Raw genomic sequence first — 115343 nt, forward strand, 5'->3', positions numbered from 1 at the left:
GCCGCCTCGCGCGCCGTCGTCTGGAGGCCCCGGACGATTTTCGCCACGTCCGCGCTGGCCGCCGCCGCGCGGTCCGCCAGGGCGCGAATCTCCTCCGCCACCACCGCGAAGCCGCGCCCGTGCTCGCCCGCGCGCGCCGCCTCGATGCTGGCGTTGAGGGACAGGAGGTTGGTGCGGTCCGCGATGAGGTTGATGGTCTGGACGATGTCGCCAATCTCCTCGGCGCGCTTGCCCATCTCCTTCATGACGCCCGACGACTCGACGATGGACTGGCGGATGCGGCCGAAGCCGGCGATGGAGCGCGTCACCGTGGCGCCGCCCTCGCGCGCGGTGGTGCCCACGCGCTCGGCGGTGGCGCGCGCCTCCTCCGTCATCTGGGCCACGCGCCGCGTGGACGTCTCCAGTTGCGCGGAGGCGGAGGCGCTGCTGGCCGCCAGGGTGTTGATCTGCTCGGCGGCGCGGGCCACGTTCTGCGCGGAGCGGGCCAGCTGCTCAATCGTCGCGGCGTTGGCGTCCACCACGGCGGCGTTCTTCTCCGCGGTGGAGGCGACCTCCTCCACGCTGGCGGCCACCTCCTCCACGGTGGAGGCGGTGGAGGCGGCGTGCGCCTCCAGCGTGCGGGCGTTCTCCGCCACGCCGCGCACGCTGCGCGCCAGCTCCTCGGTGGTGGAGGCCGTGTCCTCCACGCTGGAGGCCATGGCGGTGGCGTCGCGGGCCACGTCGGCCAGCACCCGGCCGATGCCCCCCACCGCGTTCATCACCTGCGCCACGCGCTCGCCCACCGCCTGCGAGTCCGCGGACAGGCGGGTGATGCCCTTGGCCATCTCCTCGGCGGTGGCGGCCACCTCTTCGGTGGCGGCGGCGCTGGACTGGTTGCGGGCGACGAGGTCCGCCACGGTGGCGTTCATCTCCGTCATGGAGGCCAGCAGCTCCTCGCTGGAGGCGGCCAGGTCCTCCGCGTTGGCGCTCACGCCCTTCACCGAGCGCGTCACCTCCTCCACGGTGGCGGCGGTGGCGTCCGCGGACGCGGCCAGGTGCGCGGCGTCCTTGCGCACGCCGGCCACGGAGGCGCTCACCTCCTGGAGCGAGCCCGCGGTGGCCTCCACCTCCTGCTGCACCGCGCGCGCGGAGTCGCTCGTGGTGCGCTGGCCACGCACGAGCTGCTGCACCGCCGCGCTCGTCTGCTCCACCTGCGCGGCCACCGACTCGATGGCGACGCGCACCTGCTCGGAGGCGGCGGCCTGCTCGTTGCCGCTGGCGGCCAGCCGCGACGCCAGCCCCTCCACCGCCTGCACCAGGCCGGCGCTCTCGTTCACGCTGCGCGCCGCGCCCTCGGCCAGGCTGCGCGCGTCCTCCAGCGCCACGACTCCGTTACCGCTTTCCGTCGCCATCCGGCGTCTCCTCCCCGATGACTCGAGGGAAATCGATGAGCATCACCAGCCGCGGCCCCACCTGGGCCACGGCCTTCACGAACCCGCGCGCTCCCTCCACGACCAGGGGAGGGGGTGGCCTCACCTGGGCCGGGTCCAGCTTGAGGACCTCGCGCGCGCTGTCCACCAGGAGCCCCACCGTCCTGTCGCCGAGCTGTCCCACCACCACGCGGGAGTCCAGCGTGTGCTGCCCGGGCGACAGCCCGAAGCGCGTGCGTGCATCCACCACGGGGATGACGCGGCCCCGCACCTGCACCAGCCCGGCGACGTGCGCTGGGGCCCCTGGCACCGGGGTGGCGCCCGTGAAGCTCTCCATCTGCAGCACGTCCGCCGCGGGCAGTGCGTACTCGGCCCCGTCTACCTTGAACACCACGTGCAGCACGCTCATGTCGCGCGCTCCCTTCCCGAGCCGGGCGCCAGGCTGCTTGCGGCGCCGTTGCGCGCCGCCCCCAGCGTCGCCAGGTCCAGCACCAGCGTGGGCCGGCCATCCCCCAGGTCGGTGGCACCCGCCACCCCGGGCACGCGCACCAGCGGGTCCTCCAGCGGGCGCAGGACGATTTCCTGCTGGCCGAGCAGCCGGTCCACCGCGAAGGCCACCGGCTCACCGCGCTGGCGGACGACCAGGGCCTTGGCGCCCGGCCCGCCGCGGCCATCCGGGCGCTGGCGGCCCAGCAGCGTCTCCAGGGCCAGCACCGGCACCGCGCTGCCCCGCCGCTCCACCAGGGTCACGGCGCCGCCGCTGCCGCCGCCCGGAGAGCGCACCAGTCGCGCCGGGTCCACCTCGATGAGCTCCTCCACCGAGCCCACCGCCACCGCGTAGCGCAGGCCGGCGCACTCGAAGACGAGCGCGTCCAGCAGGGTAATCGTCAGCGGCACGCGCAGGCGGAAGGCGGTGCCGGCGCCCGGGCGCGTCTCCATGCGCAGCTCCCCGCCGAGCTGGTCCACGATGATGCGCCGGACGATGTCCATGCCCATGCCGCGGCCGCTGGTGGCGGTGGCGGCGTCGCGGGTGGAGAAGCCGGGGCGACACAGCACCTCCAGCAGCGCGTCCATCGTCTGGGGCACCGGCATGCCGGCGCGCGCGGCCACCGCCCGGGCGTCCACGCCGCGCCCGTCGTCCTCAATCAGGATGTCGAGCAGCCCGCTGGAGCGCGCGTCGCACGCCAGGCGCACCAGCCCCTCCTCGGGCTTGCCCGCGGCGCGGCGCTCCTCCGGGGACTCCAGCGCATGGTCCACCGCGTTGCGCACCAGGTGCACCAGCGCGGGCAGCAGCCGGTCCGCCACGGCCTTGTCCAGCTCCGCGTCGCCCACGGCCAGCTCCAGCCGCACCGCCTTGCCCGTGCTGCGGCGCAGGCCGCGCACCAGCAGGGGCAGCCGCTCCAGCACGTCCCCCACCCGCACCATGCGCAGGCGGATGATGGCGGCGCGCATGTCGCGCAGCTGGCGCCCGTTCTCCTGGAGGATGGCCACCAGCTCGCGCGTGGGCGCCCCGGCGGCCGTCAGGTCCGCCACCGCGCGGGTGAGCCGCGAGCGGTTGACGACGAGCGCCGCCAGCCGCTCCAGCGCCTCGTCCAGGCGGGACACCTCCACCCGCAGCGTGCCGCCGCCCCGGCGCTGCTCCTCGGGCTCCTCCTCCACCAGCGAGGGCGGCAGCTCGGGCTCCGGCGCCGGCACGGGGCCGGGCGCGGTGGCGGTGAGCGCGTGCACCGTGGCGGGCTCCCCCCCGGCCGCCTCCACCAGCGCGGCGTCGGGGGCGTCGGTGAGCAGCAGCAGCGCGAAGGTGAGCGAGCCGCCGCCCGCGGCTGGGCCGGACAGGGGCAGCACCTTGACGGTCTCCCCCAGCTTCGCCACGCGCTCGCGCACGCTGTTGATGGTGATGCCCCGGGCGGCGCGCTCGGCGTTGGGGACGAAGTCCAGCCGCACCGCGCGGCGGCCGGGGCCGGCGCCCGTGGTGAGCTGCTCGCGCTCGGCGGCGGACAGGCGCGCGGCGAGCGTGGCCTCCAGCTCCAGCGGGACGGGCGCGGGCTTCGCGGGGGCGGTGCCCAGGGCCACGGCCTCCAGCGCCTCCAGGCGCTCCAGCAGCCCCGGGGGCACGGGCGAGGCCTGCTTGCCCGCGGCGAGCTGCCGCACCCGCTGCTCGATTTCGCGCAGCCCCTCCATCAGGGGCTCCACGCTGGACTCGGGCAGCCGGCCCCCGGCGCGGTCCGCGTGGCGCAGCGACGTCTCCATCCAGTGGGCGATGGAGACGATGGGCTCCACGTCCACCATGGCGGACAGGCCCTTGATGGTGTGCAGCGCCCGGAACAGCTCGCGCACGGCGCGCGGGAGCGGGATGCCCCGGCGCACGCTGGCCTCCACGGCGAGCAGGTGGCGGTTGGCCGCGCCGAGCAGCTCCTCCGCCTCCGCCAGGTACGCCGGCAGGAAGTCCGCGAGGTCGACCGAGGCGGTCACCCGCGCTTCTCCTCCAGCAGCCCTCGCGCCTCGGAGAGGATGGCGTCTGGCGTGAAGGGCTTCGTCATGAAGCGGCTGGCGCCCGCCTCCAGCGCGCGGGTGCGCGACGTCTCGTCCCCGCGCGTGGTGACGATGATGATGGGCAGGTGGCGCAGCCGGTCCTGGCTGCGCACGAACTCCACCACCTCGATGCCGCCGATGTCCGGCATGTTGAGGTCCAGCACGAGCAAATCGTAGGGCTGCAGCGACAGCCGCTCGATGGCCTCCAGCCCGCTGGACGCGTGCGTGAAGGTGAGGCCCGGATAGGGCCGCAGGCAGGCGACGACCATGTCGCGCATCACCTTGCTGTCATCGACGACGAGCACCTCTGGCATGGCTTCCCCTGGAAACGGGCACCGACCCTAAAGCGATTCCGTGAAGTTCAAAGCAATGGCCGTACATAGGCCCATCCCAGCGCCCAGTGGCGGACAATCGTACGAAGGGATGACGCCCGGTCCGGACGGAGCGTCACGCGACGGCCGCTCTCCAGGTGAGGGGACACCGTGCGCCCGGTCGTCCCGTCGGGGGGCCGTGCCCCCACGAGGCGCCCTCGCCAGGGCCTTCCACGGCCCCGGCTTGCACCCGTCCGCGGCTGCTTTACGGTCGATTCAGGGCGGCGCGGCAACAGGGAGACCGCCACCGCCCGGTGAACCCGCAGATATCAAGAGGAGGGACCTTCCATGGCTGACATCATTCGTCGAGAGAGCACCGTTCCCCGTCGCGGGCGGGACCCGTTCTCCCAGATGCAGGAGCTGCTCAACTGGGACCCGTTCGAGGTCATGACCCAGCTGATGGGAAATGCGCGGGAGGCGGCGCCCACGTTCATCCCCGCGTTTGAAGTGAAGGAGTCGGGTGACGCCTTCATCTTCAAGGCGGACCTGCCCGGCGTGCAGGAGAAGGACCTGGAAATCGCGCTGACGGGCGACCGGCTGGTCGTCAGCGGCAAGCGCGAGTCCGAGAAGCGCGAGGAGAACGAGCGCTACTTCGCGTACGAGCGCAGCTTCGGCTCGTTCAGCCGCGCCTTCACCCTGCCAGAGGGCGTGGACGCGGACCATGTCTCCGCGGAGCTGAAGGACGGCGTGCTCCACCTGACGCTGCCCAAGCGGCCGGAGGTGCAGCCCCGGCGCATCAAGGTCGGCGGCGGCACCACGTCCGCCGACAAGCCGAAGGCGTAGGCCCCCGCGACAGGGCCAGCCAGGGGAGCGCTGCCGCACGGGGCGCTCCCCTTCGTCTGCCGGACTTCACGCCCGCGCGGCCACCGGGCCCGAGCGGGGCAGGCGGATGCGGAAGGTGGCGCCCTCGCCGGGCGTGCTGTCGACGGAGACGTCACCGCCGTGCGCCTCGACGATGCGGCGCAGCCGGTACAGCCCCAGCCCCAGCCCGCCGTAGTGGCGCACCGGCACCGCGCGCTCGAAGCGGCGGAAGAGGCCGTCCACGCGCCCGGGGGCGATGCCGATGCCGTGGTCCTTCACCACCAGCGTCGCCATGTCCCGCTCGGACTCCAGCGCCACCTCCACCGGCTTGCCGGGCCCGAACTTCATCGCGTTGGACAATAGGTGTGTCACCACCTGGGACAGCCGCGCCACGTCCCACCGTCCCGGCGTGGGCACCAGCGGACTGACCACCAGCTGGCAGCCCACGCGCGCGGCCGCATCCTCGGAGCGCGCCACCACCTCGCGCACCACCGTGGCCAGGTCCACGTCCTCCAGGTGCAGCCGGGGCGCGCTGCCCTGCAGCTGGGACACGTCCAGCAGCGACTCCACCAGGTCCGCCAGCCGCTGCACCTGCCGGTCCGCCGCGTCCAGCGCCCGCTCCAGCCGCTCGGGGGCCGAGCTCACGTTGGACTTCAGCACGCCCTGGGCGCCCTGCACGCGCAGCCGCAGCGCGGCCAGCGGGGTGCGCAGCTCGTGCGCCGCGACGCTGAGGAACTCGTCGCGCGCGCGGACGGCTTCCTGCGTCTCGCGGTACATGCGCAGCTGCTCCGTCACGTCGCCGATGATGCCCGCCATCCGCACCGGCCGGCCCTGCCCGTCGCGCAGCGCCCGGCCCCGGCTCACGCACGAGCGGTAGCCGCCCGTCACGTGCCGCAGCCGGAAGGACACGTCGTAGGGCGCGCCCCGCTCCAGGTGGGCGGACAGGGACGCCATCACCTCCGGCCGGTCCTCTGGGTGGATGAGCTCCATGAAGGCGTCGTACGTGGCCGCGAAGCCCTCCGCGGGCAGCCCCAGCATCTCCAGCAGGCGCGGGCTCCAGTAGAGCGCCTGCCGGCGCAGGTCCCAGTCCCAGATGCCGTCATAGGAGCCGTTCACCACCAGCCGGAAGCGCGCCTCGCTCTCCCGCGCGGTGCGCTCCGCCTGCTCCAGCAGCCCCACCCGCCGCTCCAGCTGCCGCACCATCCGGTACAGGTGCTCCTCGGTGGCCAGCTCCAGCGGCGGCGGCGCGTGGGCCGCCCCGCCCATGTGCAGCTCGCGCAGCACCGCGCCCACCAGCTCGTCCCCCTCCTGCGTCCGCCGGACGAAGCCGTTGGCCCCCAGGTTGTGGGCCATGCGCAGGTCCAGCTCGTCGGGCGCCACGGTGTGCGTGAGGATGACGGGCACCCGCGCCAGCCGAGGGTCCTGCCGCAGCGCCAGGCACAGCTTGAAGCCGTCCATGCCCGGCATCAGCGCGTCCGCCAGCACCAGGTCCGGAGACCACCGCCGCGCCAGCTCCAGCGCCGCCAGGCCGTCGCTCGCCGTGAGCACCTCGAAGCGGAAGGGCATCAGCTGCAGCTGCAACAGCTTGCGCGACACCGGGTCGTCGTCCGCCAGCAGCACCCTCGCCCGTTGACTACTGGACGCCTCCAGCGCCGCCGGTGACAGCGCCTGCCGCGTCCCCTCCACCAGGCCGCCCAGGGAGAGCGGCCGTTCCAGGAAGCCCATGAATCCCTCGAAGTCCCTGACGGGGGGCCCGAGTCGGCGCAGCCCCTCCTGCTCGGCGGGGAAGGCCATGACGCACAGGCCCGTGCCCGTCGTGGCCAGTGCCTTCGTCAGGGCGGCCAGCTCCACCACCCCGGCCGTCAGCAGGCTCGCGGCCACCACCAGCAGCTGGGCCGGCTCGGCGTTCAGCAGGGTGACGGCGGCATGGATGTCCGCCAGGGCCGTCACCTGCCACCCCTGACTCTCCAGCGCCAGTACCTGGAGTTCTCGCAGGGGGCTGGGGTCTTCGACGAGCAGGACGGTGGGCTTCATCACGGCGGGTTCGACGGGAAGGGCGGGCGGACGGGCGCGGTGTGCGCCCTGGATGAGGGAAAAGTCGCAGTCTCTGCACCCGGACTTCCGAGTCAAGCAGTCCGGTGGGAAGTGTTCGCCGGTGCAAACCACCCCCTGGCTGGCCCCAAGGCCCCCAAGACGGGCCCCTGGGCTTCCGGAGGCCGGCGCCCCTGCGCCTCGGGGCAACGCATCCACGTGACGGATGCATCCAGGGAGGCAGCAGTATCCGGATTCTCACGCGCAGCATGGATTCCCACCCTCCATGCGTCCGTGCGCACGAAGCCTCGTGGCCGCCATGGGACCCGCGGGGTCAATCCCCCAGACAGGCCGCGTGGCTCGTTGCTGCCGTCCGCCACGCGGTCCTCCTCCGGGGGGGCAGCCCTGAACCGGGATTGGGGGGGTGACCTGGGTTTCTGGCGACTCAGGTCTAACTGGACTACCAGGGCAACTGAAGTTCTTCTGTACAACAGTTACACCAGACTCACGGACGCCACTCTGCTAACAACACCTCCAGGGAGTCGAGACTGACCCGCAGGGGTGTCTCAACTGAAGCGTCTGAACACGACGTTCCAGGTCAGGACCGGGGTGAAAGTGTTTGGCGGATCGGTTATTCGAAAGGACATCATGGGAGCGAAAAGAATCGCCGTGCAGCCGAAGCTGACCGAGTTCCAGGATCGCATCCGCTCCGCGGGGCTGCGGAGCACCGCGCCCCGGGTCGCCGTGCTCAGGGAGCTGGAGTCCGCCTCCTCGCCGATGAGCCACGCCGACCTGGTGGATGCGCTGGGGGACGAGGGCTATGACCGGGTGACCATCTACCGCAACCTCACGGACCTCACCGAGGCCGGGCTGGTGGTGCGGGCGGACCTGGGGGACCACGTGTGGCGCTTCGAGCTGAAGCGCGCGGGGGAGGAGCACGGGAGCAGCCACCCGCACTTCACCTGCACGGACTGCGGCACGGTGGCCTGCCTGCCGGAGGAGTCGGTGCGCATCGCCTCCTCGAAGGGCGTGCCGCGCACCGTGTCCCAGCGCGCCGTGGAAGTGCAGCTGCGCGGCCTCTGCGACCGCTGCGTCTAGTGGCGAGGCCCGCCCTGCCCCCTCGCGGGGTGGCGGGCCCGCCCCTGCCCCGAGCCCCGCGTGCGACGCGCCGGCCCCTCGTCTGGAGCCGCCGCCGCACGCCGGCCGGGAACGCGGGCGGCCGCTTCACCGCCCGCGCGAGCCCTTGCCGTTACTGGATGGTGTACGCCACCGTGCCGCTGCAGGTGTTGCTCGAGTAGCAGCCGGCGCGAATCTGGTACGTCCCGGCCACCGTCGCCTTGAAGCTGGCGTAGGACAGCACGCCGCAGGCGTCGTCGTTGGAGGCCTGCTGGACGCCCGCGCTGTTGTACAGGCGCAGCCAGGTATCACCGGTGCCGGTGGCGCCGGGCACCGTGCAGGTGCCGAAGTTGAGCGTCTGTCCGGCGGCCAGCGTGACGTTGTGGTTGGTGGTGTTCTGCTGCGCGCTGTTGGTGTTGGTGGCCGAGTAGGTGAACTTCACCGACGTCGGCGGCGGCGGATAGCCCGCGCACAGCCGCGTGCTGGTGGCCACCGCGCAGTACGCGTCGACGGCGGGCCGCACGTAGGTGATGTCCTCGCCGCGGCAGCCCGTCTCCGTGCAGGTGTTGACGATGCTGCAGCTGCCGCTGGAGACGTAGTCCGTCTCGCCGCGCACCAGGATGCCGGCCACCGTGTAGCCGCCGTTCTCGTACACGCCCGAGCCCGAGTTGCCGCCGAAGGTGTCCATGTTGGAGACGAAGTAGTCCAGCGTGGCGGCGCGCGCGTCGCGCACCGAGCCGCCGTCGTCAATCTTGAAGGGGATGCCGCTGCCCGAGCCAATCACCGTCACGCTGGTGCCCACCGGCAGGGCGGCGTTGCCCGCGCGGATGGGGGCCGGGGTGAAGCGCGGGGTGGCCGCGCGGTCCAGCTTGACGATGGCGTAGTCCAGGTTGCGCCCGCCCACCGTGGCCTGCTGGCGCACGACGATGGACTGGCAGGAGAAGATGTCCTGCGACGTCACCGGCTGCATGCTGCCGGCGCCGTTGCGGTAGAAGTTGAAGACGAAGCGCGTGCCGGTGCAGGCCGACGCGCTGGTGATGCAGTGGCCCGCGGTGAGCACCAGGTCATCGTCGATGAGCGTGCCCGAGCAGAAGGCCGGCGTCAGGTCCGACAGGAAGCGCTGGCTGGAGCAGAGGTTGTAGGCGCTCTGCAGCGTGTCCGCGTTGAAGGTGACGGCGCCGCTGGAGGGGTTCACCGTGAAGTCCGACGGGTTCATCAGCGCCACGGTGGACTGCTGGGCGCGGGCGCGCAGGGTGGCGTTCGCGTGCGCGTACACGTCCGTGCGGTTGTCCGTCCCGTACACCACCGGCTGCTCCTGGGTGCCCGTCGCGGGAGCCGCCGTGTCGCTGCCCTTGGACTCGGGCTCGGGAGCCGGACCACAGGCCGCGACGGTGAGGGAACAGAGCATCGCGCCGAGCAGCTTGCGGCGGGCGGGGGGGAGGACGACCTGCATGGGGGACCACTCCTGGTGAGGGTGATGGCCGCCCGCCCGGAGGACAGGCGGCCACCGGCATGCTCCCGCTCCAAGGAATTATCCGCAACTCAATGATTCATGGTGCTTTGAGGATTCCACCCTTCGCGTTCATATTTGCAATCATGTTGCAAATACGGCCCCGCGTGCAGGATGATCCATCCGGCTACAGGCTCGTCCCACGGGGCCGCTTGCCGTGCCAGCGACACGTGACGGGGATTCCCGAGGGAGTTGGCACCCTTCAGACGTCCTGTATCGCGCACTTCGTGCCCGGGAACGCTCGCCCCCCGCTTCCGCCCGCGCCACTTCGGACACATCTAGTGCCGGGTATGGAGCGGGTCCTTTCAGTCCCCCGGTCCACTGGAGGACCTGGTGCAACCGCTTCAGACACTGCTGGTCGTAGACGACGACCTGGACATCCGTGATGCGCTCCAGGACGTCTTCGAGCTGGAGGGCTACGCCGTCCTCCTCGCCGCGGATGGGCTGGAAGCGCTGGCCCAGCTGCGCCAGGTCGAGTCTCCGCCGCACCTCATCCTGCTGGACCTGATGATGCCGAGGATGGACGGCTTCGCCTTCCGCGAGGCGCTGCGCCACGACTCCAACCTGTCGGACATCCCGGTGCTGGTGGCCAGCGCGGACCTGGACGTGAAGGGCGCCGCGGAGGAGCTGGAGGTCGCCGGCTGGCTGCGCAAGCCGCTGGACCTGTCGGAGCTGCTGTCCACGGTGAAGCGCCTGAGCCAGGCCGCCTGAGCGCCGTCCGCCGTGCCTGCCTGCCCTCCAGTCGGGGAGGGCGGAGGCCAGGGCGGGCGGGTTGGCGTGGGATGAGAGCCTCCCCACCCTTGCTCCCAGAAGTCAGTCATCAGACCTGACCTGAGGGAGAGGGAACCATGAAGAAGCTCATCGCCACGCTGGCCCTTTGCATGGGCACCGCCGCCTTCGCGCAGACCGCTTCTCCGGAAGCGCCGCCGTCGCAGAAGCAGGTGCCGGGCCCCAAGACGGAGAAGAAGCTCGACACCGGCATCGACGCCACCGAGGTGGGCCCCGGCATCGGCAAGGCCGCCAAGGACGTGACGGGCGTGCAGACCGAGGAGGAGGGCACCTTCAAGATGGAGCACGCCATGAACCTGCGGGGCACCATGAAGGATGCCACCGCGGACGGCGTGAGCATCGCCCGCCCGGGCCTGCCCGACGCGGACCTGGACGTGCGTGACAAGACGGTGCTCATGCTGGACGGCAAGAAGGTGGAGAAGACCGACCAGATTCCCGAGGGCGCCCAGGTGCGCGCCAAGTTCCAGCTCGAGGGCCAGGAGATTGTCGCCCTGGAGCTGCGCGCCACCAGCCCCAAGGGCGTGAAGAAGGACGTGAAGAAGCAGCCCGGCACCGGTGGCTCCGGCACCGAGGAGCTGAAGAAGGACGCCGACAAGGCCGAGGACAAGGCCGAGCAGAAGGGCAAGGAAGTGAAGGAGGACGTGAACGAGGAGCTGAAGTAACCGTTACACGCGCTTCCTGAAGGCCCGCGGGCCCGCCTCCCTCCGGGGAGGTGGGCCCGTCGTCTTTTCCGCCCATGACGCGCACGGGCTCCACGGTGGGAAGAACTCTTCCCTCCAGGGCCCGCGTCCGGGGGCAGGCGGGCGCTGCGGGCCCGGTACGCGGATTGCTTTGCGCCGGGGCAGGGAGGATTCGGTGATTCGACGACTGCTGGGCGCGTGTATCGGGGTGGTGGTGGTGACGGCGTGGGCGTGCGGTGGCTCGGAGGAACCTGTTCCCCCACCCAATCCGGGAGAGAACATCAACCCTCCTCCGGAGCAGCGCCCGGAGGAGACTGACGCGGGCACGCCTCCGCAGACGGATGCCGGCACGGACGCGGGCACCGACGCCGGGACGGACGCCGGGACGGACGCCGGCACCGACGCCGGGACGGATGCGGGCACCGACGCCGGCACCGGCACGGATGCGGGCACGGACGCGGGCACCGACGGTGGCACCACGGAGCCGGAGCTCACCCCGGGCCCGTGGCCCATCGACACGGTGGTGGACCTCACGGCCAGGTACGGGGCCTCGGGGTTCAGGCAGTTCGGCGTGGATGCCGCGCACAACGTGTGGCTGCTGAACGGCGACCGCATCGGCGTGCTGCGCGCGGACACCAAGCAGCTCATCTGGACGAGCTCGCCCATCGGCCAGGCCGCGGGGGGCTTCGGGCGGGACAACAAGGCCACCGCGTCCACCGTCATCTGCGGCGGCAGCGGCGGCCGCGCGTACGTGGGCTACCAGTCGTATGACCTGGGGGCGGACGACGAGTTCCCCGGCCTCCACACCAACTACATCGTCAGCCCCGGCGAGTGCTACAAGCCCTACCCGTCCTCGCCCACGTGCTACGTGTACAGCCCTCGCCGGCTCCAGTACTACACGCAGGGCGACGTGGACGTGGTGAAGCTGGACACCAACGGGAGCATCGTCCTCGAGGAGCACCTGCACCAGTCCGTGCGCAACACGAAGGACGAGCAGGGCAACCCGCGCGTCCAGACGGGTCCCCGCAAGCTGGCGGACCTGGACAACCTCGGCATCCGCAACAGCAACGACCACCACTACGACGAGGACCGCAGCATCTACAGCTGCATCCGCGTCATGCGCGGCCGTGACGCGGGCGACGTGTACGTGGGCTCCAACCACGGCGTCACCCGCATCCGCGGGCTCGAGTACAACAGCCACCGCCACGCGGTGTGGCTGCGGGACGGCAGCCAGATGGCGGGCTACAACTACGGGCTCGGCATCGCCCAGGACGGGGACGTCCTCATCGCCAACGACTGGATGTTCGGCATCGTCACGCCCACGCCCCAGCTGGGCGACTGGGACAACATGAACAAGTCCGTCAACGTGATGAAGGTCGAGTCCTCGTACCTGCCCGAGCTCAACAGCATGGAGGAGTTCGACTACTGGCGCGCCGCCGCGCAGACGAAGGACGGCACGTACTACCTGGGCAGCAAGGACTACGGCCTGTGGAAGGTGACCCTCACCCGTCCCGCCAACCAGGCCCAGCAGGGCACGAAGGTCTCCGAGGACGCGGGGCTCCAGCGCATCAACGCGCTGGCCGCCACGGATGACGGCTCGCTCTTCATCGGCGCCGACTCCGGCCTGTGGCGCATGACGCCGCAGAAGACGCTGGAGCGGGTGTCCGGGATGCCGGGCGGTGGCGTGTCGCAGCTCATCTATGACCCGACGGTGGCCCCGTCGGCCCTCTTCGTGAGCATCAATGGCAAGCTGCTGATGCTCCGCGGCCACTGAGCGGCCTCCACGGTGGCTCCACCGCCGTGACGCGCCCCGGGGTGCCGCTGGCACCTCGGGGCTTCGCGTTTTTCAGCGCGCCTCGGGCTGGCGCGGCGGCTGGGGCCAGGTGGGCAGGCGCAGGATGAAGGTGGAGCCCTGCCCCTGCGCCGAGCGCACGGTGATGCTGCCGCCCATGGCCTCGACGATTTGCCGGGTGATGTAGAGCCCCAGGCCCAGCCCGCCGTAGTGCCGCTCCGACACGGCGCGCTCGAACTTGCCGAACAGGCGGGCCATGCCGTCCTCGGAGATGCCGATGCCGTGGTCCTTCACGGCCAGCACGGCCGTGTGGCCCTCGCCCGCCAGGGACACCTCCACCGGCCGGCCCGCGCCGTACTTGACCGCGTTGGACAATAGATTGACCAGCACCTGCTCCACGCGCAGCGGGTCCCACGAGCCCATCAGCGGCCCGTCCAGGTGGACCGACAGCGCGCTGCCCGCGCGGCTGAACTCCTCGGCGAACGCGTCCACCATCTGCCGCACCATCTGGGCCAGGTCCAGCTCGCGAGGCTCCAGGCTCAGCTTGCCCGCGGCCAGCCGGGACACGTCCAGCAGCGTGTTCACCAGGCTGCCCAGCCGGGACAGCTGCCGCTCCAGCACCTGCGCCCGGGGCGCCAGCTCCGCCGACAGCGCCGGCTGCGCGACGCCCACCTGGCGCTGGAGCAGCTGGAGGTGGAGCCGCAGGCTGGTGAGCGGCGTGCGCAGCTCGTGCGCCGCGACGCTGAGGAACTCGTCCCGCGCGCGCACGGCCTCCTGCGTCTCCCGCAGGGCCTGCTCGCGCACCGCGCGCTCGCGCGCCGCGCCCGCGTCCCGCTGCGCCTCCACCCGGCGGCGCTCCGTCATGTCCTCCACGTAGATGGACGCGGCGACGACCTCGCCCTCACGGCGCAGCGGGTGGTAGCTCGCCCGGTAGACACGCGTGCCCTCCACCCCTCCCCCGGGCTCCCGGTGGACGATTTCCACGCCGACCAGCGGCTCGCCCGTCTCCAGCACGCGGCGCACGCGGCGCAGCACGTCGCGCGCGGAGGGCTCGTTGCCCAGCACCTCCGCCATGAGGCGGCCGAGGTGGGCCTCGCGTGGCAGGCCGTTCATGGCGGCCATGGCCTCGCTGACCTCCACGTAGCGCAGGTCCAGGCCGATGATGGCCATGCCCAGGGGCACGGAGGCCATCAGCTCGGACAGCGCCACGGGCCGCGAGTCATCGCGAGGACGCTGCCGTCCGCTTCCTCCTCCTACTAGTGGCGTTGTCACGTCCGGTCCCACGTCCTGGGCCGACCCGAGCCGCGGGGTCATCGTCCCAGCGTGTGTAGCAACCCCGCCCGATGCCGTCACCGCGCCACCCCCGGTCGTGTGTCCAGTGGTGGAAGGATGCCCGGGTCCGGCAAGGAATCTTCCTGAAATCGCGGGCGTTTCTCCGTCGCCCCGAGCGCCGGCTGCATGCAGGGCTGGCGTGCGTGGCGCACCTGCTTCATCCCACCCCCACCGGCTCCCCTAGAATCGAGCCGCTCGACTCAGCAGCCCCCTGGCACGGAGGAATCGCCCCGAATGCGCCTGAGACGCCTCGCCCGCCGCACCGCTCCCTACGCCCCCCAGGCCGCTTCTCCCCACCTGGAGGTCATCGAGGGAGGCCGGAACGAGCTGGTGGCCCGAAGTGGCGCGGACCCCTTCCGCACGGAGCGGCGGCTGCGCTGGAGGGACCACTTCTCCCTGTCGGAGAACGTCTTCTTCCTGAGGCACATGCACGCCGAGCACGACGGCCTGCGCGTGGCGCAGCTGTCGGACGTCCACGTGGGGCAGGCGACGTCCGCCATCCGCATCCGCCGCGCGGTGGAGGCCGTCAACGCGGAGGCGCCGGACATGGTGTTCCTCACGGGCGACTACGTGACGCACAGCCCGAAGCCGCTGCCGCGCGTGCGCGAGCTGCTGGCGGGCCTGAAGGGCCCCGTCTTCGTGGTGCTGGGCAACCATGACCACTGGGTGGACGGCCCCTACATCCGCGAGGGCTTCGAGCGGCTGGGCTACACGGTGCTGCAGAACGAGCACCGGGTGGTGCACGTGAAGGGCGCGCCGGTGACGGTGCTGGGCATCGACGACGGGCGCACGGGCCGCGACGACGTGGAGGCGACGTTCCGCGGCGCGCCGGAGTCCGGCACGCGGCTGGTGCTGACGCATGCGCCGCCCACGGTGGACAAGCTCCCCGCGCACGCGGGCCTGGTGCAGTTCTCCGGGCACACGCACGGCGGCCAGTTCGTGGTGCGCGGCCTCACCGAGGCCATCTTCCGCCGCGCCGGCCAGCCGTACATCAGCGGCCACTACCACGTGAATGGCAACCAGCTGTACGTGAACCGCGGGCTGGGCTTCGGCTTCGGCGGGCCGTACCTGCGCCGGGGCAGCGAGCCCGAGGTGGCCTTCTTCACGCTGCGCAAGGACACGGCGGCCACCGCGAGCTGACGGTTCAGGGCTCGTGCCTGGGAGCACGGCCTGTCGCCACGGATGCGCCGAGCAGGTTCTACTGGCTTTGCCCCCTTGCCATCCGGGGGCACTTCCAGGAGGCGCGCACGATGGGGACTCGCCGTTGGGCAGTACCGTGGCTCTGGCTCGTGTTGCTGATGACGGGCTGCGCGTCGGTGACTCCATCGTCCGGTCCGAGGGTTCTCCGGAGCGACCTCCGGCAGGGTGCCGCTGCGTACGCTTCGAGAGAAGGACGGGGTGAGGAAGCCGTTGGAGACGGGCGGCAGGGCGTCATGCCCACGCGTCGAGCGGTCCTCGAGGCCGTTGACGGCGTGCGCGGCTCCACTGGCGATGTCGCCAGCGCGCTCTCCAGGCTTGCGGCGCTTCCTCCGGGCCTGGGCAACCGGGGCCTCAGTGGCGTCAATGGCGCCTTCACCCGCTACCTCGACCATGGCTCGAACCAGCTGCCATGGATTCAGGGGACGCTCGGTGGCGTCACCGCGCTGACGACCGCGGCCTTGGAAGTCGATGATGCCGACATGGAGCTGGGCCTGCTCCGGATGACGGGCCCTCGGCTCCAGGCGGCCATGTCCGGCTCCATGCTGGTGGCCGCGTGGCTCGACTTCCTCCACCTCGCCGACGCCGTGCTCCGTCAGTGCCCGGCCTACAGCGCCGAGACGCTGTTCATGGACCTCCACCGCGTGCAGCGGCTGATGGACCCCACCCTGGCCGCGCTCGCGTCGCGCGACCTGGAGCGGGTCGAGGCCGCGGCCATCGCGATGCCCGCGTTGATGGGGCAACTCACCCGCGAGTTCGGCTCCATCCGCGACGGCGCACGAATGGCGATGGAGCGCGCCGACCGCGCTATCGCGGCGGCGCAGTTCGTGGAGATGCTCACCCTGGTCTCGACGCTGAAGCTGTCGCTGCCGCGGCTACCACCTGCGAAGCCCGCGACGCTGGGCGTGGGACTGGTGATGGGGTCGGGGGGAGTGATGATGGGCTCGCGGCTGGTCGTCTCCGCCGAGTGGGTGGAGATGATGCGCCAGCTCGTGAAGGCGGGCGTCATCTCCATGCCTGCCGTCAGCGCCGCTGTCCGCATCCATGGCGGCCAGGTGCTGATGGCGCAGGCGAACCAGGACCTGCCGAAGGGCGTGCGCGACGCACTGGGTGACGGGCCCGAGGTCCGTGCCATGCGACAGACCGGACGCGCGGGGGCTGGCATGGCAGAAGCGCCGAAGCATCATGTCCTTCCACAAGAGCACCGTGAGTGGTTCGCGAAGCGCGGCTTCAGGGGAGACATGGACATCGACCAGTTCTGCGTCAGGATGGAGCGGGCGCACCACGAGGCGATTCATGGTGGTGGCAACTGGCGCCTGGGGCGAACCTGGCCGGACGAATGGAATCAGCGAATCATGAAGGCGCTGCGCGAGGCCGAGACTGAGGCGAGCAAGATGTTGACTCGGAACGCGATCCTCAGAATCGTCGCGCAGAACATGAAACGCTACGACATCCCGATGACATTCACTCGTGCGAGCAAGCGATGACCGATGGGCGTTCCTGGCAGGGAAACTGGAAGGCGCGCTTGTATGAGCGGGTCCGTGAGCGGGGTTACGACTCGCTCACCGCCTTCGCCGAGGCGCGCCCTGCCGTGCCGCTGATTGCCCTGGCAGAGGAACTCGGCAAGGACGACGTCGCCGGGGTGCAGGTGTTCAATGAACTGCTTGAAGAAGCGCAGCAGCGCAGGAAGGTCACTCGCTTCGTGCGGGATTGTTTCGTGCGCGAGCTGTCAGAAGTTCTTCCTGATGGTTGGCCGACCGTAATGGACGACGAAGCCCGCCTGAATGTCGCGATCGTGATCGGCCAATGGTCCGCGTACACCCCATACACCCACGAGAAACGCGTCGAGCAAGCCAGGAAAGCGCTCCGTGACACACCGCCCCCACCCGGCTGGCGCCCGCTCGGTCCCGACGACGAGCTGCTCCGCACGCTCCTCCCCGACGAGGAAGCCTGAGCAGCAAGGACTTGTCCGCCATCAACGGGTAGCATGCGCGCTCATGCGCTCACTGCTCATCCCCGCCGCCGTGCTGGCCCTCTCGGGCTGTCTTCCCCATGCCCAGGTCGCCCAGGCCCAGCTCTCGGGCCAGGAGAAGTTCACCGTCATCGAGGTCGACAGGCTCTACAGCTACGTCATCGACCCGCGCACGGAGAGCTGCTTCCTCCACCAGAACGCCAAGGACCTGAAGAACTTCGCCATGGTGCAGGTCCCCTGCGACAAGCTGAAGCAGAACGTGCCCGAGGCCGCCCAGGCCATCCACTGGATTCCCGGCGGGAAGCCCGCCGCGGGCGCCGCTGTGTCCGCGCCCACGCCGTAGCCTCCCGCTACCGCCGCGCCAGCGCTCCACCCCAGCGCCGCAGCGCACTGGTGATTTCCTCCGCCTCCATCACCCCGTACCCGAACGACAGCGCCGGCTGCTCGGGTGGGGTGAGCGAGTATTCGGTGATGGATTGCACGCCCGGAGCGTAGTGGCGGGCGGTGGCGAAGAGCGTCGCGGCGTGCTCGGGCTGAAGGACGCGCGCGGCGAGGTGCAGCCCGGCCTCGGAGGGAATCGGCTCCAGCCAGTCGGCGAGGTGGCGGCGCAGGCCGGCGAGCAGCGCGGTGCGGCGTTCGGCGTAGATGGGGCGCATGCGGCGGACGTGACGCGCGAGGTGGCCGTCCCGGATGAAGGCGGCGAGCGTGGCTTGCGCGACGGCGTCACAGTGGGCGTCGCTGCACTGCTTGATGGCGAGCAGCGCGTCGCGCGCCCAGCGCGGAGCGATGACGAAGCCGATGCGCACGCCGGGGAACAGGCTCTTGGAGAACGTGCCGACGTAGAAGACCCGCGCGTCGCGATCCAACGTCTGGAGCGCATCCAGGGGGCGCGCGGCGAAGCGGAACTCGCCGTCGTAGTCGTCCTCGATGACCACCGCGTCCCGGGCGCGGGCGAAGTCGAGCAGCGCACGCCGGCGCGACAATGACAGCGCGACGCCGGTCGGCGACTGGTGTGAGGGCGTGACGCTGACGACGCGCACGTCTCCGGGCAGGCGGTCGACGCGGAGCCCTTCGTCGTCCACCGGCACCGGCACCTGCCGCGCTCCAGCGGCGGCAAACGCGGCGCGCAGCCGCGGATAGCCCGGCTCCTCGACGGCCACGCGCGTCTCGCCCGGTGTCACCAGCAGCCGCGCCAGCAGGTCGAAGGCCTGCTGCGCCCCGGACGTCACGATGACGTCATCGCGCGTGCACACCACCGCGCGGGAGAAGGCGACGTGCTGGGCGATGGCCTCGCGCAGCTCGGGCAGGCCCTCGGTGGGCGGATAGGTGAAGGGCGCCTTCGCCCACGCGCGCAGCGAGCGCGCCGACAGTCGCCGCCAGGTGTCGTGCGGGAAGTGCCGGTGCTCCGGCACCCCGACGCGGAAGCTGCGCGGCGGCAGGTCCGCGGGGGCGCTGGGGCCCAGGAACGGCGCGGTGCGCCAGCTGGGGCTGATGCGCGTGGCATCACGTCCCGGTGCGCGGGGCGTGCCCCGGGCCGGACGGCGCGCGGCGAGGTCGGCCACCACCGCCGTCGCGCCCCGGCGCGGGAGCACATAGCCCTCGGCCATCAGCAAGTCGTAGGCGGTGACCACGGTGTTGCGGGCCACGCCGAGCGCGGCGGCCACCTGGCGCGTGGCCGGCAGCGGCGCGCCCGCGGGGTAGCGGCCGTCGAGAATCGCCTCGCGCAGCTGGCGGTGCAGCGCCTGCGTGCGCCGGCCCTGGCCCCGCGTCGGAAGCTCCAGGGCGAAGGGGAAGACTGGCTCCATGGGTTTCACCGAATCTGGCCCATTCATGGGTCCAGTCCAAGCCTAGCGTGGTGCCATCAAGACGTCCCGAGGAGCCCCCATGCCCTGCTACATCTGCGAGACCTGCGGTACCCAGTACGCCGACACCGCCGCGCCGCCCGCGCGCTGCGCCATCTGCGAGGACGAGCGCCAGTACGTCGGCTGGAACGGCCAGCGCTGGAAGACGCACGCGGCGCTCGCCGAGACCTTCGAGTCACGGCTCGAGGACGACGCCGGCCTGCTGGGCATCGGCCTGGCGCCGGACTTCGCCATCAACCAGCGCGCGCTGCACGTGCCGGCAAGCGGCTGCAAGCTGCTGTGGGAGTGCGTCAGCCTGGTGACGGACGCAGCGGTGGACGCGCTCCGGGCTCGCGGAGGCGTCGAGGCCATTGCCATCTCCCATCCGCACTTCTACTCGTCGATGGTGGAGTGGAGCGAGGCCCTGGGCGACGTCACCATCTTCGTGCACGAGGCGGACCGCGAGTGGGTGCAGCGGCCGTCGCGGCGCATCGAGTTCTGGCGCGGCGACACGTGCCGGCTGTCCGGCGACGTCACCCTGCTGCGCTGCGGCGGGCACTTTCCCGGCAGCACCGCGCTGCACTGGACGCAGGGCCCTCGCGGCGGCGGCGCGCTGTTCCCCGGCGACGCACTGCAGGTCGTGTCCGACCGGCGCCATGTCAGCTTCATGTACAGCTACCCCAACTACCTCCCGATGCGGGCCGCCGACGTGCGGCACATGCGCGCGCTGCTGGACAGCTACGCGTTCGAGGACGTGTACGGCTACACCTGGGGCCGCAACATCCTGGGCGGCGGCCGCGCGGCGGTGGAGGCGTCGTTCGACCGGTTCCTGGAGCGCGTCGAGCGGGTGGCGTGAGGCCTGGAGTATCGTGAGTGCCCTCTCGTGAGGGGACACGCGTGAACATCGGGCGCAAGTTGTGGGTCTACTGGCGGAAGAGGCCCTACGGCAGGAAGCTCGCCAGCCAGGTCGCGGACGCGCTGGGCCAGCTCCATTACGACCACGTCGACTATTGCGGAACAGGGTTCTTCCACCGGGCGCGCGGGTACATCTACGACCACGTGTACGACGGCTACCCCGTGTTCGAGACGCCTGGCGGCTCAAAGGAGGCCATCGCCGTGTTCCCGGACCGCGCCTCCTTCGTCGACTGGCTCTCCGAGCAGAGCGACTGGTCCCTCAGTGGAAGGGACCAGGACAACCCCTGGTACTTCGACAACCAGCGCATCACCCGCGCGCGGCTGAAGGGCCTGCTGGCCGGCCAGAATCCCCGCGTCTGACGGCTCAGTGCCGCAAGGGCACCCCGAGCCGCCCGCCGCCGAGCCCCTCCTCTCGCTTGCGGCCCCGCAGGCTGAAGGGGCCAGAGCCGAAATAGACGATGAGCAGCGCGCCTCCCGCCATGGAGAGGTTCTTCATGAAGTGGATGAGCTGCTCCTGCGCCGCCACCGCATCCGGAATGAGCCAGAACCGGTGGACCATGAAGGCCGCGGCCAGCAGGAAGACGGCGATGGCCGCCGCGCCCAGGCGGGCAAACACGCCCAGCAGCACACACAGGCCACCTCCCACCAGCGCCACTCCGGACAGCAGCACCGCCAGCCGGGGCTCGGGCACGCCGGACGCCTGGGCATAGGCCGTCAGCGCCTGGAGCTGGAAGAAGTGGTTGAGACCACTGGTGATGAAGATGGCCGAGAAGAGCAGCCGGCCAAGCGGGGCGAGCACGCCCATGACATCCTCCCTGTATCCCTCCTCCCACCCCCACAACCCTGGCGGACGGGAGTCATTCATAAGGTGGGCATTGATTCCTCCTGGACAGCGGGCGCTCGCCTCCCCGTCTGCCCTCCGACGGAAGTACAGGGTCCCCGTCCGCTCCCGGCCGCTGCGACAACTCGCCGCACGCCCGGCCGGACCTCCCAACGTATCTTCCCGCCGCTCGTGAAACCTACCTTCGCCGCCATCCTCCTTGTCGCCAGCGCGCTGGTGCTGGCCCCTGGCCCGCGTGCCTGGGCCTGCGCCACCTGCGCCTGCGGGGACCCCACGCTCACCTCCATGGGTACCGAGCAGCCGTTCTCCGGGCGCCTGCGGCTGTCCTCCACGGTGCGCGGCTGGGGCCACACGGTGGGACGCGACGGCGAGGACGCGCTGCGGCTGCGCGAGGCGCGCATGGACGTGGCCGCCGCGTACGCGCCACTGCCCTGGCTGTTCCTCTCGGCCACCCTGCCCCTCCAGGCCCGCGAGGTGCGCGACGTGAGCCTCGCGCGCGAGCGCAGCTGGGGGGTGGGAGACCTGGAGCTGAGCGCGAAGGTGTTCCTCTTCCAGGACAAGGCCTTCTCCGCGGACCACCTCTTCAGCGTGCTCGTCGGCGTGAAGCTGCCCACCGCGCCCGAGCTGCGCGCGGAGGATGGGACGCTCCTGGATTTGGACACGCAGCTCGGCAGCGGCTCGGTGGATCCGCTGGGAGGCGTGGCGTACCAGCACTTCCGGGGCGACTGGTCCTTCCTCGCCAGCGCCACGGGCTTCCTGCCCACGCGAGGCATCCAGGGCTTCCGCGCCGGCGCGTCCGTGCGCACCACGCTGGCCGCGCAGTACCAGCCCGCGCCGAGGTGGGCGGTGCGGCTGGGGCTCGACGGCCGCATCGAGGCGGCGGCGGATATCGACGGAGAGAAGGAGCGGGATGGCGGTGGCGTCATCGGCTACGCGTCGCCCGACGTCCTCTTCAGCCCGGCCACGGACGTCGTCCTCGCGGCGGGCGTGCGGGTGCCCTTCTTCAACCAGCTCCGGGGCCGGGTGGCCCCCACTCCCATCGCGATGCTGTCCGTCGCGTACGACCTCTGAGACCATGCGCTCCGTCGTGACTGCCTCCGCCGTCCTCCTGTCCCTCACCGCCTGCGGTGGCGGCGAGCGCGTGGAGGGCCTGCGGCTCACCCTCGGGCTCACCACCACCCGCGCCCGCTCCGCCGTGGAAGCACAGGGCGTGCGCACCCTGCTCACCGACGAGGGCGCCCGCGCGTCGCTGTCCGGCGCGCTCGTCACGCTGGGCAGCGTGGAGCTGTTTCCCTGCGAGGCGACGGGGTGGCGGCGCCTGCTGCGCGAGCTGTCGCCTGTGGGCACCGCGTGGGCGCACTCGGCGTCCAGCCCCCGGAGGCTGGGCACGCCGCACGTGCTGGGACTGGGGCGCGCGGACGGCGAGGTGCGCGAGCTGGGCGTACTGCGCCCGCCGCCGGGGCGCTACTGCCGTGCGCGGCTCACCTTCGAGCCGGCCGACGCGGATGCCCAGGGACTGGACTCCGCGGCAGCGGGCGCCGAGCCCGTGGACATGGTGGGCCGCAGCCTGCACCTGCGAGGCACGCTGGCCGCGGAGGATGGCAGCGACGCGCGGCCCTTCGAGGTGGAGTCGAGCGGCCGCGCCTCGGTGGACGTGGTGATGGACGGGCTGACGCTGTCGGAGGAGACGCCCGAGGCGACGCTGGTCTTCTCGCTCGCCTGGGACACGTGGTTGGACGGGGTGAGCCCCCAGGAGGCGCCCACGCGGGTGGACCTGCTGGGGAACGTGGCGCGCTCGGCCTCGCTCCGGCCCGCCGCTGCGCCATGATGGCGGTGCCATGACGCCCGCCGTCCCCCTGTCCTCCGAGTCCGAGCCCGTTTCGCGGACGCGCATCAACCTGGAGTGGCTGCTGCGCCTGCGCTGGGGCCTGCTGCTGGGACAGGCGGTGGTCATCGCCGTGGCGGCGTACGGGCTGGAGCTGGCGTTGCCGGTGCCGGTGCTGTCGGCGCTGCTGGGGCTGGAGGCGCTCACCAACCTGTCGGTACGGGCGTGGCTGACGCGGGCGCGGCGGGTGACGGAGGGCACCATCGGCAAGCTGATGCTGTGGGACACGCTGGTGCTCACGGGGCTGCTGGCGCTCAGTGGTGGCACGCACAACCCCTTCACCACGCTGTACCTGGTGAACGTGGCGCTGGGCACGGTGCTGCTGCCGGCGCGGTGGACGTGGGGGTTGCTGGCCTTCACGCTGGCGGCGTTCGGCTCGCTGTTCGTGTCGCAGGACCTGGACCTGCCGGCGGGGCTGTCTCGGCCGGACCATGCGGAGCTGATGCGGCTGCACCTGAACGGCATGTGGGTGGCGTTCGCGGTGGCGGCGGGCTTCATCGTCTACTTCGTCCAGCGCGTCACGCGGGCGCTGGGGGCGCGGGAGCAGGAGCTGGCGCAGGCGCGGGCGCTGCATGCGCGGCGGGAGAAGGTGGCCTCGCTGGCGACGCTGGCGGCGGGCGCGGCGCACGAGCTGTCCACGCCGCTGTCGACGATTGCCGTGGTGGCGAAGGAGGTGGAGCGCGCGCTGGCGGCCTCGGGGACGCCCGAGGCGGTGCGGGAGGACCTGCGGCTCATCCGCCAGCAGGTGGACCGCTGCCGCGACGTGCTGGTGCAGATGTCCGCGGATGCGGGGCAGACGACGGGAGAGCCCTTCCACGCGGTGGCGCTGGGCAGGCTGGTGGAGGACTCGCTGGCGGAGCTGCCGGGCGTGGAGCGGGTGCGGGTGGAGGTGCCGGCAGAGCTGAGCGGGTGGCGGGTGCATGGGCCGCCGCGCGCGCTGGCGCGGGTGCTGCGCGGGCTGGTGAAGAACGCGCTGCAGGCGTCGCCAGCGTCGAAGTCGGTGGAGCTGCGGGTGCGGGCGGAGACGGCGGGCGCGAGGCTGGAGGTGCGCGACGGCGGGGCGGGCATGCCGGCGGAGGTGCTGGCACGCGCGGGAGAGCCTTTCTTCACGACAAAGGCGCCGGGTGAGGGCATGGGGCTGGGACTGTTCCTGGCGCGCACGCTGGCGGAGCAGCTGGGTGGCTCGCTGGAGCTGCGCTCGTCGCCGGGCCAGGGCACCACCGCGAGCCTGGCGCTCCCGGTGGGCGAGCCCCGGGCGGAGGTGGCGTCATGAGCACGGTGGGCCGGTGTGAAGCGGGCCACGCCGCGATGCTGGCGCGCTGGGGCGGCGCGCGCCATCGCGCGGGAGTGGCGTCATGAGCTCGCCAGGCGCCAGCGGCGCGCACCATCCCAGCCTGCTGATGGTGGATGACGACGCCACGCTGCGCGAGCGGCTGGCGCGTGCCTTCCGGGAGCGGGGATGGGACGTCACCACGGCGGGGGACTACGACGAGGCGCTCGCCGCCGCGCGCCGCGAGTCACCGGAGTACGCGGTGGTGGACCTGCGGATGCCGGGCCGCAGCGGCCTCGAGCTGGTGAGGGACCTGCTGGCGGTGGATGCCTCCACGCGCGTGGTGGTGCTCACCGGCTACGGCAGCATCGCGACCACGGTGGACGCCATCCGGCTGGGGGCGGTGAACTACCTGCCGAAGCCGGCGGACGCGGATGACATCCTCGCCGCCTTCGCACGGGCGTCGGGAGAGCCGGCGCTCGCGGCACCGGAGACGTTCGAGGCACCGTCACTGGCGCGCGCGGAGTGGGAGCACATCAACCGAGTCCTGGCCGACTGTGCGGGCAACATCTCCGAGGCAGCGCGCAAGCTCGGCATCCACCGGCGGTCGCTGCAGCGCAAGCTTCAGAAGTACCCTCCGTCCCGGTGACGGGCGGAGCCAGAGTCTTCACTGGCCCCGCTCGGGACTTCACGTTAGGGGGAACCCATGTCGACAGGACTCCAGCAACGCCCTCGCAGTGACCTGGCTCCCGGCCGCTTCGGCCAGAGCCGGTACATGGTTCGCCGCAAGTTCTTCAAGATTTTCGGCGGTGCCTTCCACATCTACGACGAGGCGGGCAACGTCGCCTTCTATTCGAAGATGAAGGCCTTCAAGCTGAAGGAGGACCTGCGCATCTACAGCGGCGAGGACATGCAGCAGGAGCTGCTGACCATCAAGGCGCGCAGCATCCTGGACTTCGGCGCCACGTACGACGTCACGGACCCGGCCACGGGCAAGCGGCTGGGCGCGCTGCGCCGCAAGGCGTTCCGCTCCCTCCTGAGGGACCAGTGGCTGGTGCTGGACGTGAACGACCAGGAGGTGGGGAAGATTGAAGAGGACAGCATGGTGATGGCGCTGGTGCGGCGCCTGCTCACCAACCTGATTCCGCAGACCTTCACGGGCACCATCGGAGATGCGCCGGTGCTCACGTTCACCCAGCGCTTCAACCCGTTCATCCAGAAGATCGACCTGGACTTCTCCATGGACAGGGACGGACGGCTGGACCGGCGCCTGGGCATCGCCGCCGCCGTGCTGCTGTGCGCGATTGAGGGCCGCCAGGCCGGCGGCTGAGTCACTGCCACGGATTGGAGAAGCGCGGGTCCTGGATGAACGCCGTGTCCGTAAGACTCTCCAGGAAGGCAATCAGGTCCGCGCGCTCCGCGGCGGTCAGCTCGAACGGGCGCACCAGCGGGTCCTTGTTGGGATTCGTCCTGCCATCCCCGATGAACGGCCCCTCCGTCACGTTGCGCCCGCCCGACGTGTAGTGGTCGATGACCGCTTCCAGCGTGGCGATGCTGCCGTCGTGCATGTACGGCGCCGTCAGCGCCACGTTGCGCAGCGGCGGCACCCTGAAGCGCCCCTGGTCGGAGGCCTTGCCCGAGAACTCGAACAGGCCCGGGTTGTCCGGCGGGTACGCCCCCTGCCCGTCCAGGTTGTACAGGCCCGTGTTGAAGAACTGCCTCCCCGACAGCACCGAGCCCTTCGCCCGGAACGAGTTCGACAGGTGCGGCCCGCTGTGACAGTGGTAGCACTCCGCCGTCTCGCCGAAGAACAGCTCCATCCCCCGCTTCGCCGAGGGAGTCATCGCCGTGATGTCCCCCTGGAGATACCGGTCATACGGCGAGCTGCCCGACAGCAGCGTCCGCTGGAACGACGCCAGCGCCTTCACGATGGCGTCCTTGCCAATCGGCTCCGCCTCCTCCGGGAACGCCGCGCGGAACAGCTCCGGATAGCGCGCGTCCTCCCGCAGCCGCCCCAGCACCTCGTCCAGCCTCGGCGCCAGGCCCAGCTCCGTGGGCACCTCGTTGAACAGCGGCACCAGCGCCTGTGCCTCCAGCGTCTCCAGCAGCGGGTTCGCCCACGTGTACGTGCCCAGGTACGCGACGTTCGCCAGCCCCGGCGCATTGCGCGGGACGTGGTGCCCCGTGGAGCCCACCGGCGTCGCCTTCCCGTCCGAGAAGGCCCGCGCCTGCTCGTGGCAGCTCGCGCACGCCAGCGTCCCGTTCCCCGACAGCCGCACGTCGTGGAAGAGGTGGCGCCCCAGGTCCACCTTCGCCTCGGACATGGGGTTGTCCTCCGGGACGAAGGGCTCTGGGAAGCCCGCCGGCAGCCGCCACTCGTACGCGGGCGCGAGCTGGGGCTCCGGGCCTTCCTCCTCGCCACAGCCCACCGACAGCACCGCGCCGAGCACGGCGCTCACCTTCCACGCGTGGGACATCCCTGGCCGCTCCATCAGTCGAGGTCGACGGGGTTGCCGCCCACGTGGCAGACGTTACAGGCGCCCGACATCGTGGGGAACGGCATGAAGTTGACGGACGCGCTCGCCCGGCTGGTCACCCGGGGGTAGAGCGCCTGCGTCGTCAGGGGCACCGCCTCCGTCGTGTAGAAGTTGCCATTCGCATCCGCCTCCAGCGTCAGCACCAGGGTGCCTCCGCCGTTGGACGCGGTGGACAGCGTCACCGTGGCGTCCGGGTTCGCCTCGCGTCGCGCGTTGACGGCCGTGCCCGCCACCGTGAAGAGGCCGGGCGCGGTGCCGTTGGGCCCATGGCATGACATGCAGTTGCTCCCCGCATTGTGGCTGGTGCCGCCGCGCTGGCTCTTCAGCGTGACGGAGTCCAGCTCCGGCGAGCGCTCCACCGTGGGTGGCTTCGGCTCTCCAGTGCCATCGTCGACCTCGTCGGAGCCACAGGCCGCGGTCAGCGCCACCAGCAGCACCGCGCGAGCGGAAGCGGAGTGGAACGTCATGACGGAGCTCCCGGCTTTCAGCGGACGCGGATGAAGGTGCCCGGCAGGGGGCGCGCGGTGCCGTCCACCGCCAGGCCGAGCTGCTCGAACATCGTCGGGCACTCGGGGTCCGCGGCGGAGGACATGCAGCCGGCCAGCGTGTCCGTCCTCCCGTCCACCACCCGGTCCACGTCCAGCTGCGCGTACAGGCCGGCCGCGTCGAACACCACCTGGTTGCGGTCCGGGTGGAAGCCCGTCAGCGTCACCGCGGCCTGGTTCTCCGACGTGCAGGTGAAGCCCTCGGGCACGGAGCCCCGGCACCCGGACGCGCCCAGGTGGAAGAAGTAGCTGTCGTTGGCGCGCGAGCGCACGTCCAGGCGCACGAACTTGTAGCCCCCCTGCCAGCTCCACCACATGCCCGGCGCGTTGAGCGGCGCGGGCGCGGTGGCTCCGTCCAGGTGGTTCATGTCCGGCGGCAGCCCCAGCTTGAACTCCAGGCCCGTGTAGTCGTCGTGCTCGGGCGCCGTGCCCACAATCTGAGTACGCACCTGCGGGCTGCCCGTGTCACACGTGCCGGTGCCGTCCTCGAAGTCCAGCAGCGCAATCGCCTCGCGCTGCCACGTGCCGTCCTGCTCCAGCTTCAGCTTGTGCCGCTCGCCCGTGGCGCGCACCAGGGTGACGTCCCGCACGTACACCTTGAAGTCCAGCAGCTCGATGACGCTGCGCGAGGTGCCGATGTCCGTGTAGCTCGTCCCGCACGCCAGCGTCTGCTCGCGCACCTGGGGGCTGAAGCGCACCGTATAGGTCTTCTCGGCCTCGGGCTCGTTCCCACCCGAGTCACAGCCCTGGGCCAGGAGGAGGGCGGGCAGCAGCCAACGCGCGGACTTCAGGACGACACTCATCGATGGACCTCCACGAGGGCGCAAGCGGCCCCTGACGGCGAGGATGGGTAGCAGAGCCCACCGTCCGGCCCGGTGTGGCAAGTTGTCGCGGCGCCTTCGTCCAGGAACGCGGGGCGGTTCCGGACATATCGCGGCCCCTCCGGCTCGCTGGCCCGGAAGAGGGTCGGGTGCCTACCCCTCCCACTCCACCGCAACGGAGTTGCTCATGTCCAGACGCCCCCTCCTGCGCCTCGTTCCCCTGTGGGTCCTCGCGGGCCTGAGCCTCGGCCATGGCGGAGGAGGTGGCGGCAGTGGTGGAGGTGGAGGCTGCGGAGGCTCCGACGACGGCCGTGGCCACGAGGAGGAGCCGGTACACACCCGGCCCTCGGGCGCGCGGTGTCCGCCCTCGGCGGGGCCCACCGCCGACAGCTTCGGCCGGGACTTCCTGGAGAGGTACTGCCTGTCCTGTCACAGCGCGAGCGTGACGGGCGAGGCGCGCGCGGGTGCTCCAGAGGGCGTCGACTTCGACACTCCCGAGCAGGTGCGCGAGTGGGCCACAGCCATCGACTCGCACTCGGCGGCGGGACCGAACGGGCCCAACACCGCGATGCCTCCGGCCACGTCTCCCACGCCGTCCATGGACGAGCGCCTGCTGCTGGGCCAGTGGCTCTCCTGCGGCGCTCCGTGAGCCACCGCGACGTCGAGGGCGTCAGGCACTCCGCCCTCCCCTTCCCCCGTGGCGCAGTCAGCCGCCGCGGGCACTCCGGCTCACTGGCAGGCGCCGCAGTCCGCCGCGCAGCTGGCCGCGGTGTTGCCGGTGCCGCAGCTCTCGGACAGCTGGCACACGCCGTCACCGCAGCGGTAGATGTCCTGCGCGCGGATGCGCGTGTTGAGGGGGCGGTAGAACGTCTTCCCGTTGTACACGCAGCGCGAGTAGTGCGTCCGCGACGCGTCCAGCGTGCAGTACGTCCGGGCCATGCCCACGTGCGTGACGACGGTGCCGCAGGCCGGCGCCTCGCTGTACGCGGCCAGGCCGCACGCGCGCACGGTGCTCTGGTCATACGCCAGGTAGTCCGTGTCGTTCGCCGCGAAGAGCCCGTCGCCGTTGAAGAGGTTGCCGAAGAAGACCGCCTCCGGCTGGCCGTACGTCTGCAGCTCCCCCGACGTGGTGGGGATGACGGTGCCCGGCGCGTCGCGGCCCAGCACCGAGATGTTGAGGTGCACCCCGTACTTGTTCACGTGCGCCGCCAGGCACGCGGACACCGAGTGCTGCTCCATCAGCGACGCCGGCGCCCCGCCCGCCCAGCTCGGCGCCAGCCCCAGCACGCCCGTCCACGTATACGTCGTGCCCGCGTGCGTGTAGCTCAGCGACTGCGTCGGGCCGAGCGCGCACCGTGCGATGTAGCGCATCACCTCGTCCGAGCGGGCCGGGTTCTCGGTGAACCAGGTGTTGAAACCATTTGTCGACAGCCCGTTCGTCGACAGGCCATTCGTGGAGAGCCCGTTGGTGGAGAGGCCATTCGTCGACAAGCCATTCGTCGACAGGCCATTCGTGGAGAGCCCGTTGGTGGAGAGGCCGTTCTGCGAGACCACCCCGCCAGCGTGGGTGCCAAGGGACTCGCCCTCCAGCTCCATCCCCGGCTCGGCGGGCCCGCACCCGACGGCCGCGACGCAGAGCAGCATCGGCACCCAGCCCCAGCTGCGCGGAGTGCGGCTCCGGATGCGGGTGACCTCGGAGAGTGAAGAGGTCTGAGAGGTGAAGGGGTGCATGGGACTGCCTCCGCGTTGGGGGTGACCGCGCGCTTCGTGCGGTCACACAACCGGTAAGCCTTCCCGCGAGAACTGACAGGTGTCCCCACGTGCAGTTCGCGCCCGTCGGTCTAACGGCAAACACGTAGTCCGTGCGCCGCATGACGCTCCGACGTGTTATCGACGCAAGCCGGACCTTCGAGACACAAATGACTCAGGTATCACGCGCCGCCGCGGAGCCTCCCGGAGCGCGCGCCTGACGTGTGTCACGAGGCAGTGTCACGGTGAACGTGGTGCCATCCAGCTCGGACGAGCACACGCGCACCGCGCCCCCATGGGCCTGGACAATCTCTCGCACGATGAACAGGCCGAGTCCGAGTCCACCCCGGCGCCGGCCCTTCTCACGCGCCACCCCCGCCTGACGGAACGGGTCGAACAGCGTCGCCAGCTGCGCAGCGGGTATGGGGGCACCCGGGTTGTGGACCTCGAGCACCTGCCAGGCGTCGTGCTCCATGCAGCGCAGCATCACCGGCGCGTCGGCCGCGCCGTGCTCCAGCGCATTACCCACCAGGTTGCTGAGCACCTGCGCCAGCCGGTCCGCGTCCCAGATGCCGTCCGCTCGGCCCTCCACGTCGAAGGCGATGTAGCGGTCCGGCCACGCCGCGGTCAGCTCCTCCACCACCTGCTTGCAGACGGTGGCCAGGCTCACCGGCGCCAGGTTGAGGGGAATGCCGCCGGACAGCCGCGCGCGCGTGAGGTCCAGGATGTCTGAAATCATGGTCCCCATCCGCGCCGCGCTCGTCTCGATGCGCTGCGCGAGCTGCTGGTGCGCGGAGCTCAGGGTGCTGCGCCGCCGCATCGCCCGCGCGGACAGCGTTATCGCGTTCAGCGGGTTGCGGAGGTCATGGCCGAGGATGCCGATGAAGCGCTCGCGGAAGCGGGCCTCCTGCGACAGGCGCTCCAGGGCGCGGTGGCGCTCGGTGATGTCCATCATGGAGCCAATCATCCGCACCGGCCGGCCCGCGGCGTCGCGCGCCAGCACGCCCCTGTCCAGCACGTGCGCCCAGGTGCCGTCGCCGCGCAGGAAGCGGTACTCGGCCTGCCACGCCGCGCCGGTGGAGGCCACGAAGGCGCGCAGCCCCGCCGCGACGCCCTCGCGCTCGTCGGGGTGGACGCGCGCCTCCCACCAGTCCAGGCCGTGGCCCGACGGGCCCGCGCCGTAGCCGAACAGCTCGCCCGTCACGCCCTCCCAGCGCACGCCGCCGCCGGCCAGGTCCCAGTCCCACAGCACGTCATGGGTGGCGCGCGCCGCCAGCCGGTAGCGCTCCTCCGCCTCGCGCAGCGTGGACTCCCCCTGCTCGCGCTCGGTGCAGTCCACCACCACGCCCACCATGCGGTGCGCGCGCTCGCCGTCGCGCAGCCCCTGGCCCACGGCCTCGTACCAGTGGGTGGCGCCGTCCGCGTGGCGGCAGCGGAACTTGAGGGTGTAGGGCCCGTCCGCCGCCAGCGCCTGCTCGATTCCGCGCGCCACCTTCGGCCGGTCCTCCACCACCACGCAGGACAGGAAGCCCGGCAGCGTGGTGCCCAGCGTGCCCGGCAGCTGCCCGAAGAAGGCATCCGCCTCCTGGGACCAGGTGACGGCGCGCCGCGCCTCCGTCCACTCCCACGCCACCATCCGCGCGGTGGACAGCGCCAGCCGCAGCAGCTCCTCTCGTGCGCGCAGCGCCCGCGACTCCTCCAGGGCCGCCTCCGCCCGCCGCCGCGCCTCGCGCTCGCGCTCCAGCGTCTCACGCAGCGCGCGCGCGTCCTCCTCCACGGGTGGCAGCAGCCACAGCGCGAAGCCCTCGCCGTCCTTCACCGCCACGGCGTGGAAGCGCGCGTCCAGGCCCTCGCGCCGCACGTGCAGCGGGACGGACAGCGGCACGCCGGTGGTGCCCAGGCGGACACAGTCCTCCAGCTCCAGCCCGCTCACGCCCCCCGCCGGCCAGCGCGACACGCGGGAGTCCAGCCCCCAGTCGCGCACCACGTCCTCGGCCGCCGCGTTGAGCGACGCCCACTGGAAGTCGAGCACCTCCGAGGCGGGGCCCCGCAGCGGCACGAAGAGGATGCAGGGCGCCGGACTTCCCGCATGGGGCGTCCATGCCAGGGCAGCGCCCGGTAGAGATGACAGACCCACCATCGGCTTTCCCCCAGCGCGCCGCGCACCCACCCTGGAAAACCCCTACCTGGGGCGGAGTCCTCGCGGCGAGACAGCGTGACATGTCTCGCCGCGCGCGGACCTGTCCCCCGGTCCATCCAGGACGCGCAGTGCTCACCCGTGAGCACTCGCGCCCGAGCCTCCGAGGGCTACAGGCTCTCGCGGAAGTGACGCATCACCCACTCCCACATGCGCTGGTTGACGAGCGGGTCCCCCACCATGTGCGTGTGGCCGCTGAGGGGCAGCAGCTCATGCCGCCTGCCCGCGCGGAACAGCGCGTCTGACAGCTTCAGCGCGTGGAAGAAGTACACGTTGTCGTCCGCGGTGCCGTGGATGAGCAGCAGCCGGCCAATGGGCTTGTCCTGCTTCGCGTAGGTGAGCAGCGAGCTGCGCTCGTACGCCTCCGGCTGCTCCTGGGGCAGGCCCAGGAGGCGCTCGGAGACGTGGGTGTCGTAGTCGCGCCAGTCCGTCACCAGCGCGCCGGCCACGGCGGCCTTGAAGACGTCCGGCCGCTCCATGGCGGCGAGCGCGCTGATGTAGCCCCCGTGGCTCCAGCCGAAGATGCCCGCGCGCTTCAGGTCCACCTCCGGCACCTCCGCCGCGAGCGCCTTCAGCGCGGCCACCTGGTCCTCCAGCGTCACCAGCCCCAGGTTGTGCTTCACGGCGCGCGTCCAGTCCCGCCCGCGCAGCGGCGTGCCGCGCCCGTCGAACTTCACGAGGATGTAGCCCTGGTCCGCCATCCACTGCGCCATCAGGTGCTGCCCCATGCTCTGGTGGACGCTGGTGATGATGGCGCCGCCATACACGTCCACGAGGACGGGCAGCTTCACGCCCGGCTTGAAGTCACGCGGGCGGACGATGGACGTCCAGAAGCGCTCCTTGCCCACCTGACGGACCTCGAGCCGGGGCTGGAAGGGAGGCTCCTTCGCCAGCGAGGGCAGCTCGCCCACGCGCGTGCCGTCCGCCTTCAGGACGTACGTGCGCCGCAGGCTGGCGGGCCCCTCGGTGTTCAGCGTGAGCAGGCCGCCCTTCTCGCTCATCCGCGCCATCTCCAGCGCCGGGCCTCCCGACGTCACGCGCGTGGGCGCGCCGCCCTTCACCACGCGCCACAGGTAGCGCTCGGTGGGGTTGGGGCCGCCGAGGAAGTAGAGCGTGTCCTCCGCGGGGAGGTAGCGCACCAGGGCGCGGAAGCCCGCGTCGGGCTTCACCAGCGAGCGCGCGAGGCTCCCGTCCGCGTTGCGCAGCTCCACCTCGGGGGCGCCGTTGCGCTCGGTGTACCAGAGGAAGCCCGTGCCATCCGGGAGCCACTCGGGGAAGGGCGGAGACAGCTCCACCCACGCCTCGTCCCGCTCCGTGTGCAGCACGCGCGTCTTCCCCGTCTGCACGTCCACCGCGAGCACCTGCTCCTCCGTCTGCAGGCGGTTCTGCACCAGCAGCGTCAGCGGCCCCTTCTCCGGCCAGGTGACGGCGGCGAGGTACGGGTACTTCCCGGCGTCCCAGTCCACCCACGTCGTCTTGCCACCCGTGACGGGGATGAGCCCCAGCCGCACCTTCGCGTTCGCCTTGCCCGCGCGCGGGTAGGGGAAGGTCTGGGCGCCGGCCTCCGGGCGCATGACGTCGACGATGGTCAGCTTCTCCACCTCGGACGTGTCCGCCTCCGTGTACGCGATGCGCCTGGCGTCCGGGCTCCACCAGAAGCCCGAGTAGCGGCCCATCTCCTCCTGGGCGAGGAACTCGGCCAGGCCGTGCGTCTTCGCCGGCGTCCCGCCCCGCGTCACCCGGTGCTCGGTGTTGGTGGCCAGGTCCACGCGGTACACGTCGTTGTCGCGCACGTACGCCACCTGCCGGCCGTCGGGCGAGAAGTGCGGGTCGATGACGCCCGGCCCCGTCTTCAGCTCCGTCACCTTCCCGGAGGCGCGCTCGACGACATACAGCCGGCCGGACAGCGCCAGCTCGAGCTTCTGGCCGTCGCGGGACAGCGAGAAGAAGGTGAAGCCCGCGGCGCGCTGCCGGATGCGCTCGCGCCGGGCCTTCTCCTCGGGGGACAGCTGCTCCTCCGCGCCCTTGAGGAGCGCCTCCGGCGTGAGCACCTCGCGCGTCTGGCCCGTCGCCACGTCGAAGGCGAAGAGCGTCTGCAGCCGGGAGGCGGGCGACGCGCGCAGGAAGTACACCGTCTGCTCGTCCGGGGTGATGCGGGAGAAGCCGGGGCGGCCGAGGCCGAAGTAGTTCGTCTCCGACAGCTCCCGGAGGAATGAGGTGTCCAGCGACGCGGCGGGCTTCGGCGCGGGCTTCGTCGACGCAGCGGGCGTCGCGGGCTTCGGTTGGGCCAGGGCGTGCGCGCTCAGCAGGGTGAGCGTCGCGAGGAGGTAGCGCATGAGGTGGCCGGCCACCTCCGGGAGAGGCGGCCGCTCCTGTCACAGCGGGTCAGTCCCGACCTATACCTCAGGTGGACTGACGGGGCAGCCTCACGGTGAAGGTGGTGCCGTCCTCCGCGGAGGACACCACCTCCACGCCGCCGCCGTGGCCACGGACGATGTCGCTGACGATGTAGAGCCCCAGGCCGATGCTCCGGCTGGACTGGCCCTCCTTCAGCGCGCCGCGCGTCATCGGCTCGAACAGGCGCGGCAGCAGCTGCGGGGGGATGGGGGCACCGCCGTTGAAGATGGACAGCAGCGCGTGCTCACCGTCCACGTGCGCGCGCACCCGCACCGGCGCCTCCGCCGGGCTGTAGGTCAGCGCGTTGCCCAGCAGGTTCGTCAGCAGCTGGGCGATGCGGTCCGGGTCCCACTCGCCCTTCATCTCGGCGGCCACGTCCAGCTCCACGCGCCGCCCGGGGTGCGCCAGCAGCACCTCGTCCACCACCTGGTGCACGACGTCCCGCAGGTCCACCGGCTGGCGGTGCAGGGCGATGCCTCCGCCCAGCCGCGCCTTGGTGAAGTCCAGCAGGTCGCGAATCATCCGCGCCGCGCGCTCGGTGGCCTGGGTGATGCGCACCACCATGCGCTTCTGCGAGTCGGACAGCTCGCCCTTCTTCTCCAGCAGCCCCGCGGACATGGAGATGGCCGCCAGCGGGTTGCGCAGGTCATGCGAGACGATGCCCACCAGCTGCTGCTCGAACTCGGCGCGCCGCCGCAGCTCCTCCTGCGAGCGCTGCTGCTCGGCGAACAGGCGCGCGTTCTCGATGGAGAGCACCGCCTTCGCCGCCAGCGCCTCCAGCAGCTCCTGGTCCTCGGGCATGAAGCTGTCGGCCGTGGAGTAGCGGCCCACCGCCAGCGTGCCCATCACCTGGTTGCCCAGCAGCAGCGGCACCGACACAAGGCTGTGCACGTGCGAGCCGGTGATGAGGTACTCCGGCTTCGCCGTGGCCGACAGCTGCTCCGGGGTGATGACCGGGGCGAACACCGACTGGCCGGTCTGCAGCACCCGTCCGTTGTAGCCCTCGCCCGGGCGTATCGGCACCCGCCGCAGCGCCTCCGTCAGGAGGCGATTCTGCTCCGGGTCCTCGTGGTGGTAGGCGGCCAGCTCCAGCCGCTCGCCGTCGTCGGAGAGCAGGTGGATGGCGCACGAGTCCTTGAGGTAGCCGGCCACCTGGCGGGCGATGGTGTCCAGCAGCGCGCCCAGGTCGCGGTTGGCACCGCTGAAGGCGTCGGAGGCCTCCGCCAGCACCTGCAGCCGGGCCGCGGCGGCCCGCGCCTGCGCGTGGGAGCGTTGCTCCTCGCTGGACAGCCGCACCCGCTCCAGCGCCTGCGCGCACGCATGCGCCAGCGCGGTGAAGAAGGCCCGGTCCATCTCCGAGAAGGCCCGCTCGCGGGCGAACGACAGGCCGATGGCGCCCAGTGCCCGCCCCTTCACCAGCAGCGGCAGGGCGATGGCCGCCTCATGGACGCCCCTCGCATCCACGCCCGGGTAGCGCGCGGACCACTCCTCCAGCGAGGACAGCCAGATGGGGCGCCCCTCCCGCACGGCCTCGGTGAGCGGGACGGAGAGGGCCATGGGAATCCGCCGCCACTGGACCAGCACCGACTCCGGGTAGCCGATGGAGTCCGCGAGCTCGAGCACCTCGCCGGACGCGTCCAGCAGGTTGACGCCGCCCGCCTTCGCCCCGGCCGTCACCAGGCCCTGCTCGAAGAGGGCACGGCACACCTGCGACACCGTGGTCGCCTCGGACAGCCGGGCGGCGAAGTCGCGCAGCCGGTCGATGTAGCCGGACGCGCGCAGCGCGGCGTCCCGGGCCTCGGCCTCCTTCTGCCGCAGCAGCTCCGACTGGCGCCGCACCTGCTGCTGCGCGCGGAACAGGTCCACGAAGACGGACACCTTCGAGCGCAGCACCTCCGGCGGGAAGGGCTTCTGCAGGAAGTCCACCGCGCCGGTGGCGTAGCCGGTGACGATTTCCACGTCATCCCGGCCGTAGGCGGTGAGGAAGATGATGGGGACGTTGCGCGTGCGCTCGCGCTGCTTGATGAGCGCCGCCGTCTCGAAGCCGCTCAGCCCCGCCATGCGTACGTCCAGCAGGATGACGGCGTAGTCCTCGCGCAAGAGGAAGCGCAGGGCCTGCTCCCCGGAGGACGCCTTGTCCATCCGCACCGCGAGCGGCTCGAGGATGGCCTCCAGCGACACGAGGTTGGCGGCGTTGTCGTCCACCAGCAGCACCGCGGGGGGCTGCAGGCCGTCCACCGCCGGGCGGCCGGGGGGCTCCTCCGGAGCCAGGCGGTGGGCCGCCAGGGCGAGGTTGGGCGCGCCTACCGTCCGGAGCGGAGCCGCCCCCAGGCGCCGCAGCAACCCTCCCATCGTCGGAATCCCATCCTGGAACATGAAGAGGTCACCTGGGTGAACGGCCATGCGGGGCTGCGTCCCGAGGCCCAGGGAACCCGGGACCGCGAGGCCGAGCCCCCTGGAACAGTGCGACAGCCTACGATTACACCGCCGAGGTGGCCAGCATGCCCAGGCAGCCAGGAGTGCTGCCGGGCAAGCGTGAGCTATCCGTCACTCGTGCGGTTCAGTAGCGGCCCTTCACCCCCAGGATGGGCAGGACGATGGGAAGCCCCACCGCCTCCTTCCGGAGGGGACGCCCGTCGCCGCCGGTGTACTCGAAGCCCACCGTCTCCTGGCTGATGGTGGCGTTGAGCATGTCCGCGTAGGCCTCCAGGCTGAACGTGTCGTACACCCAGGCCTTGGACAGCCGGACGTCGAAGCGGAAGAAGGGCGGCAGCCGGTCCACCCGGTCCCGGTTCTGCCGGACCCAGACATCCCGGTTGTCCCTGTCCGAGCCCTCGCGGTGCGTCTGCGTGCCCAGGGCGCCGGACTCCGGACGGCCGGTGTTGAAGTGGAACACCCCGCCCAGGGTGATGCTGTTGGAGAACTTGTAGCTGAGCACCAGGTTGAGGATGTGCGTCTGGTCGAAGACGAAGGGCAGGTTCTTCTCGTCCTCGCCGATGACGTTGCCCTGCCAGTCGTACTTCTTGAAGCGCGTCTGGCGGGTGCTGCGCTGCAGCGAGTACGAGAGCCAGCCGAACCAGTTGTCCCCCAGCGGGTGGCGGATGAGCAGCTCCAGGCCATAGGCCATGCCGGTGCTGGTGAAGTCCGGGAAGTCGATGTCGTCCCGGTCCGGGATGCCGCTGTCGTCGTCGTCATCGTCCTGCTGGTTCGCGCGGACGTGGCGCGCGCCGCCCGGCAGCTCGCCGTCATCCGGCAGCTCGCCGTCCACGTCGTCCACCAGCCCCTCGTCGGAGAAGGGCGTCAGCTCGACGGTGCGCAGCATGGGGTTGACGTAGACGTCCAGCCCCACCTCCAGGCCCTTCCAGGCCTTCCACTCGGCTCCCATGGAGACCTGCACGCCCTCCTGGAGCCCGAGGAACAGGCTGCCCACGTCCACCACGGGCAGGCTGATGAGGGAGGTGGGCGGCTGGTGGAACAGGCCCGCGCCGCCCTTGAGGGTGAGCGTGTCGGTCAGCTTGTGGCGCACGGTGAGGCGCGGCTCGAGCGCCTCCCGGTCGATGTTGGGCGCCAGGTGGTAGTTGTCCACGCGCAGGCCGGGCACCACGGACCACTTGTCGTCGGGCTGCCACACCACCTCCGCCCACGCGCCCATGAAGGTGCCGATCGCCACCGGGGCCGTCTCGATGTCGGGGGTGGGGGTGCCCTCCTGCTCCACCAGCTCGACGACGGCGCGCTTGTGGTCGATGTCCGCGCCGGCGCGCAGGGCCACCCGCTTGGACACGGGCACCGTGTAGCCCAGGCGCGCGGACCAGGTGCCCTGGTCGATGTAGATTTCCGTGGCGTCGCTGGGCGGGTTGCGGCTGACGACGGCGAAGCGGTCCAGGCCCCACGTTCCGCCAAGCTCCAGCTCGCCCGGGCCCACCGGGTGGCGGTGCCGCAGGTCCACGCGGTGGAAGATGATGGACTGGAGCGCGGTGTCGCCGAACTCGTCCTGCGCCTCGGTGCCGAAGGTGTCCGACGAGCCGAAGGCGAACAGCCGCAGCTTGCCCTTGCCCACGTCCTGCTCCACGCGCCCCTGGTAGTCCCAGAAGTCCAGCACCACCTTCGGATTCTCCCGGCCGGGCGCGGGCGGGGCCTGGAGGCTGTTGGCGGCCAGGGCGATGAGCCACGGCGTGTACGAGTAGCGGCCCGCGAGGCTGACGCTGGTGCCGGTGTCCTTGAAGGGCTTCTCGATGAAGAAGCCGGCGTTGATGAGGTCCGCGTAGGCGCTGCCGTGGACGCGGTCGTCGCGCGGGCGGCTGAGGCGCCCGTCGATGGCGCCGCCCATCAGCCGGCCGTACTTCGGCGGCGGCGTGCCCGGGTAGAAGTCGATGGAGTCGATGAAGTCCGGGTGGATGACGGCCGGCCCGAGGAACAGGTGGAAGAGGATGGGGACGCGGATGCCATCCAGGAAGTAGCCGGTGGACGCGGGCTGGCTGCCGCGCACCACGGGGTACGCCACGCCGGACAGCATGCTGCCCACGCCCGGCAGCAGCATGACGACGCGGAACGGGTCGCCCATGGTGCCGGGCACCTCGCGCAGCTCCGCGTCGTGCAGCGTGATGCGGCTCACCTCGGTGCGGTCGCGGTCTCCTCGCACCACCGTCTCGTACGGGTTGATGACGAGCGGCTCCAGGCCGTACACCACCTCCAGCGCTTCCTTGACCTTGAGGCTCTCGCGGAAGACGAAGGGCTTGTGGCCCGGCGCCAGCACGCGCACGCGGTGCGGGCCTTCCGGCCAGCGCGCCTCGAAGCGGCCCTCCGCGTCCGTCTGCACCGGCGCGTCCGGCAGCACGTCCGACAACAGCGTGGCGCCTGCAATCGGGCGGCGGTTGCCCTTGGTGCGCACCAGGCCGCGCAGGGTGACGGGGCCCTCGGGCGCGACGCCGCCATCCGCCTGGGCCAGGGGGACGGGGGCCTCGAAGCGGTACTCGAAGAACAGGCGCACCTGCACCGGCTGCCCGTCCATGGTGGCCGGCGTGAAGCGCAGCGAGGGCGCGGCGTGCAGCGCGGCCCTGTCCATCTGCGGGTGGAGGGCCTCCACCAGCGTGGCGGACTCCACCTCGCCAGCTTCGTCGATGAGCAGCTCCAGCTTCACGACGCCGGCCACGCCCTGAGCGGCGAGCTGCGGCGGATAGGGCGCGGGCGAGTCCGCCACCAGCGACGGCGGCACGAAGGCGGGCTGGGCCTGGGCCACGCCTGCGTCCGCGTCTGCGTCCGCGTCCGCGTCCAGGGCCGCGGGGGCGCCGGTGTCCACCGTCCAGCCCGCGTCGGTGCGCAGCAGCTCCACCTCCGCGGCCCGCGGGGCCTGCTCCACCACCAAGGCCGCGTCGGGCACGCCGCCATCCGACAGGGGCCCACCCTCCTGAGCACGCACCGCGAACACCGGCACGAGCAGCCCCAGCACGAGCGCCACTGCACGCGCGTTGGGGGCGCGTCTCCGCCACCTCTGTCCAAGAGTCATCTGCGTCACGTTGAGCTCGGGCCGGCCCCCTGGGCCCCATGAGGCCAGGGACGGAGCGGGGTGACAAGCGCCCCAGGGTGGAGTCTTCCTGCCCGGCTGCTCACGGCCGGGCCACCGCCGACCGTTCCGTCCGCGAATGGACGGTGCGCGGGAGAGGACAGGTGGGTGCGCCCCGAGGGAGGGACGCCCTGGCGGCGTGCGCTGCCCACCTTCGGGAGACCCCGGAGCCCCCTCCATGAGCCTTGTCCCTCCCCCGTCCTGGAGCCGGCTGGTCCGCGCCGCGCTGCCGCTGCTGCTCATGGGCACCGCCGCCGTGGCCGCCGAGCCACCGCCGCTGCCCGCCTTCGACCTGGAGCGCCTGACGGTGACGCCCACCGCACGCGCGGCGCTGCTGGGCTCGTCCGGCCTGCTGCTGGAGCCGGGGGCGCTGCGGCTGGCGGTGGTGACGCACTACCAGCACCGCCCGCTCGTCGTGGTGCGGGACGGGCGCCGCGTGGGAGAGGTCGTCCGCGAGCGCGCGCTGCTGCACCTGGCGGCGGCCATGGCGCTGCACCCGCGGCTGGAGGTGGGCGCGGCGATGCCGGTGCTGGTGGGCCAGGGGGGCATGTCGCTGGCGGGGCTGGGCCTGGGGGAGCTGCGGCGCTCGGGCGCGGGCACGCCGGTGGTGAGCGCGCGCGTGGGCGTGCTGCGCGAGGCGGACGGCGCGCTGGTGGACCTGGCGGCGGAGGTGGACGTGGGGCTGCCGCTGGGACGCCGCGAGGCGCTGCTGGGCGACGGGCGCTGGAGCGTGGCGCCGCGGCTGGCGCTGGGCCGGCGGGTGGACGGGATGCGCCTGTCGCTGGAGGCGGGCCCGCGGCTGCGGGGCCGGGTGCAGGTGGGCTCGCACACGGTGGGCTCGGAGCTGCCGTTCGCGCTGGGGGTGACGAGCGTGGAGGGCCCGCTGCGCGGTGAGCTGAGCGTGCGCGCCGCCGCGCCGCTCACCGGCGGGGCCCTGTGGTCCGGTGAGGTGCTGGCCGGCGCGCGCTACCTCTTCAGCGAGCGGCTGGAGGTGTTTGCCCTGGGAGGGCCGGGCCTGGGCGTGGCGCCCGGGGTGCCCGCGTTCCGCGTGCTGGCCGGCGTGGGCTTCGACCCGCTGGCGGTGCCGCGCCCCAAGCCGCAGGTGCCCGTCGTGGCGCGCGCGCCGGAGCCGAAGCACGGGGGCGTGCGCGAGGGGCTGCCGGGTGACGGCGCGCTGGCCGTGGTGGACGACCCCGCGTTCGGAGACGGCGCGGCCCCGCCGGAGCCGGACGCGGTGGAGGTGCCCGACCAGGACGCGGACACGGTGGCGGACGGCGTGGACAACTGCCCGCGCGAGCCGGGCCCGGCCGACAACCAGGGCTGCCCGGAGTCGGTGCCGCAGGTGGTGTACCTCACGCAGACGCGCATCGAGATTACCGAGCGCATCTTCTTCGCCTTCGACAGGGCGGTGGTGCTGCCGCGCTCGTACCCGCTGCTGGACCAGGTGGCAAAGGTGATGCTCGAGCACCCGGAGCTGGCGCAGGTGGTGGTGGAGGGGCACACGGACAACATCGGCTCGGCCGCGTACAACCGGCGCCTGTCGCAGGCGCGCGCGGAGGCGGTGTGCGCGCAGCTGGAGCGCCGGGGGGTGGAGGCGCAGCGGCTGCGCGCGGTGGGCCGCGGCCCGGACGTGCCCGCGGACACCAATGACACCGCCGCCGGCCGTGAGCGCAACCGCCGGGTGGAGTTCCACATCGTCCCGCCGCCCGCCACCGCGACGCCGGGCAGCGCCGGGGAGGGCACGCCATGATTGCTCCGCTGAGCTTCCACATCGTGCGCGCGCAGCTGGCGCGGGCGCTGGCCTTCCTGCTGATGGTGCTGGGGCTGCTGATGGTGCCCTCCGCCCTCGCGGGCGACCGGCCTGCCCCGGACACGTTCATCCTCACCGCGCCGGACCTCGTCACGACGTCCACCACGGCCACCTTCACCTTCGAGTCCACCGTGCCGCGGGCCGAGTTCTATTGCGTGCTGGATGACGAGCCCGAGACGCCCTGCCACACCGCCACGTGGGAGCGGGAGGGCCTCGCCCCGGGAGACCACACGTTCTGGGTGTACTCGGTGAATATGGACAACGGGGTGAGGGACGAGGAGCCCGCGGAGTGGGAGTGGCGGATAGAGGTGGAGCCTGCGCCCGACGCTGGCGGCCCGGACGGTGGCACGACGGGCGGCGACGCGGGCACGGCCGACGGCGGAACGTCTGGAGGTGATGCGGGCACGGCGGACGGCGGAACGTCTGGAGGTGATGCGGGCACGGCCGACGGCGGAACGTCTGGAGGTGATGCGGGCACGGCCGACGGTGGCTCGACGGGCGGCGGCGATGCGGGTCCGGCGGACGGTGGCCCGACAGGTGGCGGCGACGCGGGCACGCCCGCTGGGGACGGTGGTTCGACGAGCGAGGACGCAGGCACGCCGGGCGACGGTGGCGCCTCGCCGGGGAACGACGCGGGCACGGCCGGCGGGGACGGTGGCGCTCCGGATGAAGGGGACGCCGGCACGCCGGATGGTGGCGCCGACGACGCGGGAGACGAGGGCAACCCGGTGTCGCCGGACGCGCTGGACTACCTCGGAGGAGGGGTCGGCTGCACGGGTGCCCCGGCGCCGGGAGCGGTGGTGGCGGGGCTGCTGTTGCTGGCGCTCGCGCTGCATCGACGCCGTCGGCGCTGACGGTCGCGGGAACGGAAACCTCCTGGAGGAGGCGGGCCCCGACCGTGCCGCCTTCGGGTGGCGGGCTCCCGATCCCTCCTGGAAGTTCCCCCTGTCGAGGATCCCGGCCCGGACGCATGGCGCCGCCGGGCCCCGCGCCGAAGGCGGGCCCTACCGCTGGGGCAGGATGGCGGAGGCCACCTGGTTCATCAGCTTGAGCTGGCCCCGGGACATGCGGCGCAGGGTCCGCAGCAGCCGCCGCATCTCCGGCAGGTGGTCCTTGTCCTTGGAGTCCTCCTCCCACAGGGCCGCGCCGACAGACGCCGCCGTGACGAGCCCCATGCCGACATCCGCGGACAGGCGCAGGGCCAGGCACAGGCGGAACAGGGTGGGCACGCTGGGCATCATCCTCCCCCGCTCCATGCGCCCGTAGACCTCCGCGGCGATGCCAACGCGCTCGGCGACGTCCGCCTGCGTCAGACCCGCGCTCATCCGAGCGGACCGGGCCGCCTCGCCGACGCTCGCCGCCAGGCGCCTCTCCAGTTGCTGACGCGACATCCTGGCGCGGTCCGTCGTGCTGCGACGCCGGGGCCGGGGCCGCTTGCGGGGGGAAGCGGAACCTTCGAGGTGGGTCTTCACCGCGTCAACCTTGTGAGTACGGGCCGAAGCCACGGTCTGCGCAGGAACAGGCCGCCTTCGGTCGGGAGTTCTTCCCGGCTTATAACCCAGCAAGTGAGTAGGCGATATACCGATATGGCGGGTAGTGTCCCGACCCGGAAACGCACTGGGACGCCCAGTGCACGGGCCGCTGGACCTGGCAGGTACAGCCCCCTCTCCGGGCCGCATCCCGAGACCGGCTGTCCCACCAGGAACCACACCCCCGCGGCCGGGTGGCCCGTGCCCGCGGGCGTTCCTCTCAGCCGCTGATAACGCCCGGGGCAGGCACTACCCATCGGGTGACTTCTGGACGTGGGACGACCATACTCGCAGGGTGAGCCGCCGGACCCATGAGGTCCGTCCGGTCCGAGGAGAGTCGCCATGTCGTCCCCGCCGCCCGAGGTCCCCCCTCCGCCGCCCGTGCTGCTGCGCTCCGGCCGCACCTCGTACGAGTTCGTCCGCTCCCTGGGCCCCGCCCACCATGGGGAGCTGGTGCTCGCCCGCCGTCTCTATGAAGGGGGCTTCGGCGGCTATGCCGTCCTCAAGCGCCCGCTGACCACCGTCGCGGAGGCGCCCCGCCGGCTGCTGGAGGAGGGCCGCCTCACCGCGCAGCTCCACCACCCCAACATCGTCTCCGTCCACCACCTCAAGGGCCCCGACGAGGCCCCGGTGCTCGTCTTCGAGCACACCCCCGGCCACCGCCTCGACACGCTGCTGGAGGCCTCCGCCCGCGCCGAGCTCCCCATCTCCGAGGGCTTCGCCCTCTACGTCACCGCCGAAATCGCCGACGCGCTCCACCACGCCCACAACCTCACCGACGAGCACGGCCGCGCGCTGGAGGTCGTCCACCGCGACGTGGGCCCCCACAACATCCTCATCACCGAGCACGGCGCGGTGAAGCTGCTCGACTTCGGCGCCGCCTGGTCGCGCCTCACCGGCCGGGTGGGCACCGAGGACGGGGACCTGCAGGGCAGCCTCGCCTACGCCGCCCCCGAGCACGTGGCCCGGATTGGCCTGGACGGCCGGGCGGACCTGTTCGCGCTCGGCATCGTCCTGCTCCAGCTGCTCACCGGCCGCCACCTCTTCGAGGGCGCGGACCGCTTCGACGCCGAGCGCCGCCGCCGCCGCGAGCGCCGCCTCGTCCAGGACTCCAGCCTGCGCGAGCAGGCGCTGGCCGCCGCCATGCACGAGGCCGTCAGCCAGGCCGCCACCTACGAGCTCAAGACGCGCATCCTCGGCTACGGCCACGCGGACCTGGACGAGGCCACGCGCGCGGTGCCCGCCGCGCTGGCGCCCCTCGTACAGAAGGCCCTCGCCCCCGACAGGGTGGAGCGCTTCACCACCGGCGCCGAGCTCGCCCGCGCCCTGCGCGAGCACCTGCGCCGCGCCGGCCCGCCCTTCGGCCGCCCGGAGGCCCTCGCCGAGCTGGCCGGCCTGCGCTACGCCGCGCTGCGCGTGCAGGGCGGCGAGTCTCCGGAAGAGGCCCTGGAGGACAGACTCCTGCCGGAGGACGACCCGGACGCCTGAATTCCGGCCACGGTACGGTGTTCTTGTGAACATCCGGGGCGTCCACGGCAGGACGTACGGCACGTCCGCCCGCTGGCGGCCATTGGACGTCGGTACAAGACTGGCGCCATGTCCTCGCCCAACCTCGTCCTCCTGGTGGAAGACCACGCCGACAGCCGCGAGCTGCTGGAAGAGTTCCTGACGATGGAGGGGTTCGCGGTGGAGACGGCGGGCAATGGCCTGTCCGCGTGGGAGCGCCTGCGCCGGCTGCCGCGCCCGGACGCGGTGCTGCTGGACTTGATGATGCCGGTGATGAGCGGCTGGGAGCTGATGCGTCACGTCCGCGAGGACGCCCAGCTGCGCACCCTGCCCGTGGTGGTGGTGTCCGGCGCGGGCAATGCCCAGGCGCTGCCCGAGGGCATCCTCGCCACCGTGCCCAAGCCGGTGGACCTGGGCGAGCTGCGCGACACCCTCACCCGCGTGGTGGGCCTGGGCTGACGGAGCGAGGCAGCGTCACCCGGAACGTGGTGCCCGTCTCGGCGGTGGAGGTCACCTCGATGCGGCCCCCGTGCCCCTTCACCACCTGCTCGACGATGTAGAGCCCCAGCCCCAGGCCGCCGCCCACCCCGCCGCCCTGGCTGGCCGCGGCGCCCCGGCGGAACGGGTCGAACAGGCGCGGCTGCACGTCGGCGGGGATGGGCTCGCCCGGGTTGTGCACCTCCAGCACCACCGCCTCGCCCGCGTCCGAGAGGTTGAAGGTGACGGGCGCGTCCGGCGCGCTGTACTGGAGCGCGTTGCCGCCCACGTTGCTCACCACCTGCAGCAGCCGGTCCGCGTCCCACTCGCCGTCATAGCGCCCCGCGGCCACCTGCAGCCGCACGCTGCGCTCGGGCCAGGCCGCCTCCAGCTCCTCCACGCCCTGCCGCACCACCGTGCGCAGGTCTCCCGGCACGCGCTGGATGGGGATGCCGCCGCCCAGCCGGCCCCGGGTGAAGTCCAGCAGCTCCGAAATCATGCGCTTCATCCGGTCGCTGGAGCGGGCCAGGCGCGTGACGAGCCGCCGCTCGCGCTCGGGCAGCGCCTCGCTGTGCAGCAGCTGCGTGGCGGACAGCTGGATGGCGTTGAGGGGGTTGCGCAAGTCGTGGCTGACGATGGCGATGAGCCGCTCGCCGAAGAGGGCCGCCTGCAGCGCGGCCTCCTGGGCGCGGCGCCGCTCGGTGACGTCCACCATGGTGGCCACGCCCGCGACGATGGTGCCCTCCCGGTCCCGGATGGGCGTGCTGGAGACGAGCACGGTGATGCGCTGGCCGTCCTCGCGCAGGATGAGCTGCTCCTCGCCCTGGACGACCTCGCCGTGGCGCAGGCTGCGCGTCAGGGGCCACTCCTCGGTGGCGTAGGAGCGCCCGTCCGGGTGCAGCGCGCGGGTGTAGTCGCGCGAGTAGTCCTCCAGGGAGGCGGCGGGCCGGAAGGGCCTGCCGGTGAGCACCTCCACGTGCCGGCTGGCCATCAGCAGGCGGCCGCTGGGCGCCTCGGCGATGAAGACGCCGGCGGGCATCTGGTCCAGCACCGAGGCCAGCCGGGCCCGCTCGCCTTCGATGGCGGACAAGAGCCGCTGCCGGTCCGCCTCCACCGCGCGGCGCTGGGTGATGTCCAGCACGGTGGCCACGCGCTGGGACACCAGGCCCGTCTCGTCGCGGAAGGCCGTCACGTGGGTGAAGGCGGGGAAGCGGCTGCCGTCCTTGCGCAGGTGCAGCGACTCGTATTCGTGGGAGGGCTTGGAGTTGGCGGCGGACACGTGCCGGGGCAGCACGCCGCGCGCCTCCGGGGCGAAGGTCTCCTCCAGCGGCCGGCCCTTCAGCTCCTCCGGCGTGTAGCCGTGCATGCGCGCGAAGGCGGGGTTGACGTCGCGCAGGACGTTGTCTTCGGAGCTGACCACCGCCACGCCCACGCCCAGCCGCGTGAAGACCTGCTCCCAGCGCCGCAGGCCGGCCTCGCTGTCGCGCAGGCGGGCCAGGGACGCCTCGGCCTCGGCGCGGGCCGCGCGCTCGCGGGCATGGGCCTGCGCCTGGGCGAGCAGCGCGGTGGTGCGCGCCGCCATGGCGCGAAACAGCAGCAAATCCTCCTCGGACAGCTCGCTGCTGGCGCGGCTGCCCATGAGCGCCACGCCCAGCAGCTCCTCGTCGAGCACCAGCGGTGCGCCGTACAGCGCGCGCAGGCCCGCGGCGCGCAGGGACGGCTCGTTCACCCGGGCGTCACCGGCGGCCTCGTGGACCAGCAGCGGCTGGCGGATGGCGGCGACGGTGCCCGCGAAGCCCTCGCCCATGGGGACGTGGACTCCGGCCGTCATGCCCTCCCCCACCGCGCACTCCACGCGCAGCGAGTCGCCTTCCTTGAGGAGCACGGCGGCCACGTCGACGGCGGCCACCGTCTCTCGCAGCACCTGGAGGAGGCGCGGCAGGAAGCTGGCCACGTCCGCGTTGCCGAGGGCGGCGGTGCTGATGCGGTCCAGCGCCTGCAGCGTGCGCTCGCGCGCGCGGGCGTAGCGGCTGACGGAGGCCGCCACGGCCTCGTCCATGGCCTCGTGGAAGACGCGCTCCTCTTCCGGGTGCGGCGGCGCGGCGGAGCCCCGGGCGGTCCACAGGCGCAAGACGCAGGTGCGCAGCAGGCGGTACTCCGTCACGACCTGGCGGAGGTTGAAGCCCTCGCCCAGGCGCTCCAGGGCATGGAGGTCCGGGATGGGGCCCAGGCCCGTGGCCACCTCGCCCGGGGGCCGCTGGCGCATGAGGCCGGCGACGACGTCCAGCAGCCGGGGCAGCCCGTCCCTCAGCGCGAGCCGTGACAGGGCCTGAGCGGCGGGAATGGCGCGCACCTCCGCCTCCCACGCCTCCATGATGGCGTCCCGGTGCTGGAGCAGGAAGTCAGCCAGGGAAATGGACACGGTGTCTTTCGTCCGCGGCCGGGCCGGGCCCGCGGCGGGGTCCGATGTAAGGCCGCGCACGCTGGGATGACAACCGCGAAGCGCAGCGCGCCGTCCGGGCGTGCCTGCGGTGAACGTCCAGGAGGGGCCTGGGGACGCGCGCCGCCCCCCGCCTCACTCCCGCGGGCAGTAGCCCGCCACGGCGCTCAGCAGGGCGGGAATCTCGAACGGCTTGCGAATCATGGCGCTGGCCCCCTCCGGCGGCTCCCGCACCGACGCGGAGAACACCACCACGGGCACCTGGCTCAGCACCGGGTCCGCGCGAAACCGCTCCATGAAGGCGAAGCCGTCCATGACGGGCATCATCAGGTCCAGCAGCACCACGCAGGGCATGTGCCCCATGTGCCCCAGCTCCTCCAGCGCGTCCCGGCCGTTCTCCGCCACATGGACCACGAAGCCCTCGTCCTCGAGGATGTCGGCCACCGCGGCGCGCAGGTCCGCGTCGTCCTCCACCACGAGAACGGAATTCACACGGCTGGCCGAGGGCTCCATGTTCTCCAGGTTAATACCCCCACCTGACGTGCGAGCCCCGCCCACCAGCAACCGACTGGGGGCCTGCATGGCAGCACCCCACTCCCAGCCCGGGTCCGTTCCGCCCCACTCGGCGCTTCAGCGGACGTGGGCTTGGGGCGCCTGCACGTGCGTGAGCCGCAGCAGCCCGTGTCCCGGGTCCAGGTGGTAGCGGACGCGGAAGCCGGAATCGAGCACCACGAGTCCGGACTGTCCCAGGACGAGCGGCCCGTCGAGCGGGAGTCCAGCGGCGAGCGCGCCCAGCTCGCATTGGACCTGCTCCCGCATCGATGAAGGGCACCCGCTGAGGGTCCGGAGTGCACGCGGCGCCAGCTGGAGACGAAGGGCCATGACCCTTCCAGACTGGCGACCTCCACCCCTACGAACAAGCCGTACTGGAGGTCCAGGACACCCGTCGGGTTCCCGCACCTTGCGGGGGGCTCTCCTCCACACCTGCGTGGGGAGTCCGAAATGCCTCCGCGCTGTCGGACAGCCAACGCACGTCAGGTCCCTCACTGGCGCAAACCTCTTGCGGGGGATACCAGAGGGGTGTCTTTCCCGGCCCACTGAAATGTCCACGAACGTCCAGCACCTGCTCCTCATCGAGGATGACTCCACCTGGCGGGAGTGCCTCGTCGACGCGGTGCGGGCGGAAGGCGTCACCGTCTCGCACGCCAGGGACGGGGTGGAGGCGCTGGAGTGGCTGCGCACGCGGCCTCGCGCCGGGCACCCCGACCTCATCCTGCTGGACCTGCTGCTGCCGAGGATGGACGGGTGGGAGCTGTACAGCCAGCTGCGGACGACGGAGCGGCTGCGGCACCTGAACGTGCTGATGTTCTCCGCGGCGCTGAACGGGCAGGAGCCGCCGCTGGACGGCGTGGTGGGCTACCTGCGCAAGCCCCACGCGCCCGAGGCGATGCTGGGCGACCTGCGCGCGCAGCTCCGCCAGCTTCCCGAGACGGCTCCGAGGGAGCCCTCCGGACCGTACGAGCTGCGCTTCGTGGAGGAGGTGTCCCTCCAGCTGCGCACGCTGCCGGGCCCCGTGAGTCACGCGGTGCGCATGCACCTGCTACGCGCGGCGGAGCTGGTGGGCACGGAGCTGCCCATGGCCTCCACGTGGCTGCAGGCGCTGCCGGGCACCCCACCCTCACTGCTGGTGACGGTGGAGGGCGTGCAGGTGATGCTGGAGGTGGACGACACGGAGCGCGCGCTCACCGCCACCGTGTCCTTCGTCCCCTCGCACCTGCTGCGCGGCTGCTGAGCGCCGCCCGGCTCACGCCACGGCCACCGTGCGCACCATGCCGCTCTCCAGGTCGAGCCACAGCACCCGGCCGCGCGAGTCGAAGGCCAGCAGCGCGCCGGGGGAGTAGCGCACCCGCGTGGCGGGGGCCTCTCCCTCGAAGGTGAGCAGCGCACGCCTGGCGCCGCGAGCGTCCACCAGCTCGACCTGCCAGTGCCCGGTGTGGTGCAGCACCTCGGCCCGCCACGCTTCGGTGAGGACGAGCTCCTCCCGCCCCTGGCGCAGGGGCGCCGGCTCCTTTGCCGACCGGGTGCTGCCGGGCTTCAGCCAGAGGGAGAGCTCCCCGAGGGTGGGGACCGGGCCATCGTCGGGCGTCCCGGGTGGAGACGGCTTCGGGACGAGGAGGGCAACCCTCGCGGCCACCTCGCCGTCCGCCGTGAGCGACGAGGACAAAAGGCGGAACGCGGTGCCCTTCTCCACCGACATCATCGGGGTGCGGGCGCGCAGCGTGGGGCCCTGCGGCACGTCGTAGGTCCACCGCTCCAGCTCCTCGGTGAGGCAGCTCATGCGCGCGGCGTCCGCGGCCAGGCAGCGCACCCGGCCGGGCAGGTCCCCCACCCGCCAGAGCGCGCGCAAGTCTGGGGCCAGCGCGTCCACCATCATCACCGAGCGCTGGGACGCGGTGAACCAGACGCCGCCGTCATACGTGGGCGCCCAGGCGTCCAGCGGTGCGTCGCACCACGCGGTGGCCCGGCGCGCCACCAGGTCCAGGCGGGACAGGCGCCACACGTCGCCTCGGGGCGCGAGCGCCAGGGCCCGGTCTCCCTGAATGGAGGGCACGAGCGCGAAGGCGGGCGCGTCGAGGTGCGCCACCACGCGCCCGTCCGGGTGCAGCAGCCGCACCCCCGCCTCGCCCAGCGCGAGCAGCAGCCGGCCGTCCGGCAGCACCACCGCGTCGTGGACGGAGAAGGCGCCCTCGTCGGTCGTCCGGACGCTCGCGCGCACCAGCGGCAGGGACGCATCATTGCTCCAGAGGGGACGGGAGCGGAGCGTATCGGACAGCGGGGGCAGGTCCGTGCGCAGCGAGCCGTCGGTGGTGTCTCGCAGCAGCCGGGTGATGAAGTCGGGCGTGAAGCTGCCCCGGCCCGCGGCCCCGTCGCGCAGCAGCGCGCGCACCGTGGGCGTCAGGAGCGCGGTGCGGCGCGCGGAGGCGAACTCGCCGGACAGGGTGACGGCGAAGGTGTAGCGCTCGAGCACGCGCTCCGGGCTGTCGTCGTCGAGCAGCTCCCGCACCCGCGCTTCGGTGTCGGTGAGCCCGTCGGGATGGGCGGAGGCCCACATCGCCAGCAGCCGCGCGCCGGCCACGCCGCCGCACTCCACGCCCCGCCGTATCCAGGCGAAGGCCAGGTCCCGGGCCTCGGTGAGGGGCCACACCGCCTGCACCGCGCGCACCCAGTCGCCGGACTCGGCGAGCGACTCGCCCCACAGCAGCCGCAGCACGCGAGCCTCCTCGGCGTGGGTGCGCTCCAGCCGCAGCACCGCGTCCGAGAAGGTGCCGCTGCGCCGGGCAATGGCCGTCGCGCGCGCCACGTCCTTCGCGAGGAGCCACTGGCGCACCACCAGCCCCGGAGGCAGGCCACGGCCCTCGGCCACCTCGGCCGCGAGCTTGTAGCGCCCGTGCCGCTCCAGGAAGGAGACGGCCTCCTCGTGCGCGCCCAGCAGCTCCGCCAGGACGAAGGCCGCCTCGTCGATGCGGCCCTCGCGCTCCAGGCGACGGAAGGCGTCGCGGTAGCGCTCCTTGAGGGAGGCGAACAGCTCCTCGCCGCCCGCGAACACGGAGGCGGGGCCGCCCCCCTTCGGGCGGATGGTGAGCTTCTCGCGGGGACCGGGCAGCCCCAGCGCCTCCCGCGCGTGCTCGTCCGTGCTCGCGTTCAGGGGGATGGCGTAGCGCAGCGCCTCCTGGAGGTTGCCCTCCTCGAACATGTCGAAGAGCTTGCGCATGTACTCCGCCTTGCGCTGGCCCAGCAGCTGGCCGAGCGGCGTGTTGCGCATCATCCACTCCGACATGCGCGACAACAGGCCCGGGCCTGGAGGCGCGGTGCTCGCGTCCGGAGGCGGCGTGGCGGCGTTGCCGGGAGCGGGAGTCGGTGCCTCCACCGAGGCCGTGGCGAAGCGCCCGAAGAAGGCGGCGAGCCAGCGGCCCAGCGCCGAGGGCTGGGAAGGCCTCGCGAGCGAGCCAGGGCCCTGTGCACTCCGCCCGGAGCCCGGGGGCAGTGCGCGCGGGGCCTTGCCTCGCAGGAACCACGCGGCGAGCCGGGCGCCCAGGCCGGGACGGCCCGAAGCAGCAGGAGCCGAAGCGCCGCTGCCCGCACCGAGCCCCGCGAGCATGCGCCGCAGCAGGCCCGGACCCCGAGGGGCCCCCGCGCCGGAGACACGAGCCGCATCACCCGGGGCCGCACCGGAGCGGAACGCCGCGCGCAGCCGCGCCAGCAGGCCCGGGCCGGACGACGCACCCATGCCCGCCGCGCTGGCCCCACCGCCGCCCGACACCGCCGCGCGCACCCGCGCCAGCAGGCCCGGACCCGCTGCACCCGTGCCCGCCTGTCCGGCGCCACGGCGCGACCATGCCGCGCGCAGGCGCGCCAGCAGGCCTGGAGGCGGAGCCACCACGAGCCCGTCGGGCGGGGGCTTCCCCTGCATGCGCGCCAGCATCACCTGGGCCTCGGGCGCCAGCGTGGGCACGGCGGAGCCGAAAGCACCGCGAGTGAGCGGCGGGAGTGGCGCCAGCACCCGCACGGGCGGCGGAGGCGCACCCAGGCCTCGCGCGGGCACCACCACCCACCCGGACACGTCGAGCCACCGGGACAGGTCCACCGTGGTGGCACCATCCAGTGAATGCACCCCCGCGACGCCTGCGAGGACCAGCACCACCGCGCCCTCTCGCGGCTCCAGCTGCCCGCGCTCGGTGGCGGACAGCGGCGCCGAGCACAGGACGCCCTGCTCCAGCGTGAGCGGCAGCCCTGGCGCCGAGTCACTGGCGACGACCCACGTGCGGGGCAGGCGCAGCAGATAGCCCCCGGCGACGGCATGGACGGAGGCTCCCTGCCTCCACGCGGCGAGCACGCGCCGGCGCGCCTCGGCCTCGCCGAGCAGCGCGGGGTCGAACCAGAAGGCCGCCGCACGCACCGTGCCCCGGTGCAGGTGCCGGCGGGGCCGGACGCCGAGAGGTCTCGCGCTCATCCGCCGCCCTCCGGCACGGACTGATACAGGATTGCGCCCTCGGCCAGGTTCCACAGCACCATCCCGCCCCCCTTCATCAACCACCCCAGCAGCGGCAGGGCATGGCTGGCCTCGGCGTGCACCACGGGCTCCCGGGCCACGGCGACCTTGACCTGGCCCGTCGCGCTGATGAGCCAGAAGGTCCGCTCGTCCGAGTCGAGCGCCAGCAGGCCGGCCCCGCCAGGGACTTCGCGGCAGCTGCCCACGCCGACCGCGCGCATGCCCACGGGCAGCTGCACGTTCTCCCCGCTGTCGCCGCGGAACAGCCTCCAGAGGCCCGGCCGCTGTCGCAACCCGAGCAGCCCCACGATGGGATGGGCGCGCTCGCTCGCGTAGCCGAAGTACGCCACGTTCCCCTCAGAGCCGAGGGGGATGTGGCGCACGCAGTCCTTCTCCACGACACCCAGCCAGGTCTCCCTCGACGCTCCCGACGGGTCGGAGGGCACGCCGCGCGTCACGAAGACCACCTTCCGGTTCACCTCGGCCGCGGCAATCACATGCGTCTCGACACGCGACACGTCGATGCGGCGCATGCTCCGGTCCTCTTCGATGAGGAAGAGGCTCTCGCCCCGGCCGGCCAGCAGCACGCGCTCGCGATTGGAGTCATCCACGAAGCTCAGGAGCCGGTCCGGTGGCTGTCCCTTGAGCGGACGGATCGGCTTCGCGTCCCTGTCGCGGGACTTGAAGAACTCCTTCGAGGGCCCGAAGGGACTGGCGTCCCGGAGGTGGCCGTGGAGCAGATAGCCCGTCCCGCCCGGAGCCGAGGTCTCCGCCAGGACGAGCAGGCCACCGGTGTGGCGCCAGCCCACGCCCACCACGGGCTGCGACGCGTGGAGCGTCACGCGCCGGACCTTGGGCACGGTGGCGCGGACGGAGTGCGGAATGGCCATGGCGCCCACGCTGCCGTCCTTGTGGAAGAGCAGCAGCCGGCGGCCATCCGCGGAGAAGGAGAACGAGTCCAGCGCCGCCGTCTTGGGGACCGCCACGGGCGTCGCGGCGCGGGTGACGGGGAATGGCTCTCGCAGCAGGCGCACGCAGTCGTCGGGCGGCGGCAGGTCCAGCACCACGGAGCGCGCGGCGCGGGAGGCAGGCCGCACCTCCACCACGAGCCGCCGTGCGTCGGCGGCCAGGGGCTCGGTCACCTCCACGCGGGACAGGCCCGTGGCGCCGGGCAGCCGCGACAGGCGCGCGTCACCCACGAGCCACGCGTCCTCCGGGGCCGCGTCCAGGGACAGCGCCTTGCGCCAGGCCGCGAGCCCCTCGCTCGTGGGTGGCTCCAGGCTGCGTGCGGAGAGCCACGTCCTGACGGTGCCAGGAGTGACCTCGGAGAAGGCGCCCTTCGCCGGCTCGGACTGGAGCACGGCCCAGGAGAAGGCGGCGCCCGCGGCCTCGGCGCGCCGGGACAGGACGATGAGGAGCGCGAGGTGCGCGATGCGAGGCGCCCCGAGCTGGTCCGGCCCCGCGTCCAGCAGCGCCACGGTGCGGCGGGCGCCCTGCGGCTGACGGTAGGAGGGCTTGAGGAAGGACAGCTCGCCGAAGGCGGCGCGGCGCACCAGCTCGTCGGGCGACTCCAGGGCCCACAGCCACTCGCTCACCAGGAGGCGGTCGAAGGTGCCCCGGCGGGTGAGGCCGTCGTAGCCCTGCGGCTCACCACCATCCGTCTCCCCCCGAGGACGCAGCGAGCCGAGCGCCGCGGACAGCCGCGCCACATACGGGCCCAGCCGCAGGGCCAGGTCGTCCGGGAAGATGGAGAGCTGCGAGGCCCAGGGCCGCAGCGCGGGAGGCAGCGCGCTCACGGCAGCACCTCGGAAGACGGAGCCATCGGCGCCGGCTCCAGCCATGCGGTGAGCGCGACGCGGGCCACCGGCCGTGCATCGGCCACGGAGACGAGGTGGCCCGACGCGGGCAGCACCACCACCGGAGTGCCCCCGCTCCCCAGCCGGGCCAGCAGCGCGCGCTCCAGCATCGACGACGACACCTCGGGCGCCAGCGAGCAGGGCATCAGCAGCGACGGCGCCCCCGCATCCCTGCCGAGGTACACGGCCCCATCCACCCAGGGCAGTGACGCCGCGGGCCCCAGCAGCACGAGGACGCCCGCGCCGGCCACGCCGCTCCACCCGGCCAGCCGCGAGTCCTCTTCAGCCAGCACCCGGCGCGCGAGCGCGAGCGCCACGGGCCCCTCCCCCGCGACGGCCAGCGGCTCCAGCGGCTCGGCTCGTGGCCCCCAGCGCACCGGAAGGCGCGCGGAAGCGATGTCCTGGCTCTCGTTGCTCATGTGCGTCCCGCCATCACCCACCTGCCCACCGAGCGCGCGGCTCAGGCCGCCACGTCGGCCGCGGCCATCGAAGGCCCCTGGGTGGCCAGCACCATGGCGACCTGCGTCCGCAGCGCCTTCAGGTCCTCGGGCAGCGACTCGGGAGCGAAGCCCGCGTCCATCTCCCGGGCCACGCCCTCCAGCTTCAGCCGCCACGCGGCGAGCGCCTCGGTGTCGCCATCCAAGGGACGCTCCGCGAGCAGCACCTGTCCGGCCGTGGCGATGCGCTGCGCCCGCGCAAGTGGCCCCGCGCTGGCCTCCAGCGCAGCGGCGGCAAGAGCGGGGTTCTCCGACGCCGCGAGCAAGTCCCGCAGGACGTCGCGCGTGAGCGCCTGCGCCTCCTTGGTGGGCACGGCGTACACGAGCGGCCACAGGTCCGCGGTGCTCGGCGCGCGCCGGCCGGCCAGCACCGCGGCGGAGGCGATGAGCTTCTGCACCTTCACCGCGCGGCGGTCGGACAGGGTGATGCCGGCGGCGCGCAGCGTGCGCAGCGCGTGGGCCAGGTGCGGACGTACGGCGGACAGGTCCGCCTCGCGCGCGGCCTGGGCGAGCACGTCCAGGGACTCCAGCGACGTGGCGCGGACCTCGGCGCCGCTCCACAGCGAGGCCCCACCGGCGAGCAGCTCCTCCAGCCGGGGGTCGGGCACGGGCTCCACGAAGATGCGGGTGAGGAAGCGGTCGGCGAACGCCGCGAGCGAGTCGTCCTCCGGCAGCGCGTTGGAGGCGCCCACGCAGACGCGCAGCGGGCAGCGCATGCGGGTGTGGCCCCGGCGGAAGGTGCGCTCGTTGAGGATGCCAAGCAGCGTGTTGAGGATGGCGGTGGAGCCGAGGAAGACCTCGTCGAGGAAGGCGACCTCCGCCTCGGGCAGCATGCCGGCGGTCTCCGTCTCCACGAGCCCCTCGCGCAGCTTGCGCAGGTCCACCGGGCCGAACAGCTCGGAGGGCTCGGTGAAGCGGCCCAGGAGGTACTCGAAGTAGGAGCCTCCCAGGGCGCTGGCGGTGCGGCGCACGGCCTCGCTCTTCGCGGTGCCGGGCGGGCCGATGACGAGCAGGTGCTCGCCGGCCACGGCGGACAGCGCGACGAGCTCCACCATGGCCTCGCGCTCGACGAGGCCGCGCCCCGCATCGGTGAGGGCATCGCGAACGGCGGAGGCGGCGGCTTCGAAGGAGACGGACATTGGAGCGTGAGCCTAACCGCCGGACTCGGCCGGCGCGAAGAGCACCCGCCGCTCCTCGATGGAGTGGCACCGGTGCCGCACGTGCTTTGGGACGTATACGAAGGACCCGGGCTCGGCAGGCTGCTCGGCCTCTCCCACGGTGAGTCGAGCGCGACCGGACACGGCGTAATAGACCTCGATGGACCTCTCCGTGACGACGGTGCGATGGGATTCATGACACGGGGGCGTAGACTGGCGCGCATGAGAACGCTGTCGAAGTGGGTGGCACTGGCGGGAGTCCTGGGCCTGGGAACGGAAGCGGCGGCGGAGGGCTGGCAGGGGTATGCCTCCCTGGGCGCGGGCATCACCCTGGACCACCTGAGTGACTTCCGCTCGATGGGGCCGGCGCTGCACGGGTACCTGGGCGTGGAGTCCCCGCCGGGCCTGTCCCTGGGCCTGCTGGCCGAGGTGTCCGAGACGTGGGGGAAGCAGCAGTTCCCCACCGCGGCGGACCCGAACCGGCTGGAGAAGCCACAGCTCGACTACAAGGCGGTGGGCATCGAGGCGCGGCTGCGCTTCTTCCGCGACAAGCCCATCAACCCGTGGGTGGGCGCGCGCCTGTCGAAGAGCTGGTCCAGCACCTTCACGCCCAACGAGGTGGGCAACCTCTTCCGGGAGAAGATAGACACCACGAGCATGGCCTTCCGCGTGGGCGTGGACGGCTGGCTCAGCTCGCGCTGGGGCGTGTCCGTCTCCACCGCCTTCCAGTTCTGCGACGTGAAGTTCACCACGGACGTCATCAAGGAGTGCGCCGAGCCGCTGCACTCGGTGATTGCCGGCCCGGTGATTCGCTTCTGACCGGCGTGCGCCGGGGAGGCCGGGCGGTGTAGACCTCCGGCCGTGAGCGAGAGCTGGCAGCAGCGATTCCACCGCGAGGCCCGTGAGATGGACACGGCCCTCCGAAGCGTCCTGGCCCGCCGTCAGTCCGACGAGGAGCTGCGCGCCGCGCTGGAGGAACTGGCCCGGCGGCCGTACTTCCGGGACTTCACCTGGCTGTGGGGACCGGCGCTGCACGTGAGGGACCGCGTCCGCTTCCGCCCGCTGCTGCTGTCCTGGTTCACCCCGAGCGCCCTCACGGCGGCAGGCAAGTGGGTGGACGCATGGAAGGGCGGGAACGCCGCCGCGCTGAAGACGTGGCTCGACGACGCGGACCGCGCGGACGACGTGGAGGTGTTCCGCCGCCTGTACGCGTGGAAGCTGGCCGGACTTCCGAGAGGGACGCTGGACACGGAGTGGCGCGAGGACGTCATGCGCCGCTTCAAGGCCGCGACCACCCGGAGCGCGCGGCACACGGCGCTGGCCAAGGTAGACCTGAGCCAGTGTCGCCTCGACGAGAAGACGGCGCTCGCGCTGGACACGGTGGACCCGGAGGCGGCGCGCGCCTTCATCCTCGACCACCTGCCGTGGCGCTGGAGCATCTGGGGCCAGCGTGACGCGTTCCTGCCGCTGTGGACCACGCTGATGGAGCGGGCCCGGGCACGCGGCGACGCGGCGATGGCCTCCGCCCTGTACCGCCGTCTGGTGGACGAGGCCACGTGGCGCCGTGACGTGCTGGCGCTGGCGCGCGACGTGCGGGAGCCGGAGGCGCTGCTGCGCGAGCTGAAGGAGCACCACCCGGAGGCTGCCACTCCGGGGATTGCGCACGTCTTCGTGGAGCTGGCGGAGGTGCGTGGGCGCGACGTGGTGCCCTACCTCCTGGAGCACCTGCGCTCGGTGTTCCCCCGGTGGGGTGTGTTCGGCCGGAGAAAGAACGCGAAGGGCCTCCCTGAGCTGCTGCAGCTCGCCCGCGTCCGCGGCTGGGAGGACGTGTGGAGCGTGGCGCTGCGGACCTCGGCCACGGCGGAGACCTTCGACGCGGAGGTGCGGCGGCTGGTGGAGGACACGGCCACGGACGAGGCCGTGACGCGGCGCCGGCTGCTCCAGGTGGCCGGCGCTGGCGGTGAGTGGAACCTGCCCGGCCTGGGCCTCGCGCGGGTGCAGCCCCTGACGGACGGCACAGCGGTGGCGCTGTACACGCGCTTCCCGGAGCTGCTGCGCGGCCCGTTCCGCATGCACGTGGCCTCGGGCTGGCACGCTGCCTACCCGAAGCTGGTGTCCCAGGCCCTGCAACAGGATGACGAGGACCTGCTGGACTTCCTCGCCAGCCGCGCCGCCATGCACCTGGTCCACGACCCCAAGACGCAGAAGGACTGGGTGAAGGTGCTCGACGCGCTGGCCTCCCACTACGAGGCGCTGCCGAAGGAAGGCGGCGTCTTCGCCCGCCGGGCCGCCAGCGCGCTGGGTGCCATCCCCGCGTTCGCCGTCTGGGACTACGATGCGCTGCTGGAGAAGAACCGGCTCGCGAGGCTCTTCTTCCAGCGCTCGGATGACTTCTACCTGGCGGAGCCCCGGGCCGTGCGTGACTTGCTGGAGGCGCCGCAGATTCACGTGCAGGCGCTCGCCTTCCGGCTGCTCGGCCGTGACTCGCCGCGTGCGCGTGAGCTGGCGGCGGAGAACCTGGACCTGCTGCAGGCCACGCTGCTCCGCCCGCTGCACCGGCGCACCCGCCATGCGGCCTTCTCCGCGCTGGCCAACGCCGCCGCGCACGGCGTGGAGCCCGCGAGGCGGCTCGTGCCGCGCCTGCGAGACACCTTCGCGCTGCCCGACACGCGCTATCCCAAGGAGTCGCTGGTGGCACTGCTGGCACAGGTGCTCGTGCGCTGGCCGGAGCTGCGAGGCCCGTCCGAGACACCCCGGGTCTTCGGGCCCACCGGAGAGGCGGAGCGCGCATGACGACCTTCGGCTTCCTCTACGCCACGCCGTCCGTGTTCGAGTCCACCCGCGAGCGCGCGCTGCTGGGCCTGTCCGCGGACCAGCACCGGCCGGTGCGCTTCCATGCGCGCGTGGCGAAGCACGTGCTGCCGCTGCGGATGGCGCTGCAGGCGCTCGGCGAGCTCATCTGGCACTCGGACGAGTGGAACCCGGAGTGGACGGGCGGCATCCTGGACCCGCTCATCACCGTGCACCCGGACCGCGTCTTCTTCGAGGCATTCAGCCAGGACCAGAGCGCGTACGGGCTGGTCATCGTGGACCGGGAGTGCTTCGTCCCCGAGGGCGAAGTGCACTGCGGCACCACCAACGTGGACTTCACCGCGTGGCTGTGGGCGGCGCTCGCGGAGCTGCGCTCCAGTCGTGAGACGCACCTGCGCGTGGGGCCGGAGGGCTTCGAGGTGCGCACCACGGGCGCGGGCGGCCGCTTCGAGCAGAAGGTGGAGGTGCCGGACGCGTGGGTGCGCGGCTTCCTCCAGCTCCAGGGCGGCATGGCGCTGCCGGGCACGCGGCTCTCGGTGCGTCCGGTGGACCTGCTCGCGGCGGAGCGCTTCCTGCGCTACACCAAGGCGAAGGTGTCGCCCCGGGCGCTGCGCTACGAGCTGCCACCGGGTGAAGACGCGCGCCTGGTGCTGGAGCCGTGGGAGCAGGTCTTCCCGCTGCGAGGCGCGGTGCACGGCGGCCCGGAAGCCCGCACGATTCGCACCTGGGGCCGGCGGCGGCTGCGGCTGCTGGAGCCACTGCTGCCGTACGCGGAGCGGGTGGATGTGTATTTGAAAGGCCGCGCGCTGCCGCACTTCTACGTGGTGCACCTGGGCGGCGGGGTGCGCTTCGTGCTGGGCCTGTCCGGGTGGACGGCGAACCGGTGGACGGGCACGGCGGGAATGGACCTGCTGCTGGAGCCGGAGCGGGACGCGGGGCTCGCGGAGCGGGCGCTGGGCGTATTGCGAGAGCGCTTCCATGCCTCCACGGAGGAGGTGGCCGGAGCGCTGGGCGTGGACAAGGCGCGAGCGGCGGCGGCGCTGGCGGCGCAGTGCGCGGCGGGCCGGGCCATGTTCGACGTGGAGGCGCGCCGCTGGAGGCACCGGGAGCTGTTCGCCACGCCGGTGGACCTGGGGCGGTTGTACCCACCGGACGCGAGGCGCGAGGAGGCGGAGCGGCTGGAGGCGGCGGGCGAGGTGCACGTGTCCTCCGAGGCGACGCGAGAGACGCGCAAGGTGCGCAAGCTGCCCACGCCCGAGGGGACGGTGGTGCGCGAGGTCATCCACCGGGACTGGGTGGTGCAGGGCCGGGTGGGGGCGCAGGCGGAGGTGGAGCTGGTGTTGAACGACGAGGACCGGCTCCTCTTCGGCCGCTGCGGCTGCGAGCACTTCCGTGAGCACTTGCTGAACCTGGGCCCGTGCGCGCACCTGCTGGCGCTGTCGCGGCTGGCGAGGGCGCGGCGGAGGGAGCTGGCCAGCTCCACGCCGGCTTCGGCGGAGGCGATTGCCGCGAGGGCTCCTGAGGAGCGCCGTGCTCGCGACGGCGACGAGGAAGGGGCGCTTGACGCGGAGGACGGCGATGACGATAACCGCTGACGCTCCCGGGAAGGGCCAGGGCTCGCGGATGAGCCATGAGTACCGCGGTGTTTCGCCGCGGAGGTGTTCTGTCTCCTTCTCTTCGCCAGGGTCCCTGCGTACGAAACGCAGGGAGCCCCGGGTCCAGTGCTGCGCAGGTCGTCCCCTGGCCCCTCCCGGAGCACCATGAGCTGGCTCGATTGGTTGAAGGGGCTCTTCACCCGCCCGGTGACACGCGACGTGTCACGGCTGGACGCGCCCGTGGACGCGAGTGGCCGCGCCGTGGACCGGGTGCGGGAGACGGTGGCCATGTCGGGGCCGCTGAAGCCCGGGCACCGGCGGCAAATCATTCGAGACGCGAGGCTGCTGCCCAAGGGGCCGCGCCGCTACACGCCGAACCGCATGCGGTTGATGTCCGCGAGCGAGGCGCGCAGGCGCTTCTCCGCCACGCTGCGCACGCGCAACCGTGAGCAGGGGGACCTGCTGCCGGACGAGGCGCAGCTCGCGCGCTACGGGCTGCCGGTGTGGCGCACGGAGGAGGAGCTGGCCACGGCGCTGAGAGTCTCGGTGGGGCAGCTGCGCCACTACTCCATCCACCGGTCGCGTGAGCGGGTATCGCATTATGTGACGTTCGCGGTGCGGAAGCGCTCGGGAGGACTGCGGCATATCCACGCGCCGAAGCGCCGGCTCAAAGCGTTGCAGCGGCGCCTGCTGGACCTGCTGGTGTCGAAGCTGCCAGTGAGCGCGCACGCGCATGGCTTCGTCACTGGACGCTCCATCAAGACGGGAGCGGCGCCGCACGTGGGCCGGAGGGTGGTGCTGAAGCTGGACCTGAAGGACTTCTTCCCGTCCGTGACCTTCGCACGGGTGCGAGGGCTGCTGATTGCGCTGGGCTACGGCTATCCAGTGGCGGCGACGCTGGCGGTGCTGATGACGGAGGCCGAGCGCCAGCCGGTGGAGGTGGAGGGCACCGTCTTCCACGTACCGGTGGGCCCGCGAGTCTGCGTGCAGGGTGCGCCGACGAGCCCGGGGCTGTGCAACGCGGTGTTGCTGCGGCTGGACCGGCGGCTGGCGGGGCTGGCGCGCCGCTATGGTTACACGTACACGCGTTACGCGGACGACCTGACCTTCTCCGGGGACGACGTGGCGGCGCTGCCGAGGGTACGCGCGTTGGCCGCGAGGTACGTGCGGGACGAGGGCTTCGAGGTGAACGGAGAGAAGACGCGGGTGCAGCGCAAGGGTGGTGCGCAGCGTGTCACGGGTGTCACCGTGAACACGGAACTCGGGCTGTCACGTCAGGAGCGCCGCCGCCTGCGAGCGATGATTCACCAGGAAGGCCGAGACGGAGAGGATGCAAAGGAGGAGGCACGCATCGACGGGCTCCTGGCCTACGTGAAGATGCTCAACCCCGAGCAGGCCGCGAGGCTGGCGAAGCGGCGCAAGTCGCGCGGGTCCTGAAGGAGCCTTCCACCGAGGAGCGCTGCTATGGTGTGCGCCGCAGCACTTCCGCACCGAAGGGGGAGCTCATGAATCCGCGATTCCCTGCCGACGGAGCTCCGGACGGCAACCCGAAGCGTCCTGCGACGGTCCTTCGAAGGATGACCGTGGGGCTCGTTCACTGCCTCTTGTGGACGGCCAGCCCGTTCGTGCTCCTGGCGGTCCTGCATGTCACGCTGCTGGAGGGGCTCGACGGCTTGCTCATCCGCGCCGCATTCGGTGAGGACACGACCGAGTACGCAGCCGGGTACTCCGACTGGCGATTCCGCCTGGTCACCCCCGGCATGCCTGACAGCTGGGTGCGAACGCTCCTTGGCCCGCCGCTGGAAGAGCACGCACTGGAGAGGCACAAGCCGAGGTCACTTCATGGGTTGCGCTACAGCCGGAGCTACCGGGACGGCAACTACGCCATCCGGGTTGTCATTCTTGAGAATGGCCGGGTTCGGGAGAAGCGCGCGAGCTATTGGCTCGACTGAATGTGAACCGGGCCGCACGCCAGGGCCCGGAGTCTGCCAACACGGTCAGGCGCAAGGCGGCACAAGTCACGCGGGTCTTGAACGAGGCATCCGCCGATGAAACCTGCCGCCGAGAGTGCCCTGCACCTGCTCCTCGCGAGAGGAGACGACCACGGGCCGGTGCTGGAGGAGGGGCTCGCGGCATCCTCCACGCGAGAAGTGCCGAAGCCTGAGAAGTTCCCGGACCGCGTGGAGGTCCTGATACGGAAGGACTCCAGCGCGGCGCCCAATGACCTGCCGGCCCAGCGTTGGGGCGTGGTGGCTCCGCAGGGCCCGGTGGGCGATGCCCTGCTGAAGGCAATCGCGCCCCTGCTGGCGTACCGCGAGCAGGAGCAACGAGCGCCGGTGAAGCAATACCGGGTGCCTCCGGACCAGGATGCGGCGGCGGCGGTGAAGTGGATGGACCAGGAGCACCGGGCGCGGAGCGTGCCGGAGGAAGAGCAACCGAAGTACCTGCTGCTGCTGGGAGATCTGCACCACGTCTCCCTGGAACTCCAGCAGGTGATGGCACACAGCGCCTACGTGGGACGTGTGCACGTGGGCCTGCCGGATGGCCAGCCGGACCTCGCGGGCTACCGGGCCTATGCGGAGAAGGTGCTGGCCTACGAACAACGCACGGAGCGAGATGCCGCGCCCGAGGTGCTGCTCTACACGGCACGCGATGGAACGAGCGCGACGGAGCAGGGGCACACGCTGCTGATGAAGCCCAGCGCCGAGGCGATACGAACGCAGTGGAAGCAGAAGCACGCGGGGCTGGAGGTGACGGAGGTGCCGTACGAAGCGGCGAGCCCGGCGGGACTGCTGGGCAGGGTGGGCGCGGCACGTTCGGGGTTGCTGCTCTCGGTGGCGCACGGCCTCGGCAGGCCAGCGTCAGGCTGGGCGTCACAGGAGGAGCAGTGGGCCCTGCAGGGCGCGCTGTCGCTGGGGCCTGGATGCTCGCTCACGGGCCAATCCCTGCGGAACACCCCCTTCCTGCCGGGAGGCCTGTGGTTCAGTGTGGCGTGCTTCGGGGCAGCGACGCCCGCGAAGAGTGCCTTCCACTCGTGGCTGTCCCTCCTGGCCCGAGCGGGGGTCTACGGTCAGCGTCCGGACGTGGTGCTGGAGAACCTGCCGAAGCCGGGCGAGCGGCCTTTCCTCTCTGCGCTTCCGCAGGCGCTGCTGGCGAACCCGCGAGGACCGCTGGCCGTCATCGGCCACTGCGACCTGGCATGGACACTCGGCTTCGCGGATGCAGAGGACGTGGGGCAGAGCCGAGCGGAGCGCATCCTCTCCGCGCTGAGGGTCCTGGTGAAGGGCAGCCGCGTGGGAGTGGCGCTCGACGCGCTGATGCAGTTCTACCGGGACGTCAACTTTGCACTGATGGACGAACAACAACTCCGGGAGGACGCGCGCCTCGACGGCACACCGGACCCGTTCGATCCGAAGCGCCACGGCATGAGGTGGATGCTGCGCAATGACCTGCGTGGCTACCTGCTGCTCGGAGACCCGGCTGCGCGCCTGTCGCTGCGGCATGCGGGTTCATGACCTCGGACGCCGGGAAGAGGAGACGCCCTGCCATGGGACGTCTTGAGCGCCCTGAGCCGGCGTCTACGGGGGTGACCATGAAGCCGGCACCGGCGCGCACTCCCGCTCCTCTGCCTGGAGCGCGCGCAGCTGCGCCGTCTGGGCCAGATGTCGCTGCTCCATCGCCCAGGTGAACAGCCAGACCATCACCAAGGCCTTGACCACGAGCACTCCCACGAGAGCCGCCGTCCGGACCCGGGCCCGTCGCTCGCGTCGGGTCCGCTTCAGCTCGAACACCTTGCGCGCCAGCCAGTCGTGCCCCAGCTCGAAGTAGCGGCTACCCTGGTGCTCTTCCGCGTGCAGCACGGCGGCGGACTCCAGCTGGGTGAGCACCGCATCCGCCACGCCCGGTGGCAGCACGGCCCGCGCCTGCTGCTCCGTCATCAACGTGCGGCTCCCGTCGCTGGCCACCAGGTGCTCCTCCAGCAGCTCCCGAGCCGCCTCCTTGTGTGGCCCAAGCCCGTGTAGCGACATCTCCAGATAGCGATGAACGCGAGACTCCGCCTCCGCCATCTCGAGGATGCCGCCCATGCCCCGCTCCTCCCACAGGTCCCGGCAGACAATCTGCGCGAAGGCCGCCTGCACCTCTGCCTCGTCCTTCGCGTCCTGCCCGTCCACCCGCATCTGCCGCATCAGCGGCCGCAGCTCCTCCTCGGGCCAGGACTGCACCGGCATCCCCGACGCCACGAGCCGGCTCGCGACCTTCACCATCTCCCCCACCGTCAGCGGCCCCAGGCGGAAGCCCTGCTCCAGCAGCTCCCGCATCTCACACACCCTGTCCCGGAAGCGTCCCAGGTAGTCCTCCCGCAGCGAGAGCACCACCTGCAGCCCCTGCACCGGCTTGCGCGCCAGCGCACCGATGCCCCGCATCAGCATGCAGGTCTGTTCCAGGCGGCGCCCGGGGAAGAACACCTGCTCGAGCTGGTCCAGATAGATGAGGATGGGCCGGTCCGAGCGCAGCACCGCCAGCTCCACCGCCGCATCCAGCGCGGCCAGGGGCTGCAGCTCCGGTATCACCGGCCCCAGGTCCAGTGCCGCGTGCATCGCCTCCACCAGCCGGCAGAGCGGCGGCTCGTCCGCGAGCCACCCATCGATGCGCACCGTGCGGAACTCGTGGAGCTCCTCGAGCAGCGGGATGACGCCCGCCTGCATCACCGATGACTTCCCCGCCCCCGACGGTCCGAACAGCGTCACGCACGGATGTGCGAGGATGCGGTTGGCCAGCTTCCGGATGGTCTCCTCCCGCCCGAAGAAGCGCTCCCGGTCCGCGGCCCGGTAGGGCTGAGGCCCCTGGAAGGGATTGAGGGATACGCCGTTCATGCCGCCTCCGGACAGAAGGGCGCGGCCACCGGTTCCACGAGCTCACTCAAGTCGGTCTCCACTACCTGCACGCCCTTTCGCCCGGGCAGGCTCGCGCCCGCCACCCACAGCTCCCGCTCTGACTCCCCCGGCTCCAGCAGCGCCAGGCTCCCTCGCGGCAGGGGACGCTCCTCGAACAGCCGGTACAGCATCATCCGGTGGTGCCACGTCAGCATGGACATGCCGAGCAGCAGCACGGGCCGCGCCCGCAGGATGGCCAGCAGCGCGTCTGACAGCTCGTGAGACAGCATCGACTCCAGCTCGCGCACTCCGAGCAGGTAGTCGTCCTCCGTGAGGAACGGCTGCTCGAACCGCTGGCGCGGCAGGTACCCGCGATACAGCCGCAGCAGGAGCACGTCCCGCCTCAGGTCCAGCGACGTCGGCAGCGCGTCCAGCGGCTCCCAGGTGTCCTGCCCGCCCGCGCGTCGCATCACCGGCGCGCGCGACCGCGCGGCCTCCGGCGGCTGCACGACATAGAGCGTGAGGTCCGGCCGCTGCCGGGCCAGCGCCAGCTCCAGCACCGGCCGCCGCAGCAGCGTGACATGGACACCGGGCCCCAGCCGCTTCGCCAGCGACTCCACGATGGGCACGGAGTCGTCGTGCTGCCCGAAGACGTCCTGGAACTCGGAGTCCAGGCTGTCCTTGCCCATGCGGAAGGCATAGCGCTGCGCGAGCGCGCTCATCGACAGCCCGGCCGGAGCGGGGGCGCTCGCCTCTTCCAGGCCCCGCCGCAGCCGCACCCGGAAGGCCTCCAGCATGGAGCGCTCGTCGCTCCACCTGTCGCCGAGCAGCAGCGAGAAGCGCTGGTTGAGCAGCAGCCGCAAGGAGGCCGGCAGCGGGCTTGCCCGCACCGGCGCGGCATGCGGTGCCCCCACCTTGCGCGCCTTGAAGTCGAACAACGTCGCGTCCCGCCCCCGCAGGTACAGCACCGGGGAGAATGCCTCTGCGCTGCCCTGGTGCTGCGTCAGCACCATGCGCCGGGCCTCGCTCAGGCTGTAGGCCACATCCCCCCGGCGAGCCTCCGCCCCCGTCAGCGCCCGGTAGAACGTGGACGAGCACAGCCGCGCCACGTCGGCCTTCACCGGCCACAGGTGCGCGACGACGGCATCCGCGCCGGCCCGGGCGAGCAGCTCCGCCGCGCTCGCCAAGGCTCCGGGCCGCGCGCCCTCGCACGCCTCGAGGACGACGAGGCGCAGGTTGCCGCGAAAGCTCGCCTTGAGCTGCTGGGCCAGCAGCTCCACGTCCACCCAGCACTCCTCGCCGTCCACGTCCGCCAGCCGCAGCCGGGGCGTGCCCGCCTCATCCACCGCGCCATGACAGATGAAGTGGAGGACGTGCGGCACCTGCCCGCCGCGCAGGTGCTCGAACAGCGCGCGCTGGCCGGCCTGCGGCCCTGTGAGGGGCTCCAGCCACTCCAGCTCCCCCGTCGCGATGCGGGCATGCAGCGCGCTCTTGAGCGCGGCGGGTGCGAGCTCGCTCGTGGGAGAGATGACCTGGAGCTTCACCGCGCCGCTCACCTCTCGCGGCTGCCACAGGTCCGCCGAGCTCACGCCGCGCGCGAGGAACAGGTCCGGCGAGTTGCCCAGGAAGCCCCGCTGCGTTCCCGGTGCGCAGAGCGCTTCCCAGGGAAAGGCCTGGAGCTCGCCCTCGCGGAGCATGAGCCTGACGAGTCCCTGCCCCTCGCCCGCCGCGCCGCGCATCCTGTCCAGCACGGTCTGCACGCCCTCGCGGAACAGCGCCCGGTGCAGCGCGCGGGCCTGGCACAGGCGCGCTTCATCGAGCGGCTCGGCACGCTCCGCCGCGGCCTCGACCCACTCCGCGAAGGAGGCCATCGCCTCGAGCCTCGGCTCCAGCAGGTGTGGCGCGGGCTGCTGCCCGTGATTGCCCTGCGCCGTGACTCGCAGCGCGTCGCCCGCCCGGGAGATTTCGATTTCGAGCCACCAGGACAACGTGGATGCCTCCCCCGCCCCTGAAAGAGAAACGGTCGACATCCCAGACATTGCGCCAGGCAAAACCGGAGCTCTATGAACGGATTCACAGGGAAGGCAGGGAATGAACTGAATCCCAAGCAGACATGGACACACAGCCACAGCAGAGAAAAAGTCTTTGCCCTACAAGGGATTGGAGGGGCTAGTGGCTGCCGTCCGGACGAGCCCAGGCCGTCCCGCCAGCCCTCCCATAGAGGGAGCTTCCCGGCAGGCCCCCAACTGTCCGTTCCGCGACACACGACTCACCTTCCCGTCCAGCAGGTCCAGTTCAGACGGGGATGACCATGAAAGTCATAGGACTGATTGCGGCCGTGGCGCTGCTCGGCGCCGGCTGCGCACACAACCAGAAGGAACAGGGAGAGACCGCGGCCACTCCGCCGCCATCGCAGGACACGAGCGTCGCGACACTCCCCGAAGCGCCTCCGCCCCAGGCCAGTGTGACCGCGGCGCCCGAGCTCATCTGTGAGCCCGTGGCCACCGGCGGTTCTGGACAGGGCGCCGTGTCGAGCGCGCCCGCGCAGCCCCTGAAGCAGGACTGCGAGGAGAAGGGCACCGGCGGCGCGGGCCTCCAGCAGCCCGCGACTCCACCGGAGTCCGCGGCGCCCGCCCCCGCCGCCCCGGACGAGGCGACCAGCGGCTCCGCCAGCCTCGGCGGCGCGGCGCAGTCGCAGCAACCCACGCCTCCGGCGCCATCGCCGCTGGGCGCCGCGAATGAGACCTCGGGCATCAGCAGCACGGCGCAGCAGCCTCCCACCGAGCCCTCCGCCGTGGACTCCCCGGCGGAGCCCCAGGGCACGAGCGTGGGCGCCGCGGCCCCCGCGCCGGAAGCGGCTCCTGCGAGCGAGGCACTCGACACCAGTGACGACGCCACGGGCATCGGCGGCGCGGGACAGCAGCCCGCGACTCCCGAGTCCCAGTTCGAGGATGAGAACACGGGCAGCGCCGGAGGCGGTGGGGGCTGAGCCTCGATAGGCCCTCAACTCGAGCGCGGAGACTCCCTGCGTGCGCGGCGGCATCGGAAGCGGGTGGCTGTCACTCCTGGTGACGCTGCTCGGGACGCTGGCCGGTGCCGCCACCCTCCCCTCCGAGCCGGCCCCGTGGCGCTCCGTCCTGCACGCGGGCGTCACGGCAGCCGCGCGTGACTTCGACGGGGAGCTCGCGCTCTACGTCCGCGACGTCGCGACAGGCGAGGAGTACGCCTACAACGCAAGCACTCCCATGTACCTCTCGTCGGCCATCAAGCTGGCCGTGATGCTGGAGGTGCTGCGCCAGATCGACGCGGGAGTGCTCACCCTCCAGACGCCCATCGTCTTCGAGCCCGACGACGTGCGCGACGGCATGGGCCCGCTCGCGCAGGTCCGTCCGGGCACGGCGCTGCCGGTGGAGACGCTCCTCGAGTACATGATGGTGCACAGCGACAACGCAGCAGCGGACCTGCTCATGGGCCACGTCCGCATGGACCGTGTGAATGCGCATCTGGCGCAGCGGGGCCTGCGCTTCGGCCCGCTCGTCACGCTCCTGGAGGACCGGCGCCGCGTCTACGGGAAGCTCGACCCGAGGGGCGCGGAGCTGACGCCCGCGCAGATTCGCGAGCTGGGCCGGCGCAACTCGCTGGGCGCGCGCGCCCGGTTCCTCTCCGAACTGCTGGGCCGCTCGCCCGCGTGGACGGGGCGCGAGCTCGACGCGGCCTTCCAGTCCTTCTACGACGAGGGCACCAACTCCACCTCCATGCACGAGGTGGGCAGGCTGCTCGAACAGGTGGCCCGCTGCGAGGGCCTCGGCCCGGCCTCCTGCAAGCGCGCGCATGATTTGATGCGCAGGTGCCACACGGGGCGCGCGCGGATTCTCGCGGGCCTCCCCTCCACCGCGCGCTGGGCCCACAAGACGGGCACGCAGCACCGGCGCGCCTGCGACGTGGGAATCCTCCAGCTCGCCGAGGGCCGCTCCCTCGTCGTGGCCGCGTGCACCCGGGGCTTCCTTCGCGTCTCGGACGCGGAGCAGCTCTTGGCCGGGCTCGGACGCACGCTGACGCGGGCCTTCAAGGACTTGGCGCCCCTGTCCACGCGGTAGGCGACACACGCCCGGCCGCCCTGGGTACAGTGCCCGGCATGAGCACGACACCGCCCGTTCCGACACCTACCGGCCTTCGCTGGCTGTACCTGCACGGCTTCGCCTCGGGCCCGGACTCCACGAAGGGCGTGGCCATGGCGCGGCACTACGCGGCCCAGGGCCTCCACGTGGAGCGCATCAACCTGCGCGTGCCCTCCATGGAGGAGCTGCGCCTGAGCGCCATGCTGGACACGGTGCGCGCCGCGCTCGGAGGCCCCGAGGACCGCGCCGTCCTCATCGGCTCCAGCCTGGGCGGCCTCGTCGCCTCGCGCGTGGCGGAGCAGGACGCCCGGGTGTGTGCGCTGGTGCTGCTGGCGCCGGCCTTCCGCGTGGTGGAGCAGCTCCACCGCCGCATGGGCGACGCGGGCTGGGCACACTGGGAGAAGGCGGGCTGGATTGAGACGGACGACTTCGCGGAGAAGCGCAAGGTGCGCATCCACTCGGGCTTCATCCCGGACGCGGAGGCGGTGGACGCGCGCACGGGCGGCTGGCCCGACGTGCGGGTCCCCACCCTCATCATCCACGGGCGCGCGGACGACACGTGTCTGCTCCGCTACTCCCACCAGTGGGCCGAGGGCCGACGCCATGTCCGCGTGGTGGAGGTGGACGACGGCCACGAGCTGACCGCCTCCCTGCCCCGCATCACCGCCGAGTCCGACGCCTTCCTCCGCCCCTGGGGAGTGGGCCCCAGGCCCTGAATCATCGTAGATTTGAGCGATAGAGCTGGGGCGTTTCGACCCGCGCTGTTCGCTGCCACGTGAGGCTATCGGCACGCCTGACGCTCCAGCAGGTCACCAAGACGTTTCAACCCACGCCCCTCGCGGTCACGCGGAGCGACTCACCCGCTCGCACGGAGGCATTGTGTCCAGGGTTTCAACCCACGCTCCTCTCGGCCAAGAGGAGCGACGCGTACGGCTGGTAGTTCTCCGGCACCAGGTGGCCGTTTCAACCCACGCTCCTCGCGGTCACGAGGAGCGACCCTACTTCGATTCTACGACCGAAGCGGCAGGCAGGGTTTCAACCCACGCTCCTCGCGGTCACGAGGAGCGACCACCGCCACGGCCTCCAGGACGAGGCCAAGGGAGTTTCAACCCACGCTCCTCGCGGTCACGAGGAGCGACCGGCCGTCTTCAACGTCTCGCGGAGCGCGTCGACGTTTCAACCCACGCTCCTTGCGGTCACGAGGAGCGACCGGCCCGCGGCGCTGGTGGGTGCCACACTGACGCCGTTTCAACCCACGCTCCTCGCGGTCACGAGGAGCGACTGACGACGAGTGCCATGCAGCTCGTCCGCGCCCAGTTTCAACCCACGCTCCTCGCGGTCACGAGGAGCGACCCGTGACAGCGACGTGACAGCGGAGGCCGGAAAAGTTTCAACCCACGCTCCTCGCGGTCACGAGGAGCGACCACGTCAGGTGACTGGATCTTCGAGGTCAACTGGTTTCAACCCACGCTCCTCGCGGTCACGAGGAGCGACCAGCAGGGACGCCGTGTTGGTGTCCGAGGTGGCGTTTCAACCCACGCTCCTCGCGGTCACGAGGAGCGACTGGACCAGGGCAACAACGGCTTCATGCGCAACACGTTTCAACCCACGCTCCTCGCGGTCACGAGGAGCGACTGGACCAGGGCAACAACGGCTTCATGCGCAACACGTTTCAACCCACGCTCCTCGCGGTCACGAGGAGCGACCCGCGTCGCTCACCAGGACGTGCACCGCGCCGCGTTGTTTCAACCCACACTCCTCGCGGTCACGAGGAGCGACGCGCTAAAGCTGCCGGGAGCTGGCCAATGACTCAGTGTTTCAACCCACGCTCCTCGCGGTCACGAGGAGCGACCGAGTGGGTGGCCGAGCTGATCGGCGACCCCTCCAGTTTTCAACCCACGCTCCTCGCGGTCACGAGGAGCGACTGTCGAACACCTACACGGGAGAGGCCGCCTTGACGTTTCAACCCACGCTCCTCGCGGTCACGAGGAGCGACGGCAACTACCGTCCGGGGGAGCGTCGCCGCTCTTGTTTCAACCCACGCTCCTCGCGGTCACGAGGAGCGACGTAGCCAGTGGCGCTGACTGCGGAAGACATCAAGTTTCAACCCACGCTCCTCGCGGTCACGAGGAGCGACGCACGCTGCGCCGTGCTCCAGGCCCTGCGCGTCAGGTTTCAACCCACGCTCCTCGCGGTCACGAGGAGCGACGTTCCGCATCAGCAAGGGGCTCGAGCAGGAAGCGTTTCAACCCACGCTCCTCGCGGTCACGAGGAGCGACTGCGTCTCGCACTGCGCCATGGCACACCCCCAGTTTCAACCCACGCTCCTCGCGGTCACGAGGAGCGACCACCATGCTACCTCCTCGTGTGAAAGGGAGTGCCGGTTTCAACCCACGCTCCTCGCGGTCACGAGGAGCGACTTCTGGCGGCCTGCCGGGCAGTACGTGGTCCCTCCAGTTTCAACCCACGCTCCTTGCGGTCACGAGGAGCGACTGGCACGCGGCCTCGGAGGTGGGACGGGCAGCGGCGGTTTCAACCCACGCTCCTCGCGGTCACGAGGAGCGACCCGGGACACCACGGTGAGCAGCGCCGTATTGACGTTTCAACCCACGCTCCTCGCGGTCACGAGGAGCGACTCGCTGGCGCCGACGCTCAAGGTCGTCCCGGCCCCGTTTCAACCCACGCTCCTCGCGGTCACGAGGAGCGACAAGCCCGCGCGGCTGCGGAGCTGAACGAGCCTGAGTTTCAACCCACGCTCCTCGCGGTCACGAGGAGCGACAGGCAGCCTCGCCCGTCTCGGTGTTCGACAACGTGTTTCAACCCACGCTCCTCGCGGTCACGAGGAGCGACTCCGCCACGGCGGGCAACCCTGGCCCGAGGGCGCGTTTCAACCCACGCTCCTCGCGGTCACGAGGAGCGACGTGGTGGGGCCGTCCTGGGTGTCCTGCACCTGGTTTCAACCCACGCTCCTCGCGGTCACGAGGAGCGACTGCACCGTCTCATACCTCGCAAGGGTGCGCGAATTGTTTCAACCCACCCTCCTCGCGGCCACGAGGAGCGACAGCTCCCCAGAGGGAGCTCACCCCTAACAACGTGTTTCAACCCACGCTCCTCGCGCTCACGAGGAGCGACACGGGCCCTTGTGGGGCACACGCGGTAGTCGTCGCGTTTCAACCCACGCTCCTCGCGGTCACGAGGAGCGATTCGACGACCTGACGGAGCACGGCGAGTTCAAGACGTTTCAACCCACGCTCCTCGCGGTCACGAGGAGCGACGTCATGGACGCGTCGCTGTACGGCTCCCCCACGTTTCAAGCCACGCTCCTCGCGGTCACGAGGAGCGACACAACTCACGTGCCTCGCGGCCCCACGAGTCCTCGTTTCAACCCACGCTCCTCGCGGTCAGGAGGAGCGACATGCCCTCCCCGTCGGCCACCGGCAGCGAGTACGAGTTTCAACCCACGCTCCTCGCGGTCACGAGGAGCGACTGTGCGCGACTTCTCGGAGGCCTTCCTCGTGAAGTTTCAACCCACGCTCCTCGCGATCACGAGGAGCGACCCTGCATCTCACCGGGGACCATGTCCCCGATGTCGTTTCAACCCACGCTCCTCGCGCTCACGAGGAGCGACTGTCGAAGGAGAACTTCGCCAAGCACTTCCAGTCGTTTCAACTCACGCTCCTCGCGATCACGAGGAGTGACGGCCATTCTCGCGGGCAGCGTGCTGGAGCACGAGTTTCAACCCACGCTCCTCGCGATCACGAGGAGCGACGCGTCGCCCATCCCCAGTGCGGGCGAGGTGGAGTTGTCAACCCACGCCCCTCGCGATCACGAGGAGCGACGCCGTGGCGCGTGAATGACGCCGAGGGCTTCCAGTTTCAACCCACGCTCCTCGCGCTCACGAGGAGCGACGCTGCACGGCCAACTTGCCGTTCTCGCAGAGGAAGCCGGCCACATTTCGCACACTGGCATCCGAAGCCATCAACAGTTCCCTGCAGACAAACCACTCACCAACTCCACCATCAGAAACTATTGGAGATTTCAAAGAACGCGACCGCACTGCGTCCATCACACCGGGAAGGGTTCGCGAGCACGGACACACAACCCAAACGGGCAGTCTAGATAGTGAGCGGCCCCCTGACGTCCAACGGAACACGGGGCCCATGGTGCGAGGACAGCGCCACCCAGGCCTCACGGTCCGTGCTCATCCGACCAGTTCCATCACCTCGATGCCTTGGGGCAGCCCGGCCGTCTCCACGTCGACCTTGTAGTCGGAGAAGTTCCGCACGGGCCTGCCGGGCTGGGTCCGCACCGTCCGGACCCTATCGAAGAGCGCATGTGCAGGCGCGTTGCCAAGCTCCGAGCCATGCTTGAAGACGAGGACCTTGCGCATGGACATCAGTCCGCGCGCGGCGCTGCGGTCCAACTCGAACATGTGCTCGAAGGACTTGAAGAGCAGTTCCAGGTCGGACGGGCCGAACCCCGTCTGCTTCGCCAGGTGCGGTGATACGAAACCATGAGCCCGGTAGAGGGCGTAGGGCACGGTGTTCTTCCGGCCCATGGTCCGGTTGTCACCGCCCTGCTTCTCCGCATCGCTCTCTGTCGTCACAGCCATACGGGTAATGGAGTGCTCCTGGGAGATAATGGGGTCCACCGAGCGCGCGAAGGTGAGCTGCACTGGCCCCCGTACCTGCCCCGCATTGGCGCCGGTGGACATCACGGCACCGAAGGTGCGGACATCGAAGAAGGTCTTGCACATCCATGCCCGCCCCTGTTCCACCTCCGAGCCCTGGGCCTTCCCCTTCGAGTCGCGCTTCTTCCCATCCCCTGCCTTGGCGGGCTTCTCGTCCAGATCGATGCCCAGGCCCTTGTAGGCCTCGGTGATGCGGGTGTTGAGGACGGCCTTCTCCTTCACGAAGATGTCGAACCCCGGCTTTCCCTCCTGCGTGAGGAGGATGAAGTTGCGCACCTTGCGCTTGAGACACACGTCGGTCACCAGCCCGTGGCTTGTCTCCGGGTCGATGCGCGGCAGGTTGCCGGCGTCGGGGTCTCCGTTCGGGTTGCCATCCTGGACGTCGAACAGCAGCACGAAGTCATAGCGATTCTTGAGCTCGGTCATGGCGTTCTCTCTCCGGAATCCGGTGAAGGGGATACGAGGCTTCAGTCAGGGGAAACGACGGAGGCGCCCGTGGAGGCGGCGTCCTCCGGAGCCGAGCGCTTCGTGAAGAACGCCTCGCGCTGGTGGTAGTAGCCCACCGCGAAGAGGCCCTGGTCTTCCAGACCGAGCACACGTGGGAAGCGCTCCGAGGGCAGCAGTGCCACCACCTCGCTCTTGGTCCGCTCCAACCACCTGCCGCTGTTCCCCAGCTTGGCGACGTGATGCACGGACAACTGGATCAGCCGGGGGAAGACCATGGCGGGATTGCGCGAGGCGGCACCGAAGTAGCGGTCACGAATGGTGGTGTTGAGGTCGCCCAGGGCCGCGCCCTGCAGGCGCTCCAGCACGGCGAAGAGACGGCCCAGGACGTACGGCGGCATCCGGTTGTTCTTGTCCAGTGACACGGTGACCTCCAGGGGAGCGGGCCCACTGCGGGGTAGGCGCGAAAGGGTGGCCTTGATGAGCGCGACGCGCAGGCGCAGTTGCTCGCGCTCGAAACGGTCATCGGCGGGCGGCAGCCGGAGCCGGTCCAGCGCCGCCGTCAGCAACTGGCGAGGAAAAGAATGTCCACGGAGCGCGGCACCCACCATGCGCGTGGCGAGGTCCGGTGAGAGTCCGCGCCCCGATGGGGCCTCCACGGCCTTGAGCAGGCGCCAGACGGGAATGGGGCCAAGGGGCGCGTTGCCGATGCGCAGGTCCTCGAAGTAACGCTGGATGTGGTGCTTCACGTCGCCGACCCGGGACTGGAACCAGTCGCGCACGGCAACACGGCCAGAGTTGCCCGCGAGCGTCACCGCGTAGAAGGCGCGGTCGTCCAGCTCACCAGGCTCCAGACCTCGGAGTGGCGACTCGAGGAACCGCTTGAGGTCCTCGTCTGTCGGGTCCATCCAGGAGAGGAGCAGGCTCTCCTGCTGGGGCGAGCTTCCCGTCCAGAACACCAGCACCGAGTCATCACCAAGCTGGATGCCCTGCCGGTAGCGACGCTGTTCCGACTTCCTGAGGAGGTCATTGAGCGCGAGCACGTAACCGAGCGCGACGTCCTGGGAGATGGGGGCGTTGTCTCCCTGCTTGAGCCCATGGGACTCGAAAGCGCCCGCGTTGAAGGACACCAGCGATGCGCCCGAGGACTGGGCTTGCGGCACGTTCTTGAGCTTCGGGTGCGTGCCAGCCACCGTGGAGACCTTCCCACTGACGAGGCAGACCGCCGTCTTCCCCAGGGCCGCCCGCGCACCGGCGCGCTGCTCCCACCAGGCGCGAATGCCTGAGAGCTGGTGGACCGGCGTCGTCGACTCCCCGACGACGAATGCGAGCATCTCCGAGCCCGTCCACTCCTCGGGTTCCCTGGCCGCGAGGGTGCGTCGGCGCGAGGAGGCGTTCTTGAGGAACGCCTCCACCGCACGGGCTTCCGGTATGTCGGCCTGGGCAGTGACTTCCTGCACCAGCGCCAGGAAGGCATCCAGCTTGGCCGCGCTCTTTCCAGTCGGCCGCGCCCATCCTTTCGGGGCGGTGGACTCCTCCTTGTCGTGGCCGAGGACGTACTTGGGATAATCCGCGAAGAAGCCCGCGGCGATGTTCGCCGAGCGCTGGGGAAGACGCGGAATGGACATGGGCTTGCCCTTGCCACCCTCTCCCACGGTGGATTCGAGCCCGATGAACCCTCCCTCGACATCGATGCGGATGAGGAAGTCCACTGGCTTGACCTCGTACAGCGGGTCATCCGCGAGCCCACGCTCACGCGCGAACGCGTTGAGCGCCGCGAGCATCATGGGCGCCTCCCATTGCGTTCAATGACCTGCTCCCACGGAGGTACCCGCAGCACGCCCCTCTCCAGGAACGCCTCGAAGAACAGCGGGCGCACCTCCTCGCCGGGCCCACCGAAGTCGAAGTCATAGAACATGAGCCCCAGGGGCCTACGCTCGATGGACTCATGGGGGCGCAACCCCTCCGTGGCAGCCTCTACGCGGGCCGCGAACTCCCTGCACCCCAGATAGGGAGCGTGGAAGCACTGCCCCTTCTCCAGCCGCCGCTCGAACATCTCCTCGAACTTGCGCAGGTTGTCCTCGGGCCCGGTCTTTTCCGGCACCAGGGTGAAGGAGGCGGTGATGACGTAGTCCACATCGCGCAGCGCCACCGTGTTGCGCTGGGCACGTTCTTTGTCTGCGTCCGCCGCGTAGTCGAACTTCCCCACCACCGCGCGGCTGTTCACCTCGTTGCGGCGGAAGCTCGTCCACTGCACAGGAGCGAGCGCGGCAATCTCGTGGACATGCCAGCGAATGGCTGGCTTCCAGAGGATGGCCTCCAGCAAGCCCCGGGCGGCGGAAGGCGTCATCACCTCGTAGCTGACGCGCTCCGCCTTCATCTCGGGTCTCGTGAAGCACGCCACGGGGCCGCTCGCGCGCACACAGAATCGCCTGCTTGCTGCTGGCTTCATCGGCACCTCCTGAAAGTCATCAGCCGGGGATGAGCGAACTCGGGTCGAGGAATCCCACCTGCTCCGGGAGCAGACCGAAGCGCGGGTGGTACGCAGGCCCATGCTCCGGCCCCAGGAACGCCACCGTGTCGGAGGCGAGTCGGGCCAGCTCGCGTGCCAGCCACTCCTCCCGGAGCTTGCGCGGCACCGTCACGGTGAAGCGCTGCAAGGAGCGCAGTCGCTCGCGAGAGGGCCCCATGCGACGCAGTTCCTCCAGGAGCGGCGCGCACCCCTCGAAGGGAACAACCAACGGTGCGCTCCAGCCATCCTCGACGAGCTGGAAGCGGGCCGCGACGTCCTCGAAGCAGAGCTTCGCACGCAGGGATTGAATGCCCTTTGCATCAAGGTCGCTGGTGGCATAGAGCCGCTCGAAGTAGAGGCGGAAGCTCTCCGGTGCGAACAGGTCCAGGTCGGGCCGTTGCTCCAGCAACCCACGGGTGATGTCCTGCGCCGTCCGGGGAACGCCCGGCGGCGGCCGCGTCTCAGCCTCGTAGACGCGCAGCTCGCCGAGCCCGTCGAGCCGCCCCTCCCGGTTGCAACGGCCGGCCGCCTGAGCGAGTGCGTCCAGCCCGCCCACCGCGCGGTAGACGACGGCGAAGTCCAGGTCCACGCCCGCCTCCACCAGCTGGGTCGCCACCAGTCGCACCGGCTCGCCGCGCCGCTTGCGCTCCTTGATGTCCGCGATGACCTTCGAGCGGTGCTTCGAACACATGAGCGCCGACAGGTGCAGCGTCCTCCCGTGCCCCAGCCGCGCGTCCACGAGCTCACAGAGCCTTCGCGCGTCATCCCGCCGGTGCACCACCGCGAGCACGTCCTCTTCCCGAGCCACCAGCTCCGCCAGCTCGGCGTAGGGTTGTGGCTCGCGGTTCGCCGGCCATCGGACCTTCACCCTGCGCAGGCGCTCGAACGCGCGCAGCTCCGCCGGAACGATTTCCCGCACTTCGGAGAACCCCTCCTCGAACCCCGGTCGCCGCCCCAAGGCGGGTTGCGTGGCGGTGCAGATGACCACAGAGCAACCGTAATCATCGACCAGCGCCTTGAGCCCATCCAGGATGGGTCCCAGGAGCGGAGGAGGCAGGGTCTGCGCCTCATCGAGCACGATGACGCTCCGGGCGATGCGGTGCAGCTTGCGGCACGCAGACGGACGGTTGGCGAAGAGAGTCTCCAGGAGCTGCACCGTGGTGGTGACGATGACCGGTGCATCCCAGTTCTCGCTGGCCACGCGGTTGAGCGGGGTCTCCCGCGAAGGATCCACCGCGGAGTGATGCTCCACGACCGCGTGCTCCAGTCCCTCGAAGGCATCACGGTAGACACCGGCGCTCTGCTCGATGATGGAGGTATAGGGAATGGCCACGATGACGCGCTGGAGTCCTTGGGTCCGCGCGTGTTCGAGCGCGAAGGCCATGGAGGTGAGCGTCTTGCCGCCTCCCGTCGGGACGGTGAGGCTGAAGACACCAGGGCGGCTGGAGGCCGCAGCCAGCGCGGAGGCGAGCACCTCCCGGCGGACGCGGTTGACCTCGGTGTCGGGAGCCCCGCTCTGTTTCTGGTCCAGGGAAGCCCGGAGACGACGCGAGAGCTGGTCGAGCGTCACCGGCACCACACGGGCCGCGCTTCGAGTCGTATCGAAGAACGCCTCGGTATCGAGGAAGTCGGCGTCGCAGAGGGCCGAGAAGAGCATGCGCGTCCAGAACTCGAGCTGGTGCGCAGTCAGGGACGTCTGGGCTCCGGGCTCCAGGCCGGGTGGCGCGTTCAACAGGTCCGTCGGGGAGCCATGACTCAACGCATCCTGGAGGAGTGCCGCCTTCTCCTTTTTGCCGACACGCTCCTTGAACTTGGCCAGGTCAGGCATGCCTGCGTGATGGCCGGCGATGGCGAGCGCGACAGGCAGCAGCCTGGAATCCTGGCGCAAGGCCCAGAGGGCCCCAGCTGTCGAGTGGTCTCGTTCAAGCGCCCCCTCCTTCTCAAGGTGGGCCTCGAAACCATTCTCTGTTCGGATTCTGTACTGGAAGTCACGTATGTACTTGCCGAGGTCATGCCACTGCCCCGCGGCGAGCAGCGGTGCGCAGAGGTCCTTGCGAGGCGCCAGAATCGCGGCCAGTCGACCCACCGCTTCGAGGTGGTCCCGGAGCAGGTGACCACGACCTTCATGAGTGATGTGCGCGAGAGGCTCCTCCGTGACGGCGCGGGCGGACGCGCGTGCCTCGGCAGGGCCCCCGCAGTCCTTCCCGACATCCTTCGTCATGCGTCCCCCAGACGCCTGCCTTCACGTTGGACTTCCCGCCAGCCCCTGTTCTGCCAACCGTTACATGTTGGAGCGGAATGCCTGGATACTGGAAGCCGCAGGGAAAGGAGAGCAAGCCCTTACCCTCTATCTCTGAAGAGATGGGTGCGCTCTACCCCCGGGGCGGTATGGACTTCAGCCCCGTACTCGGTTTCAGGTGTTCACTTCTGCAAAGCTCAAACAGCCGCGTTGCGCTCCATTGACTACTCGCTTCCCGCAAGTGCCTGGATGATGCCCTGCTCGTTGTAGACCGTTCCAATGGGATGAAACCCACTGCCACGGCTCACCGTGACGACCCTGCTGAAGCTGATGAACCCGTAAGCGGTGCACGCCTCCGGCGCCTCCAGGGAGAACACCAGCACATCACGCTCCCAGGTCGTTCCGGTTCCCTGGTTCACGAAATGCGTGGGGCGCCATGCGCCCGAGTGTCCTGGCCCTCCCTTCGCCCCGAGCAGGGAAAGCACTTCCACTTCCTTCGGGTCGACGAGGTCCACGGGAATCCTGCAACTCCGCTCCGTGCCGCCGCGCTCTCCCTCCAGCACCGAGAGGTGACCGATGAACCACCTGTCCCGGCCCTCGTCATCGGGCGCACTGAAGAAGACCGCGCAGTACCCGAGCGGGCGCTCGGCCCTGGAAGAAGCAGCGTGTTCCACCATGCGCTCGCATCCAGTCTCAACGAGCTCATCGACGTCACGGAACGGTCCCGCCGTAGGCCCCTCGTACCGGACAGCTCCATTCGGGTCGTCATGCACACGGATTCGCAGATCCGCTCCGGATGTCGCGCACCCTGACCCGCCTCCCAGCAGAAGCAGCGCTGCCAGCAACACGACTCGCATGGTTCCCTCGAGAAGCTCAGCGAACCCGAAGAATGCGGCCTCGCCCGTCAACAACGTACTCAGCCCCACCGTCGAGGATGGCTGTCTTCAGCCCACATCGCTCGATATCGGGAGAGAACGACACGTAGAAGAGACCATCCCCGTATGGCAGCACCAGCGCATCGTACGTCTCCCTTCGGGACAGGCATTCCTCCAGCGGCTGATAACCGTCCGTCCATTGCACCTTCCGCCCGGGTGGAAGGAAGTCCTTCATGGCGACATCCAGCGCGGCCACGGCAGGCCCCTTCAGGTCGATGGCCCCCTCGAATGACTCGGGCAGAGGCACCTTTTCGCTCTCGCTCGACGGAAGCCGCTCTGCCTTCTCGACCTTGTAGTACCCAAAAAGCGAGCAACCACCCATGGTGCTCCCAAGCAACACCACCACCAGGAGCCTCTGCGCGAAGAAGGCGCATTGATGACGCCTGGAACCCGACGTCCCCTGCCCCGCTGTCAACGCTGCCATCCTCGACCCTCGATTGGCTTGAACGTGCCCCACTTCCCCTCGGCTCTCCCAATCAGGAGCCAGCGCCCCTCACGCAGCGAGTACACACCCCGAGTGGCGTAGTTGTACTTGAACGAGCTGCACGTTGCGTCTGGCTCTCTGTAGAAGACAAACAACTCTCTTTCCCAGATTCGATTCGTTCCCGGGTCGAGGAAGCGTGAGACCCCGAACGGGGACCAACCCTCGTCCCTTTGCCTTGCCATGTCCTGCGGCGAGAACTCGCGGTTGTGCGGGTGGTTGTGCCCGGGGCCGAGGATGATGGTCCTCGTCTCGCCCTGTCCGCTGGCCACATGGTTGAGCGCGAGCGGTACTTCACAGGCCTTCACCCCATTGGCGTCTTCACGGCCGAAGTCCGACAGGTAGCTCAGGAAGTACGCCTTCTCCTCGACCGAGTAGTACCACAGCGCGCAGTACTCCTTCCCGAGCCTACCGCTCGAAGCTCCAGGCTGACGGGTCATCAACTCACATGCTTGCGCGGCCAGGTCTTCCGTTCCGGAGAACGGCCCTGCGGCCGGTCCATCGACCCGGAGCATCCCATTCGGCAGGCGCATGACCTTGATGAGTGGGTTGGGAGTTGCACACCCTGACTCCAGGCCTCCCGCCAACAGGGCCAGGAAGGCGACACCCATGCGGCCTGCCGGCATCTCGCCCCCCTTGAGCGTACCAACCCGCTCGGGCACGACGCCAAAGGCTAACAAGCCCGGACGACGGGAGTCCATTGCGCCCGGAGGACGACGACCACGAACTGACCGCCTCCCTGCCCCGCATCACCGCCGAGTCCGACGCCTTCCTCCGCCCGTGGGGGGCGGGCTCCAGGTCCTGACGGCGCCGGCGAGGTGTTCACTCTTGCGAACCCTCCGAGCAACCCTGTTGCACGCCCCTCCCCGTCTCTGACGCGGCGCGGTTAAGTTGCCGCCATGAACCGCGAATACCACCGCTGGTACAGCGAGCGCCTGCACCGGGACATGGAGCTGCTTCTCTTCGGCCACTCGGGTGAGCCGGTGCTGCTGCTGCCCACGAGCCGGGGCCGCTTCTACCAGGCCGAGGACTTCGGCCTCATCGGCGCCATCGCCGACCGCATCCAGTCCGGCCGGTACATCGTGGTGTGCCCCGACTCCGTCGACGAGGAGTCCTGGTTCAACAAGTCCGCCCACCCGCATGAGCGCGTCGTCCGCCACCAGCAGTGGGAGGACTACCTGCTGCACGAGGTCGTCCCGCTCCTCACCAGCCGGGCCACCGGCGGACGCCTCACCCTGGCCGGGTGCAGCTTCGGCGGCTTCCACTCCTACAACGTGGGCCTGCGCCACCCGCACGTCTTCCGCCGCCTCATCTCCATGGGCGGCAAGTTCGAGACGGACGAGTTCCTCGACGGCCACAACGACTCGGACGTGTACTTCCACTCGTGCACGCAGTGGCTGCCCAACCTCAATGATGCCGTGCAGCTGTCCGCCCTGCAGCGCGTGGAGATGGTGCTGGCCGTGGGCGAGCACGACTTCTGCCGCCCCTCCAACGAGCACCTCTCCAGCCTCATGTGGAAGAAGGGCATCGGCAACCACCTCGCCGTGTGGCAGGACGGCACCCACGACTGGCCCGTGTGGCGGCAGATGATTCAGCAGTACCTGCCCTGGTGAGGGCCGGGCCCGCGCCGGGCGCCTACGCCTCCAGCGGGCGCAGCGTCCCGGCGCTCAGGCGGTGGAAGCGCCACAGCAGCGCCACCGCCACGGCGACAAGGCCCGCGCACAGGCCCCACCAGATGCCCACCACGCCCAGGCCCAGCTTGAAGCCCAGGAGCAGCGTCAGCGGCAGGCCGATGGCGTAGTGGCCCACCATGTTGGCCAGGAAGGTGAAGCGCGTGTCCCCCGCGCCGCGCAGCACGCCCGCGCCCACCCCCTGCACGCCGTCGAACACCTGGAACACCGCGCTCACCATCAGCAGCGGCACCACCAGCGGCAGCACGTCCGCTGGCGCGCCCGCCAGCCTCGCGAGCGCCTCGGGGAAGAGCGCGAACACCAGCGCCCCCAGCGCCATGAAGGCCGCCCCGCCCGCGAAGGCCGTGAAGCCCGCCAGCCGCGCCCGGGGCGTGTCGTGGGCCCCCACCGCCCAGCCCACCCGCACGCTGCCCGCGTTGCCGATGCCCATGGCCACCGTGAAGGTGACGCTCGCGAAGGAGATGGCAATCTGGTGCGCGCCCACGCTCGCGGGCCCCAGGCCCCCCGCCAGCACGCCCGCGCCCGCGAACACGCCAATCTCCGCGGCGATGTGCAGGCCGATGGGCAGACCCAGCGCCGCCGCCTGCCTCAGGTCCGGCCACACCGGCATCCGCGTCGGCCGCGTCCCCGCGCCCTCCAGCCCCCGCTTGCGCACCGCCGCCAGCACGATGCCCAGCTGCAGCGCCGTGCACAGCGACGTGGCCAGCGCCGAGCCCGCCACGCCCATGGCCGGAATCACGTCACGCACCGGCCCGAAGTACGCCGGCAGCACCTGGCCGCCGAACACCAGCAGGATGTCCGCGCCCAGGTTCAGGACGTTGGCCGCCACCGTGGCCACCACCAGCGGCCGGGTGAAGGCCGTGGACTGGAGGTACGAGCGCATCGTCAGGAATGCCAGCATCAGCGGCAGGCTGGGCGCGCGCCATATCAGGTAGTCGGTCGCCCCAGCGACTTCCGCGGGGCCGATTCCCGCCAGCGGCAGCAGGGCCGGAGACAGCAGCAGCACGGCGGCCAGCACCAGGCCGGCGAACAGCGACATCCACCCGCCCTGCCACAGCAGCGCCCGCGCCCGCGCGAAGTTGCGCGCGCCAATCGCCTGGGACAGCAGCGGGTCGAAGCCCATCATCAGCCCCATGCCGAAGCCGCTGACGGCGAAGAACAGGCCGTTGCCCAAGCCCACCGACGCCAGTGCGGACGTCCCGGCCCGCCCCACCACCAGCGTGTCCACCAGGCCCATGAGCGCCTGCCCGCCCTGGGCAATGGCGATGGGCAGCGCCAGCCGGCTCAGCTCCCGGAGCTCCGTGCGGTAGGGCTTCTCGACCTGCTGGGGCGGCATGACGTCGGTGGACATGGGAGGCGCGCCTATAGCGCCTTCCCGTGCGGAATGCGCTCCCGACGAGTGACGCTCCGCCGCTCCCCGGGCTGACCGGGGAGGGCGGTTTCACACCCGTGACGCTAGTGCCCGCACGTCCACCCGATTGCCGGGCAGTTCCGGCAGAGCGGGCTGTCCGGAGAGGAGCCTCCCATGCAGGCCCCGCCGCAGTACTCGAGGATGCGCCCCGAGGACGCCTCCACGTAGTAGTACGGCCCGTCCGCCGCGGAGTCGCAGTCCACGCCCACCAGCCCGCCGCAGGTGGCCTGGACTTCACAGTCCCCGGGCAGCTCGCGCAGGTCCAGCGTGCGGCGGGCCCCCTCTGGAAGCCGGGGGTCCTCCGAGGCGGCCCGCTCCGTCTCGTAGGGCGTCGGCGCCTCCTCGCGTGAGCCGTGCGCGCCGCAGCCCACCACGCCCACGAAGAGCAGCGTGGCGGCCAGCCAGGGGAGGCTCCCCGTCATGGAGCCACCGGGGGCATGAAGAGCGAGGTGGCCACCGGCGTCTGCAGCGCATTCACGTGCGCCACGCGCAGGCCGCCGTCGGTGATGGCATAGACGAAGTCGTCCGCCATGACGCTGCGGCGCACCGAGGGCGTCCAGTACCAGCTCCAGTTGTGGTAGTTGAACGTCTGGTACACGTCCCTCATGGAGACGGCGCCCACCGGGGTGAAGCCGGTGGCGGTGTCCACGCGGAACACGCGCAGCTCGCTGCGGAAGCCGCTCCAGTAGTCGGTGGCGTTGTAGTTCCAGTCCGTGAAGGGCACCGCCAGCAGGCCCTTGGCCGGGAAGTAGTTGAAGGCCTTGTGCTCGTACAGGGCCTCGCTCCCGCTGCTGTTCGAGCCGAGGAGGTGGGTGAACGTCTCGCGCGGGTTGGCCAGGTCGCTCACGTCGAACATCGACAGCTTGAGGGCGCGGCTCTGCCAGGTGCCGGTGTCGTCCCGGTGCTCGCCCAGGGTGAGCAGGTGCGTGTCACCCACCGGGTGGATGTACGTGGAGAAGCCCGGAATCTTCAGCTCCCCCACCTTGCGCGGGTTCGCCGGGTCGCTCAGGTCGAAGGTGAAGAGCGGGTCCGTCTGCCGGAAGGTGACGACGTAGCCCTTCTTGCCCACGAAGCGCACGCTGAAGATGCGCTCGCCCTTCGCCAGGTCCTCGCTGCGGCCCAGCTCCACCAGCCGCCCGCCCTCCTCGCCCAGGGTGGACACGCGGCTGGTCGTCTCGGTGGTCGTCCACCGCGGGTCCCTGAGGTCCATGACCTGGGTGCTCACGGTGGTCGCCACCCGCAGCACGCCCTCGTGCTCGTCCATGGCGAACTGGTTGGAGAGGTGCCCCTCCACCGTGCCGCTGCCCACGTAGGCGGCGCGGCTCGGGTCTCGGATGTCGAACTTGTGCAGGTAGACGTGGTTCTTCTGCCCGAGCTCCTGATGCCACCACCAGTGGTTCGTCGCCAGGTAGAGCGACTCGGGGGAGGCGTACACCTCGCCCGGCGCCGTCACGATGCTGGTGCGGCTCGGGGGCGTGGCGCCCTCGCCCGCGTCCAGGTTCAGGGACAGCACCGTCACGAAGCCCAGCCCCGTGGGCGCGTTGGTGCGGTAGAAGTCCGAGCACCCGTACCCCAGCGACGTCACCTTCCCCGCCGCGTCCACGTGGCGGCCGGGCGACAGCCACTCGTCCAGCGACTGGCCGCGGATGAGCTTCTCGTTCTCACGGATGAGCGCGTCCACCGCCTCCGCCAGCTTGTCCTTGTCCTCGTACAGCTCGCGCGAGTACTCGGGGGAGAAGCGGATGCCCTCCGGCCAGCGGAACTGGTCGGACATCACCAGCCGCACCGCGCCCTCCACGCGCCGCGCGCTCAGGTAGCCGCCCGGCACGTACACCTGCTCCACCACGCGGGGCGCGGCCGAGTTGGCCACGTCCACCACCGTCACCTTCAGGGTGTCGCCGTACATGTAGCCGCAGCGGAACCCGGCACAGTCGATGGCGGGCATCGCGCCCCCGCCGATGCGGCCGCCCCACACCGAGGGCCGGCCGGGCCGCTCCTCGTACACCTGCGAGGTGATGACCAGCCGGTTGCGCTCCGCGTCCAGCAGCATCTCCCGCGGCCAGCCCTCGACTTCCAATGCGGCCGTCCGCGCCAGTTGCTCCGCCGGCCACGAGCGATGGATGTAGAGGCGGGGCCCGGACAACACGAAGATGCGCGTGCCGTCGTTCTGCACGAAGTCCGCCTCGTGCACGCCCTCCACCTGGTTGTTGGTGCCGGTGTGGTCGTTCGGGCCGCTGCTGCCGCCCCCGGCCGCGTCCTCCTGGGGCTCGGCCGTCGGCGGCGCGCCGTCCATCACCCCGCCGCCCCGCCCGGGGCCGCCGAACCAGCCATCGCCGGTGTCCTTGAGGGACTCCAGCGACACGCGCATCTGCCGCGTGGCGTTGTCCTCGATGTGCTGCTCGAGCGCCCCGCAGTGCTCGAAGGACTCCAGCCGGGCCGCCTGCTGCACCGGCTCGTTCGTCACCTCCGGAGTCTTCTCCGAGCCACCGCAGCCCGCCGCCGCCACCGCCAGCCCCAGCCACCCATAGCGTTTCCACTGCTGCATAGACCCTCCCTCGGAATCGTCAGCCCCACCGGCGGCGTCCGGGACGGATGACCCGGGCCATGCCAGCGGCGCGGCGGGGCTTCTGCCACCCTCATGCCAGGGGTTGGCCCACTCCCAGGTGCCGGAACTTCCAGGGGTTTGCGGGCCCGGGGGTCTCTCAGAAACCTGAGACGCGAGGGGAACCCGAGAGCGGAAAACCGAGGGTCCGCGGGACGAAGCGGACGAACTGCTGGGTGAGCGACGCGTCCATGCGCTCCAGCCGCAGGCCCATGCCGGCCGGTGCACGGAAGGGGCCCGGGGGGCGCGGCGGGTTGGACCAGGCCACCGTCGCCTCGGCGAGGCAGGGCGTGCGCTGGCCGGCGAGCAGGACCTTCAAGGACAGCCGGGCGCCCTCGCGCGCGGGCGTCAGCGTGCGCACGAAGAGGGCCTCCGGGCTGGCGTCATGGCTGAAGCCGGACAGCGTGGCGCCGCCGGCCGACGAGAACTCCACCACCGTGAAGAAGGGCACGCGCTCCGCGGCGCGCAGCGGGTTGAGCCCCGGCACCAGCCGCGCCAGCACGCGGCCCAGCAGCTCGTCCGCGCCCAGGTGGCGCTTCTCCAGCAGGGGCGCGCCCGCCAGCGACTGCGCGCGGGCCAGCACGTCGGCGGACTCCTCCGCGCGCGACAGCAGCACCAGCGGCTTGCGCGCGTGCACCTCGCGCAGCTTCGACGCCAGCGCCAGCGCCTCGCGGGGGGCGCGGGACACGTCCACCACGAAGCCGTCCAGCTGCGCGCCGTGCTCGCCCGCCAGCCTCGCGGCGTCCTCGGCGTCCCGCGCGTAGAGGACGTGCAGCCCCTCCTGCTCCAGCGCGCCGCCGAGGAAGGTGTGCAGGAAGCGCCCGCCCTCCACCAGCAGCACGCGGCGCCCGCGCGGCACGCCCTCGCGCGCCCGCTCCCGGGCGGCGCGCACCGCGGAGAGCTTCGCCTCCAGGGCCTCCTGCGCCACCGGCTTGGGCAGGAAGTCGTCCGCGCCCGCGCGCCAGCAGTGCATCACCTCGTGCGGCTCGCCGGCGGAGGTGAACATGATGACGGGCACGTTGCGGCCCGCCGGGTGGGCCTTCACCCGCCGGCACACCTCGTCGCCCTGCATGCGCTCCATGCGCAGGTCCATGAGGATGAGCGCGGGGGTGCGGCGCGTCAGCTCGGCCAGGCACGCCTCGCCGCCGTCCAGCGCCACGGCCTCGCAGCCCAGCCGCGCCAGGTGCAGGCGGACCACCTCGCGGGCGGTGCGGGAGTCGTCCACCACGAACACGGTGTCGCGCGCGGCGGAGGTGGGGGTGTTCATGGGTCCACGGATAGGAGGAAGGAGGGGATGCGACCACCGGCCCCTCGGGCCAGCGTTGGGGGCTGGACGCTCAGGCGCGGGGCTCCTGGCGGCCGGACAGCAGTTGCGTGAGCTGGCGGGCAATCGCGGCGCACTGCGCGGCGTCACCGCTCTTGAGCGCGGTGCGCCCGCCGTCGAGCAGCTGCTGCACGGTGCCCACCGCGGCCTGGGCCTCGGGGCTGGGGTTCTCCTGGGCGCTCTTCTGGAGCAGCCGCGCCAGCTTCTCGCCGCGCTCCAGCAGCTTGCGGAACAGCTCCTCCGCGCGCTTCGCGTCCACCACGCCCTGCGACTGCGCGTAGTGCGCCTGCTCCGCGCCCAGCTTCTCCGCCTCGCCCTGCGGCAGGCCCGGCCGCGCCTCCAGGCGCACCGTCTCCATGTTGCCGGTGGTGAGGTCCGTGGCCTTCACCGCGAGGATGGCCTCGCTGGACAGCTCGAACACCACCTCCAGGGGCGTCTCTCCGCGCGCGGCCACGTGCAGGTTCCTCAGCACCACCTCGCCCAGCTTGTGGTTCTCGTCCTGGAACTCGCTCTCCCCCTGGTACACGGGGATGCGCGCCTCGGCCTGGCCGGCGGTGCCGGGGAAGAAGATGTCGCGCGCCACCACCGGCACGCCCGTGTTCTTCGCGATGAGCCGCTTCACGCGCCCGCCCAGCACGCCCACGCCCAGGCTCTGGCTGGCCACGTCCAACAGCAGCGCCTGGCCGGACTGGCGCAGCAGCTCGTCCGCCTGCACCGCCGCGCCCAGCGCCACGGCCTCGTCCGGGTGCACGTCCGTGGACGGCGCGCGGCCGAAGAAGTCCGCCACCAGCCGGCGCACCAGCGGCACGCGCGTCATGCCGCCCACCAGCAGCACCACGTCCACCGAGCGCGGGTCCATCTTCGCCTCGCGCATCACGCCCTGGCACACCTCCATGCAGCGGCGCGACAGCGGCTCGGAGAGCGTCTCGAAGAAGGAGCGCGTGAGCACCGTCTCCAGCTCCGCGAAGCGGCGGCCCTGCGTGGCGTGGTCTCCCAGCCCGGTGACGGAGATGCTCGCCTCGTCGGCCTCGGTCAGCTCGCGCTTGGCGGCCTCGGCGGCGACCTTCAGGCGGCGCAGGCTCTGCGCGTCCTGCGACACCACGTGCCGCAGCTCATCGTCCACCTGCGCCAGCAGCCACTGGACGATGCGCTGGTCGAAGTCCTCGCCGCCCAGCCGCGGGTCTCCGCCGGTGGCGCGCACCTCGAAGACGCCGGCCTTCACCTCCAGAATCGACACGTCGAACGTGCCGCCGCCCAGGTCGAAGACCAGCGCGTTGCCCTCGAAGCCGCGGGACAGGCCGTAGGCCAGCGCCGCCGCGGTGGGCTCGTTCACCAGGCGCACCACGTCCAGCCCGGCGATGGTCGCCGCCTCGCGCGTGGCCTGGCGCTGGTTGTCGTCGAAGTTGGCGGGGACCGTAATCACGCACTTGGTGACGGTGCGGCCGAAGTGCGCCTGCGCATCCAGGGCCAGCTCGCCCAGAATCATCGCGGACACCTGGGTGACGGGCAGCACGCGGCCGGCCAGCTTCACGCGCACGTCGCCCGCGGGGCCGGCCACCAATGGATAGGGCACCATCGCCTTCGCCTGCTGGAGCAGCTCCGGCGTGTAGCGTCGGCCCAGGAAGCGCTTGGTGGCCCAGACGACCGCGTCCGGGTGTTCCTCCGCCAGGGCCTGGGCAGCCTGCCCCACGACGCGCTCGCCGGCCTTCGTGACGCCGACGACGGACGGCGTCAGCCGCCCGCCCGCGCGTGAGGGGATGAGCCGCGGACGTCCGTCCTCGACGGTCGCCACGGCGCTATTGGTGGTACCCAGGTCGATGCCGATGACGGGGTCGTGCATGGGGGCGTTCAGGACACCACGGTACGGGTGTTACGGCCACCTCGCCAAGCCCCCTCTCCCCACACCCTGCGTGGAACCGGCCCCTACCCACCCTCCAGGCCGGCCTGGCGGGCAGCCCCGGACGCGCTCCGGAGCCCCGGGGGCGCCCGGGGGCGCCACAGTCGTTGCCCGGGGCGGGGCACCATGCTAAGGGCGCGGCCGTCATGGTGAACGTGTCCATCGCCCGCCGCTACGCCCGTGCGCTCCTCGATGTCGCCTCGGAGGCCGGCCGCATCGATGCCGTCGCCGAGCAGCTCACCGCCTTCGCCAGCATCTTCGCGAAGAACCCCGAGCTGACGGATGTGCTCCTCAACCCCATCTACAGCCGCACCCAGCGCAGGCAGGTGGTGGAGGGCGTCATGAAGGCGCTCCCCGGCGGCGTGGAGCCGCTGCTGGACAGCACCCTGCACCTGCTGGTGGACCGCAACCGGCTCAACTACCTGCCGGACATCGCCCGCCTCTTCGGCGACATGGCGGATGCCCGTGCCGGCCGCGTCCGGGGCCACGTCACCAGCGCCGCGAAGCTCCCCGCGGACACCCTGGCCACCCTCCAGCACACGCTGCAGCAGCTCACCCAGCGCAACGTCATCCTGGAGACGCGCGTGGACCCGTCCATCCTCGGCGGCGTCTCCGCCCAGGTGGGCAGCCTCCTCTATGACGGCAGCCTCCGCACCCAGTTGGAAGAGATGCGCCGCGCCCTGAAGCAGCGCTGACGTCTGGCCGCCCGTCGGGCAGCCAACTTTCCAGGTCGTCTTCTCACCCCGCAGTCCAGGGCTAACCGGTATTTCCAGCGGGCCCTGGGAAGGGGTATACTCACGGCTGACGCGGGACAAGCCCGCGTTTTCCGGACGACCTGAACATGCCGCAGTCCCTGTTCCACCGGCTTCCTGAAGGCGCGCCCGCCGTGGCGATGCCCGAGGAAGCGAGGCCCTTCCTTGGCGCGATGCTCAACGCGGCAGGTTGTGGCGTGGCCTTCCTGGACCGGGAGCTGAGGCCGGTGTGGGTGAATGCAGCCCTGGCGGCGCTGTCCGGCATGTCCGCGCACGCGCACCTGGGGCGGCCCCTGGGGGAGCTGTGGCCCCAGGTGGCGCCGGTGCTGTTCCCCCTGCTGGCCCGGGCGCTGGCGGGCGAGGACGTGGTGGAGGCGCCGGTGTCGGGCCCGCTGGAGTCCTCGGGGCGCGAGCGCCACCTGCGGGTGGGCACGTCCCCCGCGCTCCAGGGCGGCGTGCTGGCCGGCGTGGTGCTGTGGGTACGCGACGAGACGGAGCGCGTGCACGAGGCGCAGCGGCTGCGCGAGCGCGAGGCGCACATGCGCGGGCTCGCGGACGTGTCCTGCGACGGGTACTTCCTGCACGAGGGCGGCATCGTCCTCGACGCCAACCGCGCGCTGGCGACGCTGATGGGGCACGCGTCGGTGGCGGAGCTGATCGGCCGCCGCCTCACCGACTGGGTGGCGCCGGAGTTCCGCGCCATGGTGGCGGCGGTGATGAGCCGCGGCGTGGAGACCCCTTATGAGGTGGTGTGCGTGCGGGCCGATGGCCAGCGCCTCCCCCTGGAGGTGCTGGGGCGCACCGTGACGTGGGAGGGCCGGCAGGTGCGGCTGGCGGGCGTCTGGGACATCAGCAGCCGCAAGGCGGCCGAGGAGCGCGCGGCGCGCGTCGAGCACTTCAGGGACCAGTTCCTGGGCGTCATCGGCACGGAGCTGCGCACGCCCCTCCAGTCGATTCAGCTGGGCACCGGGGCGCTGCAGCGGCTGGGCGGGCTGGAGGAGTCCCAGCGGCGGCTGGTGGGCCACATGGCCCAGGCGGCGCGGCGCATGGAGCGGATGATCCACGAGCTGGTGGACTTCACCCGGGCGCGGCTGTCCGGCGGGCTGGCGGTGCGGCCGGAGCCGGGCGTGCTGGACTCGGTGGTGCGGCGGGTGGTGGAGGAGCGCAGGCTGGCGCACCCCGGGCGCACCCTCCTGCTGGAGACGGAGGGAGACCTCCGCGGCCAGTGGGACGCGCCCCGGCTGGCACAGCTGGCGGACAACCTGCTGGGCAGCGTCCTCCAGCACGGCCCCGAGGACGCACCGGTGGCGGTGAAGCTGGCGGGCGTGGTGGGGGGTGTCACGCTCTCGGTGCACCACGACGGGCTGGTGGTGCCGGCCGAGGAGCACGCGGCCCTCTTCGAGCCCTTCCGCCAGGGCCGCCCCTCCAGCCCGGACGGGCTGGGGCTGGGGCTCTACATCGCCCGGCAGATTGCCCTGGCCCACGGCGGCCGGCTCCACGTCGAGTCGCGCACCGGCGGCGGCGTGCGCTTCATCGTGTGGCTCCCGCGCGAGGCCAGCGCCGGCTGAGGGCCCGGCCCCGCCGCCTGGCCGCCCCCCGACGAGGCAGCGGCGCCCGGGTGGGCCGCGCCGCTGATGCCCGGCAGAAGCAGGGCACCTTCACGCAGAGGCAAGGCAGCACCCTCCGGAAGAATCCCCGGGGCCGGGCTGTCCCGTCCTTACCGGCCCCATCAACCCCTCGGGGCGCGCGGCGTTCCGTGCGCATTGCAGCGGGGGGGTGTGCATGGTAAGGGGCCCGGACTTCTAGCTTTCGGCGGCCTTCCCCACATCAGGGCCGCCCCTGTGCAAGGACGCGAAACGCCCATGGAAATCCGCGCCGACGAGATCAGCAGAATCATCCGGGAGCAGATCAAGGATTACGGCAAGAAGGTCACCGTCGCGGAGACGGGCACCGTGCTGTCCGTCGGTGACGGTATCGCGCGCATCTACGGCCTCGAGGGCGCGCTCGCCGGCGAGCTGGTGGAGTTCTCCAACGGCGTGCAGGGCCTCGTGCTGAACCTGGAAGAGGACAACGTGGGCGTCGCCATCATGGGCGACTTCCAGGCCATCCGTGAGGGCGACGTCGTCAAGCGCACGCAGCAGATTGCCTCCGTGCCGGTGGGCAAGGCGCTGCTGGGCCGCGTGGTGGACCCGCTCGGCAAGCCCCTGGACGGCAAGGGCCCCATCGTGGGCACCGAGGTGCGCCGCCTGGAGGTGAAGGCGCCCGGCATCGTGAAGCGCAAGAGCGTGCACGAGCCGCTGCAGACGGGCATCAAGGCCCTGGACGCGCTGGTGCCGGTGGGCCGCGGTCAGCGCGAGCTCATCATCGGTGACCGCCAGACGGGCAAGACGGCCGTCGCCATCGACACCATCATCAACCAGAAGGGCCTGGGCGTTTACTGCATCTACGTCGCCATCGGCCAGAAGCAGTCCACGGTGGCCCAGGTGGTGGAGAAGCTGAACCGCTTCGGCGCCATGGAGTTCACCACGGTGGTGGCCGCCAACGCGTCCGACCCGGCGCCCATGCAGTTCTTCGCGCCGTACGCCGGCGTGGCCATGGGCGAGTACTTCCGCGACAACAAGATGCACGCGCTCATCGTGTACGACGACCTGTCCAAGCAGGCCGTGGCGTACCGCCAGCTGTCGCTGCTGCTGCGCCGCCCGCCCGGCCGTGAGGCGTACCCCGGCGACGTGTTCTACGTGCACAGCCGCCTGCTGGAGCGCGCCGCCAAGCTGTCCGACGAGGAGGGCGCCGGCTCGCTGACCGCGCTCCCCATCATCGAGACGCAGGCCGGTGACGTGTCCGCGTACATCCCGACGAACGTCATCTCGATTACCGACGGGCAGATCTTCCTCGAGACGGACCTCTTCTTCGCCGGCGTCCGCCCCGCCATCAACGTCGGTCTGTCGGTGTCCCGCGTCGGCTCCGCCGCGCAGATCAAGGCCATGAAGCAGGTGGCCGGCACCATGAAGCTGGACCTCGCCCAGTACCGCGAGCTGGCGGCCTTCGCCCAGTTCGGCTCGGACCTGGACAAGGCCACCCAGGAGACGCTGGCCCGCGGCGCGCGCATGGTGGAGGTGCTGAAGCAGGGCCAGTACGAGCCCCTCCCCGTCGAGCGCCAGGTCATGCAGCTGTACGCCGCCACCAACCGCGAGGACCCCAAGAAGCGCGGCTGGATTCGCGACATCCCGGTGTCCGACGTGGTGCGCTGGATGCGTGAGTTCCTGGAGTTCGCGGACGGGAAGCACCCGAGCATCGCGAAGGACATCCAGTCCAAGCGCGAGCTGACCAATGACATCAAGGCCACGCTGAACAAGGCCATCAGCGAGTTCAACGAGGTCTTCCAGCCCACCCCGGGCGCCAAGGTCTAAGGCATCCCCCGCGCTGGCGTGACACGGCCCCGCACTCCCTTCACCGGGAGGCGGGGCTTCGTCTTTTCGGGCTACTCCCAGTAGGCGTCGTCCTCGGGCGACACCGGGCGCACCTGCGTGCCCTCCGTGTCGCCCAGGAACTCCTCGCCGATGGGCACCACGACGACGTCCTCGTCGGGCGCGGACGCGGGCGGCGCCTCGACCACGGGCGCGCTTCCGTCCGACCAGGCGACGAAGACGGCCTGGTACTCACGCACCTGGATGTCGCCCACCGTCCGCTCCGCCGGCTTGGGCAGCAGCACCGCGTCCGAGCCGGACCGGCACGCCGTGTCCCGCAGGAGCGCCTTCCGCCTCTTCGGGCTCAGCCACATGTTGACGCTCACCGGCAGCACCCCCACCACCGTGTAGGGCCGCGGGGGCTGCCGCTCCTCGAACACCTCGAAGGCGCAGTCCCGGGGCTTCGACGGCAGCCGGACGAAGGGGAACTCCTGGCGGGACGCCTGCTCCACCTCCGGCGCCCGCGGCCGCGCCGCACAGGCGGACAGCGAGAGCACCGCGAGGAGCAACAGGGACAGGGACAGGCGCATGACGTTCTCCCGGCCGCGACTCTACGACGGGCGTCGTAGACAGAGGCAATGGAAATACGACGAACGTCGTAGTCAACGCCCCACCCCGGCCGGGATATCGGCCGGGGGTTTCGCGGCGCGCGGGAGGCCAGGTCTCAGCGCAGGCGCGGCAGCAGGGCGCGCAGGCTCCTGTCCACCCCGCCCCGGGGGCCCAAGAGCTCCATGGCCTTCAGCTCGTAGGGCAGCACGTTGTCCCGGGCCACCAGCTGCACGTGCGCGCCCAGGGCGGCCGGCAGGGCCAGGTCCAGCTCGTAGATGTCGCCGGCCACCAGCGTCTGCTCCGGCCGGGTGCCGGTGGCGTCCCACACGCGCTTGAGGGCCTCGAAGTAGCGGCCCCGGCGCAGGTAGATGGGCCGGCGCAGCACCCCGTCCAGCGTCTGCGTCTCCGGCACCGAGGCGAAGCGCGCGTCCGGAGCGTCCGGCGCGTCCAGCAGGAACTTGCGCGCGTCCCCGGAGACCTTGAGCCGCTCGCGCCCCTTCGGCGCCAGCTCGTCCAGCTTCTTCTCCACCAGGTCCGTGTGCGCGTTGGTCACCACCGTCACCGGCAGCCCCGTGGCCAGCAGCGCCTCCAGCACCTCCTTCGCCTCTGGCTTGAAGGCCGTGGCGGAGTACGCGTACGCCTCGCGGTACAGCCCCTGCACCGCCTCCGAGCGCCGGGCCTCGTCCGCCCCCTGCCCGAAGCGCTGCAGCAGCCGGTGCGCCGCGCACGTCGCCGTCAGGTACGGGTCCGCCGTCGCCGGCGCCACCACCCGGCCGCCCAAATCCCACCCCAGCGCGTCCGCCCCCGCGCGCAGCGCGGCGACCTCCTCCTCCCAGGCGACCTCGAGGTTCTCTCCCACCACCCGCGCCAGCCCCTGGCGGAAGTGCTGGAGGAAGGGCGCGCTCTCCGCCGCCACGTCCGTGAAGGTTCCGTCGAAGTCCAACACCACGCACGCAATCGCCATCAGCCCACCGGCTCCCGAAGTCGTTGAAGGGGCCCGGATGACGCCCCGGCCACGCCCCTGAAATCAAGCCCACCCTGACTGCCGGCCGCCGGCAACTCCCGGACAATCGCGCAAATCCAGCCGCCGACGATTCTCCTCCCGGACGGGTTGTCAGGGAGGATGCCAGGTCCCAAGGTAGTCCCCTGCCCCGCGGCCTCCGCATGTCCGAGCCACCCCTGTCCGCCACCGAAGCCTCCCCTTCCGACGAGCGGGAGTGGCTGCGGGCCGTGCTGCGGCTGCTGCCGGTGGGCGTCTTCCTGGCGGACCGCCACGGGCGGCTGCTGGAGGCGAACGCGGCCGCGGTCGCCATCTGGGGGACCCAGCCGCCGCTGGTGGGGGAAATCTCCCAGTACGGCCGCTACGAGGCCTGGTGGCCGGAGACGGGCCGGCGGCTGGAAGCGCACGAGTGGGGCATGGCGCGCGCGCTGCTGAAGCGGGAGACGGTGCTCAACCAGGAGCTGGACATCGTCGCCTTCGACGGCGCGCGGCGCACCATCCTCAACTCCGCGGCGCCGCTGTATGGCGCGGACGGGGCGCTGCTGGGCGCGGTGTCCGTCGACGTGGACATCACCGCGCGCAAGGTGGCCGAGCGCGCGGAGGCCTTCATCTCCGAGGCCAGCCGCCTGCTGAGCGAGTCGCTGGACTGGGAGACGACGCTCAAGGCGGTGGCACGGCTGGCCACGCGCGAGTGGGCGGACTACTGCCTGGTGGACCTGCTGGGGGAAGACGGGGCCCTCCACCGCCTGGTCCTCGTCGCCCGGGACGCCGCCCGCCAGGCGCTGCTGGACCAGGCGCTGCCCTACGCGGCCCGGCTGGACGCGGACACCGTCATGGCGCGGGCCATCGTCAGCGGGCAGTCGCTGCTGGTGCCCGACATCACTCCCGAGTGGCTCGCCTCCCACTCGCGCTCTCCAGAGCACTTCCGGCTGATGAGCGAGCTGGCCCCGCGCTCCATGCTCGCGGTGCCCCTGGTGGTGGGCAGCCGGCGCTTCGGCCTCATCACCCTCATCTCCACCTCGCTCGCGCGGCGCTACAGCGAGCGGGACCTGGCCTTCGCGGAGGAGTTTGCCCGCCGCGCGGCTCGCGCGCTGGACAGCGCCCGCGTCTACCGCGAGGCCCGGGAGGCGCTCCGGGCCCGCGACGCTTCCCTGGCGCTGCTGGACGCGTTCCTCTCCGAGTCGCCGGTGGGCATGGCCTTCCTCGACCGGGAGCTGCGCTACGTGCACATCAACCCGGTGCTGGCCGCAATGAACGAGGTGCCGCCGGAGGCGCACCTGCGCCGCACCCCCACGCAGGTGATGGGCCCCCACTCGGTGGGGCTCGAGGAGGTGCTGCGGCAGGTGCTGCGCACGGGCGAGACGGTGGTGGACGAGCGCCTCCAGGACCCGCGCCCCGGCGAGCCGCGCTACTTCCATGCCACCTGGTTCCCGGTGCACATGGGCGGGGAGCTGCTCGGCGTGGGCGGCACGGTGCGGGAGGTGACGGAGCAGCAGCGGGAGCAGGAGCGGCTGCGCTTCCTCGCGGACGTCACCGCCCGGCTGTCCTCGTCGCTGGACTGGCGCACCACGCTGCGCACCGTGGCGCGGGTGCTGGTGGGGCCCCTGGCGGACTACTGCACCGTGGACGTGCTGACGGGAGACGGCGACCAGCTGGAGCGCGTGGAGGCGCTGGCCGGCGATGCCCGGACCCAGGAGCTGCTGGCGAAGGCCGTGCGCTACCCTCCGCCGTCCGGCCTGCGCACCCCGCTGCGCCGGGTGATGGAGACGGGGCAGTCGGAGCTCGCCTCCGAGCTGGACGCCGCGTGGCTGGACGCCCTGTCGGTGAGCCCCGAGCACCGCAAGCACCTGGAGGCGCTGGCGCCGCGCTCGCTGATGATTGTCCCGCTGGTGGCGCGCGGGCGCACGCTGGGGGTCGTCTGCGCCGTCTCCCAGGACCCGTCCCGGCGCTACCGCGCGGCGGACCTGGCCTTCCTGGAGGACGTGGCGTCGCGCGCGGCGCTCGCGGTGGACAACGCCTGGCTGTACCGGGAGGCGGAAGGGGCGGTGACGGCGCGAGACGAGTTCGTGGCCATCGCCACGCACGAGCTGCGCACGCCCCTGTCCGCGCTCCAGCTCCAGCTCACGTCGCTGCACCGGGCGGCGCAGCGGGACACGCCCGTTCCCCCGGAGCGGCTGCGGCAGGGCCTGGGCAGCGCGCTGCGGCAGGCGGAGCGGCTGGGCCACCTGGTCACCCACCTGTTCGACGTGGCGCGCATCAGCACCGGGCGCCTGGAGCTGGAGCGCGAGCAGGTGGACCTGTCCGCGCTGGCGCACCGGCTGGTGGCGCGCATGGAGGACGCGCTGGCCGCCGCCGGCTGCGCGGCGGTGGTCCACGCGGACGCGCCAGTGCTCGCCCACGCGGACCGCTCCCGCATCGAGCAGGTGCTGATGAACCTGCTCTCCAACGCCATGAAGTACGCGGCCGGCCAGCCGGTAGAGGTCACCGTGGAGTCCGCGGACGGCGCCTCCCTCCTGTACGTGCGGGACTGGGGCCCGGGCATCCCCCGCGGGGCGCACGAGCGCATCTTCGAGCGCTTCGAGCGCGCCACCGGCGAGCACGCCCGCGCCAGCCTGGGCCTGGGGCTCTACATCTCCCGCCAGATTGCCCGCGCCCACGGCGGCGACCTGTCCGTGACGTCTCCCCAGGAGGGCCCGGGCGCGAGCTTCGTGCTGCGGCTGCCACCCGCCTGAAGCCCTGGCGCAGGAGGTCGCAGGACGCCGCCTTGAGGCCTACCCCCGGGAGGCCGCTAACCTCTCGGGCATGGAAGCGACACGGCGGAGTGAGTCGACGTGGCGTCGCCGGGCGTGGCTGCCCTGGGGCATGCTGGTGGGCGCGGTGGCGCTCGCCACGACGGGGGCCTGGGCGGGCTCGCGCTCCATCTCCGCGCTGGTGGAGCGCAACGAGCAGCTCTCGCGCGAGGCGGCCGAGTCCGAGGCCCGCGTCGCGGAGCTCCAGGCGCTGCGCGATGCCCAGGCGCTGCGGCTGCGGACGCTGGAGCAGCAGCACCAGTCCGCGCTCGCCGCGGTGACGGCCCCCGCCACGTGCGCCCCTCCCCAGGCCCAGGCCTCCCAGGGCCGGCCCGACGCCCGGCGCGCCCTCAAGGGCAAGAAGGTGGCGCGGCGCTGAGCGTGGCGGTTGCTCCCGCGTCCACACCCTCGCGGGCGCTGTGGCCCCCGGAGCAACAGCAGGCCCGTTGCGCGGGTGCAACCCCGCGAAAGGACGGAGGGCCCGGGTCCGGCCCGCCTCGTGCTACCGCGTACCGCAACGTCCCCTGCCGCCCGTCGAGGTCCTCCCCATGCCGTCCCGCGTCCTCCGTGTTCCCTCGTGGCCCCTGCTGGCCCTGCTCGTGTGCGTGTCCGCGCTGCTCTTCCCGGCGTCGCGGGCCGCGGCCGAGCCCGGCATCCGCATCCTGAACTCGCTGTCCACCCACTCCCTGGCCCGCAACGCGCTCACCGCCAACCGTGCCTCGCTGCGGGCACTCGCCTCCGGGCCCCTGAGCAGCTCGGCCTTCGCCACCCACCCCAGCCTCAGGCACCAGCTCGAGGACCCCTGGGCGCGCGACGTGATGAACTACCTGGTGCAGTGCGCCCTGCCGACGGGCCGCACGGTGTCGTGGTGGGACCGCCGGGGCGTGGGGTACATCTTCACGGGCAAGGCGGGCCTGTGTCCGGAGTGGGAGTTCGGCGCCCCCAGCCTGACGTGCCAGGGCTACGTGACGGGCTGCCTGCTGGCGCGCAACAACGCCTACGGCCTCGCGGTGGAGGTGTCCCTGCGCGGTGAGCACCCGACGGCCCCCGCGCGCCTCAACCCCTCCGGCCTCTCCGTGGAGTGGAGCCCCATGTTCCTGCCCTGCCCCGCCGGAGCCGCCGGCCTGACGGCCGAGTGTGGCTGGGTGGGCGAGGGCGTGGGCACCTGCACCCCGGGCGCGGAGGTGATGCTGGCCGCGGGGGCGCCCTACCCGGACACCTGCACCGGCCAGCTGGGCAAGCTCAGCGGAGACCGCGTGCTGCGCGTGTGCCGGGAGCCGGCGGGCTGCTCGCGCGCGGGGCGCCTGGCGGAGACGGACCACAACAACTGCGGAGGCATCACCCCCAGCGTCACCTTCACCTGCCCCGCGTCGGGCAGCTACAGCGTCATGTCCGCGCCCTACAGCCGCGCCACGCCGCCCGGCACGTGGGTGTGGCCGCAGGCCTGGTCCAGCGCGGCCAGCAAGTACCCCGCGGCCCCCTTCGGCGCCTTCACCTTCCGCGAGGGCGCCTTCTACGGCAACCTCTTCGACGCCGACGCGCTGGCGACGGAGGTGCTGCTGGACCCGCAGACCCTGAAGCCCTACTACGCCCAGCCGAGCTTCACGGGCGTCGTCTACAAGAACGTCCACGCCTGCCACGGCCGGGACTGGGTGTCCGGGGACGCCCACCTGTCCTCGCGCATCTGCGCCAACAGCAGCCGCCTCTGCCTGGCGAATACCGTGGGGCCGTGCGAGCCGGGCGGCAACACCTCCCTCCCGCCCCGGTGCGCGGTGAACGACGGCTCCCGCGTGCTGGGCGACGGCGACTTCGAGTCCTGCAGGGACGCCGCGGGCTTCCTCCACCCCGAGCCCGTCACCGTCTACCTGCGCAGCCCGTGTGACGGGCTGCCCGCGAGCGCACGGGAGGTCTGCGCCTGGGAGTGCGGCGCGCTCGCGTGCACGTACGAGTGCCGGCCGAAGTCCCCGAGCGAGTGCACCCAGAAGTACAGCCCGGCCCAGTAGGAGGGCACGGCGTCACGCCCCCTCATGCTCCGCCCTCAGGCGCCGCCCTCAGGCTCCGCCCTCAGGCTCCGGAGGCCCGCACCTCGTCCACGCGGTCGATGCGGCGCAGCTCCGGGAAGCGCCAGGCCCACAGCGCCACCACCGCCAGCGTGCCCAGCCCGCCGAGGATGACGGCGGGCACGGCGCCGAACCACTCGGCGGTGAGGCCGGACTCGAACTCGCCCAGCTCGTTGGAGGCGCCGATGAACACCATGTTCACGGCGCTCACCCGGCCCCGCATCTCCGGCGGCGTGGCCAGCTGCACCAGCGTCATCCGCGTCACCACGCTCACCATGTCCGCGGCCCCCAGCACCGCCAGGGCCACCATGGACACGAAGAGGTTCGTCGACAGGCCGAACACCACCGTGGCCACGCCGAACAGCGCCACGCACGCCAGCATCACCACGCCCGTGCGCCGCTGGAGCGGGAAGTGGGCCAGCGCCACCGCCGTCACCGCCGCGCCCACCGCGGGCGCGCTGCGCAGCAGGCCCAGGCCCCAGGAGCCGGTGTGCAGCACCTCGCGGGCGTAGATGGGCATCAGCGCCACCGCCCCGCCCAGCAGCACCGCGAACAGGTCCAGCGAGATGGCGCCCAGCACCACCTTCCGGTTCCACACGAAGCGCAGGCCCGCCACCAGCCGCTCCCACGAGCCGTCCTCGCGGTCCATGCGCCCGGTGCGCACGTGCATGCGCGCCAGCATCAGGGTCGCCGTCACGAAGAGCCCCAGGCACAGCGCGTAGACGCCGCGGGCGTGGATGACGCCGTACAGCACGCCGCCCACCGCGGGGCCGGCGATGGTGGCCACCTCGAAGGTGGTGGAGTTCCACGCCACCGCGCGCGCCAGGTGGCTGGGGTGCACCAGGTGCGTGACGAGCGACTGCGCGGCGGGGCCGGAGAACGCCCGCGCGGTGCCCAGCAGCACCAGCACGCCATACAGCGGCCACACCGAGCGGCTGCCGGAGGCGTCCAGCGCCCACAGCAGCGCCGCGCCCAGCCCCAGGGTGGCGTAGCAGCACAGGAGCACCTTGCGCCGGTCGAACCGGTCCGCCGTGTACCCGGTGACGAGCGACAGCAGCAGCGCGGGGAGGAACTGCGCCAGCCCCACGAGCCCCAGGTCCAGGGGGCGCTGGGTGAGGCTGTAGACGTGCCACGCCACCGCCACCGACTGCATCTGCGTGCCGAGCGTGAGGACGAAGCGCGCGACCTGGTACAGTCGGAAGTCGCGGTACTCGAAGAGGGAGGAGGCGGGGGAGGGGCCCACACCCGCCGCCGGGGCGGAGTCCATGGCGTCCCCCCATAGCCCCACGGGGCGGATGAATAAAGCGGCCGGGCGGGCGTCCAGGATTTCGCCAGCCCTTTCCCGGTCCCCACCGAGGAGCAGAACCGTGTCCCCACTCCGTTCCCTGCTGTGTGCGACGCTCGCACTCGGGCTCCTCCTGGGCGCCACCCCCGCCGAGGCGCGCTTCGGCAAGCGCTCGAAGCCGAGCGAGTCCAACACGCACGAGGCCACCCCGGTGGGCGAGGAGGACTCGGGCGGTGACGACGAGGACGACGACGACGACGACTCCCACTCGGACGGCCACCACTACGTGAGCGACCCGGTGGGTGACACGGTGAACGCGGTGAACTTCTTCGCCTTCATCTTCTCCGGCGGCAACCACCGGCTGTCGGTGGCGCCCGAGCCGGGGCCCGACGGCGAGCTGGTGCGCGAGCGTCACGCGGCGCCGCTGTCCTTCCGCCTGGGCGCGCAGGGTGGGCCGCTGGGCGGTGGCGGGGCGGTGGACCTGTTCATCGGCCTGGAGGGCCGGCGCTTCGGCGTGGACGCGCGCCTCACCGGCCTGGGGCTGCCCACGGATGACGGCTCGGAGGGCTCGGACACCATCTCCCTGGTGGAGGCGCACCTGACGTGGGCGCTCGTCTCGCTGGAGCGGGTGCGGCTGCGCGCGGAGGCCGGGGTGAGCACCGCCAGCGCGCCGGACATCGACTTCGTCGGCGCCAGCATGGGCATGTCGCTGGAGGCGTGCATCGGCGGCCCGCTGGACGTGGAGACGCGGGTGCAGGCCACGCCCTTCCCCTACCGGCAGGTGGACGCGAGCGCCGCGCTGGCGCTGCACCTGGGCGCGCTGGTGCTGCGCGGCGGCTACCGGGGCATGGTGCTGGATGACGCGGGCCTCGTGGACGGCGTCACCCACGTGGACACGTTCCATGGCCCCTTCTTCGGCGCGGGGCTGACGTACTAGCTGCCGCTCCCGGTGGCGGCGTCCTGACCCGGGCAGTGCCGCCGCACCATGGTCAGCAGCGTCTCCAACCTGACGGGCTTGCGCAGCAGGGCCGCCACGCCGGGTGGCACGGGCTGCGGGTCTCCCGTCAACCCCACCACCCGCGTCCGATTGAAGCGCGCGTCCGCCCTCAGCCGCTCCACCAGGACGCTGCCGCGCACCAGCGGCGTCTCCAGGTCGATGAGCACCAGGCAGGGCGTCTCGAGCGCGGTGAGCAACCGCAGCCCCTCCTCCCCATCCAGGGCCAGCACCACCTCATGTCCCTCGTCGCGGAGGGCCTCCGCCATCGCCCCCCGGAGGTCCGGATCGTCCTCGACGAGGAGGACCGTGGAGCGCGCTGACACCTGGGTCACGACAGCCACCCTAGCCGCTCTTTTCGCGTGAGGCACGTGAGTCGTGCATCCGCGTCACGCGTCGGGGGCTCACTGTCGGACCATGAGCATCTGCATGGCGGAATCATGCAGATATTACAGGCCCCCGGAGCCCTGGCGGCGCGGGCCTGATGACCCGGCGACACCGGCTGCTGCTGCAACCGCGAGGCGGGAGCTTCCAGGAGCGCGCGTCTTGCTGCACGTTCGGCGGGGCTCGAGGGTCCACCCGCGGTCAGTCGCCCCGCGCCCCGGAGGAGGGCCTGTCCGGCGGCGCACAGGAGATGTTGGGCGACGACAGGCACCTCCCGGGGGCCCATGGAATCCCACCCCGGGAAGACGGTTGAATCCCCCGGTTCCCGAGTCCAGAGAAGAGGAGAGGCCCGTGCCCTCTGTGAAGTCCCTGCTGTGCGCCGCGCTCGCGGCCGGTGTCCTCCTGGGTTCTGCTTCCGCCGAGGCGCGCTTCGGCAAGCGCTCCTCCTCGTCGGGGGGCAACAAGGACGGGGGCTCGCGCCCGTCGCGGGACGAGCGGCCCCGCACGCACCGGGCCACACCCGTCCAGCAGGAGCCGAAGGACGACGATGACGACGCCCCCCGGCGCAGGCGCCGCGTGGTGGTGGCGCGCCGTCCCCTGGTGGACCTCGTCGTGGCGGGCGCCATCCTCGCCCCCCGGCCGCGCCCGGTGGTGGCCCTCACCCGGGTGCGGAAGGAGCGGCACGAGGCCGTGCCCCTGCTCGTCCGCCTGGGTGTGCAGGGAGACCTGCTCGGCGACGGCGGGGCCATGGGGCTGTCCATGGCGATGGAGGGACGGCGCATGGGACTCGACACGCGCTACACCGGCCTGGTGCTGCCGGCGGATGACGGCTCGGACGAGCTGGACCGCATCAGCCTGCTGAGCGCGCACGTCACCGCGGCGCTGTGGGCGGGAGACCGCGGCCGCGTGCGCGTGGAGGCCGGTGTGGCCAGCGCGCATGCGCCGCATGTCCTCTTCGTGGGCCCCAGCTTCGGCGCCTCGGTGGAGGCGTGCATCGGCCGCTCGCCAGTGGACGTGGAGGCGCGCCTGCAGGCCACGCCCTTCCCGCACCGGCAGGTGGATGCGCAGGCCGGCCTGGCCCTGCACCTGGGCGCCTTCAACATGCGAGGCGGCTGGCGCGGGCTGTACCTCAACGATGCCGGCCACGTGGACGACGTGGAGCACGCCGAGGGCTTCGCGGGCCCCTACGCGGGGCTCGGACTGACGTTCTGAAGTCCGGCGGCGCGCGGGCCCGGGTCCGCCGTGGGCGGTGTCCCGGGCCAGGTCGCCGCTGGGAAGAGAAGACACTCCAGGCCGGAGCCACCCGGGTGGGGAGCTCCGGCCCTGAAAGACCTACTCGTCGGACGCCGCGGCCATGGGCACCGCCGAGCCGCCGATGTCCCCCACCGTGGTGGAGCCTCCCGTCCGCTTCCCGCGACGCTTGGGCGGAGGCGCCAGCTTCGGCGCGGTGCCGAAGAGCCGCTCATACGTCTCGGGCGTGTTGATGTTGACCACCACGCCGGGGTCCTTCACCGGCACCCGCCGCAGCTTCAGTGCCGTCAGCGCGGGCTCCAGCTGCGCGCCCTCGGCGGTGCGCAGCCGCTCGGCGGCGGCGCGGGAGAGCACCAGGGGCCAGCCCGGCGCACTCTCGAACTCCGGACGCAGCAGCTCGTCCGTCTCGCCCACCAGCTTGAGCAGGGACTTGAGCGTGGAGGCCCGGAGCGCGGGCATGTCCACCGGGTGCAGGAGCACGACGTCCGCACCCGCCTCCAGCGCGGCCTCCAGCCCCGTCTTCACGGAGACCAGCAGCCCTTCCTGCCACCGCTCGGCCTCCACCATGTCCAGCCCCGGGTGCTGCTCGCGCACCACCTCGGAGTCCTTTCCGACCACCGCCAGCACCGAGCAGCCCGCCTTGCCAAAGGTGGACGCCAGGGACTGGAGGAAGCTCTTTCCCCCTTCGTGTTCGATGAGTGCCTTGGGATGGGCCATCCGCCGGGCCTCACCCGCAGCGAGGATGATTGCGACCGCCTTCATGCCACGCCTCCTCCGCCCCCCTGAAATGAACGCCTGTAGGCCCGGGGGCCACCGGTTACAGGCTGTGGACTCGACGTAGGATTGCAGCCCGCCCTCAAGTCCGAGCCGTCAGCCAGCCGCCAGTCACTCGGAATGGGTGTTGGCTGGAAGAGATTCCCAGGCGGTAGAACGTCCACCAGCCACCATGGACGCCCTCCCGGCCTTCGAGTGAGCCGGGCCTCGCGCTGATTTACCGCACCCTCAGCTCACGGAAGCTGACGCCATCCAGCGCGAGCCTTTGCACGGCCTCCACCAAGCGCTGGCTTGCGACAATCAGGGTCGTCCAGGCGTCGAGCCGGAACAGGTCCGTGTGCTCCGGCAGGGAGGCCGCATCGAGGATGGGGGGCTCTGGCATCGCGTGACGGACGCTTCCGCACTTCGGGCACGGAGGAGTGCGGTCCGGCGGCAGGCAGTCCGGATGGAAGCGTCCGTGGAGCTCGAGCTGCAACGCGAGCAGGCCGGGAGGGCTTTTCTCGCGAAAGCGCACGGCGAGTGGGCAGCCCGTCAACCCGCGCACGCCCACGCCTTGAAGCTGCTCCAGCGCCTCGCGGCGGAGGTAGAGCGACCAGGGGTTCTGCATGAAGAGTGGGCCGAAGGTGCCACTGGCTGTGCCTGTCAGCGGGCCGAAGTCCGCGCCGGGCTCGAGGCGGGCCCAGCCGGGTGCGTGGGGCCGCACCCGTTCCCTGAGCCGGAGGAAGTCCTCGAAGCCGACCTGCCGGCCCGGGTCTTCGAGCTCCTTGCGCTCAAGCTCGGGCAGGCTCGACAGGTCGACACAGGGATACTGGAGGCCCGCCTGGCCACCGCCCGCGCCACACCCGGGACAGGCAGTGATGCCAGGGAACCCCCATCTGGGAACGGCACGCAGGTCGCCCGTGTAGCCCGCCGCCCTGTCCTCTTCGACCTGGTAGAACCTCAAACGCCCTTCCTCCTCACGCGGCTGCCGTCACCGGCTGTAGTAGGGCATGACCTTCCCGGTCAGCTCAAAGCGGAACATCAGCTCGCCGGCATGGCGGTAGATGACCTCTGGCGGAGGAGGACGCGGGTGGGCCTTGATGAAGTCCGCCCAGGCCTGATTCCAGCGTCCTCCTCGTGGCCCGCCGCCGTGAATGCGCCAGTGGACGTACTCCGGGATGAGCAGTGTGAAGTCGTGAATCTTGATGCCCGCCCGCTGGAAGTAGAGGGCGAGGTCAGGGGCCTGGGGAAAGATGTGGTGCCTGACGAACCGACCCGCCGGGAGCTGGAAGACCGGGCGCACCTGGACATCGGGGCGCCACTGGAAGGTCATCACCGGCTGGGCGCTACTGCGTATTCCCAGGCGCACGCCCCAGCCCCTGCGCAGCGGAGGCCGCGCAGCGGGCATGTTCGCTGGTGCTACCTGCGGCGCGAGGTCTTCGCAGCGAAAGAAGGCGCACCAGCCTTCGTCACAGCCCAGGGTGACGCACTGGTCTGCGCCCGGGCGCTCACACGTGGCAGTGATTTCCGCGCCAGCCACGACCTGCGTCGCGGGAGTAGAGGATGCGCACGCCAGCAGCAGCGCGGTCAGCCCCAGGAGACACGGAGACGAGAGGGCGGAGCGCATGAGCATTCCTCATCCCAACTGCTCGGGTGAGAAAGCGCAAACACCGCAGGGGGCATCTGCGTCCGCCTGGCGGCACCCGTGAAGGCGCCGGCCATGAAATGCCCGCCCCTTGAAGCCGGGGGCCTGCCACCGTGCCCATCGGCGCTCACGTCCGCCAGTGAACGGGCCCGGGCTCTCCGCGCTCAGTGCAGCCAGCGCGGCGAGGCGTCGGACAGCGCCGGCTCGTACGGAAGCACCGTCGTTTCTTCCGGGACGCTCAGTGCCTTCACGGTCAGAATTTCAGCCAGCCGGGCCAGGGGCGCGGACGCCGAGAGGCGCTGCAGCTCCCCTTCCGTCACCTCGCCCAGCAGCTCTCCACCCCTGCCGTCCACCACCGGCAGCACGTGAACTCCGTGGTGATGCATCACCTGGAGTGCGGAGAGGACCGTGTCCTCGGGGAAGAGCGTCACCGCGCGAACAATGAGGGACTGGAGCTGGGGACTTCGGCAACTCGTCACGGAATGCCTCCGGAAACCAAGGCGCTGGGGCCTCGCGGATCAGCCATAGCAAGGGGCTTGCCGACGCAAAGCCGCGTCCCGAAAGCAGGACACACAACCTGCGACAAGGTACGCGCGATAATCCCGCTACACTCCCCCAGGTCGTCCTCCCGGAGCCTCCTCACCATGAGCGTGAAGCCCCCCTCCTCCTCCGTCCCGGCCGCCCCCAGGCGCGCCCCGGAGGCGCCCGTCCCGCAGGCCCCGCGCAAGGCAGAGAAGAACGACCTCCTCTCCAAGCTGGGTCAGGGCCTCCAGAACGTGGCCCGCAAGGCGGATCAGCTCGTCGACGGCTTCGAGGCCCGCCTCCCCGACCTCGGCCGCCTCGGCCTGCCGAAGCCGCCGGGCATGCTCGGCTCCGGAGACAAGCCGTGGGCGGGCATCACCCTCACCGGCAAGCCGCTCCAGATTCCCTTCGACAAGCTGCTCGACGTGGACCTGGGCGACCTGCGCAAGGTCCTCGAGCGCGTCCTCCCGCCGAAAATCGACGACGCGCAGGGCAAGCAGCTCGTCGCCCAGACGCAGGGCTTCCGTGACTCGCTCTCCAAGGTGCGCGCGCTGGGCCTGGAGCTGGACCTGCTCCCCGCCACCCACCCGCGCCACGCCGAGGTGAAGGCCGCGCTCGCGAAGGCCGAGGCCGAGCTGACGAAGACGTCCGGCTACACCCGCGCCACCGCGCCCCGCCCGGGCTCGCTGTGGGTGGATCCGCAGTTCATGGCGAAGGAAGTCCCCAACGGCCAGCTGCACGCCAGCAAGTTCCCCGCCGGCACGCCGGTGACGAAGCCGCCCGCGCCCCTGGACTTCATCTCCGGCGGCGACGCGACGAAGGCCGCCCGGTACACGGCGTCCGTGGCGAAGGCCCGCGAGGCGGCCGGCATGCCCGTGCAGGGCGGCGAGCCCATCGGCGTGCACCTCAGCCTCGAGGGCGGCGGCGGCAAGGGCAAGCGCTACGCGGCGATGATTGGCGAGATGCAGGAGCTGGGCGTGGTGCCGGTGAGCCTGACGGGCACGTCGGCCGGCTCCATCGCCGCGGCCCTCGCCGCCACCGGCGCCACGCCGAAGCAGCTGGAGGACGTGGCGAAGGACCCGCGCCTGGGCAAGCTCTACGACTTCGACTTCGACCTGAAGGACGGCGGCCTCCTGGATGGCCAGGCCGCGTATGACCTCTTCGACCAGAAGCTGCGCGAACTGACGGGCATCAAGGACCGCCCCGTCACCTTCGCGGACCTGAAGGTGCCCCTGCAGCTCGTGGCCGCGAAGGCGATGGACACCGCGGTGGGCCCCGAGGGCTTCAAGAGCGCGAAGGACCGCATCTTCGTCTTCAGCCAGGAGACGACGCCGGACACGCCGGTGGCGCTCGCCATGCGCGCCTCCATGGCCATCCCCGGCGTCTTCGAGCCCGTGCAGGTGGTGGACCCCACCACCGGCCGCCGCATGCACCTGGTGGACGGCGGCACGCTGGACAACCTGCCCATGGGCTACAACAAGAACGACCTGCCGCAGATTGGCGCGTCGCTCTACTCGCGAGGCAACGCGCACCCCGTGAATGGCCAGGCCACGCCCAGGCCGCTGCCCACCGGCCAGCTCGACACCGACGACGTGGTGTGGAACGGCTTCAACGGCTTCGCGCTGCTGAAGGACAACGCCACCAACGCGCAGGACTGGAAGGACCGCACCCAGCCGCGCGCCAACCAGTTCATGCTCAGCGTGCCCACCTGGGACCTCACCAACCCCAAGCAGGGCAACAGCATGCTCGGCTTCGGCTACGACGCGAAGGTGGACCCCGCGCTCGATGCGCAGACGCGCGGCGTGACGCGCGACTTCCTGCGCGGCTTCATGGACGACCTGAAGCAGCCCGGCTCGCGCGGCACCAACCTCACCACCCAGGTGCCCCCCGGCATGAAGTTCGACGAGCAGGTGCGCATCTGGGGCGAGCCCTTCCGCGTCACGTACTCGGGCGGAGACACCGTGGTCGCCACCGCCGCCAACGGCAAGCGCCACGAGGTGAAGCTCGGCAAGCAGCAGATCGAGGCCATGTGGCTGGACGACCAGGCCTTCGGCGACCTGGGCGCGCAACTCTCCCATGCGCTGAGTGACCCACGCAGCGTGCGTCCCTCCTGGCTCCCATTCTGACGCAGCTGCAAGGTTGAACCTCCAGATACCTGCACGCACCCGGGGCGCCTTGAGGCGCACCCGGGCGCTGTCGCTACGGTGAGTGCCGGGCGCATCCCCGGGTCTCCTTCCGCACGCAAGGAGACAGGGCCTCTTCCCCAAGAGGGCCCACTCCCCCCTTCGGAGGTCACGACATGACGGAGTCGCCGCGAGAGCACGGGCAGCAGCAGCGAGGAAAGACGTGGGTTCCCTGGCTGGTGACGGCGCTGGTGGTGCTCTTCTCGGGCGGCGTCATGTACCTGGCGCTCCAGAGCTCGCGCACCGCGCAGGCCCTGGCCGAGCAGTCCAAGCAGGCCGCCGACGAGGCCGCCGCGCGCGCCCGCGACGCGGAGAACGCGCGCAAGCTGGCGGAGGAGAAGCTGGCGGCGGCGGAGTCCGAGCGCACGAAGCTGGCCACCGAGAAGGAGCAGCTCAGCACGGAGAAGGCGCAGCTGAGCCAGACGGTGCAGGAGCAGGAGGCGGAGCTGGCCAAGCTCAAGGCCACCTACGACGACCTCCAGGACAAGATGAAGGCCGAAATCGCCGACGGCGCCATCCGGCTGACGCAGGGCGAGGGCCGCATCCAGGTGGACCTGGTGGACAAGGTGCTCTTCGACTCCGGCGACGCGAGCATCAGCACGCGCGGTCAGGAGGTGCTCACGCGGCTGGGCGGCGTGCTGGCGAAGGTGGAGAACCGGTTCATCCAGGTGTCCGGCCACACGGACGACTCGCCGCCGTCCCAGAAGCTGCAGTCCACCTTCCCCACCAACTGGGAGCTGTCCGTGGCGCGCGCGGTGAACGTGGTGCGCTTCCTCCAGGACAAGGGCGGCGTGCCCGCGCGCCGGCTGGTGGCGGCCGGCTACGGCGAGATGCGCCCCATCGCCGGCAACGCCACCCCGCAGGGCCGCGCGCGCAACCGCCGCATCGAGGTGCTCCTGATGCCGGACCTCCCCGCGCAGCGCAACGCCGCGGCCGTGAAGAAGGCCCTCGCGGCGCAGGGCTCCACGGCACAGAAGAGCGCCGTGAAGCCCGCCAAGGGGACGAAGTAGCCGCCCGCGACTGCTACTTCTTCTTCACCGACTCCAGCAGCTTGCGGAAGGGCTTCTCCGAGGCCGCCGCCGTCTTCTCCGGGGCCGTCAGCTTGAAGAAGACGGCGCCCTCGGGGCCCTCGACGATGGCGCCCAGCAGCCGGTAGCCCGGCTTCGGCGTGGAGGGGCCCATCATCGGCCCGCCGCCCGCGTACGTGCCCTTCACGTCCACCGTGGTGAGCGGCAGGCCGTTGACCTTCTCCGTCTTCGTCTTGGCCTGCTTGTCCACGGGCTTGCCGTCCGCCGTCTGGAACTGGCCCACCCAGCGCTTCACGTTGGCGTCCACCGCGCCGCCCTGGCCCTGGCCGAAGTAGAAGACGGCCAGCTCGCCGCCCTCCGCATCGCCCTTCGCCGCGGGAATCTTGTACGTCGCCGCGCGCATGGGCCGCGCGCCCTGCGCCGCCCACTCCGCCGGGGCCGTCCACGTCAGCCCTCCGGCCTCCTCCGCGTGCGCCACCATGGCCGCGGTCACCACCAGCACACTCAGCAGTCGATTCATGCCCCCAACGTAGCCCGCACCCGAGCGCCGCGCAGCGGGCCAGAGACCCTCCGTCTCATCCGCCCGCACGCCCCATCACCACTGACACGACGCGTCAAGTCGCTTGTCTTCCGGGCAACCAAGGGACGTGCTACGCCACGGAATCGTTTCCAGCAGTCCACCTAAGGACGCGGAGGGGTTTTACCCATGCGAAAGGTGTTGTTCCTCGGGGCCTGTGCCCTGGGTGTGGCGGCGTGTACTCCGGACATTGCTCAGGATCCACCGCCCACCAATGCAATCGTCGTCGCTGAGTTCGACCCCGCGGCCTCTCCGGCCATCGTCCCGACGCCGAACGACCTGGCCATCAACCGGACCACGGGCCTGGTCAACGCGCCCATCAATCCGCAGGCGCCGGCCGCCGAGCAGGAGTTCACCCGCGACTACCTGAACACGCTCGACGGCTTCCCCGCCGCGGTGAGCGCGAGCACCCAGGTCAAGAACCTGAACCCCGATACCGTCAATACGGACACGGTGAAGGTGCTGGACCTCTACGAGGGCTCGCCGCTGGCCAGGCCGCCCAACTACGTCGTCGCGTACAACAAGGACACGCAGCGCATCAACGTCCTCGCGCCGAATGGCTGGCCCAAGGGCGGCCGCTACGCGGTGGTGCTCGTGGGCGGTGAGAACGGCCTCAAGACTGTCGAGGGCGAGCCGGTCGTCGCCTCCGCCACCTGGGCCTTCGCCAGCTCGCAGGTTCCGCTCGTCACTTGCGAGGACCTGACGGACCGCAACTGCCGCGCGGCCACCGAGCTCATCCCCGCCACCGCGACGGACCCCGCCGAGCGCATCGCCCAGCAGACGGCCACCGCGCTCCAGCTGGAGCAGCTGCGCCGCAACTACGGCCCCGTCATCGACGCGGCGGCCTCCAAGTGGAACCTCAAGCGGGATGACATCGTCCTGCTGTGGACCTTCACGGTGATGAACCAGCCGGAGATGTCCTTCAACCCGGACCCCGTCGCGCCCGTCATCCCCTTCCCCAACGACCTGCTGCGCAACCCGGCCACCGCGACGGCCCCGGCGACGCTGCGGCTGCCGACGCCGCCCGCCACCGCCTCCGACCTGGAGAAGAACCTCATCCGTGGCCTCAACAGCCTGGACGGCTGGTCCACCACGGCGCCCATCGTCTCGGAGAACGGCGCCAACCTCGGCCCCATCGACAACGGCTCGCTGCTGGACCCCAACACGGTGGTGATGGGCGCGACGGTGCAGTTCGTCAAGCTCACCAACCGCGACAAGGGCACGACGCCCAAGGTCCGCGTGTGCCTGGACTGCGCCTCCAGCAAGAGGCCGGACGGCACGGCCTCCACCGGGCCCCAGCAGCTGCAGCTGGTCCCCGAGGTCCCGCTCGACGAGGCCACCCAGTACGCCGCCGTCATGCTGAGCCGCATCCGGAACGCGGAGGGCAAGGTGGCGCTGGCCATGAAGGACCAGAAGGGCCGCGTCGTGGCGCCGGCCACCGCCATGGCCATCCTGCGCCTGGCCAACCCCATCTTCGTGGACGGCAGGAGCCAGCTGTCCGTGCTGCCCGACTCCCTGGCCCAGCAGCTCGAGCCCATCCGCGCGGGCATGAAGCCCCTGTTCGACGCGCTGGAGGCCAATGGCATCAAGCGCCAGGACGTGAGCCTGGCGTGGGCGTTCACCACGCAGAGCACCCGCGCCGTCCTGGAGAAGCTGAACGCGGCGCCCTCGGACCCCCGCCTGGCCGTGCCGGCCGACCCGCAGTACCTGACGGACCAGACGACGAACCTCAAGGCCACCATGCAGGCCCTGGGCTTCGACAACGCGGCGGTGGGCCGCGCCTTCGTCGGCGGCTTCCTGTCGCCCTACATGCTCAGCGACGTGGAGGGCGTGCTCAACCGTCCCCTGCCGGAGACTCGCGTCGACCGGCTGCCGTTCATGCTGTTCCTGCCGAACACCCCGGCGCCCCAGGGCGGCTACCCGGTGGTCGTCTTCGGCCACGGCCTGACGGGCAACCGCAGCAACGTGCTGGTCGTCGCCAACACGCTGAACGCGAGCGGCTTCGCGGTGGCGGCCATCGACTCCGTCTACCACGGTGACCGCACCAGCTGCGCGGGCATCTCCCCGCAGGCGCCCATCCTGTACGGCGACCCGGCCAACCCCACCGTCATCGACGACCCGGACGAGGCCTGCGCCGCGGGCACCTGCGACGTCACGCCGGGCAGCGCCACCTTCGGCCGCTGCGTCACCACCACGGCCATCGCCTGCAACCCGGCGCCCACGTCCACGGACCCCACCGCCGTCCACGGCGACCTGGTGTGCCAGTCCCAGGGCCAGGGCCGCTGCGTGAACGCGACGGGCAAGTGCGAGGGCGGCCGCTTCCTGTCGGAGGCCGGTGCGTCCGCGCCGGTCGTCTCCGGCTGGAACTTCCTCAACCTCACCAACCTGTTCGCCACGCGCGACAACTTCCGCCACAGCGTGGTGGACTTCGCGCAGCTGGCGCGCGTGCTGGGCAGCGACGGCATCAACAGCCGCCTCGCCGCGGCCGGCGCCGGCACCCTCAACGGCACCCGCGTGGACTACGTGGGCCAGAGCCTCGGCGGCCTGCAGGGCACCCTGGCCGCCTCCGTGTCCCCGCGCATGCGCCATGTGGCGCTCAACGCCGCGGGCGGCGGCCTGGTGGACGTGCTGCTGACGGCCACCAACCCCGTCTTCGTCGCGCGCCGCAACGGCTTCCTCGCCGCGCTCGCCCCCCTGGGCCGCACCCCCGGCACGCCGCAGTTCGACGAGTTCATCGGCCTGGCCCGGACCATCCTGGACCCGGCGGACCCCGTGAACTACGGCTACTACCTGGAGAACGCTCCCTCGGCGCCGGCCGAGCGCCAGGCGTTCATCCAGTACATCAAGGGCGACAACGTCATCCCCAACCCGGTGACGGACAAGCTGGTGGCGGCCGCCAACCAGAACCCGCAGCGCTCGGTGGCCAGCTACATGTTCGACGTCCCGCCGCTGCCGGCGGACGTCAAGCACGGCTTCCTGGCCATCTTCGACCCCGGCGCCGACGCGCAGACCGCCGCATTCCTCAAGTCCGTCCGCGACGCGGCGCAGGGCCAGGTCGCCGGCTTCCTGCAGTCCGGCGCGCCGGCCATCCCGTAACCGCACAGAGAGAGAGGAGAACACACCATGAAGAAGACACTCTCCCTGGTAGCGATTTTCGCCGCGGGCACCAGCCAGGCGGCGGGCTTCCAGATCAACACCCAGAGCGCCCGCTCCACGGGCATGGGCAACGCGGCCGTCGCGTGGCTGGACGACTCGTCGGCCATCTACTCGAACGCGGCCAACATCCTGGGTGACAAGAAGCTGGACGTGACGGTGGGCGACACCGGCATCCTCCCCAACCTGAAGTTCACCCGCACGGGCGGGACGGAGGAGGGGCAGAAGACGACGCTGTCCCCGCCGCCGCACCTGTTCGTCACCTACAAGGTGATGGACAGCCTGGCCGTGGGCGTGGGCGTGTACACGCCGTTCGGTGCGCGCAGCCGCTGGGTGGATGACTTCTCGGGCCGCTTCCGGGCCCGCGAGTCGGCCATGGCCGTCTACAACATCAACCCCACGGTGGCGTACCAGGTGCACGAGCGCCTCAAGCTGGGCGCCGGCATCAACATCGGCCGGGGCACGCTGGAGCTCAAGCGCGCGCTGGACTTCGTGGAGTCCGAGGGCAACGTCCACCTGGGCGGCGCGGCGTGGGGCGTCGGCTTCAACGCCGGCGTCCAGGCGGAGCTGGTGCCGAAGCTGCTCTCCGCGGGCGCGCACTACCGCAGCGCCATGGACCTCACGTTCAAGGGCCACGCGGACTTCCAGAACGTGCCGGCGGAGTTCCAGACGCGCACCTCGGACACCCGCGTGCAGGGCGACGTCACCCTGCCGCAGTCGCTGGCGGTGGGCATCGCCTTCACGCCCATCGAGCGGCTGAAGCTGGCCTTCGATGCGAACCTGGTGGACTGGTCGGACTTCCAGCAGCTGGCGATTGAGTTCCCGGACAACCCGGCGCTCAACAACCCGCTGCCCAAGCGCTGGCGGGCGACGTGGAACTTCCACCTGGGCGCCGAGTACGGCGTGACGGACGCG

93 protein-coding genes and 1 CRISPR repeat array (2 of these 94 cut by a window edge) are annotated in these 115343 nt (G+C 71.5%); of the genes, 44 read left to right on the forward strand and 49 right to left on the reverse strand.

From position 1 onward, the window contains the following. The 4 genes in view from LXT23_RS21620 to LXT23_RS21635 are tightly spaced (each overlapping or abutting the next) and all read right to left on the reverse strand, a layout consistent with a single transcriptional unit that may run on beyond the window. Positions 1 to 1391, reverse strand: partial view of a methyl-accepting chemotaxis protein gene (locus tag LXT23_RS21620; RefSeq protein ID WP_253982114.1) — the 5' portion only. 1159 nt of this gene lie to the left of the window's left edge; the window shows 1391 of its 2550 coding nt (coding positions 1-1391); it begins with the start codon at positions 1389 to 1391; the stop codon falls past the left edge of the window. After that, positions 1372 to 1818 carry a chemotaxis protein CheW gene (locus LXT23_RS21625; RefSeq protein WP_253982115.1) on the reverse strand — a complete coding sequence of 149 codons (447 nt, stop codon included), beginning with the start codon at positions 1816 to 1818 and terminating at the stop codon, positions 1372 to 1374. Before LXT23_RS21625 ends, LXT23_RS21620 begins: the two co-directional genes overlap by 20 nt. Beyond that, on the reverse strand, positions 1815 to 3881 hold the full coding sequence (locus LXT23_RS21630; RefSeq protein WP_253982116.1) for a chemotaxis protein CheA: 2067 nt from the start codon (positions 3879 to 3881) through the stop codon (positions 1815 to 1817). The genes LXT23_RS21625 and LXT23_RS21630 overlap by 4 nt, the downstream gene beginning before the upstream one ends. Beyond that, positions 3878 to 4255: a response regulator gene (locus tag LXT23_RS21635; RefSeq protein ID WP_253982117.1), complete on the reverse strand. Its 378-nt coding sequence runs from the start codon at positions 4253 to 4255 to the stop codon at positions 3878 to 3880. The genes LXT23_RS21630 and LXT23_RS21635 overlap by 4 nt, the downstream gene beginning before the upstream one ends. 345 nt (positions 4256 to 4600) lie before the next feature. Here LXT23_RS21635 and LXT23_RS21640 point away from each other — a divergent pair, with 345 nt between their 5' ends. Next, entirely contained in the window at positions 4601 to 5095 is a 495-nt protein-coding gene (locus LXT23_RS21640; RefSeq protein ID WP_253982118.1) for an Hsp20/alpha crystallin family protein, read from the forward strand. 66 nt (positions 5096 to 5161) lie between these two features. Here the strand turns inward: LXT23_RS21640 and LXT23_RS21645 are convergent, their stop codons facing one another. Continuing rightward, on the reverse strand, positions 5162 to 7147 hold the full coding sequence (locus tag LXT23_RS21645; RefSeq protein WP_253982119.1) for a hybrid sensor histidine kinase/response regulator: 1986 nt from the start codon (positions 7145 to 7147) through the stop codon (positions 5162 to 5164). A 645-nt stretch (positions 7148 to 7792) separates the two neighbouring features. Here LXT23_RS21645 and LXT23_RS21650 point away from each other — a divergent pair. Then, complete coding sequence (locus LXT23_RS21650; protein ID WP_253982120.1) at positions 7793 to 8242, forward strand: Fur family transcriptional regulator; 450 nt, start codon at positions 7793 to 7795, stop codon at positions 8240 to 8242. A gap of 151 nt (positions 8243 to 8393) precedes the next feature. Here the strand turns inward: LXT23_RS21650 and LXT23_RS21655 are convergent, their stop codons facing one another. Next, positions 8394 to 9713 (reverse strand): trypsin-like serine peptidase, encoded by a 1320-nt coding sequence (locus tag LXT23_RS21655; RefSeq protein WP_253982121.1) that lies wholly within the window; start codon positions 9711 to 9713, stop codon positions 8394 to 8396. 390 nt (positions 9714 to 10103) lie between these two features. On the opposite strand from LXT23_RS21655, the gene LXT23_RS21660 reads away from it, so the two are divergent. The 3 genes from LXT23_RS21660 (at position 10104) to LXT23_RS21670 (ending at position 13013) form a co-directional block, all read left to right on the forward strand. After that, on the forward strand, positions 10104 to 10481 hold the full coding sequence (locus LXT23_RS21660; protein WP_253982122.1) for a response regulator: 378 nt from the start codon (positions 10104 to 10106) through the stop codon (positions 10479 to 10481). Positions 10482 to 10618: 137 nt separating this feature from the next. Further along, a complete protein-coding gene (locus tag LXT23_RS21665) occupies positions 10619 to 11221 on the forward strand; it encodes a hypothetical protein (RefSeq protein ID WP_253982123.1) in 603 nt (200 codons plus the stop codon). Positions 11222 to 11414: 193 nt separating this feature from the next. Beyond that, positions 11415 to 13013, forward strand: a complete 1599-nt coding sequence (locus tag LXT23_RS21670) for a ligand-binding sensor domain-containing protein (RefSeq protein ID WP_253982124.1) — start codon at positions 11415 to 11417, stop codon at positions 13011 to 13013. A 72-nt stretch (positions 13014 to 13085) separates the two neighbouring features. Here LXT23_RS21670 and LXT23_RS21675 read toward each other — a convergent pair whose 3' ends face one another. Then, positions 13086 to 14240 carry a sensor histidine kinase gene (locus LXT23_RS21675; protein WP_253982125.1) on the reverse strand — a complete coding sequence of 385 codons (1155 nt, stop codon included), beginning with the start codon at positions 14238 to 14240 and terminating at the stop codon, positions 13086 to 13088. 357 nt (positions 14241 to 14597) lie between these two features. On the opposite strand from LXT23_RS21675, the gene LXT23_RS21680 reads away from it, so the two are divergent. From LXT23_RS21680 to LXT23_RS21695, 4 genes are all read left to right on the forward strand, one after another. After that, entirely contained in the window at positions 14598 to 15503 is a 906-nt protein-coding gene (locus tag LXT23_RS21680; protein ID WP_253982126.1) for a metallophosphoesterase, read from the forward strand. 293 nt (positions 15504 to 15796) lie between these two features. After that, complete coding sequence (locus LXT23_RS21685; RefSeq protein ID WP_253982127.1) at positions 15797 to 17047, forward strand: DUF2380 domain-containing protein; 1251 nt, start codon at positions 15797 to 15799, stop codon at positions 17045 to 17047. Then, entirely contained in the window at positions 17044 to 17514 is a 471-nt protein-coding gene (locus tag LXT23_RS21690) for an NUDIX hydrolase (protein WP_253982128.1), read from the forward strand. The genes LXT23_RS21685 and LXT23_RS21690 overlap by 4 nt, the downstream gene beginning before the upstream one ends. Before the next feature lie 43 nt (positions 17515 to 17557). Further along, a complete protein-coding gene (locus LXT23_RS21695) occupies positions 17558 to 17875 on the forward strand; it encodes a hypothetical protein (protein WP_253982129.1) in 318 nt (105 codons plus the stop codon). Positions 17876 to 17882: 7 nt separating this feature from the next. On the opposite strand, the gene pdxR is transcribed toward LXT23_RS21695, so the two are convergent. Continuing rightward, complete coding sequence (gene pdxR / locus LXT23_RS21700; RefSeq protein ID WP_253982130.1) at positions 17883 to 19337, reverse strand: MocR-like pyridoxine biosynthesis transcription factor PdxR; 1455 nt, start codon at positions 19335 to 19337, stop codon at positions 17883 to 17885. 79 nt (positions 19338 to 19416) lie between these two features. On the opposite strand from pdxR, the gene LXT23_RS21705 reads away from it, so the two are divergent. Together LXT23_RS21705 and LXT23_RS21710 are read left to right on the forward strand one after the other, a co-directional pair. Further along, a complete protein-coding gene (locus LXT23_RS21705) occupies positions 19417 to 20229 on the forward strand; it encodes an MBL fold metallo-hydrolase (RefSeq protein ID WP_253982131.1) in 813 nt (270 codons plus the stop codon). Positions 20230 to 20246: 17 nt separating this feature from the next. Next, positions 20247 to 20648, forward strand: coding sequence for a hypothetical protein (locus tag LXT23_RS21710; protein WP_253982132.1), 402 nt, complete (start codon positions 20247 to 20249; stop codon positions 20646 to 20648). Between the two features lie 4 nt (positions 20649 to 20652). Here the strand turns inward: LXT23_RS21710 and LXT23_RS21715 are convergent, their stop codons facing one another. Continuing rightward, positions 20653 to 21093, reverse strand: coding sequence for a DoxX family protein (locus LXT23_RS21715; protein ID WP_253982133.1), 441 nt, complete (start codon positions 21091 to 21093; stop codon positions 20653 to 20655). A 207-nt stretch (positions 21094 to 21300) separates the two neighbouring features. Between LXT23_RS21715 and LXT23_RS21720 the strand changes: the two genes are divergently transcribed. The 5 genes from LXT23_RS21720 to LXT23_RS21740 all read left to right on the forward strand — a co-directional run bounded on the left by LXT23_RS21720 (position 21301) and on the right by LXT23_RS21740 (position 25614). After that, a complete protein-coding gene (locus LXT23_RS21720) occupies positions 21301 to 22200 on the forward strand; it encodes a transporter (RefSeq protein WP_253982134.1) in 900 nt (299 codons plus the stop codon). Between the two features lie 4 nt (positions 22201 to 22204). After that, positions 22205 to 22957, forward strand: a complete 753-nt coding sequence (locus tag LXT23_RS21725; RefSeq protein ID WP_253982135.1) for a hypothetical protein — start codon at positions 22205 to 22207, stop codon at positions 22955 to 22957. Between the two features lie 10 nt (positions 22958 to 22967). Further along, positions 22968 to 24287, forward strand: coding sequence for an ATP-binding protein (locus LXT23_RS21730; RefSeq protein ID WP_253982136.1), 1320 nt, complete (start codon positions 22968 to 22970; stop codon positions 24285 to 24287). An 82-nt stretch (positions 24288 to 24369) separates the two neighbouring features. Further along, positions 24370 to 24933, forward strand: a complete 564-nt coding sequence (locus LXT23_RS21735) for a response regulator transcription factor (RefSeq protein ID WP_253982137.1) — start codon at positions 24370 to 24372, stop codon at positions 24931 to 24933. Positions 24934 to 24990: 57 nt separating this feature from the next. Continuing rightward, on the forward strand, positions 24991 to 25614 hold the full coding sequence (locus LXT23_RS21740) for an LURP-one-related/scramblase family protein (RefSeq protein WP_253982138.1): 624 nt from the start codon (positions 24991 to 24993) through the stop codon (positions 25612 to 25614). A 1-nt stretch (position 25615) separates the two neighbouring features. On the opposite strand, the gene LXT23_RS21745 is transcribed toward LXT23_RS21740, so the two are convergent. The 3 genes from LXT23_RS21745 to LXT23_RS21755 are packed head-to-tail and all read right to left on the reverse strand — an operon-like array spanning position 25616 to position 28169. After that, complete coding sequence (locus LXT23_RS21745; protein WP_253982139.1) at positions 25616 to 26761, reverse strand: methanobactin export MATE transporter MbnM; 1146 nt, start codon at positions 26759 to 26761, stop codon at positions 25616 to 25618. A 14-nt stretch (positions 26762 to 26775) separates the two neighbouring features. Further along, the gene (locus tag LXT23_RS21750) at positions 26776 to 27288 is read right to left on the reverse strand and encodes a hypothetical protein (protein WP_253982140.1); all 513 of its coding nucleotides are present in this window, start codon (positions 27286 to 27288) and stop codon (positions 26776 to 26778) included. Between the two features lie 17 nt (positions 27289 to 27305). After that, the gene (locus tag LXT23_RS21755) at positions 27306 to 28169 is read right to left on the reverse strand and encodes an MbnP family copper-binding protein (RefSeq protein ID WP_253982141.1); all 864 of its coding nucleotides are present in this window, start codon (positions 28167 to 28169) and stop codon (positions 27306 to 27308) included. 205 nt (positions 28170 to 28374) lie between these two features. Here LXT23_RS21755 and LXT23_RS21760 point away from each other — a divergent pair, with 205 nt between their 5' ends. After that, entirely contained in the window at positions 28375 to 28836 is a 462-nt protein-coding gene (locus LXT23_RS21760) for a hypothetical protein (protein WP_253982142.1), read from the forward strand. Between the two features lie 80 nt (positions 28837 to 28916). On the opposite strand, the gene LXT23_RS21765 is transcribed toward LXT23_RS21760, so the two are convergent. The 5 genes from LXT23_RS21765 to LXT23_RS21785 form a co-directional block, all read right to left on the reverse strand. Beyond that, a complete protein-coding gene (locus tag LXT23_RS21765) occupies positions 28917 to 29918 on the reverse strand; it encodes a hypothetical protein (RefSeq protein WP_407692900.1) in 1002 nt (333 codons plus the stop codon). Between the two features lie 193 nt (positions 29919 to 30111). Beyond that, positions 30112 to 32076 (reverse strand): sensor histidine kinase, encoded by a 1965-nt coding sequence (locus LXT23_RS21770; protein WP_253982143.1) that lies wholly within the window; start codon positions 32074 to 32076, stop codon positions 30112 to 30114. Between the two features lie 167 nt (positions 32077 to 32243). Beyond that, positions 32244 to 34469 carry a S9 family peptidase gene (locus LXT23_RS21775; RefSeq protein WP_253982144.1) on the reverse strand — a complete coding sequence of 742 codons (2226 nt, stop codon included), beginning with the start codon at positions 34467 to 34469 and terminating at the stop codon, positions 32244 to 32246. Between the two features lie 67 nt (positions 34470 to 34536). Continuing rightward, complete coding sequence (locus LXT23_RS21780) at positions 34537 to 36933, reverse strand: GAF domain-containing protein (protein ID WP_267146702.1); 2397 nt, start codon at positions 36931 to 36933, stop codon at positions 34537 to 34539. Positions 36934 to 37090: 157 nt separating this feature from the next. Beyond that, positions 37091 to 40033 (reverse strand): TonB family protein, encoded by a 2943-nt coding sequence (locus tag LXT23_RS21785; RefSeq protein ID WP_253982145.1) that lies wholly within the window; start codon positions 40031 to 40033, stop codon positions 37091 to 37093. A 235-nt stretch (positions 40034 to 40268) separates the two neighbouring features. Here LXT23_RS21785 and LXT23_RS21790 point away from each other — a divergent pair, with 235 nt between their 5' ends. Both LXT23_RS21790 and LXT23_RS21795 read left to right on the forward strand, forming a co-directional pair. Next, positions 40269 to 41840 (forward strand): OmpA family protein, encoded by a 1572-nt coding sequence (locus LXT23_RS21790; RefSeq protein WP_253982146.1) that lies wholly within the window; start codon positions 40269 to 40271, stop codon positions 41838 to 41840. Next, the gene (locus LXT23_RS21795) at positions 41837 to 42754 is read left to right on the forward strand and encodes an MYXO-CTERM sorting domain-containing protein (RefSeq protein WP_253982147.1); all 918 of its coding nucleotides are present in this window, start codon (positions 41837 to 41839) and stop codon (positions 42752 to 42754) included. Before LXT23_RS21790 ends, LXT23_RS21795 begins: the two co-directional genes overlap by 4 nt. Before the next feature lie 150 nt (positions 42755 to 42904). On the opposite strand, the gene LXT23_RS21800 is transcribed toward LXT23_RS21795, so the two are convergent. Beyond that, positions 42905 to 43291, reverse strand: coding sequence for a helix-turn-helix domain-containing protein (locus LXT23_RS21800; protein ID WP_323379064.1), 387 nt, complete (start codon positions 43289 to 43291; stop codon positions 42905 to 42907). 480 nt (positions 43292 to 43771) lie between these two features. Here LXT23_RS21800 and LXT23_RS21805 point away from each other — a divergent pair, with 480 nt between their 5' ends. Both LXT23_RS21805 and LXT23_RS21810 read left to right on the forward strand, forming a co-directional pair. Further along, positions 43772 to 44917, forward strand: a complete 1146-nt coding sequence (locus LXT23_RS21805; protein ID WP_253982148.1) for a serine/threonine-protein kinase — start codon at positions 43772 to 43774, stop codon at positions 44915 to 44917. A gap of 108 nt (positions 44918 to 45025) precedes the next feature. Further along, on the forward strand, positions 45026 to 45394 hold the full coding sequence (locus LXT23_RS21810) for a response regulator (RefSeq protein WP_253982149.1): 369 nt from the start codon (positions 45026 to 45028) through the stop codon (positions 45392 to 45394). Here LXT23_RS21810 and LXT23_RS21815 read toward each other — a convergent pair. From LXT23_RS21815 to LXT23_RS21825, 3 genes are all read right to left on the reverse strand, one after another. Next, entirely contained in the window at positions 45369 to 47786 is a 2418-nt protein-coding gene (locus tag LXT23_RS21815) for a sensor histidine kinase (protein ID WP_253982354.1), read from the reverse strand. The genes LXT23_RS21810 and LXT23_RS21815 overlap by 26 nt on opposite strands. Before the next feature lie 201 nt (positions 47787 to 47987). Beyond that, entirely contained in the window at positions 47988 to 48344 is a 357-nt protein-coding gene (locus LXT23_RS21820; protein WP_253982150.1) for a response regulator, read from the reverse strand. Between the two features lie 138 nt (positions 48345 to 48482). Further along, entirely contained in the window at positions 48483 to 48734 is a 252-nt protein-coding gene (locus tag LXT23_RS21825; protein ID WP_253982151.1) for a hypothetical protein, read from the reverse strand. A gap of 220 nt (positions 48735 to 48954) precedes the next feature. On the opposite strand from LXT23_RS21825, the gene LXT23_RS21830 reads away from it, so the two are divergent. After that, positions 48955 to 49644 carry a response regulator gene (locus LXT23_RS21830; protein WP_253982152.1) on the forward strand — a complete coding sequence of 230 codons (690 nt, stop codon included), beginning with the start codon at positions 48955 to 48957 and terminating at the stop codon, positions 49642 to 49644. Between the two features lie 12 nt (positions 49645 to 49656). On the opposite strand, the gene LXT23_RS21835 is transcribed toward LXT23_RS21830, so the two are convergent. The 5 genes from LXT23_RS21835 to LXT23_RS49730 are packed head-to-tail and all read right to left on the reverse strand — an operon-like array spanning position 49657 to position 56751. Continuing rightward, positions 49657 to 52863 (reverse strand): bpX6 domain-containing protein, encoded by a 3207-nt coding sequence (locus LXT23_RS21835; RefSeq protein ID WP_253982153.1) that lies wholly within the window; start codon positions 52861 to 52863, stop codon positions 49657 to 49659. Beyond that, complete coding sequence (locus tag LXT23_RS21840; RefSeq protein ID WP_253982154.1) at positions 52860 to 54698, reverse strand: hypothetical protein; 1839 nt, start codon at positions 54696 to 54698, stop codon at positions 52860 to 52862. Before LXT23_RS21840 ends, LXT23_RS21835 begins: the two co-directional genes overlap by 4 nt. Then, the gene (locus LXT23_RS21845; RefSeq protein ID WP_253982155.1) at positions 54695 to 55177 is read right to left on the reverse strand and encodes a bpX5 domain-containing protein; all 483 of its coding nucleotides are present in this window, start codon (positions 55175 to 55177) and stop codon (positions 54695 to 54697) included. Before LXT23_RS21845 ends, LXT23_RS21840 begins: the two co-directional genes overlap by 4 nt. Before the next feature lie 41 nt (positions 55178 to 55218). After that, positions 55219 to 56394, reverse strand: coding sequence for an AAA family ATPase (locus LXT23_RS21850; RefSeq protein ID WP_253982156.1), 1176 nt, complete (start codon positions 56392 to 56394; stop codon positions 55219 to 55221). Positions 56395 to 56406: 12 nt separating this feature from the next. Continuing rightward, on the reverse strand, positions 56407 to 56751 hold the full coding sequence (locus LXT23_RS49730; protein ID WP_323379065.1) for a cupin domain-containing protein: 345 nt from the start codon (positions 56749 to 56751) through the stop codon (positions 56407 to 56409). On the opposite strand from LXT23_RS49730, the gene LXT23_RS21860 reads away from it, so the two are divergent. The 6 genes from LXT23_RS21860 (at position 56635) to LXT23_RS21885 (ending at position 64333) form a co-directional block, all read left to right on the forward strand. Beyond that, positions 56635 to 57231 carry a porin family protein gene (locus LXT23_RS21860; RefSeq protein ID WP_253982158.1) on the forward strand — a complete coding sequence of 199 codons (597 nt, stop codon included), beginning with the start codon at positions 56635 to 56637 and terminating at the stop codon, positions 57229 to 57231. The genes LXT23_RS49730 and LXT23_RS21860 overlap by 117 nt on opposite strands. A gap of 42 nt (positions 57232 to 57273) precedes the next feature. Further along, positions 57274 to 59205: a type 2 periplasmic-binding domain-containing protein gene (locus tag LXT23_RS21865; RefSeq protein ID WP_253982159.1), complete on the forward strand. Its 1932-nt coding sequence runs from the start codon at positions 57274 to 57276 to the stop codon at positions 59203 to 59205. Beyond that, positions 59202 to 60818 (forward strand): hypothetical protein, encoded by a 1617-nt coding sequence (locus LXT23_RS21870; protein WP_253982160.1) that lies wholly within the window; start codon positions 59202 to 59204, stop codon positions 60816 to 60818. Before LXT23_RS21865 ends, LXT23_RS21870 begins: the two co-directional genes overlap by 4 nt. Before the next feature lie 165 nt (positions 60819 to 60983). Continuing rightward, the gene (locus LXT23_RS21875) at positions 60984 to 62255 is read left to right on the forward strand and encodes a reverse transcriptase family protein (protein WP_253982161.1); all 1272 of its coding nucleotides are present in this window, start codon (positions 60984 to 60986) and stop codon (positions 62253 to 62255) included. Between the two features lie 68 nt (positions 62256 to 62323). Next, positions 62324 to 62770, forward strand: a complete 447-nt coding sequence (locus tag LXT23_RS21880; RefSeq protein WP_253982162.1) for a hypothetical protein — start codon at positions 62324 to 62326, stop codon at positions 62768 to 62770. 96 nt (positions 62771 to 62866) lie between these two features. Continuing rightward, positions 62867 to 64333: a hypothetical protein gene (locus tag LXT23_RS21885; protein WP_253982163.1), complete on the forward strand. Its 1467-nt coding sequence runs from the start codon at positions 62867 to 62869 to the stop codon at positions 64331 to 64333. 63 nt (positions 64334 to 64396) lie between these two features. Here the strand turns inward: LXT23_RS21885 and LXT23_RS50140 are convergent, their stop codons facing one another. Both LXT23_RS50140 and LXT23_RS21895 read right to left on the reverse strand, forming a co-directional pair. Further along, the gene (locus tag LXT23_RS50140) at positions 64397 to 65692 is read right to left on the reverse strand and encodes an nSTAND1 domain-containing NTPase (RefSeq protein ID WP_267146703.1); all 1296 of its coding nucleotides are present in this window, start codon (positions 65690 to 65692) and stop codon (positions 64397 to 64399) included. Beyond that, positions 65689 to 67680 (reverse strand): CHAT domain-containing protein, encoded by a 1992-nt coding sequence (locus tag LXT23_RS21895; protein ID WP_253982164.1) that lies wholly within the window; start codon positions 67678 to 67680, stop codon positions 65689 to 65691. Before LXT23_RS21895 ends, LXT23_RS50140 begins: the two co-directional genes overlap by 4 nt. A 323-nt stretch (positions 67681 to 68003) precedes the next feature. On the opposite strand from LXT23_RS21895, the gene LXT23_RS21900 reads away from it, so the two are divergent. Genes LXT23_RS21900 through LXT23_RS21910 form a run of 3 tightly spaced genes read left to right on the forward strand, consistent with a single transcriptional unit; the run spans position 68004 to position 70526 of the window. Continuing rightward, complete coding sequence (locus tag LXT23_RS21900) at positions 68004 to 68681, forward strand: hypothetical protein (RefSeq protein WP_253982165.1); 678 nt, start codon at positions 68004 to 68006, stop codon at positions 68679 to 68681. 40 nt (positions 68682 to 68721) lie between these two features. Next, positions 68722 to 69789 (forward strand): serine hydrolase, encoded by a 1068-nt coding sequence (locus tag LXT23_RS21905; protein WP_253982166.1) that lies wholly within the window; start codon positions 68722 to 68724, stop codon positions 69787 to 69789. A 38-nt stretch (positions 69790 to 69827) separates the two neighbouring features. Then, entirely contained in the window at positions 69828 to 70526 is a 699-nt protein-coding gene (locus LXT23_RS21910) for a YqiA/YcfP family alpha/beta fold hydrolase (RefSeq protein WP_253982167.1), read from the forward strand. 103 nt (positions 70527 to 70629) lie between these two features. Beyond that, a CRISPR array of direct repeats spans positions 70630 to 73719; the repeat unit is 37 nt; unit sequence GTTTCAACCCACGCTCCTCGCGGTCACGAGGAGCGAC. Between the two features lie 292 nt (positions 73720 to 74011). Here the strand turns inward: LXT23_RS21910 and cas7c are convergent. The 7 genes from cas7c to LXT23_RS21945 all read right to left on the reverse strand — a co-directional run bounded on the left by cas7c (position 74012) and on the right by LXT23_RS21945 (position 81722). Further along, positions 74012 to 74926 carry a type I-C CRISPR-associated protein Cas7/Csd2 gene (cas7c, locus tag LXT23_RS21915; protein ID WP_253982168.1) on the reverse strand — a complete coding sequence of 305 codons (915 nt, stop codon included), beginning with the start codon at positions 74924 to 74926 and terminating at the stop codon, positions 74012 to 74014. 41 nt (positions 74927 to 74967) lie between these two features. Next, a complete protein-coding gene (gene cas8c / locus LXT23_RS21920; RefSeq protein ID WP_253982169.1) occupies positions 74968 to 76731 on the reverse strand; it encodes a type I-C CRISPR-associated protein Cas8c/Csd1 in 1764 nt (587 codons plus the stop codon). Then, entirely contained in the window at positions 76728 to 77396 is a 669-nt protein-coding gene (gene cas5c, locus LXT23_RS21925; protein ID WP_256560965.1) for a type I-C CRISPR-associated protein Cas5c, read from the reverse strand. Before cas5c ends, cas8c begins: the two co-directional genes overlap by 4 nt. 19 nt (positions 77397 to 77415) lie before the next feature. After that, positions 77416 to 79590 carry a CRISPR-associated endonuclease Cas3'' gene (locus LXT23_RS21930; RefSeq protein WP_253982355.1) on the reverse strand — a complete coding sequence of 725 codons (2175 nt, stop codon included), beginning with the start codon at positions 79588 to 79590 and terminating at the stop codon, positions 77416 to 77418. 329 nt (positions 79591 to 79919) lie between these two features. Continuing rightward, on the reverse strand, positions 79920 to 80552 hold the full coding sequence (locus LXT23_RS21935; RefSeq protein WP_253982171.1) for a hypothetical protein: 633 nt from the start codon (positions 80550 to 80552) through the stop codon (positions 79920 to 79922). Positions 80553 to 80568: 16 nt separating this feature from the next. Then, the gene (locus LXT23_RS21940; protein ID WP_253982172.1) at positions 80569 to 80976 is read right to left on the reverse strand and encodes a hypothetical protein; all 408 of its coding nucleotides are present in this window, start codon (positions 80974 to 80976) and stop codon (positions 80569 to 80571) included. Positions 80977 to 81041: 65 nt separating this feature from the next. Next, positions 81042 to 81722: a hypothetical protein gene (locus LXT23_RS21945; RefSeq protein ID WP_253982173.1), complete on the reverse strand. Its 681-nt coding sequence runs from the start codon at positions 81720 to 81722 to the stop codon at positions 81042 to 81044. Between the two features lie 288 nt (positions 81723 to 82010). Here LXT23_RS21945 and LXT23_RS21950 point away from each other — a divergent pair, with 288 nt between their 5' ends. Further along, the gene (locus LXT23_RS21950) at positions 82011 to 82724 is read left to right on the forward strand and encodes an esterase family protein (protein ID WP_253982174.1); all 714 of its coding nucleotides are present in this window, start codon (positions 82011 to 82013) and stop codon (positions 82722 to 82724) included. A 22-nt stretch (positions 82725 to 82746) separates the two neighbouring features. On the opposite strand, the gene LXT23_RS21955 is transcribed toward LXT23_RS21950, so the two are convergent. The 5 genes from LXT23_RS21955 to LXT23_RS21975 form a co-directional block, all read right to left on the reverse strand. Then, a complete protein-coding gene (locus LXT23_RS21955; protein ID WP_253982175.1) occupies positions 82747 to 84153 on the reverse strand; it encodes an MATE family efflux transporter in 1407 nt (468 codons plus the stop codon). A 104-nt stretch (positions 84154 to 84257) separates the two neighbouring features. Beyond that, on the reverse strand, positions 84258 to 84635 hold the full coding sequence (locus tag LXT23_RS21960; RefSeq protein WP_253982176.1) for a hypothetical protein: 378 nt from the start codon (positions 84633 to 84635) through the stop codon (positions 84258 to 84260). After that, entirely contained in the window at positions 84632 to 86758 is a 2127-nt protein-coding gene (locus tag LXT23_RS21965; RefSeq protein WP_253982177.1) for a beta-propeller domain-containing protein, read from the reverse strand. Before LXT23_RS21965 ends, LXT23_RS21960 begins: the two co-directional genes overlap by 4 nt. 157 nt (positions 86759 to 86915) lie before the next feature. Then, complete coding sequence (locus tag LXT23_RS21970) at positions 86916 to 88082, reverse strand: TIGR02266 family protein (protein WP_253982178.1); 1167 nt, start codon at positions 88080 to 88082, stop codon at positions 86916 to 86918. A gap of 70 nt (positions 88083 to 88152) precedes the next feature. Then, positions 88153 to 89979, reverse strand: coding sequence for an Hsp70 family protein (locus LXT23_RS21975; protein WP_253982179.1), 1827 nt, complete (start codon positions 89977 to 89979; stop codon positions 88153 to 88155). 203 nt (positions 89980 to 90182) lie between these two features. Between LXT23_RS21975 and atpH the strand changes: the two genes are divergently transcribed. The 3 genes from atpH (at position 90183) to atpA (ending at position 94198) form a co-directional block, all read left to right on the forward strand. Beyond that, complete coding sequence (gene atpH, locus LXT23_RS21980) at positions 90183 to 90731, forward strand: ATP synthase F1 subunit delta (protein ID WP_253982180.1); 549 nt, start codon at positions 90183 to 90185, stop codon at positions 90729 to 90731. A 146-nt stretch (positions 90732 to 90877) separates the two neighbouring features. Continuing rightward, entirely contained in the window at positions 90878 to 92356 is a 1479-nt protein-coding gene (locus LXT23_RS21985; protein WP_253982181.1) for a PAS domain-containing sensor histidine kinase, read from the forward strand. Positions 92357 to 92650: 294 nt separating this feature from the next. Further along, a complete protein-coding gene (gene atpA, locus LXT23_RS21990; RefSeq protein WP_253982182.1) occupies positions 92651 to 94198 on the forward strand; it encodes a F0F1 ATP synthase subunit alpha in 1548 nt (515 codons plus the stop codon). Positions 94199 to 94269: 71 nt separating this feature from the next. Here atpA and LXT23_RS21995 read toward each other — a convergent pair whose 3' ends face one another. Together LXT23_RS21995 and LXT23_RS22000 are read right to left on the reverse strand one after the other, a co-directional pair. Beyond that, positions 94270 to 94785: a hypothetical protein gene (locus LXT23_RS21995; RefSeq protein WP_253982183.1), complete on the reverse strand. Its 516-nt coding sequence runs from the start codon at positions 94783 to 94785 to the stop codon at positions 94270 to 94272. A 134-nt stretch (positions 94786 to 94919) separates the two neighbouring features. Continuing rightward, complete coding sequence (locus tag LXT23_RS22000; RefSeq protein ID WP_253982184.1) at positions 94920 to 95768, reverse strand: HAD family hydrolase; 849 nt, start codon at positions 95766 to 95768, stop codon at positions 94920 to 94922. 200 nt (positions 95769 to 95968) lie between these two features. Between LXT23_RS22000 and LXT23_RS22005 the strand changes: the two genes are divergently transcribed. From LXT23_RS22005 to LXT23_RS22015, 3 genes are all read left to right on the forward strand, one after another. Continuing rightward, positions 95969 to 98536, forward strand: coding sequence for a GAF domain-containing protein (locus LXT23_RS22005; protein WP_253982185.1), 2568 nt, complete (start codon positions 95969 to 95971; stop codon positions 98534 to 98536). A gap of 70 nt (positions 98537 to 98606) precedes the next feature. Next, positions 98607 to 98972, forward strand: a complete 366-nt coding sequence (locus tag LXT23_RS22010; protein WP_253982186.1) for a hypothetical protein — start codon at positions 98607 to 98609, stop codon at positions 98970 to 98972. Positions 98973 to 99141: 169 nt separating this feature from the next. Then, positions 99142 to 100596, forward strand: coding sequence for a hypothetical protein (locus LXT23_RS22015; RefSeq protein WP_253982187.1), 1455 nt, complete (start codon positions 99142 to 99144; stop codon positions 100594 to 100596). Between the two features lie 61 nt (positions 100597 to 100657). Here the strand turns inward: LXT23_RS22015 and LXT23_RS22020 are convergent, their stop codons facing one another. Beyond that, on the reverse strand, positions 100658 to 101920 hold the full coding sequence (locus LXT23_RS22020; protein ID WP_253982188.1) for an MFS transporter: 1263 nt from the start codon (positions 101918 to 101920) through the stop codon (positions 100658 to 100660). 100 nt (positions 101921 to 102020) lie between these two features. On the opposite strand from LXT23_RS22020, the gene LXT23_RS22025 reads away from it, so the two are divergent. Beyond that, the gene (locus tag LXT23_RS22025) at positions 102021 to 102875 is read left to right on the forward strand and encodes a hypothetical protein (protein ID WP_253982189.1); all 855 of its coding nucleotides are present in this window, start codon (positions 102021 to 102023) and stop codon (positions 102873 to 102875) included. Here the strand turns inward: LXT23_RS22025 and LXT23_RS22030 are convergent. Continuing rightward, positions 102872 to 103276, reverse strand: coding sequence for a response regulator (locus LXT23_RS22030; RefSeq protein WP_253982190.1), 405 nt, complete (start codon positions 103274 to 103276; stop codon positions 102872 to 102874). The genes LXT23_RS22025 and LXT23_RS22030 overlap by 4 nt on opposite strands. A 391-nt stretch (positions 103277 to 103667) precedes the next feature. On the opposite strand from LXT23_RS22030, the gene LXT23_RS22035 reads away from it, so the two are divergent. Further along, complete coding sequence (locus LXT23_RS22035; RefSeq protein WP_253982191.1) at positions 103668 to 104528, forward strand: hypothetical protein; 861 nt, start codon at positions 103668 to 103670, stop codon at positions 104526 to 104528. A 120-nt stretch (positions 104529 to 104648) separates the two neighbouring features. Here the strand turns inward: LXT23_RS22035 and LXT23_RS22040 are convergent, their stop codons facing one another. The 4 genes from LXT23_RS22040 to LXT23_RS22055 all read right to left on the reverse strand — a co-directional run bounded on the left by LXT23_RS22040 (position 104649) and on the right by LXT23_RS22055 (position 107444). Further along, positions 104649 to 105329, reverse strand: a complete 681-nt coding sequence (locus tag LXT23_RS22040) for a nucleotidyltransferase family protein (protein ID WP_253982192.1) — start codon at positions 105327 to 105329, stop codon at positions 104649 to 104651. Positions 105330 to 105558: 229 nt separating this feature from the next. Further along, on the reverse strand, positions 105559 to 106284 hold the full coding sequence (sitI6, locus tag LXT23_RS22045; RefSeq protein ID WP_253982193.1) for a SitI6 family double-CXXCG motif immunity protein: 726 nt from the start codon (positions 106282 to 106284) through the stop codon (positions 105559 to 105561). A gap of 27 nt (positions 106285 to 106311) precedes the next feature. Beyond that, positions 106312 to 106947, reverse strand: coding sequence for a SitA6 family polymorphic toxin lipoprotein (gene sitA6 / locus LXT23_RS22050; protein ID WP_253982194.1), 636 nt, complete (start codon positions 106945 to 106947; stop codon positions 106312 to 106314). Positions 106948 to 107129: 182 nt separating this feature from the next. Continuing rightward, positions 107130 to 107444 (reverse strand): CBS domain-containing protein, encoded by a 315-nt coding sequence (locus LXT23_RS22055; protein ID WP_253982195.1) that lies wholly within the window; start codon positions 107442 to 107444, stop codon positions 107130 to 107132. 165 nt (positions 107445 to 107609) lie between these two features. On the opposite strand from LXT23_RS22055, the gene LXT23_RS22060 reads away from it, so the two are divergent. Continuing rightward, on the forward strand, positions 107610 to 109613 hold the full coding sequence (locus tag LXT23_RS22060; RefSeq protein WP_253982196.1) for a patatin-like phospholipase family protein: 2004 nt from the start codon (positions 107610 to 107612) through the stop codon (positions 109611 to 109613). Between the two features lie 173 nt (positions 109614 to 109786). Next, a complete protein-coding gene (locus tag LXT23_RS22065; RefSeq protein ID WP_253982197.1) occupies positions 109787 to 110680 on the forward strand; it encodes an OmpA family protein in 894 nt (297 codons plus the stop codon). Positions 110681 to 110693: 13 nt separating this feature from the next. Here the strand turns inward: LXT23_RS22065 and LXT23_RS22070 are convergent, their stop codons facing one another. Then, positions 110694 to 111218 (reverse strand): hypothetical protein, encoded by a 525-nt coding sequence (locus tag LXT23_RS22070; protein WP_253982198.1) that lies wholly within the window; start codon positions 111216 to 111218, stop codon positions 110694 to 110696. 186 nt (positions 111219 to 111404) lie between these two features. On the opposite strand from LXT23_RS22070, the gene LXT23_RS22075 reads away from it, so the two are divergent. Together LXT23_RS22075 and LXT23_RS22080 are read left to right on the forward strand one after the other, a co-directional pair. After that, positions 111405 to 114371 (forward strand): hypothetical protein, encoded by a 2967-nt coding sequence (locus LXT23_RS22075; RefSeq protein WP_253982199.1) that lies wholly within the window; start codon positions 111405 to 111407, stop codon positions 114369 to 114371. Positions 114372 to 114398: 27 nt separating this feature from the next. Further along, on the forward strand, positions 114399 to 115343 hold the 5' portion of the coding sequence (locus LXT23_RS22080; RefSeq protein WP_253982200.1) for an OmpP1/FadL family transporter. The gene runs 249 nt beyond the window's last position; 945 of the gene's 1194 nt are visible here — the first part of the coding sequence; it begins with the start codon at positions 114399 to 114401; its stop codon lies off the right edge, out of view.

Origin of the sequence: Pyxidicoccus xibeiensis (assembly GCF_024198175.1) — a bacterium.
Classification (GTDB): domain Bacteria; phylum Myxococcota; class Myxococcia; order Myxococcales; family Myxococcaceae; genus Myxococcus; species Myxococcus xibeiensis.

Coding starts and splice junctions, on each gene's coding strand:
- pdxR (WP_253982130.1), bottom strand. CDS start 19,337: ATGGAGCCAGTCTTCCCCTTCGCCCTGGAGCTTCCGACGCGGGGCCAG.
- LXT23_RS21685 (WP_253982127.1), top strand. CDS start 15,797: ATGCCCACGCGTCGAGCGGTCCTCGAGGCCGTTGACGGCGTGCGCGGC.
- LXT23_RS21745 (WP_253982139.1), bottom strand. CDS start 26,761: ATGTCCCACGCGTGGAAGGTGAGCGCCGTGCTCGGCGCGGTGCTGTCG.
- LXT23_RS21900 (WP_253982165.1), top strand. CDS start 68,004: ATGAAAGTCATAGGACTGATTGCGGCCGTGGCGCTGCTCGGCGCCGGC.
- LXT23_RS21735 (WP_253982137.1), top strand. CDS start 24,370: ATGAGCTCGCCAGGCGCCAGCGGCGCGCACCATCCCAGCCTGCTGATG.
- LXT23_RS21645 (WP_253982119.1), bottom strand. CDS start 7,147: ATGAAGCCCACCGTCCTGCTCGTCGAAGACCCCAGCCCCCTGCGAGAA.
- LXT23_RS21800 (WP_323379064.1), bottom strand. CDS start 43,291: ATGTCGCGTCAGCAACTGGAGAGGCGCCTGGCGGCGAGCGTCGGCGAG.
- LXT23_RS21935 (WP_253982171.1), bottom strand. CDS start 80,552: ATGCGAGTCGTGTTGCTGGCAGCGCTGCTTCTGCTGGGAGGCGGGTCA.
- atpA (WP_253982182.1), top strand. CDS start 92,651: ATGGAAATCCGCGCCGACGAGATCAGCAGAATCATCCGGGAGCAGATC.
- LXT23_RS21965 (WP_253982177.1), bottom strand. CDS start 86,758: ATGCAGCAGTGGAAACGCTATGGGTGGCTGGGGCTGGCGGTGGCGGCG.
- LXT23_RS22020 (WP_253982188.1), bottom strand. CDS start 101,920: ATGGACTCCGCCCCGGCGGCGGGTGTGGGCCCCTCCCCCGCCTCCTCC.
- LXT23_RS21755 (WP_253982141.1), bottom strand. CDS start 28,169: ATGAGTGTCGTCCTGAAGTCCGCGCGTTGGCTGCTGCCCGCCCTCCTC.
- LXT23_RS21810 (WP_253982149.1), top strand. CDS start 45,026: ATGTCCTCGCCCAACCTCGTCCTCCTGGTGGAAGACCACGCCGACAGC.
- LXT23_RS21690 (WP_253982128.1), top strand. CDS start 17,044: ATGACCGATGGGCGTTCCTGGCAGGGAAACTGGAAGGCGCGCTTGTAT.
- LXT23_RS22005 (WP_253982185.1), top strand. CDS start 95,969: ATGTCCGAGCCACCCCTGTCCGCCACCGAAGCCTCCCCTTCCGACGAG.
- LXT23_RS21885 (WP_253982163.1), top strand. CDS start 62,867: ATGAAACCTGCCGCCGAGAGTGCCCTGCACCTGCTCCTCGCGAGAGGA.
- LXT23_RS21715 (WP_253982133.1), bottom strand. CDS start 21,093: ATGGGCGTGCTCGCCCCGCTTGGCCGGCTGCTCTTCTCGGCCATCTTC.
- LXT23_RS21945 (WP_253982173.1), bottom strand. CDS start 81,722: ATGGGTGTCGCCTTCCTGGCCCTGTTGGCGGGAGGCCTGGAGTCAGGG.
- LXT23_RS21845 (WP_253982155.1), bottom strand. CDS start 55,177: ATGAGCAACGAGAGCCAGGACATCGCTTCCGCGCGCCTTCCGGTGCGC.
- LXT23_RS21775 (WP_253982144.1), bottom strand. CDS start 34,469: ATGCGCTACCTCCTCGCGACGCTCACCCTGCTGAGCGCGCACGCCCTG.
- LXT23_RS22010 (WP_253982186.1), top strand. CDS start 98,607: ATGGAAGCGACACGGCGGAGTGAGTCGACGTGGCGTCGCCGGGCGTGG.
- LXT23_RS21870 (WP_253982160.1), top strand. CDS start 59,202: ATGACGACCTTCGGCTTCCTCTACGCCACGCCGTCCGTGTTCGAGTCC.
- LXT23_RS21960 (WP_253982176.1), bottom strand. CDS start 84,635: ATGACGGGGAGCCTCCCCTGGCTGGCCGCCACGCTGCTCTTCGTGGGC.
- LXT23_RS21835 (WP_253982153.1), bottom strand. CDS start 52,863: ATGAGCGCGAGACCTCTCGGCGTCCGGCCCCGCCGGCACCTGCACCGG.
- LXT23_RS21725 (WP_253982135.1), top strand. CDS start 22,205: ATGCGCTCCGTCGTGACTGCCTCCGCCGTCCTCCTGTCCCTCACCGCC.
- LXT23_RS21815 (WP_253982354.1), bottom strand. CDS start 47,786: ATGGAGGCGTGGGAGGCGGAGGTGCGCGCCATTCCCGCCGCTCAGGCC.
- LXT23_RS21680 (WP_253982126.1), top strand. CDS start 14,598: ATGCGCCTGAGACGCCTCGCCCGCCGCACCGCTCCCTACGCCCCCCAG.
- cas7c (WP_253982168.1), bottom strand. CDS start 74,926: ATGACCGAGCTCAAGAATCGCTATGACTTCGTGCTGCTGTTCGACGTC.
- LXT23_RS21805 (WP_253982148.1), top strand. CDS start 43,772: ATGTCGTCCCCGCCGCCCGAGGTCCCCCCTCCGCCGCCCGTGCTGCTG.
- LXT23_RS21780 (WP_267146702.1), bottom strand. CDS start 36,933: ATGGCCGTTCACCCAGGTGACCTCTTCATGTTCCAGGATGGGATTCCG.
- LXT23_RS21955 (WP_253982175.1), bottom strand. CDS start 84,153: ATGTCCACCGACGTCATGCCGCCCCAGCAGGTCGAGAAGCCCTACCGC.
- LXT23_RS21665 (WP_253982123.1), top strand. CDS start 10,619: ATGAAGAAGCTCATCGCCACGCTGGCCCTTTGCATGGGCACCGCCGCC.
- LXT23_RS21770 (WP_253982143.1), bottom strand. CDS start 32,076: ATGGTGGGTCTGTCATCTCTACCGGGCGCTGCCCTGGCATGGACGCCC.
- LXT23_RS21760 (WP_253982142.1), top strand. CDS start 28,375: ATGTCCAGACGCCCCCTCCTGCGCCTCGTTCCCCTGTGGGTCCTCGCG.
- cas8c (WP_253982169.1), bottom strand. CDS start 76,731: ATGATGCTCGCGGCGCTCAACGCGTTCGCGCGTGAGCGTGGGCTCGCG.
- LXT23_RS21970 (WP_253982178.1), bottom strand. CDS start 88,082: ATGAACACCCCCACCTCCGCCGCGCGCGACACCGTGTTCGTGGTGGAC.
- LXT23_RS21830 (WP_253982152.1), top strand. CDS start 48,955: ATGTCCACGAACGTCCAGCACCTGCTCCTCATCGAGGATGACTCCACC.
- LXT23_RS21790 (WP_253982146.1), top strand. CDS start 40,269: ATGAGCCTTGTCCCTCCCCCGTCCTGGAGCCGGCTGGTCCGCGCCGCG.
- LXT23_RS22070 (WP_253982198.1), bottom strand. CDS start 111,218: ATGAATCGACTGCTGAGTGTGCTGGTGGTGACCGCGGCCATGGTGGCG.
- cas5c (WP_256560965.1), bottom strand. CDS start 77,396: ATGAAGCCAGCAGCAAGCAGGCGATTCTGTGTGCGCGCGAGCGGCCCC.
- LXT23_RS21860 (WP_253982158.1), top strand. CDS start 56,635: ATGAGAACGCTGTCGAAGTGGGTGGCACTGGCGGGAGTCCTGGGCCTG.
- atpH (WP_253982180.1), top strand. CDS start 90,183: ATGGTGAACGTGTCCATCGCCCGCCGCTACGCCCGTGCGCTCCTCGAT.
- LXT23_RS21740 (WP_253982138.1), top strand. CDS start 24,991: ATGTCGACAGGACTCCAGCAACGCCCTCGCAGTGACCTGGCTCCCGGC.
- LXT23_RS21785 (WP_253982145.1), bottom strand. CDS start 40,033: ATGACTCTTGGACAGAGGTGGCGGAGACGCGCCCCCAACGCGCGTGCA.
- LXT23_RS21950 (WP_253982174.1), top strand. CDS start 82,011: ATGAACCGCGAATACCACCGCTGGTACAGCGAGCGCCTGCACCGGGAC.
- LXT23_RS21850 (WP_253982156.1), bottom strand. CDS start 56,394: ATGTCCGTCTCCTTCGAAGCCGCCGCCTCCGCCGTTCGCGATGCCCTC.
- LXT23_RS21750 (WP_253982140.1), bottom strand. CDS start 27,288: ATGACGTTCCACTCCGCTTCCGCTCGCGCGGTGCTGCTGGTGGCGCTG.
- LXT23_RS22065 (WP_253982197.1), top strand. CDS start 109,787: ATGACGGAGTCGCCGCGAGAGCACGGGCAGCAGCAGCGAGGAAAGACG.
- LXT23_RS21910 (WP_253982167.1), top strand. CDS start 69,828: ATGAGCACGACACCGCCCGTTCCGACACCTACCGGCCTTCGCTGGCTG.
- LXT23_RS50140 (WP_267146703.1), bottom strand. CDS start 65,692: ATGAACGGCGTATCCCTCAATCCCTTCCAGGGGCCTCAGCCCTACCGG.
- LXT23_RS21985 (WP_253982181.1), top strand. CDS start 90,878: ATGCCGCAGTCCCTGTTCCACCGGCTTCCTGAAGGCGCGCCCGCCGTG.
- LXT23_RS22040 (WP_253982192.1), bottom strand. CDS start 105,329: ATGAAGGCGGTCGCAATCATCCTCGCTGCGGGTGAGGCCCGGCGGATG.
- LXT23_RS21695 (WP_253982129.1), top strand. CDS start 17,558: ATGCGCTCACTGCTCATCCCCGCCGCCGTGCTGGCCCTCTCGGGCTGT.
- LXT23_RS21795 (WP_253982147.1), top strand. CDS start 41,837: ATGATTGCTCCGCTGAGCTTCCACATCGTGCGCGCGCAGCTGGCGCGG.
- LXT23_RS21825 (WP_253982151.1), bottom strand. CDS start 48,734: ATGGCCCTTCGTCTCCAGCTGGCGCCGCGTGCACTCCGGACCCTCAGC.
- LXT23_RS21975 (WP_253982179.1), bottom strand. CDS start 89,979: ATGCACGACCCCGTCATCGGCATCGACCTGGGTACCACCAATAGCGCC.
- LXT23_RS21655 (WP_253982121.1), bottom strand. CDS start 9,713: ATGCAGGTCGTCCTCCCCCCCGCCCGCCGCAAGCTGCTCGGCGCGATG.
- LXT23_RS21640 (WP_253982118.1), top strand. CDS start 4,601: ATGGCTGACATCATTCGTCGAGAGAGCACCGTTCCCCGTCGCGGGCGG.
- LXT23_RS22060 (WP_253982196.1), top strand. CDS start 107,610: ATGAGCGTGAAGCCCCCCTCCTCCTCCGTCCCGGCCGCCCCCAGGCGC.
- LXT23_RS21880 (WP_253982162.1), top strand. CDS start 62,324: ATGAATCCGCGATTCCCTGCCGACGGAGCTCCGGACGGCAACCCGAAG.
- LXT23_RS21705 (WP_253982131.1), top strand. CDS start 19,417: ATGCCCTGCTACATCTGCGAGACCTGCGGTACCCAGTACGCCGACACC.
- LXT23_RS21730 (WP_253982136.1), top strand. CDS start 22,968: ATGACGCCCGCCGTCCCCCTGTCCTCCGAGTCCGAGCCCGTTTCGCGG.
- LXT23_RS21765 (WP_407692900.1), bottom strand. CDS start 29,918: ATGCACCCCTTCACCTCTCAGACCTCTTCACTCTCCGAGGTCACCCGC.
- LXT23_RS22000 (WP_253982184.1), bottom strand. CDS start 95,768: ATGGCGATTGCGTGCGTGGTGTTGGACTTCGACGGAACCTTCACGGAC.
- sitA6 (WP_253982194.1), bottom strand. CDS start 106,947: ATGCGCTCCGCCCTCTCGTCTCCGTGTCTCCTGGGGCTGACCGCGCTG.
- LXT23_RS21875 (WP_253982161.1), top strand. CDS start 60,984: ATGAGCTGGCTCGATTGGTTGAAGGGGCTCTTCACCCGCCCGGTGACA.
- LXT23_RS21995 (WP_253982183.1), bottom strand. CDS start 94,785: ATGCGCCTGTCCCTGTCCCTGTTGCTCCTCGCGGTGCTCTCGCTGTCC.
- LXT23_RS21650 (WP_253982120.1), top strand. CDS start 7,793: ATGGGAGCGAAAAGAATCGCCGTGCAGCCGAAGCTGACCGAGTTCCAG.
- LXT23_RS21625 (WP_253982115.1), bottom strand. CDS start 1,818: ATGAGCGTGCTGCACGTGGTGTTCAAGGTAGACGGGGCCGAGTACGCA.
- LXT23_RS21635 (WP_253982117.1), bottom strand. CDS start 4,255: ATGCCAGAGGTGCTCGTCGTCGATGACAGCAAGGTGATGCGCGACATG.
- LXT23_RS22075 (WP_253982199.1), top strand. CDS start 111,405: ATGCGAAAGGTGTTGTTCCTCGGGGCCTGTGCCCTGGGTGTGGCGGCG.
- LXT23_RS22015 (WP_253982187.1), top strand. CDS start 99,142: ATGCCGTCCCGCGTCCTCCGTGTTCCCTCGTGGCCCCTGCTGGCCCTG.